This is a genomic window from Candidatus Mycoplasma haematobovis (assembly GCF_001645765.1).
GTDB classification, from domain to species: Bacteria; Bacillota_I; Bacilli_A; order Mycoplasmatales; family Mycoplasmoidaceae; genus Eperythrozoon_B; species Eperythrozoon_B haematobovis.
In genome coordinates this window covers 1-115,343 of the sequence record NZ_LWUJ01000012.1, presented here as the reverse complement: position 1 = coordinate 115,343, position 115,343 = coordinate 1, and the positions used below count along the sequence as shown (strand labels likewise).

The following is a 115,343-nucleotide window of genomic DNA, read 5'->3' as shown; positions in this document are numbered from 1 at the left end:
TAGAGTGTTTCTTAAAGTGTTGTAAAGATCAAACTCCTTGTAATGAAGAAACAATAAAGCAAGATCAAAAAACCTTTGCAGCTTACTTATCTAATCTTTACAGTGCTTGAAATAGTACATACTTCCAGCCTATTCAAGCGCACATATATCTAGGAGATAATGTTGATTTAAATAACAATGATGTTGAGCCCAAACCCACTAAATTAGTTGGAACAACAATATATAGCTTTACTGATTATCAATACAAGGAAAAGAAAAATCCAGATACTAGTCGTTACAAAGAATTAATAAAGAACGAAAATCAAATAAGTAGTAACAAATACTTTATTAATTACCCTCAAACATTTGATCTTCAAGAATCAGATAACAAATTAAAGAAAATATTTGAAGAATCAAAAAAGAATAGTGATTTAGTGAAAAAAACCGAAACACAAACAAGCCAAAGTAATTGTGATAATTTGCAATGTTTAATCTCTAAGAACTATGTAAAGTCTTTCAGTTCATTAGATCAATCATTTAAAGATATTGTAAACTGCAAAAATTTTAAATAATGTTAGGAATATATCCAATAATAAAGTTAGTTGCGCCTACTGGTATAGTTGCCGTTTTAAATTTATTTACTTATTTAAGCTTTCAAATAAATACAAAAATACAAACAAATAACCGAAACTGAAGAATACAGAAACATTTCAGAACAGTTAAGAAAGAAATCTTTGACAACATAATAGGAGAGCGTGATACATTAATTAATAGTCGTTACGGAACTATTGAAGCGTTCTTCAAAAACGAAAAGAATAAAGATTTTTTAAAACAGTATGGTGGAACAAGCTTAATAAATGCATGAGACAAAATAGCTCCCAAGAGTGGAGAGGCTATTCTGCAAGATCAAGAAAAGAAAAATGATTTCTTTCAAGAAGTTCGTGTATTCTGTATTAGTAAGAAAGACGCAGAAGATAAGAAATTATTAGTAGAGATATCAAAACTATGTTCCAAAAAAACAGTACAAGAAAAAGACTTTGATTTACCCGATTAATGAAACGTGTTCGATAAACATTTGAGGATTGGTTTAGGATTGGGGAGTGTATGTGCTGTTTCTTCTGTTGCTTATTGAAGTACTCAATACAACTCTCACCTACCACAATTTAACGTTAAACCTGCTTTAACTTCTGCCCAAAGAGAAAGAATAAATAGTCCAAGTTACAGAAAAATATTGAAAGCAGAGGGGGAAGTTGGTTGTAAATTTTATTTAATTCTTGATTTCAAAAATGCAAATAAAACAGCTTACAACCTATTAAGAGAGCAAGAAATTACAGATGACATGATTGAAAAACTAGCTACTAGTATAGATAATGACAAATCACAAAAAACAGATACAAATTTAAGTATCGAAAACATGAAAGCTAAATGCGCTTCAAGATATGACAAAAAACTTAGAATTGTTAGAGTAGAAATTCCTAGCAGTGGTTCATCGATTCTAAAACAATATCAATACCAAGTAAGAACTAATGAACAAGGTGGTTCTGGTTACAATTACAAAGAATAATTATTTTATTGAGTTCTCCTCTTTTTTATTTGGGTAAGCTATATCAAAAAGTTTCCAATAGTTTATTTATCCTTTAGTTAAAAGTCTTGGGTTAAAAAAGTGATATACACAAATTTATTAAACATTATTTATGAATTTAATTAATAAAATTTTTAGTATCGGTACAGCTACCTTAGCTACTTGTGTTTGTGGTACAGGGTTATTTATTAATGCAGGAAAATCAACAACTGCTAGTGTTGTAAGTACAGATAGAACAAAAGCTGATTTAAAGAAAAAATATACACAATGCATAAACAATGTGCATGCTCGTTACCGAAAAAATGAAAAATTAAGAAAAAAATTTTTAGACAAATGCGAAAAACGTTAAATTAAAAGTATTATCAAAATTACCTAATTATTTCTTAGTTTGTAATACTCATTAACTTCAAACATTCCTAAAATTTCAAAGAATTTAAGTTTAATACTATCTATTATTTATTAAGTTTTTGCTGCTTTTGGTGTACCACATCTATTTTTGAATTTAGGATAAATATCTTTGTAAAAATTTCTCTTAAATAACTTCTCTACTTTCTGCTCTTGGCATCAAGCTTTAAAACGAATACCAAATTCTTTCTTATTATCCTGTAATTTAATTCATGAATCATCCCCGCCGTTTCGATCTTTAATATCCTCTAATAAACTGTTACCTACTAAATAATTTTTAGATTTACTTCCCTTTCATGTATCTCATGAATCCTCTAATTCTTTATCAGTCTTTAATTCGTATCCATCATGCTTAAGCTTATCTTCAGCAGTTACATATTCATACTGCTTAGAGCAAATTTGTTTTGTAACATTAATCTTAGTGTCATTTGTATTTAGTGCTGTTTCACAATGATTCTTGTAAATTCTTAATAATTCACTATCTTGTTCATCAATTTCTGAATCTCTAGTTGCTTTATCACTGCCTAACAATGCTAAGAAAGAGTCGCTATACCTATTAAACGTATAGGCTAATTTGTAATCCTCATCAGTACTTAGAAATATAGCCTTATCAAATCCCTCTGCAATTATTCTTGCCTTACGACTTTTCAAAACATTAACACAGAACTTCTCAACATATTCAAGATTTTTATTTTCAATTGGTTTTTTTCAATATTCAACACAAGTTTTCTTTAATTCTTCAGCTGATTTAGTAGTTCCTTGTAATTCTGATTCGTTTTGAAAATACAGAGCCTTTCAAATATTCTCATCTGTTTCAGAAGCTAATTTCAACCCTTTTCATTCCACTCATCCTTTAACTGTTTTTGGTTTGTATAATTCATAACCTACTCATGCTCCACTCCCAGTTAATAATGAAGAAAGCAATAAAGCAATCGAATTAAATTTAAAGGACATAAATTAAATCCCTAATGCTGCTTGATTTACTAAGCAACTTTTTCAGTACATCTATAACTAACAATAGCATATGTATTAGGATATATTCCAGCATCGGTTAAATTCCTTTTCAACCTATCTTCGCATCATCATTTGTAGTGTCTCCAACCATTTTCCTTTAACTCTTTATCTTCGGGATTATCAGGTACTATTTTTGAAATACGTTCTAGTTCTTTTGCTTCTTCCTCATCTAATTCTTCTTTGCTTTTGTAAGCTTCTTTGGTTCTTCTGAGAAACTGTCACGCTTCCTTCAATTTAGCTCTTCTTATCTCTAAATTACTTCTTATTTCTTCAATTAATTTTGGGGCATCTTTTAACTCATCTTTAAATCTTTTTTTGTATGCTTCATCCCCTGTCATAGGCTTTAGTCCTTGTTTTTTCAAAAGATCAGAAATTGTCTTTACTCCTCTGTTGTAACAACGTTTTTTGAAGTTACTAAACTTATCTAAATCTTCTTGGTTAGTAATTTTTTCTATTTTTTTCTTTTCGCATCATTTTGATAGTTCTTGACTAACGTAAAAAGTGTTGGATTGTTGTTCTTCTGGTAAATTTACTAAATCAAGAACTTCCTTTGAATGTCCCGTTAGAACGTAATTAACTGCAAAAGCACCATAATCATCTTTACCAATAACCATATTTTCTTCACCTTCCCTAATAATCCTACCCATGATGGATTGGGCACTATCTGAACAATATTTCTTAGCCTCTGCTAATGTTTGGTCGTCATCTAGATTAGTTGACTTAAATCTCTCAGAACATCAAGATCATAGACTATCCTCATTTTCAATGCCTTTCAATTTCAACTCTTCTTGATGTTCAAAGAACATGCTTTTTCATGCTTTATTATCCGATGCCAATTTAATACCTTGTCATTTCAATAGATCCTTAATATTTCTGGGTTTGTAGTATCAATTAGCACCAAATATTCCTAAAGCTGAAAATAACAGAGTTGCAAAAAACTTAAGTTTGCTCATAATTGAAATATTTATATTTATTAACGTCCTAATTGTTAATGCATTTATTGACTAAATATAAGTAACAATCTTATGGCTTTACCAACTAAAGCATGTATATTAGGAGGGGTTGGCTGTATAGCTTCTGCCACCATTGGATTATCTCAAGCTAGATCAAGCTTATCTGTAAGAGAAAAATTAGGTATTGAAGGATACATACTTATTTCCTCAAAAGATAAAGTAGCAACAGAAGCTTGAAAAAATAGAGCTACTCTTTACAAAAGAGAACCACGTACTTTAATGCTTAGAGGTTTAAGAGATGAAGATGTATTATCTGATGGCAATAAATTAAAGGAAGAATGTTCAAAGTATACTGATAAAGATGTTCCAACAAATTTAATAGGAGAAGATGGTTACGAAAAAATTACTAAGTTATGTACTGTAAATATTAAAGAATACATTCAATCACATTTAAATGAAACAAATGGCGAAAAAATAATAGGCAAAGATGATCAACACGATTGAAAAGAAGTTTTTGATAAGCATAAAGAGGAAATAACAAAAGTTATTAAAGAAATTAAAGACGATAACTTTAAAGATAAACTATTTAAATTTTGTGAGGAAGTTTTTTCATTACAAAAATCAAATAGTAATAAAGACAAAGAATACCAAGCAAACCAGTGATGTGTAAAGAGAAAAGAAAAACCTAAACCCTCCGGAAAAAGGACAGATCAACAAGAAGAGAATTAAGATTCAGATAGTGACTAATAACTAATTTATTAGTTTGCTACCGTTTGATTAGTGCACCTATAGCTAACTACTTTGTAAGTTTTAGGATACATATTATTATCAAGCAAGAAACCTCTCAAATATTTTTCGCATCATCATTTGTAGTTTTCTCAATCTTTCTCCTTTAAAATACTTTCAATAAGTTTTTGTTCCCATTCGCCCTCTTCTTTAAGCTCGATATCAACAAGCGTTTTGTAGTTCTCTTTCACTTTCAGCCTTGGTTTTCTCTGTTGTTTAAATTAGTTTTGAGGCGTTTTTTAATTCTTTCTCAAATCTATCTTGAAATTCTTTGCTAGTAGTCATAGTTGTTTTTCTTTGCTTTGTAAGGAATTGAGAGAATGTACTTTCCCATTGTAACAACGTTTTTTGAAGTTACTAAACTGATCTAAATCATCCTTACTAGTAATCTTTGTTGTCTTTTGTTCTTCACATCACTCTAAAAGTTTGTCATTAACTTCCTTTAGAATTGTTTTTGTTCTTTTTTAAGGCCGATTAACTCAAGTACTTCTGGAGAACGTCCTCTGTCAAAACATAATTGATTGAAAATGCCTCACTATTTCCTTTTTTGATTACCTTAACACACTCATCATCTCTTATTATTCTTCCCATAATTGAAGTGTCAGTATCTTAGCAAAACTTACTAGCGTCATTTTATGTTTTTTCATCATCTAGATTAGTTGATTTAAATCTTTCAGAAAACCAAGATCATATTGAAATTTCATTGTCAATCCCTATCTTCTTTAGCTTTTTTTCGTTTTCAAAAAACATGCTCTATTATCAGAAGAAAGCTTTATTCTCTTTCACTAAAATAAATTCCTAATATTTCTGGGTTTGTAGTGCTAATTAGCTCTAAATATTCCTAAAGCTGAAAATAACAAAGTTACAAATATTTTCAGCTTGCCCATTATTTACAACTTTAATACTACTAATTATTTAGTTTCAGGAACTTACTAACTTAAATATAAAAATTAACAATTCAGAATACAAATAACCTACATGTCTTTTCCTATTAAGGCTTGTGTTGTTGGTGGCATTGGATGTGTAACTGCTGTCGCAGTTGGATTAGCACAACCAAAATATAGTCCAACTTTATTAGAGAAATGAGGAGAAGAGGGATATGAATTAATATCTTCTAAAGAAAAAGTAGCAGAAGAAGTTTGAAAAGCAAGGGCCACTATTTACAAAGGCACTGCAAATGAATGATTATTGAATGATTTATCTAAAGAATCGGTAGATGAAAAAGGAGACAAAATTAAAGAAAGATGTGAAGAATACAAAAATAAGAAAACAAGAGTTAAAGATATAGGAGAAGCAAACTATGAAAAAGTTACTGCATTATGCACTTTAAATATTGGTGAATATCTTAAATCTCATTTAAGTGGACAAGACAAAGTAATATCTGATATCAATAATAACGAAGATATTTGAAAAGCTAATTTCAAAAAATATGAAGACGAAATAAAGAAAAAATTCAAAAATACTACAGAAGATAAAGCGACAGAAGTGCTGTCTAAATTTTGTGCAGATACTTTTAAATTGCATCATTCCAATAAACATAAAGAAGACAGAATAAATGCTAGTTTATGGTGCATAAAAAGAGAAAAAGAGCCATCAAAATTGCCAGTAGCGGAAGCTCCACCTAAAGATCCTTAAAAATAAGTAATATGACTTTCCCAATGAAAACAGTTTCAATAGGAGTTGCAGGATGTGCTATTGCTGCTGGTATTGGACTTACGCAAGCTAAGTCAAGCTCAACAATAAGAGAACGGTTAGGGCTGGAGGGTTATGAATTGGTTTCCGATAAATCTAGTATAGAGGCTGAAGTTTGAAAAACCAGAGCTACTCTTTATAAAGATAACGCAAAAAATCAAGATTTGCTATTTGATGATCTATTACCTGCAAATGTCAAAACAGAAGGAACAGAAATTAAAGAAAAATGTAATTCATTTACTAGTGGGAAAATGACTGTTGATTCTGTAGGTACATCAATTTATGACAAAATTGTCAAGTTATGTACTTTAGATATAAAAGAGTACATCAAGTCCCACTTAAGCTCAGGAGACGCAATTATGGAATCAAATGGAGCAGAAGAAGATTGAAAAGAAATTTTCGGACAACACAAAGACCAAATAACTCAAAAATACTCTGATGCTTCAGAAACAAATGCTAGAGAGAAATTATCTAATTTTTGTAATGAAATTTATTTATTAAAGCATTCAAATAAGAATAGAGATGATAGTAGTAATGCTAAATCATGATGTGTTAAGAAAGCTAAACCAACAACTCAAAAACCGTCAGCTAGTACAGATGGGGACACTGCTTAAACTTTCAATTAACAAAATAATTTACTAACAGGTCTAATTAATTTTTCATTAATTTAAAGTCGTTTTTTCAGTACATCTATATCTGACTACAGCATAAACAGCAGGGGTACATATCTTTAACAAGTAGTGAACTATTTAATTTCTTTTCACATCATCAATTGAAAGGTGGGGAATTATTTTCTTAATTCTCTCCTTTTCTTTTTCATATTCCTCCATAATAATCCTACCCATGATGGATCTGTCACTATCTGAACAAAACTTGCTTGCATCCTTTAAAGTTGTTGCATCATCTAAATTAATTGATTTAATCTCTCAAAAAATCAAGATCATATTTAAGTTTCACTGTCAATCCCTATCTTCTTTAGCTTTTTTTCGTTTTCAAAAAACATGCTCTATTATCAGAAGAAAGCTTTATTCTCTTTCACTAAAATAAATTCCTAATATTTCTAGGTTTGTATTACTCATTAACTCCAAATATTCCTAAAGCTGAAAATAACAAAGTTACAAATATTTTCAGCTTACCCATTATCTATAACTTTAGTAATTATTAAGTCTTAGAACCTATAAACTAAATATAAAGCCTACAACACTGTATGTCGTTCCCTATTAAAGCGTGTGCGCTTGGCGCTGTTGGTTGTATTGCTTCTGCCGCTATTGGATTATCTCAAGCTAGATCAAGCTCATCTGTAAGTGAGAAATTAGCGCTTGAAGGTTATGTACTTATTTCTTCAAAAGAAAAAATAGCTACGGAAGTTTGAAAGAAAAGAGCTACTCTTTATAAAGACACAAAAAAGAATGGTGAATTGCTATTAAAGGATTTAGATTACACTAAAGTAAGTTCAGAAGGAAATGAAATAAAGCAAAAATGTGAATCATTTACTAATGGCAAAGTATTTTTCAATTCAGTTAAAGATATCTATGAAAAAATAATCAAACTGTGCACATTAAAGATTAATGAATATCATGAATCACATTTCTCTGATGGAGATAAATTCCTAACAACAGATCCACAAAATAGTAGTGATTGAACAGAAATTTTTGAAAAAAATCAAGAACAAATAAAAAAAGAAATAAAGGATGCTACAAAAGAAAATGCAAAAAACAAACTATCAGAATACTGTTCTCAAAAATATGAACTTTACCACTCTAATGAAAACAAAAATACAAGCTACAACGTTTTGGCTTGATGCATAAAGAAAAACAAACTGGCACCGGTATCAGGGCCAAAACAAGAAGGTAGTGAACAATCTCCTTCAAATTAATGATTTGATATAGTCCTAAACTACTGCTTGCTTTAATTCCTTTTGGAGGTAGTATTCCTTTCTTATTAAATTTAGAAACAAGAACTAATAAATTAAATGAAGTTGCACCAAATTGAAATAAACTAGTTGAAGTTTGATTCTATGGAAAAGACAGTCAAGACAGTAATGCTACAAGAATCAAAGTATGAATAGAAAACTTAAGTGATACTAGTAAAGTCCAATACTTTAATAGAAGTGAATGAAAACCTATTGGAAATAATAAAAAATACAAATACTTGTCTGAGTTAGCTAGATATTACTTATTAACCCAACACAAAATTAATGTCCTTTCAAGTATTAGGTGATTAAATAAAGAAAAGACAGATATTCCAGAGATTAAATGTACTCAATGCACTACAGATAAATGCCCATTAAAAACTGAATTAGGTTGCTTCTTAAAGTGTTGTCAAGAACAAATAGATTGCAATAATAAAGAAGAAATAATTAAAGATCAAAAATCTTTTGCTACTTATTTAACTAATCTCTATAGTGCTTGAAATTATGCATATTTACAACCGGTACAAGCTCACATATATTTAGGTAATGATGTTGATTTAAATAAAGATGAAAATTCGGAACCAACACCAACAAAATTAGTTGGAACTACTGTATATGGATTTACTGATTATTCATATAAAGAAAAGGTAGATCCTGATCTTAGTGCATACAAAGACTTAATTAAAGATAGTTCAATAAATTTAGGAAATAAGAAATACTTTGTTAATTATCCTGTATCCTTTAGCTTAGGAAAAGAGAATAATGAGAAGAATAATTTAAAGAAGATATTTAAAGAGGCAGAAAAAACTATATCTCTAAAAAAAGATGCTCATACTCATCAAACTGGAGAGTGTGATAGTTTGGAATGCTTAATATCCAAAAATTATGTTAAATCTTTAACTACTCTCGAACAACCCTTTAAAGATATAACCAATTGTAATAAACAAAACTAAATTACAATTCATTTATTCGAATAAAATTAACTTAAGCTTACTTTGTTTGCCCTTTATCCATTAATAAAGGTTGCGGGACCTTCGATTGCGGTTGGTACTTTAAATTTAGTCACTTATTTAAGTTTTTCAGCTTATTCACGTTCTCAACATAATAGTAGGAATTTAAGAATAAGAAATCAATTCGTAACGGTTAGAAAAAGTGTTTTTGATCAAATAATAGATGGCAAAGACGAATTGATGAACAAAAGACATGTAGAAATAGTTAATTATTTGCAAAATAAAAAAAATCAAGAAATTTTAAAGAAATTTGGTGGTCAAAAACTATTATCGGAATGAGAAAAAGTAGCTCCTAGAAATGGACAGGCAATTTTTCAAGACAACAATCAAAAAAGCAATTTTTTCCAAGAAGTTCGTATTTTTTGTGTAGATCAAAAAACTACTGAAAATAAAGAATTATTAATAGCTGTATCAAAACTATGCTCCAGAAAAGTAATTAGCGAAAAGGATTTTGAACTACCAAAAGAAGAGTAGCTAATTTATTTTTTGGATAAACATTTAAAGATAGGGTTGCTTTTAGGTGGTGCTTGTTCTGTAGCTTCTTTATCTTATTGGTGTTCTCAATATCAAACACACCTACCACAATTTAATAAATCTGTACCTACTTTAACAGTTGCTCAAAAAAGAAGAATGAATGATCCATATTACAAAAAAATAAGAGAGACTGAAGATAAAGTAGGTTGCAAATTCTATTTAATTTTAGATCCTACTAGCAAATCAACTTATAGTCTCTTAAAAGAAGAAACAGTTACAGATGATTTAATTAAGGATCTTGCTGATAGCATTGACAAAGACAAAGAGGCAATTAATTTAGATACTGGATTAAGTATTGAAAATATGCAGAAAAAATGTCAATTAAGAGCCTTAGATAAAAAACTTAGAATAACAATGTCAAAAGAAAGTGAAACAAATAGTAACAAATTCCAAGTTACTAGAACGGATCAAGGCCCAGGTTATTCTACAATAGAATAATTATTTGTTTTCTGGTAATTCAAAAGCTTTTTCATCAACTAATTCATTTGAACATAATTTAGATATTTCAACTAATAACTTAACATCATCAGATCCTTTATTTAAAGTACAATAATATCTAACTTCTTGAAAGAAATTGCTTTTCTTATCATCAGTTAAAGTTATTCTTGTTCCGTCTGGAGCAATCTCTTTTCATTTCTTAAATAACTCCTCAGACTTTTGACCCTGTAATTTATTAACGTTGCCCATACTTCTGAAATAACTTTCGATTTCACCATGTCTTTGTTTCATTAAATCTTCGTTACTATCTATCAAATTATCTATTACTTTGTCTTTAACTGTCTGAAAATGCTTTTGAATTTTGTATTTTCTGTAATTTATTTGTTTATTTGTATGAATCTTTAAGCTTAAATAAACGACTAAATTAACAACACCAACTGTAACCGAAGGAACAGCAACCTTTGCTAAAGAAAAAAGACTAATCATTATTCAAGAAACTTAAATTATTTATCTTGTAAGGACTTCTTTTGCACATCTTGATTTAAATACTGGATAAACTTCCAAATGATATTTATTTTCACTTAACTTTCCTTTTTTATTATTGTCACATCATTTATTAAATTGATGAGCAAATAGACTCTTATCTTGAATATCATTTAATAAAATACTCTCCTTGCAATTGAGACCAATCTTTTACTTCTTCTCATGCCTTTTCTAGTCCATCTACGCTTAATTCTTCATATACTTCACTCTCTAATAATTTTGCTCTTATCCTATATTTTGGTTTCCGACAAATTTGATAAGTTCTTTGAATATATTATGAAGAATCTTCACTTAATGCTTATTTGCAATAATTCTTGTAAATAGTTAACAACTCTTCAGCCTCAGTAGTCTTAATTAAAAAATTACCTAAAAGACTCAAAAATGTAGGACTACATCTATTGAAAATAAAAAAATTTTACTTTCTTGTCATAATATCTATTCTTAAAATTTGAAAATAAATCCCTTTCAAAAGATGAAATTTTAGTGTTCTTATTATTTTGCATCATTCTACAATTACTTCTCCGGCCTTATTTGGCCTATCTTTATCTCTCTCATTTAATTTTGAAGTTACCAATTTAAGAATCTCTTTTTTATTGAAAGACAATACATACCCAATACCAAGTGCTTCTTTATCATCTACTCCAATTAACAAACCTTTTTCCCCATCTCTTATTATTCTTCCCATAATTGAAGTAGCATTATCGGCGCAATAAACCCCTAGTCTCCTTTATTGCTACTTCGTCCTAAAAATCGCTTAATTTAAATTGATTTTCACACCAATTAATAAAGCCATACTTACTAGAAATATTTTTAGTTTTCAATTGCTCTTGATTTTCATATAGCGCGCTTTCTCTTCAGATGCCAATTTAATACCTTGTCATACCAATAGGTCTTTGATATTCTTTGGTTTGAAGTATTCTTTAGTCGCAAAAACGCCTGCGGCCTATAATAAAGTTTTTAAGAATATCTTTAACTTAGCTATTTTCTTTAATTAACAATATTTACTCCAGATTACTTGCTTGAGTCTAGCTAATTATTTTTTAGCAATAGTAGCAACACAAAAAATTGAAGACAATTACTAATAACGTGGGTTTTCTTAATTAAGAAACTGTTTTCTTTGCGGGATCTTCTTTAAGACATCTTTCTTTAAATTTAGGCCAATCTTCTTTATGAAATTTATTTTCAAAAAGCTTTCTGTCCTTTTGTTTCTGGCAATATATATTAAATCTCTCTTCAAATTTATCTTCCTCTTTAGTTAATACAATTCAACTATCTTCTTTGCCTTTTTCATTAGATTCTTTAATATCCTCTAACAATGAATTTCCTATTAAATATTTCTTTTTTTCCTGTCCATCTGGCTGTTTGTATTTCGGGAACTCTTTTCTTAGCTCTCCCTTATCTTTAACCAAATATCCCTTACTTTTGGCAAACTCTTCGGCATTTGTGTAATCATATTTTGAACATAATTGTTTTGCTACTTCAATCTTAGTGCCATCCTCCTCTAATACATTTTTGCAATATTTTTTGTAAGCGTCAAGAAGTTTTTTGTTCTTTTCATCTTCCGGTTTTTCATCAACAAATTCTGAATCTTTAGTTATCTCTGAATCATTTAAATAAGAGATGAAAGTAGAACTATATTTATTGAAAGTAAAGGCCACTTTGTAATCTTCATCTGTAGACAAAAATTTACTCTCATCAAATCCTTTAGCAATAATTCTTGCTTTTCGGCTTCTTAAAGTATTGACACAATATTTTTCAGCATATTCAACGTTCTTATCAACATAACTAATTGCCTCTTTAGCTAACTTAACACATTTCTTTTTAAGGGCATCGACACTGCCTACTTTACTATCTAATTCTGATTTATTCTGAAAATATAAAGCCTTTCAAAGATTCTCATCTGTTTCAGAAGCTAATTTCAAACCTTTTCATTCAATAAAACCTTCAACTGTTTTTGGTTTATTCAATTCATAACCTAATCATGCTCCACCGCCTGTTATTAGTGATGAAAGCAATAAAGCAATCGATCTAACCTTTACTGACACTTACTACTAAGCTTTACCAGTACAACGATATTTAATAATAGAGTAATTATATGGAAACATACCAGTATCTAACAAAGAAGCTTTAACCCTATCTTCGCATCATCATTTCAAATACTGACCACCATTTTTCCTTACTTGTTCATCTGATAAATTCTCAGGTATCTCATTATTAATTTTCTCTAATTCTCTTAAATCTCACTCCTTTATTTCTTCAGCATCCTTTACTGAAGCTTCTCTAATTCTTTTGTAAGCTTCATGTGCCTTGACTCTACTTTCCTTTCTCTTTTTCATATATTCCTTTAATTCTCCAATTAACTTAGTGGCCTTTGTTAATTCATCATCAAATCTTTTCTTAAAAGAATCTGTATCAAGCATCTTATCTGCTTTTTCTTTTGCTAATAACTCTGAAACTGTCTTTACTCCTTTCTGATAACAACGTTTCTTAAAGTTACTATACAACCCAATATTTGCTTGGCCAACAACTTTAGAGTTCTTATTCTTTTCACACCATTCAGAAATTTTCAAACCTACATAATCAAAATTTTGTTTTTGACTTTCATCCAATCCTACTAATTTCAATACATCTTCAGATAAACCAGTTAATACATATCCAATAGCAAAAGATTTGTGATCTTCAGGAGAAATTATTCTTCCCTCTTCCCCATCTCTTATTATTCTTCCCATAATTGAAGTAGCATTATCGGCGCAAAATTCTTTAACTTTATTTACGTCATCTTGGTCATCCAAATTAGTTTGTTTAAATTTCTCTGAACATCAAGTTCAGAGCTCTTCATGGCTCTTAATTCCCATCTCATTTAACTTATCTTTATGATCATAGAATGTACTTCTTCAAGCTCTATCATCAGAAGCTAATCTAATTCCTTGTCACTTTAATAAATCTTTAATACTCTTAGGACTATAGTATTTATTGGCTCCAAATACTCCTAGTGCTGATAATAAAATAGTTAAAGCTATCTTTAACTTAGCCATAAATAATCAAATTATTAACTATTTAAAGGAATTTAGATAATATTTAATAGATTTTTGATCTGGGATTCTTAATGAGTTCCGCACTCAGGACTTATGTAGTCCTCAGCACTGCAACCATACTATCTACTCTAATCTATAGAATTAGTCCATTCGTCATTCATAAAACTACTAATAAAGAACATTTAACTTCGCTAGGATATCAATATCTCGGAAATAAACACGGTTTTGATAGTTGAAAAGTCAACTATTCTTTATTCCAAAAAAGTCTTGCCAAATATATACCTGAATTTGAAAAAGTAACAGATAAGAAAGAAGGAGCTTATTTATTAAAGAAATGATGTGACAAAAATATTACTAATTCACTTAGCAATGCAGACTCTTTCAAATTAGTAAGAAAACATTGTGTAGTAAATCTAAAGAATGTAATTCTTGATTCACCTAATATAAGGACTATAGATGATGCTAGTCCAGAACAAAGAAAATGACTCCTTCAAAATAGCAACGGAATTTGCAAATCAGAAATAAGAGAATTAATGCAATGATGTGTCAATAACTTTAGATTAGCAAATATTCCTAAAAATTATGGATCAGTAACAAAAATTAAAGGTTGTTGTGCAATAGATACTTCTAGTTACAAGTAATTGTTGATGTTGAGCCCCCATTGGCATTTTCACAAGGCTTGCTTTCAATAAAGGCTTCATATCAATAACTTCCTCAATCCATAGCTTTTGCGTAGCATCCATTCTGGTTCTCTCCTTTACTCTTTACAAACTTAGGGTCGTATTGTCTTTGAAATATATTTACTAGGTTATCTAATAATAGATTTAAAGCAATGGGGGATCTGAGTCCTTCATTTCATAAGTGATATTTGTTGTAACTAACTTCATATCCCTCACTGCCTACTTTATTTGCATCAATATCTTTCTTTCCTTTAAGCAAAGTTCCTAAAGACTTTAAAGTTACTGCATTCTTATCATTGATAAGATTCCAGTCTTCTGGGTTTGCTAATACTAATAAACTATCTGCTTGATCTTCAAATTGAAATAAATTACTTGAATCTAAATTAACATTTCCAATCTTTCATCATCAACCATTATCATCAACAGAAAATATCTCTTTCTCTAAAGATAATTCTCCTTCGTGAGTATGAGTTAAATCTTCTTTTAGATTCTTAGGAAATACTTGTCTTAATCCTATATCTGTATAGAGAAAAGGAAATTTAGACATAGATTGAATAGTTGCTTCTCCTGCGCCGAATGAAGAGGGAGGATAAGTAACTATTGCAAAAGTTTTGCTATTGTTGCTAGTTTGTTGTGCTGATGGATCAAAGCTTGGATCAACTACGTTAATCTTTTTGAAATATTCTCTAATAGCTGTAATTCTGTCTTCCAAATTCTTTGCCATAGCTTGGGCATTTTTGAGTGCATTTTGCATAAATTCTTTTCTTGGATCATTAGCAAAATCAGTTTCAAAATTGTTTTTTCCTCCCCCATTTACATACTCATCAATAAGTGCTGCAAATTGAAATAAGAAGACTATTACTTCTTTTTGAGAACCTTCTGCTAATGGGGCAGATCCAGGTAAAGTTTGTTGTTCTAGAGCAGGATGGTGAATTAATTTAATTGAAGCTAAAGAAGGACGAGCTGATGCTGAAGTTTGTTGAATATAGGCCGCTTTTCATTCTTGTGTTGGTGGAGGTGGAGGTGGAGCATCTTTAACTCATCCATTTAAAGTATCTATTTCCCCTTTAGTAAATATTGTTCTTGCATATTTTTTGGCTAATTCTTGATCCTTAGAAGAATCTAAAGCAAATAATTTCTCGTTCTTAATTCACTTATCAATACCTAGCGTCTTTAATCTGTCCTTAGTTTTCTCAAACAAATTATTTCAAAAACTTATGTATTTTCCAAACCTGTAAAGAGAATTAATATTTTCTTGGCTGTATCCATCAACATATTTTTTGAATTCAGTAGCTAATTTTTTATCTGGTTGATTCTCTTGACATGTTTCGTCATCAATACTGCCACTAACTTTCTTGATATCTCCATCCCTAAAACAATTGAATACATTCTTTGAAAAGATAGTGTAAGGATCTCTTGCAGCTCTATAGTTAGTTACTATTAAATCTTTGTAGGTAGGTAATCCATTAGTAGATTCATCTATATTAGTAAAATCATCAGCAATAAATTGTTCTAAGAATAATATTGAAGTCTTCCTATTGCTTCACTGTTGTTCATTCTTAAATACTAAACCACTCTCATATAAATCTTCATTCCATAAACTGGGCCCAAACTCCTTTACTTGTTTCAATAATTCATTAAGTCTTTTTTGTAGCCTTTCCTTTAGTTTTTTCTTATTATTAGAGGTATTACTATTAACTACTAAATATTTATCTATATCTGTTAAATAATCATATAGTTCTGTTTTCTTAAATTGATAAGGATAGTAATCTGGAAATATTTGCAAACTTAACAATAGATCTGCTTGTCCATTGTAATTTACCATTATTCTATAATAGGTTTCGTTGGATGTAGACCCCATGAAACCTATCCCTCCTAAACATGGAAGTGCAGATGCTATTACTACTTTCTTATTTAAAAACACTTGCTTAAGAATCTATAATTTAAAAGCTACCTTTCAGTTAGTGTGTGAATACTTTCTATTTAGCCAAAAAAGGAGTTAAATACTCAGGTTATTTAGATTTAGTTAACATAACACTCTGGATACTACTTATATTTATAATAGGCACATACCACTATTCATATCTTCTTGCTGGTGATCAACATTATCAAAAGTTACATCCAGAATCATTAGACCACAATGCTGTATCTTCCTATATTTGAAATTTAATTAGTAAGGAAGGTTATTCTAAATTCTTTAAAGTTGAAATAATAGATTTCTACTTATTCAAAATAACATGATGGAGTGTTGTGTTGCCTTTATTTATTGCTGTACTACTAACATTCCTTGCTAAATTATTAATAGCAGGAGCTTCATTAGTGGTGCTAATTAAAGCAAAACACTTACATCTCGCTACTGCAGCTACTTCAGTATTCTTCTGTCCTTTATTAGGAGGGATGATAGCACTAAATACTTACAAAGCCTATACTGATCCTTTAGCTCCTAAATATATAGCTTCTTATGCTTTACTTAGACTTAAAGCTAAAAACTGATGAAATCAATTCGCTAATGGTACTTTAGAGAATCCTAAAGGAATAATTAAAGATGGAGAATAATTACGAATTAGAGCTTTATTTAAGAAAAATAAGAGCAGGTTTTGGAAAGAGATTAATTGTTACTATTTTTGACTTATTCTATCTATTATGTATGTTATTTCCTGTATTTATATGTGTAACACTTTGAGATAATGAGGGATGAATTTCTACTTTCCACAAAATTGTTGATCCAAAACAGGTCTTGCCTGCACAAAAATGTTTTCTTTTTTCCCTAATAGTAATAGTAGTTTTGTATATATACTTCGTCTATATCCCTGCCACTTCCGACTATCAGACTTTCTTTGCAAACTCATTTGCTATTAAAGCCGTAGACATTAGTAATGGATTTGATATTAATGCTAGACCTTCACAAATGCAACTGCTTAAATTAAATGCTATTCCTATATTTTTGCTTCCAATAATAAACTCTATTTTTTTTGGTGTAGCTTGAGCTTGAGGGAAGGATCAAAATTGAATAACAGAAATACTTAAGAAAGATAATGAAGCTACTTTATTAGATAAATGAATGAAATATGAATACAAATTTGACAGTGGAGTAAGAATACTCTTTGCTGGTATGTTCTTCCTGCAAATGTATTACTTATTCACTGCAGCTGCTACAAGTAAAGCTCTAAACTGATTCACAAAAAGCACAGGAATTATCTATATAGATTTAGATAAAGTAGCAGTATTAAAACAAAAAAGTAATACTTTTGAAAAACCTGTTTTTGAATTCCCTGGCGCAACTATTGAATATGAAAACTTAAATGAACCTAGTTTAGATTTACCAGAAGAAGAGCTAGAAGAAGTAATAAAGGAACAACCTCAAGAGGAAGAAATGCCTGCTGAAATAGCTATTAATGAATAAGAGTGGCTTTAAATCCAAAACAGACAGAAGCAGTAACTTCACCATTTTCTCCTACTTTAGTAATAGCTGGAGCAGGTACTGGTAAGACTACTGTCTTAATAGAACGCATAATACACTTAATTTCAAACGGAATTAAAGCAGAAGATATATTAGCTATTACTTTCACTAATAAAGCTAAAGAAGAAGTAAGCGAAAGAATAGCAAGAGCTTTACCTAATGATGTTCCTCAGAACATTTATACTTTTCATGCTTTCTTTCACTTAATGCTACGTAAAGATATATCTAAATTAGGAAGAAATAAAGATTTCAGAATAGTAGATGAAAATGACCAAAGATCTATTATTCGTAATATTCTTAAAGATTTAAGTATTGATACTAAAGCTACTCCTAGAAGTTGAATTAATATTATTGGAGAATTAAAGCATAGAACGCCATTTGAAAAACCTCTAGAAAAAAATGAATATGCCGAAAATATTTGCAACAAGCATGTAATAACTTTTGAAGAACTAAAGAATATATATGCTTCCTATACTGGTTATTTAAAAGAAATAAGAGCTTTAGACTTTAACGATCTTGAGATATTAGTTCAAGAGTTATTAAATATTGAAGAAGCCAGAACTTATTGAAGTAATTGCTTTAAAGCTATCTTAATTGATGAATTTCAAGACATTAATGATATTCAATTCAAAAATATAAAAAAACTACTTACTACACATGAAAATATATTCTGTGTAGGAGATCCAGACCAATCTATATATGGCTTTAGGGGAGCTAAACCAGATATATGTAAAGAATTCTTAAATACCTTTAAGAATTCCAATTTAATAAAGCTTGAAGAGAACTATAGATCTACTAAGAATATTCTTGCCGTAGCTAATCACTTAATAAATAAGAATTCAGATGAACTATCTAAAGTCTTATTTACTAATAATGAAGTAGGCTCCAAAATAATATACAAAGAATGTCATAGCGATAGAGAAGAAGCAGAATGAGTAATGAATGAAATAAGAAAATTAAGAATTAAAGAAGGAGCAAAACTTAGAGATATTGCAATACTATACAGAAGTAATAATTTAGCTATTCCTTTAGAGATGGCAGTTAAGAAATATAAATTCGACTACTCTATTACTAATTCAGTTGAATTCTATGCAAGAGAAGAAGTTAGATATATTACTGCTTATTTATCTCTAATATTTAATGACTATGCTTATGATACTCTAGAGAGAATAATAAGTAAACCAGTAAGAGGCATAGGCGAAAAAGCTTTAGCTACCTTTATTACTTTCATTAAAGAAAATAATTATTCCATAATGGAAGCTTTTGAAAATATATTTGAATGTAATAAATTAAGTACTAAAGCTACTAATGGTTTTAAAGAAATAGGAGCAATAATAAGTAATTTAAGAAAGTACAAAGAAATAAGTATTGATGATTTAATAATGAAAATATTAAATGAATCAGGCTATAGGAACTATGTACGTGAAAAGAAAGAAGATAAGAGAATAGCAAATATAATTCAATTTGCTTCCATACTTTCTTCTGAAAAAGGAGTTACTAATGAAGAAATAGTGCGAGATATAGCTCTTAGATCTAGGAACATAGAGCCTGACACTGATGACTATTTACTATTAAGTACTGTACATCAAGTTAAGGGTCTTGAATTTAAATATGTTTTTGTAATCAAAATGACTTCTGATGTTTTCCCTTCTAAATTATCAAAAACACCCGAAGAAAAAGAAGAAGAGAGAAGATTAGCTTATGTAGCTTTCACGAGAGCTAAAAAAAGACTATTTATTTCTAAATCTTCTCTATTTAGAGGTATGAAATTAATAAATGCTATGGAATCAGAATTTATTAGTGAAATAAAAAAATTAGATATGGTGGAAATACAAGAGACAAATTTAGATAGTTTATTTAATAATGATATTTAAAGTATTTTCGTGGAATTTAAGTGAAAAAATACATAATAGATACTTTGAAAAACTACTTAAAAGAAACAAAAAAGTAGTGCTACGATAATAAAATCAAAAGTCTTTTTAGAAACAATGTCCTTTATTCTATTTAAGATCAACAAATAAAAATTTAAATTAACAACTCTCGATTCAAAGTTTAAGACATTGGCGTTTTTACATACTTATCCCTTCTAAGTTGATTTAATGTATCATAACTTAACTGATACCTTTCTTTTGGATTTACAATAGTAAAGCCAGAAGCATCTTTGTGTTTTATGTGCGACAAAGTAATTACTTTCTTTTTTTTACACTCTTCTCTGTAGCCTTCTGCTACTTTAATTACCTTTTCTTTTCAAGAATCTTCCTTATGTATATTTAAAAATCCTCCAAAATTATATATTTGACCCTTATCAAAAGAATCTATGAAAACATATTTGCAACCATAGAATTTCTCATAAATTTCAATATCACCTAAGCTCCCTATACTACTTGGCAGGGCTTCAGGGCTTCAGGGCTTAAAAAAACTTTATTCTGAGGAATGCCAACAGGTACATCTAACATTGTTGAAGCGTACGCTAAACCTCCTGCCCCTCCTTTCAAAATGGTTCTCAAAAACAAATTAACAAAATAATTCACAAATCACAGTTCTCTCAAATATAGATTTATAAATACAAAATACAAATAATTTATTTCATAAAAACTAGTGTAGATTTGACTTTACAAATATTAAGCAAAATCTTAAAATTTCATATCTAACATTTTTAAAAATTAATCAGATTTCTCAATTAAAGACATCTTTGTAAGTGACATATAGGGGGTTAATTATACAAAAATACAAGTTGCTAAAATATCCAAAACAGGCGTTATTCAAAATTTATGAACAAATAATTTAATTCAAAATACTAAATCTACTCGTGATCCGTAATTTTTTCATAAACAAATTTATTTTTTTTTAGTTCTTCTAGCTTAGCATATGTAAAAGAATAACCTGATTTTGTAGGATCTTTAACAGTAAAGCCATTTCATCCTTGATATTTTACATTTGATAATGTAATTACTTTTCCTCTCTTACAATCTTCCTTATAACCGTTTGCCACGGCGATCATCTTCTCCTTTCAAGATTCTTCTTTATGTTTTTCTAAAAAACCGTTGGAGTTGTATATTTTTTTGTCTCCTCAAGAATCTATGAAAACATATTTGCAACCATAGAATTTCTCATAAATTTCAATATCACTTATATTGGCTATATTAACTGGTAGATTGGTAGATTTTAAAAAACGTTTATTTTGAGTGATATCACTAGACACTTCCAAGATAGTTGAAGCGTACGCCAAACCCCCAGCGCTTCCAGTTAACATTGTTCTGAAAAATAAATTAAGAACAGTGTGCATTTAAATATCTTCCTAAGAAATTAAACCAAATTCAAGGTTTTTTAAAGATAATTTCTAGTTGTAATAAAAAACCCTACTATTAAAGAGTTGATGAAGTACTAATTAATAAAAAAATAAATAATCATATTTTAATTTATGAGTTTTCTCCTCTTGTATCAGTCCTAGAAATGATTTTACTGTGATGAGCATCAAAACGAAGGCAAAAGCAAACGTTATTTTAGTAAGTTCATTAAGTGGCATAACATATGTTTAATAGTGTCTAATCTCTTCCAATAACTTAGGAAAGATTGAATTATGTGCTTTCCCCTATTTTAGGATCACGAATCAAATAAATTTAAAAGATAATTAAATCCTCAAATCAAGAAAAGCCTATTTTAAATAAAAATTGGTGACTTTTAGATAAGTTAAGAAAAAAGATTTGATTTATTAAAAAAATTTTAAATTTAACAGATATTTAGGCCAAAACCTCAGCAAGTTTATCCTCTATTAGAATTCTTGATGAAGCTATTTATGTATGCAACAAATAACTATTTAACCAAAAATGGATTGGAAATTAGAAAAGATGACTGAGAAACAATATTAGCTGACTTACAAATTAGAAAAAATTCCAGAATTATCAATTAGTGTCGAAAATAATGTGACAGCTGACAATATTAGAGATTGATGTGATACTAATCTAAAGACAAATATCGACTCTACTGATAATTCTTTATTCAAAAAGGCATCTAAATAATGTGTTAAGTTTGAGATAATTAGTAATAAATTTAGTACCAAAACTCTTGAACAGTATGAAGGAAAGTTAAAAAGCAAACTAATTCAAAAGATGTTATTTTGACAATAATGTTTCTTGCTTCAAAGACGTAATAAACAATTGTTTAACTACTCAATAGAGGCTCTTCTCTTTTTCAGTTAACTTCAAAAACAATTCCAAATATGTTGAGTGTTAAAGCCAAGGTTGGGATATGTATTGTTTCAGCTATATCTTTAGGGGGTTTAGGATACGGAATACATGCTTTAATTTTTACTGACAGCTTAGAAAACTATTTATCAAAGTATGAACTTTCACTTATTGAAGATAGTGCAATAGATGAATGAAAACAAATATTTGAATCCTACAAATTAGAGAAAGAAGGATATGAAATAGATAGAGGAGTAAAGGATGAAAATGCAATTAAAGGTTGATGTAAATCAAGCTTAAAGAAAAATATTAAATCTACTTATGATCCACTATTCCAAAAAGCCACTAGATGATGTATTGAAATAACAACTATTGAAGAGAAATTAAAGGATAGTGGTGAATTTGAAGAAGAAACTACAAAATTAACTGGCAAATACATCGGGCTTAATCCGAAAGTAAGACAACTAGTAGATAAAGAAGTTGTCACAGATACTAGCGAAAATGCAAATGGTTCAAAAATTAAACAATGATGTGATACTAATAAGAAAAGAAGGTTTGTGCCCGAGAACAAAAAAGACTTTTTCTTGGAAAATATAAAAAAAGTCTGTCTTAAGTCTGAATAATATTGTTTATTATGTCTAGTACTAAAGCCAAAGTAGGAGTTTTGGGTGGCATGGGATATGAGATATATGCATTAACAAATAATACAGATAGCGTAAAGAATTATTTAGAGAAAGCTGGTCTTGAAATAATTGAAGAAAGTAATGATTCTTTTTGAACCAAAGTATTAGAGACTTACAAATTAGAGAAAAAGGATTCGAAATTCAAGATGATGATATTACTGATCCTAGTGTAATTAGAGATTGATGTAGAGATAATTTAAAGGAAAAGATTAAATCTAATAAAGATCCACTATTGAAAAAGGCCTCAAAATGATGTGTTAATTATCAAACTATTGAAGAAATAATGGGGGACACTTTTGAAACAAATCCAACAAATTTAGCAAACAAATACGACGACTTAGACGATGATGTTAAAGAACTTATTGCTGAAATAGTAGTTACTAACGAACAAAAAGTAGATTGCGCAAAAATAAAAGAATGATGTGATACCAATAAAAAGAGAAGATCTTCAGAAGATGAAGAATTTTTTGAATCAAAATTAACAGAAATTTGTATGAAGGTTAATATTGGTAGTTAGTTATGGCTAGTAACATTGCAATTAAATTGGGTGTTGGTATAGCATCGGCAGGTGCTATTGGTGGGGCAGGTTATGGTATTTATTCATACAACAATACAACAGATACTGTTCAGAGTTATTTAGAAAAAAATAACTTTGTAGTTATTAAACAGTCTGAACAAGATTTATGAAATAAATCATATGAAGCTTACAAATTTGAAAAAACATCTGATTTAACTATTACACCGGATAATTCTGAAGGTATTAAAGCTTGGTGTAATACAGCTTTAAATAAAACAATTAAATCTAAAACAGAAATAGATTACACAGGGGCAACTAAGTTATGTGTTAGATTTGAAACAATTAAGGATAAGTTAAGTAAAGAACTTGAACAAACTGTAACAAAATTAAATGGAAAATTAGATTTATTTACCACTAGCATCCAAGAAGAAATAAAGAAAATAAACGCTGAAGAAGGGCAAAATAAGGTTGGAACACAAATTCAAAAGTGATGTGCAGAAAACTCAAAAAGACGTAACTCTACAGAAAATAAACCCTATCTTGACGATATAAGAAAGAATTGTTTGACTGCCTAATATAAGAAATAAATACTTTCTTAAATAACAAACCTAAATTATGGCTGGTATTGGGATTAAAGTTGCGACTAGTATGGCTTCTGCTGGAGCGTTGGGTGGGGGAGCGTATGGAATTTATACATACAACAATACAACAGATACAGTAAGGAATTACTTAAAGAAAAATAATCTTACTCCTAGAACAACAAACTGAGAAACAGTATTAGAGGCCTACAAATTAGAAAAAACATCACAAACAGAAATTCAAACTGGAGCAATTAATAATGCGGATGTAATTAAGACGTGATGTGAGAAAAACTTAAGTAGTTCCATTCAATCTGTCAAAGATAATTTATTCAAAAAAGCATCACAATGATGCGTTAATTTCCAATCTATTTCTGAAAAATTAGGAGAAGCGCAATTTGAAACAGTTGCCTCAAAATTAACTTCTAAGTACGCTTCCCTGCAAGGAAGAATCAAAGATCTTATTGATGGAGTAACTGGTGCAGGAAGCAGTAATGGAAATGGAGACAAAATTAAGAGCTGATGTGATAGCAACAAGAAGAGAAGATTTTCAAGTGATGGTGAATTTTATTCCTCAAGCATAAAGTCTCTTTGTCTGAAAGGGTAAGGATAACAATTAAACAAATATGACTGGTATTGCTAATAAATTAATTGTTGGTACTATAGCTACTGGCGCTTTAGGTGGTGGCGCATATGGTGTTTATGCCTTAACTGATACTACTGATAGCATTGAAAATTATTTAAAGAAAAATAATCTTGACATTGTTTCGCAAGATGCAACTTCAGAAACGGCATGAAATAAAGCATTTGGCACCTATGAAATTGAAAAAGAGGAAGATGATTTAAAGATCACTGATAAAGAAATAAAAAATAGAGATGATATTAAGAAATGATGTAACAATACTTTAAGAAAGAAAATCAAATCCACAGAAAATTCACTTTACAAAAAAGCCTCTTATTGATGTACTAAATATCAAACAATTAGTGAAAAATTGGGCAACGATAAACCTTTTGAAACTAATGTTGCCACACTAGAAGGCAAGCATGCACAATTAGGTGTGTTCAAAAACACAATTGAGAGTATAACACTTAGAAAAACAAAACAAGAAAATCAAAATGGTGAAAAAATGAAACAATGATGTGATGACAATAAGAAGAGAAAATTCAATAAAAGAAATAAATCTTTTATCGATAATATAACAAGTCACTGCTTAGTTAAAGCTACAACAATAAGTGTTTAATTCTGGTTTTGCAGTTAAATCTGCAATAGGTATTGTTACTGTTGGTACTCTTGGAGGGGCTGGTTATGGTGTTTATTCATACAACAATACAACAGATACAGTAAGGAATTACTTAAAGAAAAATAATCTTACAGTTATTGAAAAAACAAATAGCACTTTCTGAACTAAAGTATTAGAGACTTACAAATTAGAAAAAACACAAGAATTATCAATTAGTGTCGAAAATAATGTGACAGCTGAAAACATTAGAGATTGATGTGATACTAATCTAAAAACAAATATCGACTCTACTGATAATTCTTTATTCAAAAAGGCATCTAGATGGTGTGTTGATTATCAAACTATTGAGGAACAATTAACAAGTGCAAAATTTCAAACAGATACTAAAGAATTAGCAAAAAAATACTCAAGCATAACAGACACTACTATCAAAGGGCAAATTGATAAATCAGTTATTTCTGGAGGTAACAATAATAGTGAAGGAGACAAAATTAAGAGATGATGTGATAGCAACAAAAAGAGAAGATTTTCAAGTGACGACAAAGTTTACTCAAGCAACATAGAGACAATTTGTCTGAAAGCTTAATGGCAAGTATTGCAACTAAATTAGTTACTGCAATAGCCTCTGCAGGTGTTGTTGGAGGGGCTGGTTATGGTGTTTATGCCTTAACTGATACTACTGATAGCATTGAAAATTACTTAAAGAAAAGTAGTTTCACTATCACTTTACAAAACGATGAAGCTAGTTGAACTAAAGTATTAGAGACTTACAAACTTGAGGCCACAGATGACTTAAAGATTAAAGATGAAGATATTACTCAGAGTAAAGATATCAAAGATTGATGTAAAGAAATGCTAGCTAAGAAAATTAAATCCAAAGATGATGACTACAAGAAAGCATCTAAATGATGTGTCAAATATGACGTTATTAAAGATAAATTAGGAGAAGGTGCAAAACTTGAGACAAAAGCTGAAACACTAAATACCAATTACAACAACTTTCCAAAAGAAGTTAAAGATAGCATTTCAGAAATAAAACTTCAAGGAACGAAACAACATGAAAATGGTGAAAAAACTATTCAATGGTGTAAACAAAATCAAAATAGAACTTATTCAAATGATACTGAATTCTTCTTTGCAAATACCAAAAAATATTGTTTAGGTTCCTAATTAGATAAGTTTGTTTTCATATGATAACCCTAAAAAAAGAACAATCCTTTTTGCAATTCCAAATAGTTCGTGCTTTATCACCTAACTAAACGTCTTTTTTCAAGATTAGCCGGTGCTAATCTTGTAACTAAGTCGACAGTTGGGGTTGGAATAATAGGAATCTTAAGTGCTTTAAGTTACGGTATTTATGCCCTAACATCCTCTTCTGAAGCCATTATTAATAATATAGAGCGCTACTTAAAGGAAGAGAAGTTTACGCTCACAGGACAAAATGAAACAGCACAATGAAATAAAGCATTTAGTACTTATGAGTTGGAGAAGGATGGATTTGAAATAGGAGAAATAAGTAGTGGGGAAGATATTAAGAAATGATGTAACAATACTTTAAAGCAAGAAATCAAATCAAAAGATGATGAAAATTTCAAAAAAGCAAAAATGTGATGTGTGCACTACAAAACAATTAAAGAATATTCTGGAAAGAAAAAGGTATTTGTAAAGGTAGAAGAATTAAATGGCAAACTAGGAGAATTTCCATTAGAGATCCAAACAGAAATAAATAAATTTTCTGTTGAAGCTAAGAAAAATGCAGACGGCATAAAAATTAGAAAATGATGCCTAAAAAATGCAAAAAGAAGATTTACAAATAGAAGGAACAATTATTACAAGAGCATAGACACTTATTGTTTAAAAGCCTCTTCCACTATTAGTTAATGAATCCTCTAGGTACTAAGGTACTCATAAGTGTAGGTGTGACTGGGGCTTTAGGAGGTGCTGGTTATGGTATTCATGCTTTAACTAGTAGTCCTGATACTTCTGATACTTCTGATACTTTAAGTAATTTCTTTAAAAAAGATAGCACTATTAAGCTTGTTTCGCAAGATGATGGTTCAGAAGCAGCATGAACAAAAGCTCATGATGCATATTTACTTGAAAAAGATGAAGTGGGATTGAGTATTACAGACAAAACAATAAACAATGGTACCGATATTAAAGATTGATGTGCATCAGCATTAACAAAAACAATTAGATCAACATCAGATCTACTTTATCGACAAGCCAAAAAATGATGTACAGAATTTAAAACAATTTCAGAACAAATTGGCTCCACTAAAACAAGAGAAGAAGATCTTGCAACATTAGATGGAAAACATGGCGCTTTAGATGAAAAAATCAAACAAGCATTGAAACAAATAACAGATGTGAGCGGTAATAATCAAAATGGTGCAAAGCTTAAAAAATGATGTGATAATAATCTAAAAAGAAGTTACTCCGATGTTCAGGAATATTACTACAAACACATAGTAAGTAATTGTTACAAATAAGAATGGCTGGTCTTACAACAAAAATTATTTCAGGTGTTGTAACTACTGGAGCGTTGGGTGGAGGGGCATATGGAATTTATGTATACAACAATACAACAGATACTTTAGGAAATTATTTAACTAATAAAAAATTTACTCTTACAAAACGAGAAACCACAGGAGATTGAGATAAAGTTGCAAAAACTTACAAGCTTCAAGTTACTGAAGAATTAAAGATTAATTCAAAAACAGAAGCAACAGCGAATGATATCAAAGTTTGATGTAATGAAAATCTAACAAAAAATATTAATTCTATTGAAGATCCTTTATTCAAAAAAGCATCTAAGTGATGTGTCAAATATACGACTATTAGCGAAAAACTTGGCTCAAAAACAGTAAAGGAAGCAAATGCTTTAAACAGTGAACACAATAATTTTCCACAAGGTGTGAAAGATAGTATTGCAAAAATCAAATTACCAGGAGAAACTCAAACCCATACTAACGGTGCAAAAACAGTTGAATGATGTAACCAAAATTTAAATAGGTCTTACTCAGCAGATGATGAATTCTTCTTCAAAAACACAAAGCAATATTGCTTTACTACTTAATCAAATATGGCTGGAATTACAGTTAAGATTGTTGCTGGTACTTTAACTGCTGGAGCCATCGGAGGGGCCGGTTATGGCGTTCATGCTTTAACTGATACCACAGATACGGTAAAGAATTATCTAGAGAAAAGTAAATTTATTCTTACTAAAGAAAATGAAACAGATTTATGAACTAAAGCATTTGGCACTTATGGATTAGAGAAGGCTGGATTTAAAATACCAAAAACAATAAGTAACGGAAATGATATTAGAGATTGATGTAAAGAGACCTTAAATAAGAAAATTAAATCCGAAGAAGAAGCCAATTACAAAATAGCATCTAAATGGTGTGTACATTACACTACCATCAGTGACAAGTTAAAGGGTAAGAATTTAGTGGATGATGCATCAAAATTAAATGACAAGATAAGTAGTTTTTCTAAAGATATTCAAACTGAAATAAATAACACGCAGGTTGATGCAAGCACAAATCAGAATGGTGAAAAAGTTAAGAAATGATGTCAAGAAAATGTGAAGAGAACGTTTACTAAAGAAAGTGAAAACTACTTTTCAAACATAAATAGCCATTGTTTGGCAGGTCCTGCTTAATATGGCTTTTCCAGTAACTAAAGTATTAATAGGCGTGGGCACAGCAGGAGTGCTGGGTGGTTCTAGTTATGGAATTTATTCTTTAACTAAAGATAATGACAGTGTAGAAAATTACCTAAAAAAGCAAAGTCTTACAGTTGTTTCTTATGGAGCAAATGAAAAATGAGAGAAAGCATTCAAAACCTATTCACTTGAAAAAGCCGAAAAAGGGTCAGAAATTCTTGATAGAGCAATAACCAAAGGCAATGATATTAGAGATTGATGTAAAGATAAGTTAAAGGAAGTTATTAATTCAACAAGCTCTCCAATTTATCAGTTAGCATCCCAGTGATGCGTAGAATACACAACAATTAAAGAACAAATAAATAGCTCAAAGCAATTAGAGTCTAATTTAGCAACACTAAACAGCAAGCATAGTCAATTGCCAAAAGCAATCCAAAATGAATTAAAAAAAATAACAGATACAGATAGTGCTAATCCAAATGGAGCAAAAATAAAGAAGTGATGTGAAAATAACTTAAGCAGAAGGTATTCTGATGCACAAGAAATTCATTACACAAATGTAAAGCAACATTGCTTTACTGCTTAATTAAATATGACAGGAATTGGAACTAAAATTATTATTGGCACCTTGACTGCAGGTGCATTAGGTGGAGGGGCATATGGAATTTATGCATACAACAATACAACAGATACTGTTGAAAAATATTTATTAGATAGTAAACTAACTATCACCAAAGATAACGAAGATGTAGCATGAACTAAGGTATACGATACTTATTTATTAGAGAAAACATCATCTAAATTAGAGATTAAAGACGTAGCAATAAATAACAAAAACGATATCAAAAATTGATGCAAATCTAAACTAACCCAAACAATTAAATCAAAAGAAGAACATCTATACAAACAAGTATCAAAATGATGTGTACATTACACTACTATTACAGATAAAGTTGGAAAAGGTAAAAAACTAGTAAGTGATGTTAGTGCTTTAAATAGTAAGTTTGGCAGTCTTCCTGAATATTTAAGAAATGAAATAGGCAAAGTTGTATTAGGCAGTGGGGTAAGTGGAAACACTAACGGCGAAAAAATTAAAAAATGGTGTACTGATAATGCGAAACGTTCTTATGTTAATGATTCCGAATTTTATTCTAAGAATATTACTGCACACTGCTTTGTAGATAGTTCTGGTTAGTTAACTCAGCATGACTAACCTAGGAACAAAAATAACAATAGGTGTTCTGACTGCAGGAACTTTGAGTGGTGCAGGTTATGGCATTCATGCTTTAACTGATACCACAGACACTTTAAGAAATTATTTGTCTAATAGTGGATTAAATATTACAGGCGATGGAGAGGCTTCAGAATGAACTAAAGTATTAGCTACTTACAAACTTGAAGTTACTAAGGAATTAAAGATTCAAGAAAAAGTAACAACTAGTAATGATATTAAGAATTGATGTTCATCTAATTTAACAAAATTAATTAAATCAAAATCTGATGTTCTTTACAAAAGAGCATCAAAATGATGTATCAAATACAAGACCATTGAGGAAGAATTAACTATTGATAAATTTGAAAAAGAAGTATCAAAATTACAAACCAAACATGACAGTCTTTCTACAGAAATGAAAGAAATTATTAAAGGTGTAACATTGTCTCCTGCAAAAACACAAAATGAAAATGGCGAAAAAATCAAGCAATGGTGTACAGAAAATTCAAAACGTTCTTACAGCGACGAAAATAAATCCTACATTGATAACATAAAGAGCGCCTGCCTAACGGAAGGATAATTATAGCTAGCTTAGCTGTAAAGGGTTTATCTGGAACAGCATTAGTCGGAATTTTAGGTGGTTCTAGTTATGGAATTTATTCCTTGACTAACACTAATGACAAAATACAAAATCATTTAATAAAGAATGGATATAGTATTACTGACTTTAACAAACCAGAACTTTGAAAAAAGGTTTATGAAACATACAAACTAGAGAAAGATCAAGAAGGATTAGAGATACAAGGAATTTCAATAACATCTGGAGAAAACATTAAAGAGTGATGTACTTTAACTTTAAGTAAAGGTATTAATTCTAAAAATAATGCCCTTTACAAACAAGCATCCAAATGATGTACAGAATACAAAACCATTAAAGAAAGTTTTCAAGAAGGAAAAGAATTAATAACTAAAGCAAAGGATTTCAAAGGTAAATATGGAAAATTACCTAAAAGTGAATTGAAAAACACAATAAGTAAAGTGCAAGTATCAGTTACTACTTTAGCAAACGCGCATAAATTCAAAATATGATGTGAAGAAAATTCAAATCGTTCTTATTCTAATGATCAAGAATTCTTTGCAAAACACATAAAAGAGCATTGTTTAAAGGATAAAGAAAAAGTTTAGATGATTGGGGCAGGAAAGGCTGGATTGATTGGTGCTATTACTTTAGCATCTGCAGGAACTATTGCTGGAATTGGTTATTCAACTGGTTTATTTAACTCAAATACTCAAATAAATGAACTACTAAAGAAAGAGAATAAACATATATTACTTTCATCTAAATCTGGAGAAGATACTACTGGTTGAACAGAAGCTTGGAAAAAATATTGAAAAAATAAAGTATGAGGAGAAATAACTGGTAGTACTGAAGATCAAGTTCCAGAAAGATTCAAAACTCTATGTGGTGAAAAAGCCAAAGAATCTGTTTACGACACAAAAGATCCAAAATACATAAACATAACTAAGTTTTGCTCTAGAGACAAAACTATTAAGGATGTACTTAACGAAGAAGGATTTAAATTCTTAAGTGAAACCGGCAAAGACAAAGAATGACAAGATAAATTTGACAATTACAAATCAGATCAAAACACACTAAAGCTTCCGGGAGTAACTATTGACCAAGGAGATACGAAAGATAAACACCATAACAAAATAAGTAAAGGTTGTGTAGAGGCAGTTAAAGCAAAGACTACTGATAAAGGATACGAAGACAATTTAGCTGCAATTAGACATTGGTGTAAAGAATAATGTCTGTAGCTACAAAAATTGCCGCAGGTATTGCAACAACAGGTGCTGTAGGTGGAGCACTTGCATTAGGTAGTTATTCTTTAATCAATACTCAAAATATTCAAGGAAGACTAAAGGAAGAAGATTTTGAAATTCTTGATACAGAAAAAGATGAAGGGTGAGATACTATTCTTTCTGCTTACAAAAAAGCAAAATCTAATACTTTTCAAGAAGAAAGTAAATTATCTTCAGAAACTACAGAAGGGCTTAGAAAAAAATGTAAAGACACTTTAAACAAGAAGTCAAATGTTAGTGCAAGTTATTTATTAGCAAGACAATGGTGTGTTAAAGAGAGAACAGTTACTGATATTCTAGAAAAACAAAAATTTAAAGTTCTTAAAACAGAGGCAACAGTTGGTATTACAAAAACTAATAAAGATGATGATCATTGAACAACCAAGTCAAAAACATATTCAACAAGCAACTCAAAACACAAAATAAAGATAGATAATCAAAATCAAGGAACTATTGACAAAGAAAAAATAAAGGCGGCTTGCAAAGCTTTAAATACCGCAGAACTAAAAACAACTAGTGATGGATTTAATGAAAAATTAGAGCAAGTTAGAGAATGATGTACAATAAAGAAAACAGATAATAATTAAGGTACTATTTGAACTTAAGGTAGAACCACAAATTGTATTATTTGTTTTTTAGAAGAAGAATTATTTAGGTTTAGTTTTTAAGACCTTTAATTTATCATGGCTGGGTGGCTGGCATGAAATTTAAGAATAATAACTGGTATTGCTGTAGCATGTTGTGCATAGGTAGGAACTGATTATTGATCTAATCAAGATAAAGAAAGAAATATTGAAAGAATAAATTACCAAGAGGAACAAGTACAAGAAGAACCAGAAGAAATAAAGCCTCTAAGACTAGGGGCCAAGAATCCAAGTTTTGCAAAAAAGAGTTTTGAAAAGATGAGTAGTGGTAATGGAGGTACAGCTTTAGGTCTAAATAGATTAATTGCGGATATGGAAAGACGTTGTGAAGAAAATCCATATTCTGTTATGAATGATCCTAATTTAAGCATCAGAAGGCATTGTAGACTTTATTGAAATGTAGAGGAAAGCATAGACATATTAATAAAGACGGGAAATGAACGTGTATTGCTATCATCTACAAATAGTAGTGATGATGCAGGATGAAAGGCAACATGAGAAAAATACAAAACAACTAATCCTTGAAAAACAATTAATGAAACTGCCGCAGGGCAAGTTCCACAAGAATTCAAAAACCTTTGTGATCAAAAAACAAAGGGTAAGGTTTATGGAAAAGATGATCCACAATACACTCAAATAACAGAATATTGTGCTAGAGACAAAACAATTGAAGATGTAATTGGTGAAGAAGTAGGAAGTAAACTACTTGCTGTACAAGGACAAGAAGCAGAATGAAAAAATAGATTTGATAGTTACATCACAACCCAAAATACAATAAGGTTTAAAGGAGTGGTTATAGAAAGTGGTGCCACAAGAGACACCGCATATACAAAAATAAGCGGAGGTTGTACTGAGGCCATTAAAATTAAGACAACTGCAGACGAATATGCTAGTACTTTAGCGACAGTAAGAAAATGATGTTTAACTAGTTAATGTCTTTAGCTTCCAAAATAGTGGCAGGTATTGCAACAACAGGTGCTGTTGGAGGAGTACTTGCATTAGGTAGTTACTCTTTAATCAACACTCAAAATATTCAAGGAAGACTAAAGGAAGAAGGTTATGTTCCCCTAGATACTGAAAAAGATACAGGATGAAATACTATTCTTATTGCATACAAGGTTGCAAAGTCTAATACTTTTGTAACAGGCCCACAATTACAGCAACAAGAAATAAAGGACTTAAGAGATAAGTGTAGAGAGGCTTTAAGACAAAGCTCTAACAATAATGAAAACTATTTGAAAGCAAGACAATGATGTGTTGAAGAAAGGAATATTAGTAGTATCCTAGATAAACTTGGATTAAGAGCCCTACAAACAGAACCAAAAAGCGGTAGTAGTACTAATACAGATGACCAAAATTGAGAAACAAAAGCTACTGAATATAGAGATAGCACCTCCAAACACAAGATAACTATTACTCCCGTCAATCAAGAACCTGTTGATAAAGAAAAAATAAAAGCTGCTTGTAAAACTTTAAACACCACAGAACTAAAGACAACTAGCGATGGCTTTAATGACAAGCTTGAACAATTTAAAGAATGATGTGCAATAAAAAAAGACAGTAATGGTTAATAAAGCATTAATAATAAGTGGAACTACAGCCGCGTCTGTAGGCGTTGGGGTAGGAGGTTATTTTCTTTTTCATAATTCTTCTGAAAAAGAGCAAACTATTGAAAAACTATTGTCATTAGATGATGCAAATAAAGGTAAAGAACGTTTAACTATTTCAACAAAAGCTGAAAATGGATGACTTGAAAAATGAAAACAATACATAGCCGATAATACTACAGGTAGCACAGTAAATACTACTGACAAATTAGGTGTAAATAATTGAGCATCTATTAATAACAATAAGACTTCTGTGCCTGATGAATTTGCGAGAAAATGTGAAGAATTATTAGGTACCAAAATTAAAGACAAAACAAATGATAAATACAATAGTTACGTAACTTGATGTTTAAAATAAAGAATTACTAATTTTGATAGGAACTATTTAAATATTAATGACTCCAACAAGTTTATTGAGTGGAGTGAGTGCGGGTGCTATTTTACTTTCTTCAAACAGTCTCAGACAGTAACATTCAAGAAACGTTTAATAAATAAAGGTTTCAAACTTGTCAATAGTTTTTCCAATAAAGTTGACAGTATAGATCGAAGTATTTTAGAGCAATATGGTGTTTTCAAAGATGGCGTAGGAGATCTTCAGAAGTGATGTAAGAATAATCAAGAAAAAACAGAAGATAATAAAGAACTTGAAGAAAGAGTTAAAGAATTATATTTTGAAACAGTATCTTCAAAAATAAATAGTATTTCAGATTTAGCAATATTAAAGGAGGCTGATGACCTTGATAGAGATCAATGAAATACAAATTGAAAAACTTTCAAAAATGAATATGCAAAATCAAATAAAGATATTTCTGATAATTGAACTGAAGTGCAAGATCTAAATAACTTTAAGAAGCAATGCCGAGAAAATGGAAGAAAATCATTTACAGATGAAAATGATAAGGAATTTATTGAAGTAAAGAAATACTGTACACGTAAAATAATTCAACAAAATCATCTTTAATTTTTCAGAAATTAAATTTAAATAACAAATAAACATATACTTTAAGTATTAGTGTTTAAGAAGATCTTAGCAACAGGCGGGGGAATAATAACTTTTGCAAGCATTGGTGCAGGATTATTCTTGTATTCAAAAAACCAAAAATTGAAGAGCATGATATTGATAAATTATTCATCAAATTCGGAAATGGAAAAACAAAATTGACAGATGATATGGACGACTTTATTGGATGAACTTTAAAATGAAGACAATATATCAAAGATAATTCAGAAAATGGCAAGCCAAAAGAAAATGATGCATGAGGATTAGAGGATTGACAAACAGCTAGCAGAGATAATAATAGAGTACCTTCTAGTTTTGCAGACAAGTGTAATAGCTTTCAAAAACATAAAGTAAAAGGCGAACAAGATCCAACCTTTAAAAACTACATTAATTGGTGTACTAAATAAGATATGCCTAAGATAAAGAATATTGAAATGACATCTAGCTTGTTATTAAGTATCGGAATATTAGCAAGGTTTCTATATTTCAAATCAGCAAGATTTATTAATTCAAAATCCTACTAACGAAGAAACTAAACCATCAGTGATTGAGTTCCTGTTGTGGAAGCTTACAGATTAGCCACGAAAGATACTTTTGAGGACATTAAGCCTACGGAAATTAATGAAAAAATTTTGAAAGAAAGATGCAAAAAAGCTTTCAAAAAAGAAACAGTATTAGCCCTTAAATGGTGTGTAAAAAAACAAAATTTAAAAACAGTTCTTAAAAAAGTAGGTTTAAAGGTGCTAGATGAAAGTTCTAGCGAAGAAGATTGAAAAAAATTAATAAACGAAGTATACGATAACGATTCTTCAGTTACCATAGATGAGTTGAAAAGACATTGCAATGGATTTGGTGATGCTTTCACTGTTGCAGATGAATTTATTGATAAATATACAATAGCTGATTCCGAGTATTCAATAAAAGAATAATTTTTAAAGGTAAGAGGTTAAATATATTATGCCTACATCAAAAAGTGTTGGAATAGGAGTTGGATTAATTACAGGCGCTAGCGGAGTAGCTGGCAGTGTTGCTTATTCATTGGGAGCATTTCATCCAAGTATCCAAGTAAGTAAATTAATAAAGGAGGAAAATAAACACGTATTACTTACTTCAGAGGCTACAGAATGAAAAACAAAATGACAAGAATACACAAAAGGTAACAAACCTTGAGGTAATTTTGAAGCTACTGAAAATCAAATTCCAGCTGATTTCAAAACTAAATGTGACACAAAAATTAAAGGGACTGTTTATGGAGCTGATGATCCAAATTACATAAACATAACGAAATACTGTGCTAGAGACAAAACTATTTCTGATTTATTAGGCGAACAAGGAGTTAAATTCTTAGATACTAAACAAGAAGTAGATACTTGAAAAACAAGATTTGAAGAATACAAAAAGAAAACTAACACTTTAAAGCTTCCGAATGTAAATATAAGAGATAGCGATATTAAAGAAAGAGATTATGGAAAACTAAGTAAAGGGTGTGAAAATGCGCTTCAAATAAAGACAAACGTAAAGGGATATGATAGTAATATTGATGCCATTAAAGAATGGTGCAAAGCTAAATAATAATGACTTTAACAGGCAAAGCAGTTGCAGGAGTAGCTACAACTGGTTTATTAGGTGGTGCTGGTGTAGGAAGTTATTATGCTTTTGGTAATTTTGAAACTATCAGTGGAAGGCTTACTAAAGAAAAGTTTGAATTATTAGATACTTCCAAAACCAATAACGATTGAACAACAGTATTTACAGCTTATCAAAAAGCTACAAAAAATACCTTTACTGGAGCGAAAGATACTAGCTTAGATGAAGCAGGCCTAAGAAGAAAATGTGAAGGTATATTAAAGAAAACTCCTGATGACTCTAATTACAAACTGGCAAAACAATGATGTGTTAAAGAGAAGGCAGTATCAAAAATCCTTGACGATCTTAATTTAAGATTCCTTGATACAACAAGTGATAGTAGTAACACTATTAAAGATAAAGCGCATTGAAACTCAAAAGTAGCCCAATATGAAAGAAGTCAAGCAACCAACAAAATAACTGTTAATTTAACAGGTAATGATGATGCAAAAGCGACTGCTATGAGAGATGCTTGTAAAACACTAAATACTCCTGAATTGAAAACAACGACTGATGGATTTATTGAAAAACTAGAACAAATTCAAAAATGATGTGCAATAGGTAAAGATATTAAATAGATAAAGGATTTTCTTTAATTATTAAATAGACGAATTAATTAATGCACATACCTCACGCTAAATATTTAGGAATTGGTGCTAGTTTATTAGCAAGTGCAGGTATTGGAACAGGAACTTATTTTGCTATTGATAAATCTAATTTAATAAATGTACAATTAAAGTCAGAAGGATTCAATACAGCTGTTGAAGAAAGAGATTGAGCTACAATTTTAGATAAGTACAAATTAGCAACCAAAAATCATTTTGGAACTGTTGCAGAAGCGCAAAAAGAAACTCCTACAGGACTTAAAGAAAAATGCAAAAATGCTTTACAGAACAAATCTAGCAACAGAAAAGGTTATTTAGTGGCTAGACAGTGATGTGTTAAACCAGAAACAATAACTACTGTTTTAACTAGAGGAAAAAGAAAAGTATTAGAGGCAGATGCTGACAAAAATATTGATCATCCAGAGTGACAAGAAGTAATTAGGAAGTTAAACAAAAGTACTTTTGCTCCTCAAGAATTCAAAAATGCAATAAATAGCAAAACTGGAGAAGAAGCAATAACTGCTATTAAGGCAAAATGTCATGAATTAACAAATCAAAATAATGTAACTATTAATGAAGATTTTGGTGACAAATTTGAAAATACTAGAGAATGATGTTCAATAAAAAAACCAGATGATAAATAAGTTATGGTTGGTATTAGGAACAATGGTTGCTTCTGCATGAGCAGGCGTTGGGGGATATTATCTTTTTCATCAACCTTCATCAAAAGAGAAAACTATTGATCAATGATTAGATGTTGCTACTAGAGGAAAGAAAATCACAAAATCAAATAAAGGGGTTGCTGCCGCAGTGCAAAAATGAAAAAATTACATTGCTGAAAGTACAAATATATTTGGGGTAAGTGATTGATCTACTTCAAAAAATACACAAGAAACAGTTCCTAATACTTTTGTAGATGCTTGTGATACTCAATTAACAATTAAAGTTGAAAATAAATTAGATCAAAAATACAAAAACTACATTACTTATTGTACAACTGCTTAAACAATGAATCCTTTAAGGAGTCTAGGAATAATAACATTATTAATTGGAACTACTAGTGGCTTAACTACTGGAGTTAGTTATGCGACAGGTTCATTTAATCCAAGCATTTCAGCGCTTTTAGAAGAAGAAAACAAATTTATTTTATTATCCAATTCAGATACTGAAGCATGAAAAGAATCTTGAGAAGCATATAGACAAAATAACTTAGGTAAACAAAAAGATGAATGAAATATTAGGAATTGAAGCAGTAGTTCAGAAGTACCAGAAGAATTTAAGAATATCTGTAGACAAAAAGCAACTTCAAAAATAAGTAACACATCAGATCCTACATATACAGCTGTTACTAGCTACTGTACAAGACCAAAAACAATAAAGGAAATCTTTGAAAAAGAAGGAATGAAATTATTAGGTACAGATGGAAATGAAAAGATATGGATGGATAGATTTAGAGAGCATTTTGAATATGTAGATTATTTTCCAATAACAAATTGAGATACAAATGAAGATAATTTCTACAGATTAATAGAAGGATGTAAAGCCGTAGCAAATGTACAAACTACAAATATAAACTACGACTATTTAATTATCTTAACTGAATTCCTTTGTCTGGAAAAAAGAAAGCTTTAATAGCAACTTTATCAGCTGGAGCTTTAGGAGGCACTAGCACAGGAGTTTACTATTCTGTTGATAAATCTTCCTACATTGACAGAAAACTTAGATCAGAAGGTTTTCAAATTTTGACTGATTATGACAACAATGATAACGATTGAACACCTGTATTAAACAAATACAAAACAGCTAGAAAAAATGTTAGATCTAATTCCGCAAATGAAACGTTGCCAAAATTGAAAAAGAAATGCAATATTGCAATATCTAATAGATCCAGCAATAATGAAGATTATTTATTCGCAAGGCAATGATGTGTTAAAGAAGAAACAGTAACAACAATTCTAAGTAGAGGAAAATACAAAGTCCTAAACTCGAATGAATCTAAAAATTTAGATAATGATGATTGAAATAACAGAATCCAATTAGTACTTAACTCTAAAGATGAATACAAAGAACTAAAAACAAAACTACAAAATGAAGCAGATTCGAATAGAAAAATTGCAATAATAAGAAAGGAATGTGCAGATATGACAAATAGTCAAAAAACAACTACTACTGAAGACTTTGGAGAAAGATTTGAAAAATCTAGAATATTGTGTGCAATAAAGAAAAAAGATAATACTTAGTAAAATAAAGTTACTTAATTTAATATAGTTCTTACAAAAGTATCTACCAATTTTAGGCCTTAAATAACTTTATTTTTTCCTATTTGGATCTTTAATAATATTATCTAATTCTACTGCTTCACTTTGATCTCCTCCTTCTCCAATTTCAACTGTAAATCTGTCTTTCATAATTTTTTCAAAAGAGTTTTTCAAATTTTCAAAACTTCCTCGTTTCTTATCAAAAGCTTCTGTTGCTACTTTAACTAATTCATTTATTAATGTATTTTCCTTGTTCCCTAATGCATCTATAAAATCTTTGCTTGCTTTACCCTCTCTCGTTTTCTTATTAACTTTCTCTTTAACGAATTGAATATATTCTGTCATAGCTTTTCTTGTTTTGTCTTCAATTTCTTTCACCGGACTACCAAATGCAGATGATTTTACATCTACTAATGATTGCAATGCACTACCTACTAAATAACCAAATACTTCCTCTTTACTTTGTGGAGATCCTTTAGGATTTGCAAAAGATTCTTGAATTTGTTCTTTATCTAATTCTTCCTTTTGTTCCTCATCCTTTTTGTCTTTATTTTTCTCTTTTTGTTCTTGCAATAATTTCTCTGCTATTTCTTTTGCATCCTTAGGATCTTCCATAATCTTCTCTAATATTTCTTTCATTGCTTCTTCTCCCATATCTTTGAAAGCATCAGGATTTTGATCTACTAACTCTGCAAACTTCTCTACTGCCCCTGTAAAGTCTTCATTTCCCATTAATTCTGATAGTTTTCCTCAATTATCAAAACTACTAAACATACCTCACAATGCTCCTCCCCCGCCGCCTCCTATGAATGTGCCTCACTTAAATAAAGATAGTCTTATTTGTTTTCAATTTTGAACTATTCAAGGAATATTCTCAATAAATCTAAGAAACTTAGTAGCGAATCATTCGTAAACTATTAAAGCTCAATCATGTAACTTATTGTAAAGTTCTACAGTTCCTGCTTTAAGTCCATTTACATCAAAATAACGATTTAATCAATCGATAAATGCATCTTTTGAATTAACTATCGACTCACCTCAACTTTTGAGTGTATCACTTAAATTAAGAATGCCTCTTGAAAAGAAACTAACAATAAATGTATTTTTGAGTGGACTTAAAGCATTTCCAAATTGATTAGCTTTATCTAAATTAAATACAAAAGCTGAACATGTTCCTGCTGCAGTCATGCCGGATAAGACTGCAGATATGCTAGGCTTAAAAGTTGAGGAAGCTGTTTTGACAGCTAGGGGGGGGGTGAATCTTAATTGCATATCTTTATTTTTACGTAGCTAAAAGTACAGAACCTTAATGAGAATGGCTATAGGCACAACAAAGATAGTATCTGGTATTGCTATTACTGGACTTGTCGGTGGTGGTATTGGTGCAGGAGTTTCATTACTCAATAATTACTCAACAGTAAAATCTAGATTAACTCTAGAAGGATTTAATACTGTTGTTGCAGATAATGAATGAGATGTCATATTGGCATCCCATAATGAACAACAAAAAACCAACCTTTTTGCTTTAGCTTCGGGAGAAAAGAAAGATAAGGCTTGATTGCAAAAAAAATGTGAAGAAGCTTTAAATAAGAAAAGTAATGATGAAGCGATTTACAAATCAGCTAGACAATGATGCACCAAAACTGAAGTAATCGGTGTTATTTTAGAACGTGGAAAATATACAGTATTAAATACAGAAGCTAATCAACCTGATAAGAATAAAGAGGAATGAAACAAAAAACTAACTAAATTAAATAACAATAATGAAGCCAAAAAGAAAATAACCATTACTTGATCCAAAGAAGAAGCAGAAAAAATTAAAGAAATCAAAGCAAAATGTAGGGAAATCAATGCCGTAAAGAACGCTGCTCAGGACTTTGATGAAAAATTTGAATTGGCTAAAGAATGATGTTCAATTAAAGCCTAATGCCAATATCAAAAGTCGGAAAGATAGCTATTGCTACAGTATCTGCTGGAGGTGTTAGTGGTGGAGTTGCTTATGGATATCATGAATTTACAAAAGTAACATTTAAAGATAAATTAGGGAAGAATTTAATAAAGCAAGATGAAGCAGAAAAATGAAAAGCAAGAGTTGCTACTTTGAAAGCAGATACTTCCGCTTTGTCCAAAAGTCTTAAGCTTGTTAAGGATGCAGATGACAGTACTGGAGACAAAGTTAAAGAATGATGTGAAGATAGCCTAAAAAATAAATTTACTTCAGAAGATCAAGGCTTTAAAGAAGTGCAAAAATATTGCACTTACAACATCAAAGATAAAGTTTCTGGAGCGATCGAGATAAGTAGGTGAAGCAACACTACAAATAATTTAAAACTTAAGAGCCCTGCTCCAAATACAGTTCTGTCAAAAGAAATGACAAGAATAAAAAATGAATTAACGAAAAGTGTTTCTCCAAATGAAAATGCCCTTAGAGATTGATGTAAAGCTACTTATGAAAAACCATTTAAAGACGATAAAGATCCAGATTATTTAGATGCCAGTGTTTACTGCGTTGCTTAGTTAATAATGAATACTGCCTTAACTAAAACTGGAATGGGCATATTAAGTGCTGGAGCTATTGGGAGTGCAGGTTATGGAGGGTATGTTTACTTTTCTAAAGATAGCTTTGCAAGCAAACTTGGAGTTTCTGTACTTAACTTAACTAGTGCAGAAAACAAAAAAGAATGAGAAGAAAGGATAAAGGAATTAACTGCTTCACAAGATAAACTTGATTCTTCGTTAGACAAAACAAAAGTAAATACATGAGATAAGTTACGTGATTGATGTAATGCTAACAAGAGCTCCACATTTAATAAAGACGACATTAAATACAAAAATTTTTCAGCTTTTTGTACTTGAAAAATAGGTGACAAAACTTGAGATAAGAAGATCTTAGCTACTGTTAATAGTGACCATGCAAATTGAAAAACTGCCCATACAGCATTAAAGAGAAAAACAAAAACAGAATTAAGCAAAGGACTACAAAAAGTTTGAGAGGCTACAGATTCTCAAAATGCTAATAAAGTAGCAATGCATAAATGATGCACTGATGCCTACAAAAACACTTGAACAGGAGATAATGATGCAACTCTTAAAGAAGTCAAAGAATATTGCAAAATTTAATGTTGAAATCATTAGCTCCTAAATTAATTATTGGTTGCCTTGGCATAGGTTCTGTAACAGCAGGAACAGTTTATGCTTTTCTTCCTGAAAAATATAGTCACCAATTAAATAAACAAGGAAGAATATTGCTTACAAGCATTTCAGATAAATGAGACGAAATAAAAAAGAGATATGATGCTGAAGGGGATGATTTACCTATTCTTATTAATGGACAAAAGATAGCAAAAGATAATTCAACTCTTACAAAAATAAAGGATTGATGCTCTAAGAATTCCAATAATATTTTCACTAATACTAAGGACGAAAATTATCGAAGAGTATCTGCTTGATGTACTGAACCCAAAACCATTGAAGAGTGAATGGAAAACAACAAAAAAGTCTTAAAGGATGAAGAAGGCACTGCTGGGAAAGCAAATGAACATGAAACAGAATGAGAAAGTAAAAAAACTACTTACAATCAAGCTGGTAACAATCAATTAATAAAAGAAATAACTACAAGTAATACTACAGAAGGAGCAGAGATTGCTGTTAATTCTTTAAATGAAACAAGCAAATTAAGAGCTTGATGTAGATATTCTAAAAAGAAACATTTCAAACACGAAGAAGATCCAAGATTCTTAAAGTATTTGAAATGATGCGTTAAATAACAATGGCATTATCAAAAGTTAGCAAAATAGTTGTTGGCGCACTAACTACTGGTGGTGTAAGTGGGGCTGGAGCCTATACATACTATGAATTAACAAAAGAAACTATTAAAGACAAATTAGGAGACAAACTATTAGATTTTGGAACAACTGATAATACTAAATGAAAAGCAAGAGCAGATATCCTTGCAAAAGATCAATCAACAACTTTATCTGCGGGACTTGCAAAAATTAAACAAGAAAAAGATACTGATGGTTCAAAGGTCAAAGGATGATGTGAAAAAAATATCAAAAATAAATTTGTTTCTGAAGAAGATAGTTTGTTCCAAGAAATAAGAAAATATTGTACTTACCACATTAAAGACAAGGTAGGCGTAGTTGTTGAAGAAACTTGGAGTAGTAGTAACAGCAAGAACAATGACAAATTAAAAAAAGTTAATGGTGATGCGGAAACTAAATTATCTGCAACTATGAAAAACATTAAAGCAAAACTTTCTGCAAGCGATACAACCAAAGATGACAATGCACTTAAAACTTGATGTTTAGCCACTTATGAAAAACCTTTCGAAAAAGAAGATACTCAAGAAATTGAAGATGTTAAAGAATACTGTGCAGTTATTACTCAATAATCTATTTAATTAAATGAGCACCAAGATTGTTGCTGGAATTACAAGTACAGGAATTTAACTAGCGCTGGTCTTGGTAGTTATTACTATTTAACCAGCCAACATACTGTTCAATCATTATTAAGAAAAGAATATCCAAATAAGATTGCTTTAAATAAAGACTCTCAAAATAAAGAAAAATGATTGGAGGCATGAAAAAAATATGTTAGTACCCACTCTACATCAGATATGGCCAATACCGAGGATAGTTGAGGATTAAATGAATGAAGCAAGATAAGTGAAGATAAAATAAAAGTACCTGATGCCTTGGTTGAAGAGTGTGGAAAAAAAATAAATGAAAAAATAGATAATAAAGACAATCCTATATTTAAAAATTTTGTTAATTGATGTACTGTAGAGAAAACAACCTAGTATGATGTCTTTAAAGAGCGCTGGAATTGGTGCTGGTTTAATAACTGGAGCCGCCGGATTAACAGGTACAGTTGGTTATGCAACTGGTTTATTTAACTCAAATACTCAAATAACTGAATTATTAAAGAAACAAAATAAATACGCTTTATTATCCGCCGAGGCCAATAAAGACGCAGAGGGTTGGGATGAAGCATGAAAAAAATACAAAAAAGATAACGAAACTAATGAAAACGGAAAAGATAAATGAACAGTTAAAGGATGAACAAAACAAGATGTACCACAAGTTCCTGATGGATTCAAAAATGCATGTTCAAAAAGAAAGGACAATAAAGTATCAGGAATTGAAGATTCTGAATATACTGACTTTACTAAATACTGTGCAAGACCAAAAACAGTACAAGAGATTTTAGAGCAAGAAAACTTTAAGCCGCTTACAGGAGCAAATAAAGAAACTCAATGAAAAACAAAACTAACCACATACAAAGTTGCATCTAATCAATTACCTAATGCAAAAATAAATTCAGATGCAGGCCAAGAACGCTTTAATGAGTTAAAGTCAGGATGTGAAGCGGCACTTAAAATTAAAACTACTGATGACAAATATGATGAAATTCTTTCTGCTACTAGAGCTTGATGTGGTGAATAAATAATGACACCATTAAATAAAGGAATAATATTAGTATCAACATTGGGGGCTCTTGGTGGTGCAGGCGCTTATGCTGGAGGTTTATTTAACTCAAATACTCAAATAACTGATAATCCTAAAACAAATATAGATACAGGCTCAACAATAGTTCAAACTAATGTTAGCGACAAATTAAGAACAGAAGGATTTGATGTACTAGATACTAGTGCTACATCAACAGATTGAACTACTGTATTAGAGGATTACAAAAAAGCAACCACAAAAACTTTTGATGGGGTGGAAAAAAACAGTGTAGATGATAAAGCTTTAAGAGATAAATGTAAAGTAATTCTAGGCCTTAAAGATAGTGAAGATTATGCAAAAGCAAAAATGTGATGTGTCAAAAAACAAAAAATGAATGAGGTACTTAAAAAGGCAGGCTTTAAAGTGCTAGGGTCTGCGAATGAAGTGATACAAGAAGAAGTAGACATCTGGAAACAAAAAATTTCCACATGAAAAACAGCAACATCTAAACCATTTAATAGTGCACTTACAGGAAAAATAAAAGATACTTCGGCTGATGATAATGAAAATATTAGATTATTCCGTGCTGAGTGTGAAAAATTAAAGATAACAGCACTAGATACAACAAGTACAGAATTTGAAACTAATTTTGAATTAGCTAGAGAATGGTGTTCAGTTAAAGAAGGTTAATCCAAAATTTAAAATAACTCTTATTCAATAGGCATTCTTTAATTCTTGGGAGGAAATAATGAATTTAGACTTGAAAGCTACGCAATAGATGTATTAAAGCAAAAAGGCTATCAATATTCATTTGGTCAATTCTTACAAGGAAGAAGTTTCTCAGAAGTACTATTGCTAAAGGATCTAAAGAAATTCCTCTCTAATCCCTATATTGAACAAGAAGTAATATACAAATTAAAGAATCTTCCCTATGATGTAAGTAGTGCTAATGCTGTTGTATGAGAATACATACAACATGGTATTTGAATTGACTCTATTAAACAAAGAATACCCTTAATAGATTTCCATAACCCAGAAAATAACTGCTTTAAAGTAATAAATCAACTCAGTATTAATACAGGTAGTAATACAAGAAGACCGGATGTAATAATTTACATAAATGGTCTTCCTTTAATAATCTTTGAACTTAAGACTCCTAAAAAAAGAAGCTATATACTACATCAAGCTTATTCCCAACTAACCCACACTTACTTAAGAGATATACCTAATATCTTTAAATATGCTCTTTTTCTAGTAATAAGTAATGGTTACTCTCATAGATATGGTACTATTCATAATGAAATAAAGCATTGACATATTTGAAATAATAGATATTTAAATCACTTCTTATGAGAACTCTTTGATAAACAAATACTACTAGACTACATAAAGAACTTTATTTACATAACTAATCAAAACCATACTAATTTAATAAGTGGCAAAACTTATCAATCAATTAACTCAATAATAAATCAAATACTAAATAACTCTAATAAAGAAAAAATACCAATTAAGAAAGTTAATCCCAACTATGAATCAATAACATTACTTAAGAAATTAACAAATACTAAACAATTAAAGAACTATTCAATAATTTGATTTATTGACGAGAATGATAATTGATTAAATAACCTACTTTCTATATCTACTAAATACCTTAATACTTATCCAATAATAGCTAAAGAAGTCCTCAAAAACTTTAATACTAATCAAATCTATTTAACAAATATACAAGACTATTTTGTATCTCCTACTTTAATAACTAATTCCAATAACTTAATATGTATCTCTCATAAGAAATATCCCTCTATTAAACATAACAGCTGAATAATATGAAAAATTAAAGCTTTACTTAAATTCAAAAATACTAATAAAGTAACTTACTACAATCCACATTACAGAACTTTCTTAGATTACTTACACTACTCTTTTCCTAATGCTATTCATTTAGTAGAGCAATCACACAAGAATTATTCCAAAGTCTTAAAGATATTACTAACTATTCTTAAAGGCTTTGGATATTTACTATTATTCATACTTATTATGGCTGCGGCATCAGGTGCTAAAGGAAACTACAGAAGAAGATCTACTAGATATAGGAAAAGATGATAAGAGTATTAAATATGAATTTATTTACACCAACGAAATTAACAATAGTAACTGTTACAGGTGCAGGAATTATAGGTGGTAGTGTAGGTCTTGCTAAACACATGCAAACCACCTTACCACCTGCTATATCTATTAAAGCTCAAATAGAGGGGGAAAATAAGAAACTATTAACAGGCGATAGACCAGAACTTTGAGGAATTAAATTAAGTACTTATGAAAAAGAAATAAGAGCAAAACATCCAACAATAACTATAGCAAATGCAGGTGAATTAAAGATTTGATGCGAAACAAAAACAAGCATTGATTTTAAAGACTCAGATCAAGCAGAATACAAAGTAGCAAAAGAAATTTGTACAGTTCCTACAAATAGAGAAAAATTTCTTAGCATCCCAAAAACATTAACTAAGGGTGATGGATGAACACAAAAACTAACTTCTTACAAACAAGAAGGTACGGGAGTTAATGCTATTCCAAAAATTGACAAAAATACTGTTAATGATGCACAAGTAATAAAGCAATGATGTGAAAAGGAAATCGAAAAAGAATTTAAGACTGAAAACAACGACTACAACTTAGCACTTAAATGATGTACTGAAACAAAATAATAAATGGCAATTAAACCTTTAGCAGTTAAAGCAACTGTTGGGTTAATTGGCCTTGGGGGTATGGGGGCTCTTGCCCGTCAAGGTTATGTGGCATGAAAAAACACACCAAAAGAAATGTCTATTAGTGCAAAACTGGAAGAAGAAAAGTACACCTTACTTTCTAAAGGAGCGGGCGGTTGAGATGCAATATTAGCGGATTACAGAACAGTTGTTGCAAAAGATGCAAGTTTAAAGTTTGATAACTTTGATGGTAATGAGCCTGCTGGTGGCACACCTAAAGCCGTAGATAAACTAAAAGAAAAATGTGAAAATGCCAAGAAACAAATGACTAAAGGTAAAAGAAATGAACTATTAAAGAAGGCAAGAAAATGATGTGTAACTCCTGTAAAGGCTTCTGCTTTATTAACAAATAGAGGATTTACAGTCTTACCAACGAATGGTGATAACACAATTGCAAGCAACCCAAAATGAAAACAAAAAATAGATAATTACAAAGTTGCACGCAAAGGTACAACAAATATGGAAAAACTATTTGAAATTCAAGATAATGGAGCGGCGACTGATAATGATATTGCCCAAATCAAAACTAAATGTGCAACCTTTGGAGAAACATTAAATCACAAAGAAGAATTTGAAAAACATCTACAAAATGTTGAGCTATGATGTGCAGATAAATAATAATGACAACAGGTGTAAAGATAGGAATATTAGCTTCTCTTGGTGCTGGAACTTTAGGTGGTTTAGCTGGTCTTGGTTATGTACTTACTCGACCTAAAGACCTAAAAGAAGAACTCGAAAGAGAAAGATACACATTACTAGATACAGAAAAAAGTGATAATGATGAAACTACTTGAAAAAAATTAGCAATTAAGTATTCAACAACATCAGATAGTACACAAAGAATAAATGGTGTAAGTATTACAGCTCCTAATCCTCCAACTACAGAACCACACCCTGGAATTCAGAAATTAAAGGAAGAATGTAAGAAATTATTTAAGAAAACTAAAAAAGAAAGTGGTTATGGAATTGCAAAAACAAATGCTATTGATTGATGTACTACAAAACACATTACTAACGTTTAATTCTTAATATGGCCCCTACTAAGATAGCATCTATAGCAATAATAAGTACTGGAGTTGTTGGTGGAGGTATAGGAACTGTTTATGCTTTCTCTCCAAGCAAATCCAAACCTATTGCCACTACTACAATTGCACAAAAACTAGCTAATGAAGCATTAACTGTATTAAGCGATAGCGAAGAAGCTCGTTGAGCAATAAAGTTACATACCTACAATCATGAAGTGAAAAATTCAAATACAGAAATCAATTTAGGGGGAAAACTGTGAGGCGATTTGAAATCTTGATGTGAAAGAAAACTGAAGGACGTTTTCAAAACAACAAACAACAGAATTTACGAAGGCATAAAGAAAATATGCACCGCTCCTTCAAATAAAGAAAAATTAGCCAGCGCAAATAAAACTCTAGCAACTTCAGATGAAGATTGAGGCAAAAGAAAGACTGCTTATGACAAAGCCAATGATAACGAACTTATTACAGGAATCCAAAAAAATACAGAGAATAAAGAGGCAATAAAACAATGATGTGAGACAGCTTTAAAAGAAGAATATCAAGGAGATCAAAAAAATAAATATCCATTAGTAGCTAAGTGATGTGTTAATGATCCGGCTTAACTTATGAAAGCCATATTAATTAAAAGAACTTAATATAGTTGGTATAGCGGGTTTGGGGAGGGAACACAATATCAAAATATGACTACAGGATTAAAGATAGGAATAGGTGCTTTAACAAGTACAGGAGTAATAGGAGGTACTGCTGGAGTTAGTTATTTATTATCTCAACCTAAAAACCTAAAAGAAGATCTAGAAAAAGAAGGGGTTAAATTCCTAGATACAGAAAGCGACACAGACAAGACATCTTGAACTACACTTGCTAAAGAACACGCTAAATCACCAACAACAAATAACATAGCAAAAATAAGCACAATAACCATTAATGCCTCCGATACAGACCCGCATCCAGGGATTGCACAACTAAAGGCAGAATGTAAAAAATTTTTCAAAAAAACCAAAGAAGAAACAGATTACGAAGCGTCCAAAAAACATGCAAAAAATTGATGCAGTAAAGATTCTCCCTTATTAACTCCAACTAAACCAGGAACCTAATATGGCAATAAAACCTTTAGCAGTAAAGACATCTATAGGATTACTGAGTGCAGGAGGAATTAGTGCTGTTGTATACCAAGGATATCAAGCCTTTAATAAGGAGGATGTGGAGAAAAAGAAAGAAGTAGTTAAAGGGCTTTCTGTTGCCAAAAGGCTTGAGGCAGAAAAATATGTATTACTTACCAAAGAAACAAAGAATGATAATCACTGAGCAAAAATACTAGACAGTTACAAAAATATTTCACAAGATTTAAAGTTTGAAGGATTTGATGGAAACGATTCCAGCGATGGAACTATTAAAGGGGTAGATAAACTAAAGGATAAATGTGCAGAAACATTAATTTCAGAAGATGAAAACCTATTGAAAAAAGCCAAAAAATGATGTGTAACTCCAATAAGTGCATCAGAATTACTAAATAGTAAAGGATTTAAAATTCTCAAAACAAATAATAGTAATAAAGATGAAGAAAAATCAGATTGAGAACAAAGAATAAATGCTTTCAAAGAGGCAAAAACAGCAAATTCAGAACTAAGTAAGTTAATAACTATTGAAGAAGGAACTGATAAACTTGATAGTAATATTGTCGCCATCAAAACTAAATGTAAGGAATTTGGAGCAAAATTAAATTACGAAGATAAATTTGAAGAGAATTTAGAAAATGTTGAAAAATGATGTGCAATTAAAGCTCCTGGATAATATTCTTAAAAAGAAAGTTAATTTCAAACCACAATGACACTTAAAGTTATTCTTCTTAGTGCCTAAAGTGTTAGCGCGGTAGGTGGTGTTATAGGAGGTTATTTTTTTATGCCATTTTCAAATGAATCAAAGAGCACACAAGAGCAGAAAGATAATACTGTAGGAGAAACAGATTCACAAAAAGCAAGTCCTGAAGTGCCTCCATCAAAACCTCCTAGCTCAGAAAATACAGGTAGTGGGAGTTCTCCTGCCGCCGTTGTCCCTAATAGTGATCCAGTAGCAGGTGGAGCTAGACCTGCCTAACGAAAAACAATGATAAGTCCTAAACAAGCTTTATTAGGAGGGCTAGGTGTTGCTACTATTATTGGTGGAGGCTTTGGAACTAGTTATTTGTTACAAGACAAGACAATCAAAGATAAATTAATTAGAGGAGGAGCAACAATAATTGAATTAGATGATGATTACGAAATAGTCTTTAGAGAATTTAAAGGAACAGAATCTTTCATAAATTTAGTAAAGACAAAAGTAAGTACTATCACAAATAGTAGTCCAGATAATGTGGGTGGGCCAGCATTAAAGCAATGATGTGAAGAAAAATTACAGCTTGCTTTAACTAAAGAAAATATTGATAATAATTTTGCAAATACTAAACAATATTGTTCCAAAACTTTATTTACTATCGAAGACAAAATGAAGAAAGATAAGAAACAATTAGCAACCGATTGAGATGCACAATTTGCAAAACTTAAAACTCCCCCACAAAATACAGAACTACAAACTGATTTATCAGCACTTAATAACGCTATCAATGCCATTGATGATCAGCATAAAGAGGCTATAAAAACGGCTTTACAAACTTGATGTTCAAGTAAAATCAAAACACCTTTAACAAAAGATATTTCTCTTTGAACAAAAATAGATAATCGTTGTCTAATAGCAAAAGTAAATTAGTCAATGAATATTAAATTAGCTATTGCTTCAGCAGTTAGTTTAGGAACTATTGGAGGTGCCGTCGGTGTTGGTTACAATCTTTTTCAACCTAAGAACCTAAGACAATTACTAGAGAAAAAAGGAATTAAGTTACTAGATACTGAAAAAGATACCAACAATACACAATGAACAGAATTAGTAAATAAGCATAATGGTGACAAACAGGGAAGAACAAAAAATAATATTGAAATTGAAAAATTAGAGATTACAGAAACTAGTTCTATAATTGATTCTTCTGCGTTGAAGACTAAATGTAAAGAATTATTTGACACTCCAATAACAAATGATGAAGGATTCAAAAAATTAGAAAAAGATGCAATTAACTGATGTTCTGAAAAATCTCCATTACTTGAAGCAACAACATCTCCTAGTGTAGTTCAGCCACAAAATCCTAGAACATCTACAGGTGCTCCTGCAATAAGTAGTGGAGATGCAATTTCTTCGGATCCTGCAAGGAGAGATGGTAGTGCAAGTCTTGGAGGAGTGCCTGGTGCTTAATGGCTATTAAGACTTTAATATATTCAGCTTTAAGCTTAGGAATTGCAAGTGGAGCAACAGTTGGTGGTTATTTTATTTTCAAACCTGACACAACTAAACAAGAAAGTAATAAAAAATCTACAGAAGGAACTACTTTACAAGGGACTCCAACTGACAGTATAGCTCCTGCAAGAGGTGCAGATGGTAACCCGGATACAAGTAGAGAAGGAAATGGTCAACCCGCTGGACAAAGGCCTGAAGGCGTTCAAAATTCTTTAGATAGCGGCTCACGTAGTACAGAGCCCGATCTCGGCACACAAGTACCTAGCGTTCCTGGAGGAGTATAAGAACTTTAATGTCATCAATTAAATTAGCAGGACTGACCTTAGCTGGGGTTGGAGTTATTGGCGGAGGAGTAGGAACAGTTTATGCCTTAAATTCCAACACCCAGACACCCAAATCTAAAACCATAAATATAGTCACTACTAGTATTAGACAACAAATAACTAAGGAACAAAGAACAGTATTGGATCAAGGTGCAACAACTTGAGATATCAAATTACACGTGTACACTTCAGTAATTCAATCACAAAACAAGATTGTTATTGAAAATAATAATGAGGCTGGCTTAAAGGCGTGATGTAACAAAACATTAGGGGAGGATTTCAAAGACTCAAACAATGAAAACTATTTATTTGCTAAACAACTATGTACCAAACCAACAAATAAAGAAAAATTGCAAAAAAACAGTAAGACATTGATAGGCGAAAATGATAGTGAATGAACCAAAAAGGAAACGGCTTACAAAAGTGAAGGAAAAGATAGTTATGCAATACCAAATATAGGAAGTCAAGGAACAGTTACTAAAGCAGATATCAAAGGATGATGTGAAACTACATTGTCAAAAGAAATTGCAGATAGTGGAAGTGAATACTCTCTAGCAGAAAAATGATGTACTCAGTAATCATTTAATGATTATGAAAACCTTGATATTCAAATCATCTATTAGCTTATTAGGTGCTGGTGGTGTTGCAGGAGGCGGTTTATTAATAAGTAAATATTTAAATTGAAAGAATGTTGAAACCCGACTTAAGGAAGATAAATATGAATTACTTACTAATGATCAAACCAATGATGATAAGTGAGCAGAAATACTAAAGAATTACAAAACAGTTACTCAAAAACATAATAATTTAGCCTTTTCAGGCTTTATTGGCGATGAAGACGATGCTAAGTCAATGTTACAAAAACATTGTAAAGTTGCACTTATCTCTTATGATGAAAACGATTACAAAAAAGCTGCAAAATGATGTGTTGTTCCAGTTTCTGCGACAGATTTATTGGAGAAACGTGGATTTAAAGCCTTGAAAACAGGAAGTGATTCTAGTGCAGACAACGAAAGATGAACAGACAAAGTAAAGAAACATAAATCAGAAAGTAATGAAGCACTTAAATTTGATGGTATTACTCTAACATCAGGAAAAGACCAAGCTATTGAACAAGACTTACAAAATCTTAAAGCTAAATGTGATGGTATTAAAGATAAGAAAAGTCATGAAGAAGGTTTTGATGATTTCGTAAAACAATACGAAGCTTGATGCTCATATAAGTAGTCATGACTTCGACTGCCAAAATAGGAATAGCTTCTGCTACGGGAATTGGGGCTATTGGGGCTGGTTCCGCTTATGCTTTTTATCCTAGCTCCACAGCTCCAAAAGTAACCATAGAAAAACAATTAGAGAAGGACAATAAGAAACTACTTAAGAGTAGCGATAATGCACTTTGAGGAATAAAGCTAAATACTTACACCACAAAAATAAAGAAAACAGGAGCCAAAATAAATCTATCTACAGATAATGAAACACAGTTAAGAACATTTTGTACTAATCAAGCAATTAAAGAATTTAATAATCAAAACAAAGAACTTTACGATGAAATCAAAGTAGTATGTACAGTACCTACAAATAAAGAAAAATTTGAAAAAGCAAATAGAAAATTAGCTACTACTGGAGATTGAGCAACTAAATCAAAAGAATATCAAACACAAGGGATCAATAATGATGCTATTGCAGAAATATCAAAAGACTCTGTTACTGAAGATCAAATAAAAAATTGGTGTGAAAAAGCAATAAATCTAGAGTACGAAAACGATGATCACAAAAATTACAAATTAACCTACAAGTGATGTACTAAAGACTAATAATGGATGTTAAGCCTTTAGCAGTTAAAGCAATTGCAGGATTAATAGGAGTTGGAGGTGTTACTGGTTTAACCTATCATTTAACAAAAAGTACAAGCAAAACAGCAAAACCAGAAGCAGTAAAGAATGATATGGCAAGCAGATTAACAAGTGAAGGATACACACTACTTTCAGAAAGTAGCAATAACATAGATACTATATTAGGCAGTTACAAAAGCATCATAAGTAGCAAAAATAATTTAAAGTTTGGTGAATTTGGTGGTGTTGATGTGGATGGCAAAAAAGCAAAAGATGAATTGCTTAAACTTTGTAATTCTATTTTTGAAGAAACAAAAAATAGTAATTCTTATGACAAAGCTATTAAATGATGTATTGAACCAATAACTGCTTCTGAAATATTAAAAAAACAAAACATTACAGCATTAAAGACTGGTACTAATGCAGATGATGACAAAGCAAAATGAGAAGACAAAATAAAAAAACATATAGATAGTTCAAATAATCTTTCAAAAATTAGTCAATTAAATTTAACAAGTACTGCTAGCCAAATAGTAGAGGGTGACTACAAAATTATTCAAGACAAATGTGATGAAATAGGAAAAATAAATAATCACACAGCAACTTTTGAAGATTCTTTAAAATTCTTTAAACTTTGGTGTTCTGATAGTTAATAAGAATACCTTAAACTTAAATGGATATTAAATCTTTAGCAGCTAAATCTACTATAGGATTAGTTGGTCTTGGTGGTTTGGGGGCTGGTGGTTATTATGGGATTAGTGCCTTGAATGGCAGTACAGAAGTACAGAAAAAAGAATCTGAACCCAAGACTCCTTCAATTGAAGAAGCGCTTAGAAATGAAGGATACACACTACTTTCAGAGGATTCACAAAACAACGATAGTTGGAATACAATATTAAGCAGTTACAAGACAGTTATTAAACAACATACAAATCTGGCATTTGAGAACTTTACTGGAGAAGAGCCAGCTGGTGGTGCTACTCCTACAGCTGTAGCTACCTTAAAGCAAAAATGCAAGGACATTACAGTTAAAGATTCAAATAATAAAGAAATGTTAAAGAAAGCTAGGAAGTGATGTGTAACTCCAATAGATGTGGCTAAACTCCTAAAAGCTAAAGGATTTAATGCTCTTCAAACAAATATTGGAGAAGAAAATCAGGAGAAAAATGAATGAACAGAAAAAATAAAGGCTTATAGAACGGCTAAGAAAAACAACTCCAGTATTGGACAATTCGTAGAAATTGAAGATAATGCAGAGGTGACTCCTCAAAATATTGCTGCGGCAAAAACAAAATGTCAAGAATTTGCAAAAATATTAAGTCATGCAGATACATTTGAAACTTCTTTAAGTAGTTATGAAGCGTGATGTGGTAATAAGAAAGAATAGTTACTAAATACTTAAACAATAAGAAATACAAAAACTACTAATACTTCTATTTATTCTGTTTCTTCTTCAATATTGCAAACAATAAGCCACCTACTTTAAAGCTACAACTATAAAAAAACATTCATATTTTCATCAGTCTTTCTAAGAATCCTCTTATCCCATCAAAGCAACAGATTCAAAAGACAAACAAATTTAAATAACATACCTAATTTCAAAATATTTAAAATTTAGGTATTTTGTTTCATATATATTGATTTGTCCCTTGCTTTACTACCTATTCTAACTCTTAAATTTACATTATTCTTTTTGATTAATAAACAGTAGTAATCAAAAAACTAAACACTCCTGCATCAATAATGTATCTTAAAGTAATTGTTAATAGACCCTCATGTTCCTTAATGTTAGTCTATAAGGTAAAAGAATTAAATCTAGATTATGAAAGCAACAATAGCTAAAGGGGCTGTAGGTGTATTAGGAGCAAGCGGTTTAGGAGTTGGTGGTTATTATGGAATTAGCGCCTTAAATGGCAGTACAGAAGTACAGAAAACAATCAAGCCAACACCTCTATCTGTATCACAACAATTAAAGGCTAAAGGATACGTTCCCATTACAAGTAGTACTGATAATAGTATTTTTGAAGCTATATTAAGAAATTACAAAAGTGCTCCATCGACTCAACAAGAGTTAAAGTTTGCTGGCTTCGATGGCAATCAATCTGAAAATAAAGAAGCAAAAAACATTTTGTTAGAAAAATGTAATGGTATTTTTGACAACAAGAGTGCTAATGAACAAGATCAAAAAAGAGCTAAAAAATGATGTGTTGAACCAATAAATGCAGCTTCTTTTTTAAAATCAAAAGGCACTAATTCCCTAAATTTAGACGTAAATACTGAAACAGACAAAACCGCTTGAGGTAATAAAGTGAAAAAATACAGAAGCACTTCTGAAAACAGAATTGATGAATTAGAATTTACTAGCAAAACAGAAGAGCCTACCGACCAGGAAATAAGACAAATTAAAGAAAAATGTAAAAGTATTGGGGATATAGGGAACCATGATGACAAATTTGAAAAAACTTTAATTCTTTTTGAAGCTTGATGTTCAAATAAGTAATGACAACATTTGCTAAAGCATCATCTGCGATTTTAGTAGGATCTGGTATTGCTGGAGGTGGAACAATTTATTGACTAAATTCCAACTCCTCAACTCCTCAACTCCTAAGACCAGTAGTATTGTAGTTGCTACTATTAGATCAAAAATAACTGAAGAAACTGGAAAAAAGATATTAGCCATCACTGCAAAAGGTTGAGATATTAAATTTCATACATATACTTCATTAACAAACAAAGTTAAGGTAACTCCCAATACTGAAGAAGGGCTAAAGATATGATGTACTAACACTTTAGACTCTAACTTTAGCGAAGGGCAAAACGATATTTATTTGCAAGCAAAACAAATATGTACATTACCTACAAGTAGAGAAAAATTACTTAAAGATAAAAAAGTAATAGCTACTGGCGAAGATTGACAAGGTAGAGCTACTGCGTATACAACTGAAGGAATCAATGATTTAGTTATTCTTGAGCTTAAAGGCAACAAAAAACCTACAAAAAAAGAAATAGAAGATTGATGTAATAAAGCGCTTGAAAAAGAAATTGAAGAGGGACAAGATAATACCAATCTAACACTTAAGTGATGTACTAAGACAGGAGCATAATTATGAATCCAACAATAATTAAAGGCACTATTGGTGTATTAAGTGCTAGTGGATTAGGAGTAGGTGGTTATTATGGAATTAGCGCTTTAACTAAACAAAAAGAACCAAGAACCATAAGTGAACAATTAATAGCAGACAATTATCAACCATTTGACCTAAACAAAACTGATTGGCAAAATAAGTTTGATACATTTAGAGCTGGTAGCAGTACCACAAAATTGAAGGCAGCTTTACAAGAATTTGTATCTGGTTTTGAAGTAGAAAAAAATAAGGCAAACCTACAAGGAGGGACAAAATTAAAGGATTGATGTAAATTAGTACTAGAGCAAGAAAAAGATAAAGTAACTGGACATAAGACTTTAGATAATGCAAAGTTGTTCTGTGCAGAGAAAAAAGCTATAGATAGTTAATGAGTACAGCAATTAGAGCTTTGGTAGGTGTTGGTGCGTTGGGTGGAGTTGCAGGAGGCGGATTACTTCTAAACAATTTCTTGTCTACGGAGAATATTCAAAGCAAACTTGAAGCAAACGGATTTAAATTACTAACAGATAGTGCTGATAATAATGCAGTTTGACAAAGTATATTAACTAGTTATAGAGCGACAACAAATACATTAAAATTTGAAGGATTCAATGGGGGCACTACAGCTGTAAGTAGTGATACAGAATCTTTAAATACTTTAAAGCAAAAGTGTAAAGATCTTACAGGAAAGAAAGTATCAGAAGACAAAAAAAATAAACTTTACGATCAAGCTAAGAAATGGTGTATTGTTCCAGTATCTGTTTCAAAATTACTAGAAAAAGAATACACTCCTCTTAACACCAATAAAGACGATAAAGAGGCTGACAAAAGTATTTGAACTACAAAAATAAGCGAACATAAGAACACAGGAAATCAAAAGAAAAAAATTACTTCACTTAAATTAGCCGAGGGAGACAGGAAGGAAGATGAACACCTAACACAAATTAAAGAACAATGTAAGACCATCGGAGAAACCGAAAATCATTCAGATAAGTTTGAAGAATATCAAGAAAATTACAAAGATTGGTGTTCAAAATAGTCCTTTTCATTAACTTAATATAGTGTCTACAACTACAAAAGTAATAGCAACAGCATTAGTAGGTTCAGGTGCTGTTGGCGGGGGAATAACATATGCACTGATTAACAAAAAAGAATCTATATCTATTGAAAAACAATTACTTAATGACAAAAAAACACTATTAACTAAGAATGATCAAGTCCTTTGAACAATAAAGTTAAGTGTTTACAATACCTTAAAGTCCAAAAATACAAAAATCAAACTAACCAAAACAGAAAATTGAGGTAATTTAAAGTCTTGATGTGAAGAAAAAGTTAAAGAGGAATTTAATGATAACAATAAAGAACTTTACGAAGGAATAAGTTCAGTATGTACTGTTCCTACAAATAAAGAAAAGTTAAGTAGCCTTAATAAAGCATTAGCTTCAACACCAGAAGAATGAGAAAATAGAAAAGTTGCTTATCAATCACAAGGAGATATCACAGAAATCAAAAAAGAAAACTTAGAAATAGAAGTTCTAAAGAAGTGATGTGTTAAGAACTTGGAAGAAGAATTTACTGCCGAAAATGAAGGAACTTATAGTGCAACCCTTAAATGATGTGCAAAAAATGGGGGAGCATCTTAATTAAATCATGGGAATAAAACAAATTGCAATTATTGGTACAGGAGCAAGTGCTATTGCTGGAGGAGTTGGTGGTATTTATTATGTATCACAAGACAATAAAGGATAAATTAACTAGTAAAGGTATCAAATTAATAAATAAAGACGCTGACACTAAGATATGACAATTAGCCTGAGGGGAAATTAATGAGGATGACACTTTAAAGAATATTGAAGCTACTGTTAAAGGACATGATACTTTAAAAACATGATGTACAGGAGCTTATGATAAGTCTTTAAGCGACAAAGTTAATTTAGACAAAACTGAAAAAATTTGCTCTCAACCTGCGTTAACAATAAGTGAAAAATTAAATAAGAAGAAAAAAGAATTTACAAAAGATTGAGCAACAAAACTAACAGCAGTAAAGCAAGAAAATAATTTAATAGCCAAATTAAAGACCATAAACAATAAGCTATCCAAAGTGGAAGAAAATAAAGATAATCAAGATGCCCTTAAAGGTTGATGTGAGAAGCAATTAAATGTTGAGCTAACCGTTGAAGGTACAGAATACAAAGAAGTAGAAAAACTTTGCGTTTAATATGACTACATCCGCAAAGATAATTTCTGGAGTAGTAGCTAGTACAGGGGTTATTGGAGGAAGTATAGGAACTGCTTATGCTCTTAGATCTCCATCTAATATATCAATTTCAAAACAACTTGAAAACGAAGGTAAAAAAATATTAATAAGCAGTGCATCTTCAGATCTTTGAAATATTAAATTAAAGACTTATCAAAAGCAAAAAGCAACATTAACTATTATTGAGTTAGCAGAAGAAAATATTGGTACTTTAAAGTCTAAATGTAACAGCAATTTAACTTCTGAATTTAATGAAAAAAATAAACCTCTTTATGAAGCATTAAAGACAGTATGTACCTCTCCCACAAATAAAGAAAAACTATTTAGTTTAGATCACGAAATAGCAGAAGACTGATCTACAAAAGCAAGTACTTATAATTCTGTTGCTCAAACTGAACATGCAATTGAAGAATTCAAAAATACTCGTCCAACTGGCGATCAAATAAGAGAATGATGCGAAAAGATAATTAAGGAAGAATTTAAATCAGATACAGATAAGAATTACAAATTATCTATTAAATGATGTACTAAGAAAGGAGTTTAATAGATGCCAAAAAAATAACTACTAGTGTGGCTGGGTTGGCTGGTGCAGGAGTTATTGGTGGAGGTACTTTCTATTATTTTCAAACTAGAGATATATCCATTTCAAAACAAATAGCAAATGAGGGTAGAACAATACTAGATCAACATGATATTTTTGGAGGTTGAGAAGTTAAATTAAGTACTTATCAAAGAGAAAAAGAAAAATTAAGTATTAAATTAGATAAAGAAGATATTGCAACTTTAAAGTCTACTTACGAAACAAGATTGGCCGATAACTTTGATAAAGAAAACACCAAACTACGTGATGATTTAAGAAAAATATGTGCCAGACCTACAAATAAAGAAAGATTTCTTAAAGAAAACAAAAATTTAGCAGGTGAAGGGTATTGAGATCAAAAAGTTTCTAATTATGCAAGCGAAAATATACACACCATACCAGGAATTTCAAAAACAGAAGTAAATAAAGACAAAATCAAAAATTGGTGTGGACAAGAGGTTAACAAGGAATATCAAAATGAAGATGAATATGCTACTGCTTTAAAATGATGTGCCAAATAAATTTAGAAGAATAAATAAATGAGTGTTAAATCATTAGCAATAAAGGGTACTATTGGATTAATTAGTGTTGGTGGGGCTAGTGGTCTTGTTGCTCATCAATTATTATCAAAACAAGAAAACAAGCAGAAAAATTCTATAGGAGATAAACTTGAAAGAGAAAAATACATACTATTAAGTCAAGATAGTCAAACATGATCAACAATACTAGATAAGTACAAAGAAGTTACAGCAAGTAAGACAAATTTTAAATTTGATGATTTTGATGGAAATAAACCAAGCGGTAGTGACAAAGAAGCAGTAGACATATTAAAGGATCATTGCCAAAAAACCTTATCCAAAAAAGAAACGGATGCAGATAGCAATGCTGTTTTTGAAAAAGCCAGAAAGTGATGTGTTGTTCCTATATCTGTTACTGAAATATTAGATAAACAAGGCTTTAAAGCTTTAGATACAGGCGCAACAAAAACAGGTTGAGAAGCAAAAATCAAAGGATACAAAACAGCAGCTGCCGGAGTTCAAAAAATTGCAAATTTAACTTTAAGTACAGACGCTAATACAACAATAGAGAAAGATTACACAGATATTAAAGAAAAATGCAGAACGATTAGTACAGTCAAAAATCATGATGCTACATTTGAAGAAACTTTGAAGGGCTTTGAATTGTGATGCGCAAATAAAGAATAATGGCTACTGGTTTAAAGGTAGGCATAGTAGCTACTATTGGTGCTGGAACATTAGGAGGGGCTGGTGGAATATATTACTTAACACTTAACAAGAACATAAAGGATACATTAACTGATAAGGGCATAAAATTAATATCTGAAAGTGCAGAAGATGGAGTTTGAACTATTGCATTTAAAGAAAATAAGAATTCTTCTGAGTTAACAGGATTGAATCCTCAAATAACAAATTTCAGTACTTTGAAGACATGATGTACTACTAATTGCAAAGAATCATCCAGAAAAGAAACAGAATTAAAGAAAGTTGAAAAATTATGTTTAATTCCTCCATCAACAATATCAGAAAAACTAGAAAAAGATAAGAGAGTTTATGTTGAAAATTGAGAAACTAAATTAGATGCAATCAAAAAAGATCCACAAAAATTAGCAAAACTTAAAGCTGTTGATAATGATAAATTTTCAAATATTGAATCTGCTTCAAATGGAAAAGATGAATTGAAAAGTTGATGTGAAGTTCAAAAAGAAAATCAACTAAATCCTGCTAACTATGAAGAAACTTATCGAAAAATAGTTGACTTATGTGTTTAATGTGTCAAAGAACAAATATCTAATAGTTAATTAATCCCCAAATATCATAATTTAAATAATTAAAGATTAATTGCTGATTAAATAAAAATTTAAATTTAAAAGTAAACTGATATTATAATTTTAAAATATAGTATGCCTTTAGAGATACTTTTTCTATATTAGATTCAATCAACCTACTACGCAATAAATATTTAACAAACTAATGGCTAAATTTTTACCTTTTGGTGGATGTGCTTTTTTAACAGTTGCTGGGGGGTTAGGGGGTTGAATTATTAAACCCGATACTATGCCCACCGAAGAGTGGAGAAAGCTTAGCCAAGAAAAGAAAGATCTCGCAATGGAAAAGGCTGCGGTAGCAATGAAATAAGAAGAGTGAGATAAGCTTGTAGATAGTGTTCGTAAACCCACTACAGCTGACGAAAGAGAAAAGTTATGTAAGTTTGCTGAAATTGAACACGAAGAAATGGCAAAAGTCAAGATATATCAGGAAAGGGGATGATATCAAGAACCATTGGAAGCTTTTGAGGAATGTATTGCGCGTTACCAAAGAATTGATGATGATTACAAAAACAACAAAGATTTAAGAGAAGCCGAGTTAAGAATTGAATTTAGAAAGGGATACAGAGAAATTCCCAAAAGTTTTTCAGAGAGAGGATCGGCATCTGTAGAAAAAAGAATGGAAATCGAATTCAAAAAATAAAGCCCTTGATTTAGAATAATCAATACACCTTAACCAATTAATAGCATCAATAAAAACAGAAATTAATTCTTTAAGTTATGAAAACTCAACAGATGATGTTTTAAAAATTTAGAAACATATAACTTTAAAATGAAAGAGTGCCATTAGCAAATTGTAATTATTTTATTGGATTCTTTGTTTAGCACATCTGGTCTTGAATTTAGGGTACACATCTTTGTAGAAATCTTTCTCATCTAAGTCTTTGTCTTTTTGTTCATTACATCAAGCAAAAAATCTCTTTTCAAATTCATCTTGACTGTTTTGTAAATCAATTCAAGCATTTTCTCCCTTGTCTGATTCAATATCTTGAATATCTACTAACAAAGTATTTCCTTCCATATATTTGTCAGATTTTGCATTATTTTGATACTTACTTCAATCCTCTCTAAGTTCTTTACTATCTCTCAAAACATAACCATCTTTTTCAATCTTATCTTTTGCTTTTGTGTAGGGTTGCTTAGAGCATAATTGTTGTGTTGCCTTTATTTGAGAATCATCACTATCTAAAGCAGTATTGCAATAGTTCTTATATTTTTCAAGAATATTACTACTATTCTCAGTATCAAATTCAGTCTCTTTAGTAATTCCTCCTCCCAGAAGTTCCAAGAAAGTAGGACTATATCTATTAAAAATAAAGGCTATTTTGTAATCTTTATCTTCCTTTAAGAATTGATTCTCATCAAATCCTATTGCTATTATTCTTGCTCTCCTATTCTTTAAATTATTTAAACAAAACTTTTCGACAAACTCGGCATTCTTAGTTACATAATCAATTTTTTCTCTTGAAAGCTTTGCGCATTTCTGCTTAAGTGTTTCATGATCTGTAATATTCTTATCTAATTGTTCTTTATTTTGAAAATAAAGAGCTTTTCAAAAATTAGTATCCTCAGAAGTCGCTAATTTAAGTCCCTTTCAAGACATCAAATCTTCAACGATCTTTGGCTTACATAATTCATAACCCAACCAAGCCCCTCCACCAGTTATTAATGATGAAAGCAATAAAACAATCGAATTAAATTTAAATGCCATTAATTATGAAAAAACTTTTTTAAAACTATCGTTTCCTAACAGTTGTCAATTATTTTGAAACTATTGATGGCTATATTGTCGCTTTATCCGGAGTGATTTTTGCTAGTTGATACTTGACAAGACATGATGAAGAATTCATGAACTGAGTTATTAGCTCTAATCCTTTAGATTTTTAAAGTCCTACTCTTGATAAAGATGTAGCTGAAATAGTAACAGGGATATTGTAAAGAAGCACTTGATCTTCCATTATTTGAACTAACTGTAAAGGAAATACTTCCTAGAGCTCGTACTTATTGTACTGTATCTAAATATACTAAGAAAAAGGTTTCTATTAATAATAGTTCTACTTGAAGAGAAATAACTGAAGCAGTTAAATACAAAGGAACTAATCAAGATACTAAGATATTCTTAGTTGCTACAGACTATGCTCAACATGGTCACGGTCGCATGAGACCAATATTCTATTGTTGAGATAATGACAGAAAAGACTGAGATATCAAAAAAGAAGGAGAACTTTGTAGTTAAGTATGAGCGTTAAACAACTTCTTTACTTCAGTGGATTAGTACCCACTGTGTTAGGTGGTAATTATTTTGGCCAAGATAGAAAAATAGATGATACTCTAAGAAGGATAGGCAAGAAGGTTTTCAAAGTGTTTACAACAAATACAAAAATAATGAAGGCTTTAGAAAAGCTATACCTAATGCAACTTCTTGAGAATCAGTTATTAAATGATGTAATTGAGGCATAGGAGTAGAGTTAAATAAAAAGAGCATTAAAGAATTATTACCAAAAGTAGAGCAATACTGTACAGAATTTAAAGAAGTAGTAGTTAAACAGTCTTCCAAATTTTGGTGAATTAATGCAAATTATTAATGACAATGCTGTAACCACTAATGGTGTCAAAAGAGAAGGTGTATTAACTTTTGTTTATGACGGCTCTTGCTATTGTGCAAAAGAAGTTGCAGGAAATAATACTAAATTTGAAAAATATTCTAAACCTAGAAATTTCTGCTCCCTATACATGCCAGAGGAATATGGATTAATTAATAGATTTAACAATGACAGCAAATGAGATAGCTTAGTAGAAAAATACTTGAAATCAGAGAAGAAACTTGGTATTGATCTAAAGAAAACAATATCTGTAAGAAATAGTGAAGGTAAATTGATTCAACAAGAAAATGTTTGAAATAGTCACAAACGAAATTCAATGATGCAGTATTGTTACAATTGACTTGTTAAGAAGGCAAATAAGAGATCCAAAAGTTTACAAAGAAACACTTGAAACTTCAATTAGTTGATGTGCAGAGTATGATTTAAGCTTGGACGAAAAATTTAAGTTTCCTAAATAATTTTTCATTCATTACTAAAAGCAATAAATAAATTAACTTAATGAATTCTTTAGCACTTAAAGGTTCTGCTGTGTTGCTGGGAGGTAGTGGTTTAGTGGTTGGAGGATATTATGGCCTTAAAGCATTAGACTATCAAGGGCCAATAAGCAGAACTGTTGATAATATTCGGAAAATACTTGAGGATCAAAAATACACATTACTTACTAGCGGAAACAGAGAGATACAAACTATAATACAAAAATACCAAGAATCAATAAGGACAAATAATAATTTAAAGTTAGGAGATTTTACTGGCAACAAAGTTGGTGAAAAAACTTCTGAAAATATTTTGTTGGAACAATGTGGCTTAATTCTGAAAAATGACTATACCGATAGTAATAATCTAGAAAAAGCAAAAAGATGATGTGTAGTGCCAACAACTGCTTCTGCATTATTAACCGCAAGACAAATAACTGTTTTGAGTACCGATGATGGAGGTACAAACAAAAAAGAATGAACACAAAAAATATCAGAGTACAACAGAGATAAAGGAAAACCAAGAATAAGTGGATTAAATTTAGAAAATCCTTCTCCAAATACAGAAGATCAAAAAATAAAAGAAATTAAGACAAAATGCAAAGAAATTGGTGGTAAATACAATCACGAAGACAAATTTGAGGAAAATTTAAATCTTTTGAAATTATGGTGTACTAATAATTAATTAAACACAAAAAGTATTGTTCTGATGATCACTCCAACTAAATTAGTAGGAATATCTGTAGCAAGTGTTGGAATTGCTGGAGGTAGTGCAGGTGCTATGTATGCTTTTTGACCTGAAACTATTTCAATTGAAAAGAAATTAATTGAAGAAAATAAGAAAATATTAGGCGAAGGAAATGAAGCTCTTTGAGGAATAAAGTTAGCAACTTACAATCGAATAAAGAGTAAGCATGAGGAAATTAAATTAGGTGGTGATAAATGAAGTGATTTAAAGAAATGATGCTTACAACAAACAAAGTCTTCATTTGATGAAAAAAAACAAAAACTATATGAAGGAGTTAAAGAAGTATGTATTGTTCCTTCTCATAGAGAGAAATTCAAAAATGCTTCAAAGGATTTAGCTGGAAATGATGATTGAACATCTAAAGCTCAAGAATATACAGGTACAGGAGATAAAGTTATCGTTGGGATAAAAAAAGATAGCACAACTGCCAAACAATTGGAAACATGATGTGGTAAGGCACTTGAAAAAGAATATGAAGATGATCAAAAAAATGATTATCCATTAGTTCTTAAATGGTGTACTAAGGAAGGAAGTTAGGAATGAAAGCAGTAGCAACAAAAGGTACTTTGGGTTTATTAGGGATTAGTGGATTAGGAGTTGGTAGTTACTATACATATGATGCACTAACTTCTAAAGAAGAAATTACCAGCACTAAGGATACTAAAGGTGCTCTGGAATCTCCTGAAACTAAGCCAGCTACTCTTCAAGAAACAATAGCTAAGGAAGGTAGAACAATATTAAAGACAAATGAGGACGGTTGAGATATTAAACTTCATGCGTACAATACATCAGATAAGAAAATTAAATTAACTAAAGAAGATGTGCAGAGCCTAAAAGAATGATGTTTGAGTGTTCTAAGTAAACCACTAAATAGTAAAGACGATACCTATTCACAAGCTAAACAAGTATGTACCTTACCAACAAGTAAAGAGAAGCTACTTAAGGAACAAAAGGTATTGGCTACCGAAAATGATTGAGAAGGAAGGGCTACTGAATATGCAAAAACTGGAAAAGATAATTTAGCTATTCCAGAGTTTAAAGGCAAAACAGAAGCCATAAACAAAAAAGACATAGAAAATTGATGTACTAGCGCTTTAAATTCTGAAATCACCAAAGAGAAAAGTAACTACAACTTAACCCTTAAATGATGTACCAAAACGGGCGAATAACTAATTATGAATTTAACCATAATCAAAGGTGTAGCTGGTTTAGTAGGGGCTAGTGGATTAGGGGTAGGTAGTTATTACACTTGCCAAGCTTTAAAGACTAAAGAAACAAATCCAAAAACAGTGACAGTTGACAATATCAGAAGCGCTCTGCAAAAAGCAAGATATACTCCATTTCAGCTAGATTCTGAAGGATGAACAAACAAATTTAAAGAATTTAGAGATCATCAAACACATGGAACAAAATTTGCGGCAGTTTTTAAAGATAAATATCCAAACTTAACAATAACAAAAGGACAAGATCTAACTGATGGCGGAAATAAGTTTCAAGCATTATGTGAAGGATTATTTAATAAAGAAGAAAACACAACACATGAACATCAAAATCTAGCTAATGCCAAACTATTTTGTGCTACTGCTCCTGCAAGCTAACAAATAAATATGAATCCAGTAGCAAGAATATTAATAGGAGGTAGTGCAATAAGTGGTATTGTTGGTGGCTCAATGTTCTTAAATAAATATCTTTCAAATGAAGATATTGAAAGCAAACTTAAAGCAAACAAATACGAACTATTAGGACAAGAAGAAGCAAATAATAGCGTTTGAGAAGGAATACTTGCTAGTTACAAAATTGTTGCAACAAAAAATTCAAAATACAAATTTGATGATTTTTTAGGAACAGAAACAGATGCCTCAAATCCTCCAAAAGCATTAAGTACTTTAAAACAAAAGTGTAAAGAAGTTCTTAAGAAGAAACTATCAGAAGACGAAGATAGTGAAAGCTATGAAAAAGCCAAAAGATGGTGCACTACTCCAATATCTATTTCAAAGCTTTCAGAAAAAGAAGGATATGTAGCTCTCAAAGATGATGTTTTGGACACCAAAACTGACAAAGATGCTTGAATACAAAAGATAAAGGACCACAAAGACCCAAAAAATAAAGACACAATAATTAGCGATTTAGTTTTAAGCACAGAAAAGGATAGCTCAAAAATAGAGGAAAACATAAAGTTAATAAAGAATAAATGCAAAACAATAGGAGAAAGTAAGAATCATTCAGATGATTGAGAAGGATCTTTAAAGAAATTTAAAATTTGGTGTTCAAATAAAAAAGACAAAGAATAATGATCACTCCAACTAAATTAATAGGAATATCTGTAGCAAGTGTTGGAATTGCTGGAGGTAGTGCAGGTGCTATGTATGCTTTTTGACCTGAAACTATTTCAATTGAAAAGAAATTAATTGAAGAAAATAAGAAAATATTAGGCGAAGGAAATGAAGCTCTTTGAGGAATAAAGTTAGCAACTTACAATCGAATAAAGAGTAAGAATGAGAAAATTAAATTAGGTGGAGATAAATGAGAGGATTTAAAGAAATGGTGCTTGCAGCAAACAAAATCTGCATTTGATGAGAAAAAACAAAAAATATATGAAGGAGTTAAAGAAGTATGTATTGTTCCTACATATGAAGAGAAGTTATTAAAGGATGGAAAGACGTTGTCAGATAAAGAAGATTGAAAAACAAAAGCAAACACTTATCCAGACAGTAAACCTATTGTCGGCGTAACAAAGGGAAATGATACTGCTACACAATTGGAAGCATGATGTAAAGGTGAATTTAGTAAAGAATATGAAAACGAAAATAAGAATAATGATACTTTAATTATTGAATGATGTACTAAAGCTGCTGCTGCTGCTTAATTTTTTATTAATTAGTATCCAAGATGCAAAGCCTCTTATTAAGCTGAAATATATAAAATCTTTAAACTTCCATGGCCAATACATCATTACTTACAAAAGTAGTAGGTACAGTATTAGTTGGTGGAGGAATTGCGGGAGCTGGAACAGCTTATGCTCTAAGCTCTAATCAAAAAGCCAAAACTACTATTGAAAATAAACTAAACGAAGAACAAAAAGAGCTATTAGATGGAGAAGTTGAAGCGCTTTGAGAAATAAAATTAACCACTTACAAAAGAATTAAAGCAAAAGATAATACATTTGAACTAACTCCTTTAAGTTGGCAAGGCCTTAAGAATTGATGTTCAACAAATAAAGGTAAAGAAAATAATGAAACAAACCAAAAGATATATGAAAGAGTTAAAGAAGTATGTATTGTTCCTACATATAAAGAAAAATTACTAAAAGAAAATAAACAATTAGCAGAAGACACACAAGATTGAACGAATAGAACTAACGACTACAAACAAAGTGGCAACAATTTACTTATTGATGGAATAGATAGAGCAAATCCCGGCAATGATGCTCTCAAAAATTGATGTACTAACACTATCTTAAATAGTAAATTTACCACAGAAGATAAGAACTATAATTTGGCCGTTAAGTGATGTACAAAAACAGGAACTTAATCCTCCTCTATTCTTAATAAAGGAAAATAATTAGTTAGCTTTACTCCTTTTGGTGTTATCTTAAAGTTAGCTTGTCATTGCTCTAATCTAGATTTATCTATCATTCTCTTTATTGTTTTGTATCTATGTGTTTTCTTATTTACAACAAATCCAGGATTGTCATAAATAAAACAAACAAGTAAGATAGCTCTTTGATGTGGTAGTAATGCGCTACCAAACGAATTTAAATGCTTCATTAATCTCTCATGAGAAGTCAAAGGAGCATACTCTTTAATATCTATATATTCAGGCACCTCTATTTGCAATCTTCTTAAAGGCATCTTAACTTCCACATAAGTACTATCTCCTACTAAGAAATCTATTTTTGAATTACCTAATAATTGTTCTCTCAATATACTTTGTTCTTTTCCAACCATATTCTCAAATCCTCCATTTAATAAATAATGTTCCACATATCTATTAACAGCATTCTGATTAATACCTATTCAAGTTTTGTACTTATCCTCTACTTTATTTAAAGAGACTGCTTCAACTGTGTAAGCAGTCTTTCTCTTAGGATTATTACTCTTTGATAATAAACAAGGCCTATTCTTTAAATCAAAATTACCTATCTTTCCTGTACTAGGACAATGACATAAATGTACTTCATTATTAATAAATACATTTATTCTAAATCTATTAGTTCTTTCTGATATTACTCCCTCTATTAAAGGCTCTGCAAATATATAGTCCGAAGACATTAAACTAAGTGTGTTGTTATTAATAAAGTAGCTATTTTAAGAAGACTAGATAATTTTCAGACTTACTAAAATCTAATTTATCAATGGTAAGAGTAATGGAAAACAAATTATTTTAAAATCACAAATAATTAAATTAACTACTGGAACAGCTACTATTTGTGGATTAATTTTTGCAGAATAATACATAGTGCATTAACAACTAAAAAAGTCAAGAAGCAATAATAAATAAAAATAAAGCCAGAAAACAATGTAAAGCAGATAGTAACTATTTCAAGTAGGATTTGCAAAAAAGATTATGTTCCTCTTGATTCCAAAAGTACATACATAGATTAAGCTTTAGAGAATTACAGAAAAGTTGCCAAGAATAATAAACAATTAAAGTTTGGAGATTTTATGGTCGAGAACATGAATGGCAAATCGGCAAAAGACATCTTTCTTAAGCGTTGTAATAACGCTCTTAATTAAGATGATAGTGATGAATCTTTCAAGAAAGTGTCTAGGTGGTGTGTAGTTCCAATATCTTTAGCTGCAATACTTGATAAGCGTGGATCAGTTGCCCTTGTTCCAAGCAATAAGCCAAAATGAGATAAAAAAATAAAGAAATACAGAACAGAAAATAATAATCCTCTCAAATTTGATCAATTACAGTTGTCACAAGGGCCTGGTGTGACCGATGATGATTACAAGAACATCCAAAATAAATGTGATAGTCTAAAAAATATTTCCAGTTATGCAGAAAACTTCGAAACAGCTTTAAACCAATCTGAACTTTGATGCTCTGAAAAACTTAGCTTTGCAGGTTAAAAATAATTACTCTTCCCTTGTATAGACTATACTCTCTTTGACTTCTTCTGCCATTTTTGATAACTCTCTTTCATTATCTTTAATTTCATATAGATCTTGTGCTCATGCTTTATCTTTTTCACTAATATTCTCTTCCTCTTTAACTTCTTTATTTCTTATTTGATTTAATATTTCAAATTGTGCCTCTAAATCCTTATTCTTCTCTTGTCTTCTATTAAGAAAGTGAAAACGTATAAAGTAACCTGTTAATAAGAAAGAGAAAAAAAGTAAAACAGTAATAATTCATGTAGCTATTCTCATAATAACTAATACAACCAAATCATAATACTAGATTTGTAAATAAAGATGACCCTTAAAGCTATTAGACAGTTAACTAATATAGCTTGGATAATTGGAGGAGTATCTGCTGCAACTGCAGGATACTCCTATATTAATTCCAAAAAAGAACAGGTATTTGTAGAATACAACAGAAAACCACTTGGTACTATTAGTACTATAGATGATATTGAAGACTATGAAAAACAAAAAGGTTGTCAGTTCTTATTTTTTACTAAGCAAGAAAAAGCAACAACAATTAGACAAGCAGGAGATGATGAAAGAGTTAATAGATCTGCCGCACCAGTTCAAGCAAACGTTTCATCTTCCCCTAGTCCAGTAGTTAAAGCTTCATCCGCCTCTGTATCAGCTCCAGCTCCCTTGCCTGCGATCCAACCGGCAATAAATCCTAATTATCCAAACATTCCTAGATACAATGAATGAAATAATGGAGGTGTGTTATCTGCAAGAAATTATGTAAGTAAAAATGAAAAAAGAAGAGAGAAAGTAATAAAGAAAGCTGAAGAAATGAAAAGTCGATGCGAAAAAGGTCAAATAATATATGAAGAAATAGAAGATACAACAATAACTACATCAAATAGATTAAATGACGCTCAAAGCCGTCCGACAGCTAACTAATATTGCCTGAATAATAGGAGGTGTATCTGCTGCAACTGCAGGCTATTCTTATGTTAACTCCAGAAAAGAACAAGTATTCGTAGACTATACAAGAAAAGCATTAGGAACCATAAGCACAGTTGAGGATATTGAGGATTACGAAAAACAAAGAGGATGCTTATTTCTATTCTTTACTAAACAAGAAGCTGCGCCTAATAAACCATCAGATGTTCCCAGACAAGGCGAACTTGGAGTTATTAGACCTGCCCCAGCTAGAACAAGTGGTCCTACTTCTTCTGCTAAATTAACAAAAGCTTCTGCAGTTGCTTCACCTGCCGCAAGAGTTCTAAGTAATCCCAATATTCCTAAATACAACGAATGAAATAATGGTGGAGTACTTTCTGCAAGAAACTATATAGCTAAGAATGAACAAAGAAAAGAATCAGTAATAAAGAGAGCTGAAGCTATGAAAGAACAATGCCAAAGAGGAAAAATAATATATGAGGAGATTGATGATGAAAAAGCACCCAATACTAATGTTGTTCCTTCACTAGATGACACTAAAGGCAATTAGGCAATTAACTAATATTGCTTGGATAATCGGAGGAGTATCGGCAGCTACAGCAGGATACTCTTACATAAATTCAAAAAAAGATCAAGTATTATTGGAATACATTCCAAAGCCTTTAGGGACTATCAGCTCAATTGAAGATATTGAAGACTATGAAAAGCAGAGAGGTTGCCAATTTTTGTTCTTTACTAAAAAAGAAAAAGTAACGACTAATAAACTACCTGATGACTATGGATCTCAAGAAGGTTTTGTTAGACCTGCTGTGCCAGTTGCAACCAAAAGTCCTGCTACTGCCTCAATAGTAAGAACTTCTGCAGATGCAATATCCCCGAGATCTTCTCCTGTAGTCCCTCAAGCAAAAGCCTCTGATTCTTTAAATATTCCAAGATACAATGAGTGAAATGACGGTGGTGTATTATCTGCTAGGAGTTATGTAAGTAAGAATGACAAAAGAATGGATGAAGTTATTAAGAAAGCAGAAGCAATGAAAGGACAATGTGAAAGAGGAAAAATAATATATGAAGAAATAGAAGATACAACAGCTTTAATTAATCCAAGTCGTGACTCTCAAAGCGATTAGACAATTAACTAATATATCTTGAATAATAGGTGGTGTTTCGGCCGCAACAGCAGGTTATTCTTATATTAACTCCAGAAAAGAACAAGTATTCGTAGAATACAACAGAAAACCACTCGGAAAGATTAATTCTGTTGAAGATATTGAAGACTATGAAAAACAAAAAGGATGTAGATTCTTATTCTTTACTAAGCAGGAAGGAGAAACTACTGAAACAAGAAGAATTACTACCCCAAGATACAATGAATGGCATGATGGAGGAGTACTTGCTGCCAGATCCTATATAGACAAGAATAAAGAAAAGAAAGATAAAGTAATAGAGATATCTGATACTGCAAAAGAAGATTGTACTAGTGGCAAAATAATCTACAAAGAAGTAGATAATACACAACAACCAGTTCCGACTACAAGTCATACAATCGCTTCCGCAGCTAACTCCTCTCAAAAAAACTAACTTATTAAAATTAAAGATTCATACATTGAATTACTATTCCATATAAACAAGAATATGTTTACAACAAAAAGTATCGGAATAGGGACAGGGTTGATTACTGGAGTAGCAGGTTTAACAGTTGCTGTTGGTTATTCAACAGACTTATTTGACTCTAAAGAATTATCAAACCCAAATACCCAAATAAATGAATCATCAGATAGGAGTGTTCTCCATTCCATTAGTGGAAAACTTAAGGAAGAAGGATTTATTGTACTAAATACTACAAAAAACGAGAACAGCGATTGAACCACTATATTAACTGCATACAAACTAGAAAAAACAAATACCTTTACTGGACAAGAAGATAAAGGTAGCAATGTAAATGAAGCTTATTTACAATCAAAGTGTGCAGAAATTTTAAATAATAAAGCTGATGATATTAGTAACTACAAATTAGCAAAACGTTGATGTGTTAAAGAAGAAACAATAAATACTATTTTACAAAAAAGAGGATACACAGTATTAAGCGCTGGCGAAGACAAGTCTAATGAAACAAATGCTTGAAAAAAATTAGTACAAGAGCTACTTAAAGATAACAGTAAATTTGCGGTAGCCAAGTTAACGCAAGGACCGCAGAAAGAAGACATGAATATTAAAGCCCTTAAAGCAGGTTGTCAGACTTTGAAAACAGAAGAAACCAAGACAACCTCTAGTGATTTTGAAACAAATATTGAATTAACCCAATCTTGGTGTTCTGTTAAAGGTAATGTTAGCTAAAGTAATAGCAGGCATTGCTGGAACAAGTATAGCAACAACTGCAGGAATTGTCAGTTACTTTTACTTAACTAGTGGATATACAATTAAAGACTTATTAAGTAAAGAGAAAACCAAAAAAGAAGCTTTAAATAAAGATACTACGGACAAAACAGGCTGACTTCCTAAATGAAAAGAATATTCAAAGATACCATCTACTAATGCTTGGAATGTAAGCAATTGAGACAAAATTAAATCAGCACAAGATAAAGTTCCAGATGAATTTGCTGAGGAATGTGGAAAAAGAATTAACAATAAAGTAAAGAGTTCAGAAGATCAAGAATACAAAAACTTTATTAATTGATGTACTAAATAATCTTTTCTAATTTAAATACAACAACCAATATATTTAAGGCTTAGAGACAAAAATATAAGAAAATAAAGAAATTGACTAATGAATACTCTTAAAATTGGAAGTGGTATAGGTGCTATTGCATTAGCACTTCTTAAAACTTCAAACAACAATATTGCAGAGAGATAGAATGCTAATAAAAACAATGGCCAAAAAGAAATATTAAAGGAATACGAAAAAGCCCCAAATAACAAGATATTTGAAGGAAGTAAGAAAACTAAAGAAAGGCTAAGTGTAGAGAAACATTAGGAAAAAGAAATATTAATGATAAAGATTATTCTTTAACAAGAAGATGATGTACACGTCAAAAATCAGTTCAAACTATGCCAACAAGATCAAGAAGAAAGCCGTTATGGTACTAACTTAACAAATAATAATCAAATATAAAAAATAAAGTTACAGAACTAATAAATGCCAAAAACAACAAATAAAGAATACAAAGAAGAATTTATTAAAGCACAAGAATGATGTTCGACTGAATAAATTTAAATATCTATTTATCTACTAAAGTAACTAAAAGATCAGAGACAAGTTTTTGGGAAAGGGGGGTAAAATAATTACCAGCATGTTATTTGCTGGGATTACTAGTGGTGCAGGAATAAGCTATCATTACCTCTCTAATCAACCTCAACCAAAAAAAGAAAAAAAAGAACGAAAGAAAGCTATCGGAATATCAACAATAAAAGTTGTAAGCATAGCACAAAAATTAGAAGAAGTTGGATATTTAGTACTTAAAACAGAAGGAACAGAGGATGACGAACAGTGAGATATATTACTAAAGGCCTACAACAAAAATAAAGAACAAGACCAAAAATTCACAAACAGTACTTCAAAAAAAGAAACAAGAAACAGATTAAAGAATCATTGTAAGAAAGCTATTATCTCAAATTCTGAAAAAAATAATAATTATTCAATAGCTAAGAGATGATGCGTTAAACCAGAATCAATAAATGATATGTTAACAAGAAATAATTACACAAAATTAATTCCAAAAAATACAGAAAAATCTAAATGAAGAAAAAGGTTTGACTTAATTAAAGATAACGCTGAAGAAAAGAAAAAAATGGGTTTAGAGTTTAATGACAATAAGAATAATAATATAGCTCTTCTGCAAGAGGCATGCAAAAAATTAAAGATTTCCTTTTCCAAGACATATGCAAGTAAAGATTTTGAAGAACACTATACACAAGCTAAGAATTGATGTTCTGAATCAAACACTTAAATTAATTTATTAAAAGTTAAATGTTCATGAAATCACTGACTATTAAATTAATCAGTCTTCTTGTGGCTGGGAGTATAGGTGTTGGTGCTTTTGCTAGTAGTTACTTGCAGCGAACTCCAGCGAAGAAACAAATGGAATTTTTTTAAAAAAGATAGGCTTTAAATTAACAGATTGAAATGATCAAATTTGAGAAAAGGGTTTTTTAAAATATCAAAACGAAAATCAAAAATATATTGAACAAGCAAAAAAATTAGGGTTGGGTTCTCAAACTTTTAATCGATTTATCGCAGATTCACCGAAAGAATTGAAGAGTAAATGTAAAGAATTTCTTGATCTTACACTTGACAAAAATATTTCCTCAATGACAATGAGAGACCTCTGGATGTTATCAAAAAAAGAACAATCTAAAATAAATTTTTCACCCCTTATGTTTACAAGTAATTTTTGTGTTTGAAGAACAAGTTTATTTGATTACGCAAAGGGCATTTTTAAGGATAACAAAATTAGAAAATTAAACACAGACGGAGATGAAGATATTTGGAATCATTATTCACAAAGGGAAACGTGGTTTTTATCACTTATATTTCAAAAAGAAATAGATGTAAGTAATCAACATTACAGGGACCTTTTAAAACAAAAATTAAAGGAGAAGTGTAGTAAAGTTAATTGAAACCAAGAGCGACACGATTTTGATGGCTCTCAACCATACATACCTTTTTGTACAGATGGTCTGTGAAAATGAAAAACTAGATCCCTTATTATATAGATCGTTTAGCAAATAAATCAATAGGTTTTGTTGTAACTGAAACATATAGTAACAGGTATTATTGTTGGTAGTAGTTATTTTCAACGGAAAAGTAGGAAGATACTTCTTAGATCAAGGATTTCAGAGATACCAAAGAAATATTGTGCAAAATGGATTTAATCCAGTAACACTAACCTCAATAAAAGAATTAAGTGCAAAAAGCTACAGAACATAAATTTAATAATTTTTGTATTTGATTACTGTGTAAGAAGAGCATACATTAAGAAGGAAGGAAAATCATAGACACAAATAATTCAAACCATTGAAATACTGCCGTTAATAGATATGGTGCCAAAAATTTTGCAAGAGATATTGAAGAAAGCGAAGATTTAGAAGATAAAGTGCGAAAACAAAAAATAATAGATTACTGTAATAAATTAAAAGTAAATGATTAATGTACTGCAAAACTACTATTTAAAAAATAATTCTTTAATCTTTCTTCTCTGTGACACATCAAGAAGATAAATACTTAGCTATTTCGTAGTTTTCAGGAATATATGGTTCTCTACCATTCCTCTTACATCAACTACTAATCCTACCTATACTCTTATCTTGATCATCACCTATTAAATCTCCAAATAAACCTGAACTTATTATTGAATCCTTATTCTTAGTAAAGGTATCGAATCATACTTTCCTTTGTTTACCATTATTTTCCATATCTTCAATTAATTGAACTCCTTCTTTCTCTAAAGCATAAATACCTAAAGTCATAGTACAATATCTCTTAACCTTAAGAGATAAACTATTAGACTTAGACTTTAAAGAATTAGCACATCAATGTTTAAATACAAAAGCGCCTTCCTTATCATTAGTATGATTAGCAGAAACTATATTGTTATTAATTAACTCTTTCTTAAATAACAAATAAAGCTTTACTCATTTTTCAAATGTAGGTTTCTCAGAATCAAAAATAGTTCTATGACCGTCAATTCTCAAATCATCTCCTATTGTAGGTGCCATGAAATCTTTCATGTACACCACTACAACAGGAATTAATAATACAACCTCACAAAAAGCATAAAGAAGTAACTTCTTACTACGTAAATAACGTCTGAAAATCTCTAAATTTAATATATTCTTTCTTTTTCCTTAGTTTAAGAGAAGCTTAAAAGCTAATAAATTATGAATATACCGGCAAAAGTAGGTATATCTCTAGGTGCTCTAAGTGGTGTAGGTGGCCTAGGATATATTGTACAACAACAATTAACAACAAGTGATATTAGTAGTAAATTAATTAAAGAAGATTATGAACTATTAGAGGATAATGCTATTGAGTGGGCAGAAATATTAGTTTCTTACAAAGCAACAGTAGGCACCAATACAAAATTAAAGTTTGAAGGTTTTGAAAGTACGACTTCCACAAATGAATTACCAAGACTATGTAAAGAAGCTACAAAAGTAGATTTAGCTAAAGATACTGATGGAGCTATTTATGAAAGAGCAAAAAAATGATGTACTAAACCAAGAACATTAGAGAATTTATTAGATGCTCAAGGCAAAAGATTCTTAGATACCGATTCAAAAACTGACAATGAACAAGAAAAGTGGAATGAGAAGTTAGATGCTCATAATAGTGCAGGAACAAGCAATACTAATAAATTTAGCCAACTTGATTTATTAACCAGTGGTTCTTTACAAAAAAATCCTGAAACAAGAAATAAACTTAAAGAAAAATGTGCTTCCTTAAAGAATAAGAAACATCATGAGAAGGACTTTGAAAAAGAATTGAGACAAGCTGAACTTTGATGTTCAACTGATAAGTAATAATGAAAACAGGAACTACAATACTTTCAATTGGTGCTGGTTTAGGAACACTAGGCGGCGCGGGTGCTTTAACTAGTCATTTTTTATTAAGTTCAAGAGTAATTGATGTACTTAAACAAAAAGGGCATGATTTTCTTAATTTTGAAAATGATACTGATTTAACTACTTGAAAAACAATTGCTAAAGCTTATTCAGCGGGAAAAAATAAATTAGGAACATTAGTAATAAATGCTCCTGCTAGTAGTCAAGAAGTACCTGAAGCAGATGCAAGAAAACTTAGAAATGCTTGTAAAGACATTATTAATTCAAAAAACTATACAGATGACACTTTGAAAGCTACAGAACAATGGTGTGTTAAGCCAATTACTGTTCAAGCATTAGCAAATAAAAATAGAAAAGTTTTAGAGCTTGAAGAAAGTAAAGATAACGATACAGTTCAATGAGACGCAAAAACTATTGATTATGTTAAACCAAATGCAGAAAATAAGATACCTAATGCAACTTTAAAAGCTGTTACTATTGACAAAGTCGAAGACAGAAAAAAAATTAAAGCAGACTGCAGAACATTAAGGGATAAATATACACATGACAAAGATTTCCATGAAAACTACAAACAATTCGAAACATGATGTACAGTCAATAAATAATGGCTCTTTCTATTGCTAATAAAGCATTAGTTGGTGCAGTAAGTACAGTCGCTTTAAGTGGGGTAACATATGGTGTTTATTCACAATTTTCAACAACAAGCGATATTAGAGAGGCTTTAATTAAAGCATCCAAAACACCTTTAGATTTAGATGCAACTACCGGAGAAGATTTTGAACATTGACAAGAATTAGCAAAACAACATCATAGTAATAAACCCGCTGGAAAAACAAAAATAGTTGGTTTAAATCTGACATCTGACAATGATATTAATGGATTAAAGGAAAAATGCAAATTACTTTTGGAAACAAAAATTGGCCATGCTGATTATGAAAAGAATCTTTCTGTTGCAGAAAGCTGATGTACTAAAGAAAATGCACCCAGAAAAATAGCTACTCTTCTAGGCAATAAAGATAGGGTTTTATTGAAAAATGATAGTACTGATAATTGAGATACACAATGACAAGCATTTAAGAAAAAATATGAAACAGAGAACCCTTCAGGCAATTGAGAAATAGCTGGTTGAGACAGATTAAAGAGAGAACCTAGTGTTGCTACAGAATTTAAAACAAAATGTATTACTAACAGTGGAGGTTCACTAATGCCTAATACTGAAAATACTTTCTTAAAAGAAATAGAAGACTATTGTACTAAACCAAAAGGTTAAAAATAAGAATGCCTAGTACTTTCATAAAGATAAGTGCTGGAATATCAGGAGCAACAGCAGTAGGTGGTGGAGCTACTGCTATTTATTTAGTAAATAACAATACTAAAGCAGTAAAGCAAACAAATACTGATCTTCAAAATGCTTCCTTATCTACAGTTACGCCCGAAGAAAAGAAGCCAAAAAAAATAACTGAATTATTAAAGGAAAAAGGACTATCAATACTAGATACAGGAAACACTAGTGGGTGAAAAACAAATTGAGATAAATTTAAAGCAGAATATGAATCAACTGAACCTCAAGGGGAATGAGCATTTACAGATTGGACAACAGTTAAAGCAAAAACTGACGATACGTCGAATCTTAGAAGTAAATGCACTGAGAATAGTGGTAAAGATGCTCTAGATGAAAATAGTTCTCTTTTCCAAACAGTAAAAAAATACTGTACAAACTCACCAAATTAAATTTAGTTAAAGAATGGCTACGTTGTTAGTTAAATCACTAGGAGTTGCAGGAGGTTTGGCTGGAGTTACGGCTACAGGGGGAGGGATATATTATCTTACTTCCAGCAATCCAGCAACAAAAGAAGATACTTCAAATAAGAAACCCGAAAGTACTCAATTACCTCCTGTTACTAAGACAATAGAAAAAAATCAAATAATTAGTAGTTTATTAAAGGGAAAAAGATTACTAACAGAAAATAGCGAAGATAACGGAAAATGAGCTGCTCCGTGAGATTTATTTAAGAAAGCATATCCAGCTGAAACACCTAAAGCTCCTTGAAAATTTGAAAACTGAACACAGGATAAAGATAAATCAGATACTATTAATTCTTTCAAAACACAATGCTTAGCACTTGGAAAGCAGAAAGTATCTGGAGAGAGTGACGAAACTTATATAGCCGTGGAGGCATACTGTACTACTACAACAGGAGATGTTTAATTTGACTACTAATAAGATTGTTGGTATAGCTGGAGGTATTGTAGGAACATCAGCTATTGGCGGAAGTGCTATTTATTTTGCTAACAATAACAAAAAAGCGGAAAGCGAGACAGTTGTTCCTAGTAATAAAGTTGAAGCAAAGACAACAATAACTGAAGAAAAATCTATTAGTGACTGACTTAGAGATGATGGTAGTGCAATACTAGGAGATACAGATTCTGCATGAAGAACTAATTGAAAAACATTCAAAGATGCACATAATAATGGAAAAGTTCCTACTGATCCTTGAAAATTAGACGATTGAAGTGGTGTATCTACGCAAGAAGAAGCGCCAGAGTCATTCAAAAGTAAATGTAAATCTAATGCAAATACAAAAGTAAATAGTAAGAATGATGAACGTTACACAACGCTAAAGAAATATTGTACTAAACAAGGTGATTAATCCTACAGTAAAAATTGTTGGTGCCGGTATTGGCATAGGGGGAGTAGTATCTGGTTCTGCAGTTGGAATTTATCAATTAACTAAACAGCCATCAACAGACAAAAAGAAAACCCAAGTAGTATCAAAGAAAATATCAGAATGATTTGAAGGTACTACCATAACCTTACTTGGTTCAGATCCTACCCACGCAGATACATGAAATACAAAATGACAATCATTTCAAGCAGCAAATAAACCAACTGTTCTTGGTGGACATTGAACAATGAATAAATGAACAGAAAAACAGGGAGAATCTACTGCACCAGAAGAATTCAAAAGTCTATGTAGATCCAATAGTGAAAAACATGTTTCAAGTAAACTTGATACTCTTTACCTAAAAGTAGTTGAATACTGTGCTAAATAATGACTACACCAATTAAATTAGCTATTGCTGGAGTTAGTGTAAGCGGAGTTGCAGTTGGTGCAGGGGTAGGTATTCATCAACTAGTAAAACAACCAGCGAAAAAGAGCATTACTAAATTACTAAGTGAAAAAAATAAGGCAATAATAACAACAGGGGAAACAAGTAAGTGAGATCCAAAATGAACAGCATTCAAAAATGCCCATTCTCAAAATGCTCCTACTGGAGATTGAGCAATAGATCAATGAGAAACCAAAAAAGGGACTAATGATGGATTAAATGCTTTCAAACAATTATGTGTTGATAATGCAAAAAAAGAAGTGGAAAATGAAAATGCACAACTGTTTAAAGATGTCAAAACATACTGCGTAGAATAATAAATGACACCCTTATTAACAAAGATTACAGCAGTATCTGCCGGTGTTGTGGGGGTTACTGGGGGTGGTGTAGCTATCTACTTTACTACTGCCAGTGATCCAAAAGTACAAAAAGATGTTTCAAATGTAGAAACAGACAATACTAAATTATCTGTCCCTCCTAAAACAGACGCAAAAGACAAAACAATTATCAGCTTATTGAAGGGAAAAACATTACTTACAAAAAATAGTGGAGATGAATCAAAATGAACTGCACCATGACAATCGTTTAAAGAAGAATATTCATCTAAATCTCCTGAAGATCCATGGAAATTTGCTAATTGAACACAAAATAAAGAAAGACCTGAAACATTTACATCTTTTAAAGATCAATGTATCACATTAGGGGGGCAAAAAGTTTCAGGAACAGATGATTTAGTTTTTGTAGCTGTTGAAAAATATTGTACTGCAACAACCTAGCATGTTTAATCTTACTACTAACAAGATTATTGGTATAGCAGGGGGTATTGCTAGTCTTTCTGCGGGAGGAGTAGGAATTGCTTATTTAACTAATGGTAGTAAAGAAGTAAAGAACGAAAAAGATATTACTGATAATAATAAAGACACTAAACAACAAGACCAAATTGTCGAAGAGAAATCTATTAAAGATTGACTAAATACGGATAATGCTTCAATATTAGAGGATCAAGATGCTACATGGAATGATAATTGAAAAGCATTTAAGGCTGGTTACACAGAAAGTAAGCCTCCTGTAGCTCCTTGAAGTCTAGATGATTGAAATAGCGTATCCAGTCAAGATGCAGCACCAAAATCGTTTAAAGACAAATGCAAAACTAATGCAAGTACAAAAGTAAGTAGTAAGGACGACAAGCGTTACACAGATTTAAAGAAATACTGTACTAAACAAAAACCAAATGCCTAGTTATGCACTGAAAATTGCTTCAATAGGCATTGGAGTAAGTGGAGTTGTTGGGGGAGCGGGAACAAGTATCTATCTATTATCTAAAAAAGAAACTATTCCTGCCAAGACTCAACAAGACCAAGAACCACCAGTTATTACAACTACAAAACCAAAAATAACAGATTTATTAGCTAAGAATAAATTATCTCTAATTGAAGAAGATAAAGATTCTGGAGAATGAACAAGAGTGCTAGGAACTTTTAAACAAGATCATACAAGCAAAAATCCAGATGGTATATGAAAAGTAGATGGATGAGATAGTAAACAAGTCGAAGAAAAAGGCTTGCCAGATCTTAAACGTCTATGCAAACAAAATGCAACAGGAGAAGTTGATGATGAAAAATCGGATGTTTACAAAGAAGTAGTTAAATACTGTACCAAAGCTATTACTGAATCTCATAGTGATTAATTTATAGATATATACAAGTTACTATCAATGCTAAAAGTAATTTTCAATGGCTAGTACATTAGCAAAAGTAGCTATAGCTACTACAGGAATTGCAGGTGTTGGGGGCGGTGCTACTGTTGCTATTATTCAACTTTCAACTAAAGACGAAACTATAGTAAATCTACTTAAACAAGAACAAAAATCATTACTTACTAAGACAGAAAAAGATGAAGCGTGAAAAACTAATTGAAAAGCCTTCATTAATGCACATACAAATTCTGATCCAAATTTAAATTGAAGTATTGAAGGTTGAAGTGAAAAGAAAGCAGATCCTGAATCAGTTCCAGAAGAATTTAAGAATGTCTGTTATTTCAACGGAAATAAGAAAATCAAAGATAAAGCGGAAGAAATTTATGGAGAAGTAGTTAAATACTGTACAGAAAATACAATTACGCCCTCTACACAGACAGTAACGGAATTATTGAAAACTGATAGTAAAGTAATATTAGATAAAACTTCTGGATCTAAAACAAGCTGAGACAAGAATTGAGGAACATTCAAAACAGCCTATCAAACTTTAAAGATTAAAGAAGAATGAAAATTTCAAGAACTAGAAGAAACAATGAACTCCACTAACGAAGCTCCTTCAGCCTTTAAAGAAAGATGTGAAGCAAATGGAAAAAAACGAATAGCTAATAAACAAGTTCCACTATACATTGAAATTCTTAAATATTGCGTAGACAATCCTTAATTAAATAATTATTTCTTAAAACAATAATGGCTGGCTGGCTTTAAGTCTTAGAATATCGTCTATTATTGCAATTACATTTGCTATTGGAAGTGGGATTGGTTACTTAACTAATAAAAAAGAAAAAATAGAGACGACTGCTATTGAAAATAATATTGCTCCTGAAGAAACTAAACCAACACCTACAACAAGAGAGTGAAAATCTAGTGAGGTTTCTGCTAACTGCAGAAGACTTTACTATTCTGCAGGATTAAAATGATGAGATGACAAAAGATGTGAAAATAGGCTTAAAAGAGTAACTTCAAGGACTGGCGGAACAAGCAAACAATAATGACTACAGTAGGTAAAGTGATTGCGAGTGTCTTTACATTAGGTGCTTTAGGAGGTGGTGGAATTCTAGTTAATAAATTACTTGATGATACTGATACTATTGGTGCAAGATTAACATCAGAAGGATTTAGTATCAGTTTGAACAATAGCGAATGAGAAACAGTATTGGGTGCGCATAATGGAATTAACAATCTTGAAGGTACTTTCAAAAAAGATGCCAATACTGCCCTGAAATTAGATGAATTACAAGAAAAGTGCAAAAGTGCATTAAATAGTAAAAAAAATAACGATGTAAATTACAAAAAAGCAAGACAATGATGTGTTAAAGAGCAAAAGATAAGTGATAGCTTTGAGAAAATAAATTTAAGAGCTTTGGATGTTACTAAAAATACTGACGACACAAGTGGTTGACAAACTAACATAAATAAATTAAAAAACGATCTTAAAACTGCCCAAAAAATAAAGGCAGAAATGAATAGCACTCAAAATATTACCTTAGAAAATATTAAAGCAGGTTGCAAAGCAATTATTGAGATAAAGACTACCGCCTCAGACTTTAATGATAAATTTGAATTAGCAAAAGAATGATGTGCGGTTGTTATGCCTAGAGAAAAAGTAACTTAATTTTTTTAAATAAATTTTGCTCATGAACACGGCTATATTAATTGGAACAGCAACTACGCTGTTAACTGGTTTAGGAGTGGGTGGATATTTCATAAATGATTATTTGTCTGAAAGAATTGATGCAAGATTGCAAGGTACTAAAATTACAGGAGATGCAGACTGGGGTAAAAAAATAATTGCAATAAAGGCAAAAACTAAAGAATTAGTAGCAGATTTAGCTAGATTAACTGAAGCTAAAGAGCTAGAAAATTGATGTAATACTAACTACAATGCCAAATTTAAAGAATATGAGGATTTAAGGTTTAAAAATGTTCAAACTTATTGTATCTATAATAATAAAGATAAATTAAATAAACCAATCGAAGCTGGAGGGGATTGAAGCAAATCAAAACAAGCTCTAAAAGACAAAACACCTGTTAAGGATTTATCTTCTAATATGCAAAAAATAAAAGCTGAGCTAACAGCACAACCAACACCAAACGAAAATGCTTTAAAAAATTGATGTCTAAGTTATTACGATGAAGTATGAGAGAACAGCAGTTCAAAAAGCTTTACGGAAGCTAGCGAATATTGTGTAACAAAAGATTAAATTTACTCTTTTTGTATCTTAATCGCTTTTTTAATAACTTAAATTATTAATAGCTTATAAATATTTTTTGATAATAACAATAAGAATCAAACATTAAAGACATTGTCCTACTCATACACAAATTAGAAAATTTAATAAAAGATTCAACAATAAGTTGCTTTAGGAATAGTTAAATATACCTATGACTTCCATAAAGACTTTTAGTATAGGTATTAGCTTAATAACTGGAGTGGTAGGAATTGCTGGTGCAGTTGCCTACTCAAAAGATTTATTCAACTCAAATATTCAAATATCTGAATTGTTAAGAAAAAATAATAAGCATGATTTGCTAGATGTCTATGGAATGAATAATTCCAAAGATTGAGATGAAGTTTGAGAAAAATATATGGAAGAAACTGGAAATAAATGAAATATTCCTAGTGAAGAAGGAATGCTTGCAGTCAATGCTCCAACAGCCTTTAAAGAGATTTGTAGAAAAAAAGCACAAGAGAAAATAAAGAGCACCAGCGATCAAAAATATCAAGATGTCATTAAATATTGCTCTAAACCAAAACAACCAAAATAATGAGTAAAGGTGTTCTTGGTCCTACTATAGTCAGTTGTTGTTTAATTGGTACTGGTTGTTTTCATTATTACAGCACAATAGGAAGACAACAATATACAGACGCTAACAAAAGTGTAAGTGAATTATTAGGATTAAACCATTTCAAAACTGTATCTTTTGATAATAGCGAAAACAATACTTGAGATGAAATAGTAATTGCATATAAAGGCCCAGAAATCTCTCCCGCAGAAAAGTTTGAAACAGTAACGGCAACTACGAATGACGAAATTAGAGAACAACTAAAAAAAGCATGTCAAGAAATTATAGATAAACCAACTCAGTCTCTTTCAATTTACAATAAAGCAATAAGATGATGTGTAATTCCACAAACAGCTAGAATCAGACTACAATTAAAAGAAAAAATAGCACTAGACATTTCCAAAGACGAGAAAATTTGAGCAGGAATAGCAAAACAATACGTAGAAAAAAACATAACAATTGATGGATTTACTCTTGCTGGGAAAAATGGCGATAAAGAATTGGCACAAGAAATGAATAAGGGTTGTCAACCTCTATTAGATGTCAAAAACTGAGACAAGGACTTTGAAACAAAATCAGAAAGAGCAGAAAAACTTTGTGCTATTAAGAGAACAAATTAACTATCTATATACAAAATTCCTTAATATTTAAATACTTAACAGAAGTTATTGAATCAACCATTTGTTCTTTAAGATCATCACACCATTTCTTAATTTTTCTCTTCTTTTAACTATCTTTAATTGTTTAAAATTCTTGCACTAAGGCTTTTTCATAGGTCTTTAAACAGTTAATTTATTTCTGATTGCCTCTTCGCTAATAAATGTTCCAGCTTTATCCCCAAGTAAACAATATTATTTAAGATCATTGAAATACTTATCATTCTCATCGAGAAAAATAACATCATAAATCTCATTAAATCTTTATCTACTGCATCTAACTCTTTAGCTCCATAAACTATCATTCCCTTCTTCAAAATCTATTAAAGCAATCTAATTGTTTTTTCTGATGGGGCATACATGTAAGTGGAAACGCAAGCAGAACCAGTTGCTATTTTTGTAACTTCATTCACAAAAATATAATCTCTTTAATTCTTGTACAAATACTATATTTATTCTGCATTTAAAACTTGAATTATCTATTACATTATTAACTTGGAATAATCGTTGCTTGTTATCTTTTCAAAAAACCATTTATTTGAAAGAATTGAAACCAAATTTAAAAACGCTAAAGTTAATGGAACTAAATATTGAAAGAAAAAAACAAATAGCTATTAAGCTCGCTGCTAAGAGGAATAATGCTCTTGTTTACGATTTAGAGATATTCAAGGATAAATTAAAAAACATTGAAAAATGATGTCAAAATAACTACAGAACCCACTATGATGACGATAACGACTTAAGATTTAGAAATGTTCAAATCTACTGTATCTACAACAATAGAGATAAACTCCAAGAAGGACTATTGGCGAAAGTGATGAGAGTTGAAAAACAGCAAATACTACTTTAAATAGTAAAACACCAACATCTAAAGTTATGTAAAAAATCTAAATTAACCAATAATAAAGATGCTTTTAAAAATTGATGTCTGAGTTACTATGTTCAAATATGAAATGTAAACGATTCTGAAAACTTTGATGATACAAGTAATTATTACATTAAGAAAAAATTACAGAGTCTAACATCAAATTAAATTTATTAAAATAACGACTCTTTATTTTAAATTAAGTAATGGCTGGCTGGCTGGCAAAAATTACTAATATCTTTAACGTTTGTTACTATTTCAGGTGTTACTGGAGGAACTATTGGACATTTAACTAACAAATCACAACAAGAAATAGAAGAATCGACACTTTTGTCACAAGCTGAAGAACAAGCAACACAGCCTAAAATAGTTAAAATAAAAAAAGGATATGGTGTATGTAAATGACTAAATTTACAAATACGTAGGAGTACTTTAAAATGAAAAGAAGAAAACTGTAAAAAATTCGCAGAAAGACATTTGAATGTAAAATTTGAGGATTCTGCCCAAAGAAGTTAAAGATATGACTGATTGACTGATTAAAACTTTAAGAACCTCTGCAGTTATTACAGGATTTGGTGCTATTGGTGGAATTTTTTATTTAACAAACAACAATGAAAGACAAACAATAAGTACTCTTTCAACTAGAGAAAAAAATGATACTTTAATAGAAATTGAAGATCTTCAAGATACTTCAAAAAGTACTGTAAATAGAAAACCTATTCTTCAAGCTTGCAAAAAAAAATGAGAATCTACAGATTGAAAACCAGAAAACGATAAACTTTGTCGTGGTATATATATTGCAAAAGATGAAAGAGAACAATTTTATTTAACTCTTTAATTAAATTTTTTATTAAATAGAAAACGGGGGATATAGGAGGCAGAGTAATTGCAGGGGTTGTTACATTAGGAACTGCTGGTGCAAGATTAATGAAAGAGGGATTTGATTTAGATGTTGGAAATGAATGACAAACTTTATTAGATGCGCATAATTCTGTCAAAAATACTGAAAGTACTTTCAAAAACGAAGCAAATACTGACTTAGAATTAGCTAAATTACAAGCAGAGTGCAAGAGTGCATTAAATAAAAAAGATGATGCAAATTACAAGAAAGCAAGAAAATGGTGTGTAAAGATTGAAAAAATTAAAGACATACCAAATAACGGAAAATACGATTTATTAGATGCAACAGAAACTAATAGCACTGAAGATAAAGAATGAGAAACATTAGCTACAAGTCTTAAAGAAAATAAAACAGATTTTCAAAGTGTAGCTACTAATTTGAGCGACGATTTGGCTACTAATATTAAAGCTTTAAAAGCTGGTTGTAGAGGCTTGCAAGTAAATACTGTCACAACAATCACTATTGGATTTGACGAAAAATTTGATAACGCAAAAACATGATGTTCAGTGGCAAAAACACCTAACAAAAAATAAGAATGGCTGCATTAAGTGTAAGTAAAGTCGCTATATCTGTCGGTGTTGCAGGGAAGTACGGGGAATAGGAGGATATTTTTATTTAACAAGTGACAAGGTGGAGTTATTGAAGAATTACTTAAGTCTGAAAATCTAACTGAAAAATTTATAGTAGACAGTGATAAAGATAAGGCTTCTGTGCCTTGGAATAAATGCAAAAAAAATAACAAAGATATTAATCAAGGTAAGGATGAATGAAAATTGCCGGACTGAAATTCCAAACAATCTGGAGATACACTTCCCAAAAGCCTTGTAGATAAATGTAACGAAAAAAGAAGAGAATCAGTATCAATCCGTAAAGATGACAAATATGCAAAGTTCAAAAGATGGTGCCTTAAACAATAAATGCAATAACAAATAACGGTAAGAGCAAGATTAATAAATAAAGTTTTGAACTATTCCAATTAATAGAAATTGTTTATACAGTCGTCTATTTAAAATTTATTTAACTCAAATATTTAAATTATTAAAGGAAAAATTGATGTCTGAGTTACTATGATAAAATATGAAGTGTAAACGATTCTGAAAACTTTGATGATACAAGTAATTATTACATTAAGAAAAAATTACAGAGTCTAACATCAAATTAAATTTATTAAAATAACGACTCTTTATTTTAAATTAAGTAATGGCTGGCTGGCTGGCAAAATTACTAATATCTTTAACGTTTGTTACTATTTCAGGTGTTACTGGAGGAACTATTGGACATTTAACTAACAAATCACAACAAGAAATAGAGGCAGACAAAACTCAACTAACTGTTATTCAAGCGACAAAAACAACAACACCTATAACACAAGAAATTATTAAGGTACCAAAGAATGCAAAAATTTGTAAGTGGTTAGGGACAAAAGGCTATCCAAAAATGAGAGATAAAACAGAATCAGCCTGCAGAAAATTTGCTGAAAATCGGCTTAATATTAAATTTAAAGGTTAAATCTTTTTTTTGACAAAATAAATCGTCCATTCATTCAAATAGCAAATTACAAAAACAATAGCTAGTTGATTAATTTGAAATACAAGCAACTTAGCTGTCATTTCTAGTGTGGATGCTATAGGGGGGGATATTAATTATTTAAACAAGAAATTATTGATATTCAAGATTCCAAAATTGAACTTCAAGCAAAAAAAATAAATACTCTTATTGCTGGCAAAAAGGGGGGTTATCTCTAAACAATAGGCAACCTAATACTGTTCAATTATCCAGTAGAATAAAGAGTTATGCATGACTTTACTACAATGGTTACGAAAGAATGAGAATAAAAAAAGAAAAAGACTGTATAAAATTCACGAAAAAATACGGCAATAACAAAAACTTGTGGCTAATTGGCTAATTAAAGGCTTAAGAACTATATCTACTATTGTAGGACTTGGCGTTGTTAGTGGTATTATATTTCATTTAACAAGAGGTAATAGTATTGAAGAGCAAAAATCAGCTCCACTTCCAGAGAAGGATGATACTGCATTTGAATTAGAAGAACAAACTCCTAAAGAGACAAAAATTCCTGTTAGCAGACCAATTTTGGAAGAATGTAAGAAAAAATGAGAATCTTCAACTTGAAACAGAGATAGCGATAGGCGTTGTGGAAGAATATATATTAATAGGGAAGAGGAAGACGATTTTTGAATGACTCTTTAATTTTCTTATCTATTAAACATACATAAAATTAAAGTTTTTGTTACTGCCTTAAACATATCTTTAGTAATAACTCATTATTTAATTCTCACAATAAAATTATTTCATGAAAATGCATTTATTGAAATAAGAAATTAACATCCAATAGAAGTTAAACCATAGTGACTATAGGAGGCAAAGTAATTACAGGGGTTGCTACATTAGGAACTATTGGTGGGGGTGGTTTATTGGCAAGTAATTTGTTAAATAAACCTATTACTTATGCTGATGGAACTGCTGGTGCAAGATTAATGAAAGAGGGATTTGATTTAAATGTTGGAAATGAATGACAAACTTTATTAGATGCGCATAATTCTGTCAAAAATACTGAAAGTACTTTCAAAAACGAAGCAAATACTGACTTAGAATTAGCTAAATTACAAGCAGAGTGCAAGAGTGCATTAAATAAAAAAGATGATGCAAATTACAAAAAGGCAAGGGCAGTGGTGTGTTAAAGAAAAAGAAATCAAAGATATTTTTGAAAAAATAAATCTTAGAGGATTAAATGTTGTTGGGATAAGCGATGATGGAAATGCTTGAAAAACTAAAGAAACAACTTTAAAAAGTGATAATACCAATGCGCAAAAATTAAGTACAGAGATGAGAGATTCTGACACTACCACTGTAGCTAATATCAAAAAAGCTTGTGGAATTATTGTTAAATTAAAGACCAGTAGTCAAGACTTTAATGAAAAATTCGAATTAGCTAAGAAGTGATGTGTTGTTTAAAAAAATAATCAAGATTTTTTATGCATACATTTGTTAAGGTTGGTGCAGGAACTACGTTATTAACTGGAATGGGTGTTGGAGGTTATTTTGTTAATGATTACTTAGCGGTAAGAATTAGTGCAAGGTTGCAAGGTACTAAAGTAAATGGAGAGTCTGATTGAGCTAAGAAAGCAGAAGCACTAAAGTTAGCTACTTCCACAGAACTTGTAGATGATTTATCAAAATTAAGTAAAGTAGCTAAAGAAATAGAGAAATGATGCAAAACTAGCTATGATGCTAAATTTAAAGATAAAGATGATTTACGATTTAAGAATGTTCAAGCCTACTGTATCTATAACAATAAAGATAAGTTGCCAGATGGAACAATAAGTGAAAAGGAAGAATGAACAAAAGCAAATGAAGCTTTGAAAGGCAAACAACAAGATACAGAATTATCCCCAACTATGAAAGACATAAAAGCTAAATTATCAAAAAGTCCAACTACTGAGTTAGATGCCTTGAAAAAATGATGTGTTTCTTATTACGGTGAAATATGAACTGGTGATAATAATGAAAACTTTAAAGATGCAAAAACATATTGCGTTAAGACAGTTTAACTAGCTTAATTATTCCTCTTTCTTAATTTTTGGCTTATTACCAACTTTAAATTTTTGAGCTAAGTCGGTAGCATCGCAATTATTTTCATCTTCACAAGGTTGAGTAATTTTGCTTTCCAACTCTTTAGAAAATTGTTGTGCAAAAACTTCATATTTAACATTTGAAGATACTTTTCCATATGCACTAGTTGCCACTCCTGCTAAGAACTCTACTAATTCATTTTGGTTATTTCCTTCTACTAAATCTAAGAACTCTTTTTCTGGTCCTTTTTTCTTGGATCCTATATTTTTTCTAAGTTCTTCAATATATTTATTCATATGCTCCTTAGCCACTTTCTTAGCTTTTTCTGCCTCAAAACCAAAGAAAGAAGAATTTGGCAGTTCAAGAATGGGTACCAAGCCCTGCGCTACTACATTTCCTAAAACGCCAGTTACATCTTTAGGTTTTCCAGATTTAGAATTAAATTTCTCTTTAATTTCATCAGCTGTTAACTCTTCTGAATTTGGTTCTTTCTTTTCCTCTGGATCTTTTTCCTTATCTTTATTAGCTTCTTCCTTTTTCTCTTTCTGTTCTTCAATTAATTCCTTAGCAGCCTCTTTAGCTTTCTCAGGATCCTCTAAATATTGCTCAATAATCTCTTCAATACCTTCTGCGCCTAATTCTTCAAATGCTTCTGGATTATCTTGAACTAAAGTACTAAAGTCATTCATCATATCCATAAAATCAGGCCTTCCCATTAACTCTCCTAACTTACCTCAATTATCTCCACTTCCAAACATAGCTCAAAAAGCAGATCCTCCTCCCCCTCCTAAGAAAGTGCCTCACTTAAATAAAGATAACCTTAATTCCTTTCAATTCTTTACCATCTCAGGAATATTCTTTATGAACTTAATAAACTTAGTAGCAAATCATTCATAAACTATTCCTACTCATACACGTAACTTCTCATAAAGCGCTACAGTACCTGATTTAATTCCATTAATACCTAAATAACGCTCTAATCAATCGACAAAATCATCTTTTGAATTAATTATCGCACTACCTCAATTTTGAAATGTATTACCCACTTTATTGAATCCATCTAAGAAAACTTGCGTAACTGCTGTATTCTTTAAAGTGCTTAAAGAACTACTTATTGAACTTCTTGCAGACTCAGAATTAAATATTATTGAAGAACAAGTACCAACTGCAGTAAGGCCTGAAAGAATAGCAGTAACACTAGAATTAAATTTAAAGCCTACAGCTTTAGTTGCTAGAGGGAGTCTTAATTGCATCTATTGTTTTTGCTTAGCACAAGAAATAAAGCTAATTATTAAATTGATTAAATTCTTTCTCATCCATTACACACCAAATAGCTACATGTTCAGCTATTAAGTAATTCTTAGGTAAATACATTTTCTTAGAATTATCACTACATCAATCCCTTAATCTATTCTCACTATTTTCTTGTGAATCTCCCATAATTCCACTAAAGAATCCAGATCTTATTATCTCATCTTTGTATTTTCCAAAAGAATAGAATCAAGCTTTTCTTTGCTTTTTTTCACTAATATCTTGAATTAACTTAGCACCTTCTTTTTCCAAAGCATAAACTCCTAAATTCATACTACAATACTTCCTAGCTTTACCTAAAAAATTACTATCATTAGACTCTAATGATTTAGCACATCAATTCTTAAATACAAAAGCACCTTCACTATCAGACATAAGATTAGCTGAAACTATATTGTCATTAATTAAATCCTTTTTGAAAAATAAGAAAAGTTTCATTCACTTATCGAATGTAGGTCTTTCAGAATCAAAGATAGTTCTGTACCCTTCTTGCTTTAATAAAGTACCTAAAGTGGGTCTAGAAAGCTTTCAAATACGATATGCAGGAATTGCAGAAACTACTATTACTTTGGTAGCAACAAGAAGATATTTCTTGAACTTCAAATAATTTAATTATCTCTATTTATTAGTGATTGCTTAAAGCTAAAAAAATTAATAAATACAATTAAGAAAATAGAGTTAGTAAGTAATAAGAATTAATATATTTAATAGTCTCAGTTGTATTTGTTAGATAGTCACCAACATATTAAATCTTAACAATTAAGAGAGATTAATTAATAAAGTACTTTAGAAGAATAAATAATGCAAACAGGAACTAAGATACTTTCAATTGTGGCTGGAATGGGAGTTGTTGGAAGTGTTAGTGCTTTAGCTAGTCACTTACTAACAGCCACAAAAGTAAGTGATGTATTAAGAAAACAAGGCCATACTTTTCTTAATTTTGATAGTGACTTAGATACTTGAAAAACAATTGCTAAAGCTTATTCAAATAGTCAAAAGAATAGACTAACAGGCTTAACTATCACTATTGCAAGCGATGGACAAGCGACAGAAGATGATGCAAAAAAACTAAGAAAAGCTTGTAAAGATGTTATTTATTCTTCAAACCATAAAGATAAGTCTTTATTATTAGCAACAGAACAATGATGTGTTAAGCCAATAACTATTAGAGATTTGGCAAAAGCACAAGGAGAAGTTCTAGATACAAATATTGCTCAAGATAATCAACAAGATAGATGAAATGAAAAGGTGGCCGATTATATAAGAGAAGGAGCAACAGACAAAATATCAAGCGTTGATTTAACAGCACATACACCTCATCAACCCGCAGAAGATAGAAAGAAATTAAAACAAGGTTGCAATTCTTTAGAGGGCAAACATAATTATGATGTTGACTTTCATGATAATTTCACAAAATTTCAAAAATGATGTACACCAAATTAGATAATGTCTCTTTCTGTTACTAATAAAGCAATAATAGGAGCACTAAGTGCTACTGCTTTGGGTGGTCTTGCATATGGTGCTTATTCGCAGTTTTCCGCAGTTGAAAGCGTTAAAGACACATTAATTAAAAAACTCAAAAATCCTTTAAATTTAACTGAAACACAAGGAGAAGACGTTGAACATTTAAAAGAACTAGCTAAACAATACCATAGCGGAAAACCAACAGGCAAAGACAAAATAGATGGTTTAGTATTAAGATCTGAATCAGATACTGCAGCTTTAAAGGCAAAATGTGAAATACTACTAAATACCAACAAAAAAGATAGTAATTACGACAGAAGCCTTAAAGATGCTGAAAATTGATGTACTAGGGAAGGCGCTCCAAGAAAGATATCAGATCTATTAGCTAAGAATAATAAAGTACTGTTAACCGATAGGGATAATACAGAATGAAACAAGCCTTGAGAAACATTCAAGAGTAAATATCAAACAAAAGATCCAGTAGCTCCTTGAGACTTCAGTAATTGAAGCAGTTTAAAGAGTAATCCTACTGCTGAAAAGGCATTTAAAGACAAATGTACTGAAAATGGTACTGGTTCAATAATGCTTTCAGAAGAAAAATTATTATCAGAAATAGAAGAATACTGTACTAAACCAAAAAGTTAATGGCAAGTAATTTAGTAAAGGTTTTAAGTATAGGTGGTGGAGGTGCTACTGTGAGTGCTGGAGGAGCAACAACTTATTTTTTATTAAGCGAAAAAGAAAGACCTATATCCGATGTACTCATAGAAAATGGAAAAATATTACTATCGACAACTGGCACTCCTGAAGATACACAATGAGCAACAAATTGACAAGAATTTAAAAGAACTTATACAGAAACCAAACCTCCTTCAGATAATTGAGCAATAAGTGGAGAGTGGGCTAGTGTGTTCAAGGCATCAGGAGTTAATGCTGATTTCAAATCTAAATGCACTGAAAATGCCAAAACAAAAGTAAAAAATAAAGATAACAAACTATACAAAGAAGTGGAAAAATATTGTTCTAAAAATAAGGTAAATGCCTAGTTCATTAGTAAAGATTCTCGGAGTTAGTGGTGGATTAGCTACTGTAGGTGGAGGTGCTACTGCTATTTATTTAACTTCAAATTCAGCAGAAAAAGAGCAGAAACAAAATTCTCTTTTACAGTCTCCACAAATACCTGTAACTGAATCTACTCCCAAGAAGGTGGAGGCTAAACAAGAAATTAGCAGTTTACTAAAGGGTAAGAAATTATTAACAAAAACCGATGAAGATAATGAAAAGTGACAGGAACAATGAAAAGCATTTAAACAAGCGCATGAGCGAAATGCTCCTACTGCTCCATGAGAGTTTCCAACTTGAACAGATGTCAAAGAAATTGAAGGTACTATTAATACCTTTAAAGATCAATGTGAAAAACATAACAAAAAATTAGTAGTAGACGATAAAGATACTATTTTTGTAGCAGTAAATACATATTGCACAAAAGACGATGCTGGGACTGTCTAACAAAACTATTGCTATAGTTAGTGGCGTTGTAGGGACAACAGCTATTGGAGGAGGTGTAACTACTGTTTACTTAAATTCTGACAATAATAAAGGCATAAAGGCAGAACCCAATAAACAAACACAAATAGAAGCAAAATCAACTCCTGTTGTCACAACAGCAACTACTAAATCAGTTGTCGAATTCTTGAAGGCCAAAAATTTAGAGTTAATTGGTGATGAAGATACAGATAAATGAAATCAAAGTTGAACAAATTTTAAACAAGCTTACAATAACAAAACGCTGCCAGAAGGTTGAGATTTGAAAGATAAGAAAGAATCACAAAGTATACCGGATGAATTCAAAACATTATGCAAAGAAAAAAGTAATAAACAGATAAGAGGTGAAAGTGATAGTGATTTTGAACTAACAAAAACCTATTGTACAAAACAAATTCAACCTGCTACAGAAAAACAATAATCCATCTAAAAAAAGAAAATGACTACTTTTTCAACTAAAGCATTATTAATAGCTGGTGGGTTAACAAGTGTAGGTGTTGCAAGTGCAGGGGCTATTTATTTAACTACTAGCAATAAAGACAAATCTGATAAACAAGTTTCAGATTCAAGTGCTGGAAAAGCAGAAAAGCAAACTAGAGATACTGAAACACAAACAACTCCAAAAAAGATATCCGAACTATTAGGAACAAAACGATTGAAATTATTAACTAAAGACCTAGGAGATAATTCAAAATGAGAAGCACAATGAAATAAATTTAAAGAAGCATACAAAGATAATGATCCGGACACATTATGAGGATTTCAAGATTGAAAACAGATTAAAGATGAATCAAATACCATTAATACTTTCAAATCTCAATGTGAAAAACTTAGTCAATTAACAGCACCAAATACAGATAGTGATGCTACTTATTTAGAAGTCAGTAAATATTGCACTAAAGGAATTAATGAATAAAGTTTTAGGTATAGTTAGTGGTGTAGCAGGGTTGGGAAGTCTTGGGGGCGGTGTAACTTATCTTGTTCTTAACAATAATTCTCAAACACCTAAAACTACAATTGCAGAAACACAACTGCCAGAAGAATCTTCAGAAAGAAACTCCTTGCTTACGCCAGCGAATACTGGAAAAAAGATTAGTGAGTGGTTGAGTGGTAAAGGAAAATCTATATTAACAGATGAAGCTCCAGAATGAAGTAGTAGATGAGCTTCATTCAAAGAAAGTTACACCGTAGATAAAGAAAGAGAGGAGCCGTGAAAACTAAGTGATTGAAAAACTGTATTTGGACAAAGTGAAGTTCCACAATCCTTTAAAGAGAAATGTAAAGCGAATGCTAATACAAAAGTGGATAGTATTAATGATTCTCTCTACACAGAAATAGAAAAGTATTGCACAAAATAAAAAATTGATATTATCTCTTTAAATAAATTTGAATAATTTAACTACAAATTAGGAATTGGTGGTGCATATTTTTCACAAACAAACAAACAAAAACAGATAATACTTGAGTAAAAAATTAAAGGTACTGTTGCAAATCGATTAAACAAAAGAGATTATAGGATATTAAGAAAAGATGAAGATATTAATGACAAATGAAAAATAAAATGAGACGCATCTGTAAAAAGACACGATAGCTAAGAAAAATCCCATTGGAGTTTAACAAACTGAGATACTCTAAGAAATAATAAACAAGCTCCAGAAGCATTTAGCGAGGGATGTGTGTATTTAATTCCCAAGAAATGATTAATGAAATGAATGAAAAATTTTATAGACGAATTAAAGAATTTTTCGAAGTATTAAAATTAAAAACTCTAATTTAACAAGATGCATTATTTACAGCTTTAATTACAATTTAAAGAAATACATATACTAAAGATGGCTAATTTTACAACCAAAGCAATTGCTACTATTATTAGTGTTAGCGGTTTAGCGGTGGGTGCAGGTTTTGGTGTTAAACATTTAACAAAACAACCAACTATAGAAGCTCCATCTATTATTTCAAAATTATCAGAGAAAAAAGATCAATCATTAACACCTAATACTGAAAAAGGAACTGTTTATGCATGGTTTGCCGAAGATGGTGTTGAATTGCTTGGAGAAGCAGAAGGAGATGATATTTCATGGGAGCACAAATGAGAAAAATTTAAAAAAGAATATGAATCTTCAGGTCTTAAGACTAATTGGGCTTCATTAGATAACAAAAAGGAACAAGAAGAAGCTCCAGATGAATTTAAAGCGCTATGCAAAGAACAAACACAAAAAACAATCTCAAGTAAAATGGAAAAGATTTACAAAGAAATAAAGGATTACTGTACCAAACTTAAAATATCTCAGAGAATGCGCTAATGCTTCAAAGAGTTATTTTTCAAAACCTATTTTAGATTCCAATAATCAAAAGAAAGAGCATAAATTCCACAAAATTCTTTAAAATTTGGGCAAGGAACAATTAGATTTTTCAATATTGCTTTTGGTATCGCTGGCGTAACATTTGTTGAAGGGGGAGCGATTTATTTTACAAATAAGACGGGAAATACAATTGAAACATTATTAAACAAAAACGGTAAGAAGTTATTAAGCGAAAGCAATACTACAGAAATTATTAATAAATGAAATCAGAATTGAACTGCTTTCAAAAAACAATATACTACTCTAAAAAACAAAGAAGCTTGACAATTTAATCAATGAAACGAAAAATATGAAAAACAAACAAATACACCTTATGAATTTAAAGAAAGATGCAAAACAAATAGTAAAAAAAGCGTTGAAAATATTAAAGATTCACTTTACATTGAAGTATTAAAATACTGTACAAGTAATTAACTCTTAAGTAATATAATCACATCTTTAATAAATTTTGCACTCAAAAATAGCAGTGACTGGTTGACTGGTTCGAAATATAGGAGCGTTAGTTCTTTTTTCTAGTGTAGGGGCTGTTGGTGGAAGTATTAATTATTTAACCACAAAAGAGAAAAAAGAAGAAATAATTCAGACTATTGAAGAAGGTAAAGAAAATCTGCCTAATGAAAAACAAACTCAAGAAATTATAGAAAGAAATTCACAAGCAAGAAGAGCAAAAGGACCGTTTTGCCGAAGAGTTAGTTTAATTTATGGCAATAGTGGAGATGATGAAAGTAGATGCGAAAGAAGACTAAGAAACAATGGATACATAAGGTAACAAATAACTTTTTGATTCGATAAAGCCTGAAAAAAGAGACATTTGAAAGATAAGATGCAAATAAATTTTGCAAAAAAATAGATTAGTTAAAGTGCTTCCAAAAGTAGGGTTAGGTTTAGGAATTGCTACTGGTATTTTTGGAATAATTTATGGAACCTACTATAGCAACATAACAACTCAATACTATTCAGAAATATTTAAAGAAGCTTTATTAGATGCAGAGGGAACTGCAAATCAAAAGCAATGAGAAGCAAGAACAACTTCTTTAAAGAGTGCTCCAACTAATACTCTAGCTGAAAGTATTCTCTTAGATATTAATCCTGCTATTGCTGAATGAACAGAATTAAGAGATTGATGTAAATTAAATATCAAAAATACAAATACAGGAGAAGAATCTAAAGAATACAAAAACATAAGAGATTACTGTACTTTTTCAATTAAAGATAAATTAGAGAATGCTATTGATGAAAATAAATCAGATAATGATGTTGAATGGGCAAAAGTACATAATGCATTGAAAGCAATAAAAAATAATGATGAATTAGATGCAGAATTAATTAAAGCTAGAGAAAAAGATGTTAATAATGAGGGAGGAAAAACTATTAAAGAATGATGTACTAAAGCCTACAAAAAACCTTACACAAACAAAAAAGATAAAGTCTTTAATATTGCTCTAAGAATTTGCGTAACACAAAATTCTGCTTAACTTATTTTCTAGGTTTAGCTAAGCTTTTTTGTAACACCATTTTATTACTCTCTTAAAGTCAGGATCTGATTCGTACTTGTAATTCTCTGCTTTTTTCTTAGTACATCAACTAGTTAAATCTGCTGAAGTTAATGCTGTTTTAGGTTTTGATGGAGATCCAAGAAACTTATCAGTATTTGTTGCATCATTGTAAGTGTTAAATACTGTTTCTACTTCATTATCAACTAAAGCTATTAATCCCACCCTTTTACCTAAGATTGCATCAACTCTAATAGTAGATGTACATCAAAGTGAAAAACGTTTGTAATTAGCATCATCTATTCCCAAGAAATATTTTTCTTTGTATTTTTTGCATCACTTTTCTAGATTGCTTGCAAAATCAGGAATTTTATTTTGTACCTCGGTCTTAGAAATGGAAGGTATTAAATCTGGGGCCTCAGTTTTTTTGTATTCAGCTTCTTTTGCGTCTCACCCGCTACTTAATATTTCGATTCCTAGATTCCTAAGATGGTTATCTAATGAAGGTGGAGTTAATGCATTAAATGTAAAATAACCGCCTACTATCAAACCTCCTAATAAGAAAGTTGCAGCAATATGGTGAGGAAGTATATTCATATTAATCTGAAGAACCTGGAGGAGAAGGAGATGATTTAGGATCAGGTTCTGGTTTTTTAGCTTCTGCTAATTCTTCATCTGTTCAATAACAATAACCTCTCACTTGATATTCATTAGTATCTCCCTGGTACTTGTACCTTTCACCTTTATTTTTATTGCACCAATCTTCAATATGTTTTTCAGTTAAATCTTTTGCTGCTACAGCTTTACCTCCATCCTTAATAAATGATTGTGCTCCATCTGTATATTTCTTTAATTTCTTACCTCAATAACCTGTATCTCACCTAAATCCTTGTCTTGTTAATTCTGCATCTAAAGTAACTTCTTGTAAGCATCAAACAGCATATAAACGATAAGTGTTATCTGTCGAACCTAAATAATAAGTACTTCCTTTAGTTTCACATCACTGCTTAATATTCTCTTTAACTTTCTTTCCCTTCTTAGTTATTCCATCAATTGTTTCACTATTATCGTCTTTATTGTATTCGGCTTCAATACTATCTCAATCTGTAACTAATTGTCTTTTTTGTGCCAAATGCATTCCTTTCAAAGTTCCAGAACTACCACCTGTTAATGCAAAATATCCACCTCCCAGACTCCCAGCAATTAGTGTTACTGCAGCTACTTTTTGAACAACCTCAACTGACATATATTACTTATCTCCCCTCTTATCAGTACAATAAGTTGTTGCAACATCTAAAAATGATCCAAACTTACCTGATGTAGTAGGAGCTCCAGCTAAATCAGAACAAGAAGACTTAATAAGTTTTATTTTTGAATCTCTTGGAGTATCTGCAGTCATATTCTTTCCAGCTTTTCCTGAACTAATTAACAAATCTGCTTTTTGTGCTCAAATATCATCATGTGTATGTCCTTTCATATCTAAAAAACTAATTCCTCTTTTCTTTAATGTTTCAGAAATAGTGGTTGGTACTATACAGAAACGTCTTCCATTTTCTTTATTAACAGAAGTAGTTTTTCCAATAGATAATCTCCTACAACCTCCTTTAATTTGTTCGACTACTTCTTCATCTGTAGATTCATCAGTAATCTCTACACCTTCCATCTTTTGGAAGTCTTTACTTGCTAAAGCTAATTTGTAAGCTGCTACTATCTTCTTAAGATCTGCGGCAGAAGCCTTCTCTACACCGATAAATCCAGCTCTATCTAATACTTCTCCAACGCTTTGTGGTTCTCCTTTAGGAATTAAGAAATAAATATATGCTCCAGCAACTATTGAACCACAACAAGTGTAAATAGAGCTAATCTTTTTTCAAGGAAGATTAAGAGCCATTTAGACATCAAGCTAATATATTTTCTTCAGTTTTATTTGTAGAATCTACTTCGTATATTTTTTGATTTAATGCAGAAGTACATCACTCAGCTAATTTAGCGCCTCCATTTGGGGATGTTTGATTTAAGTTAGCCCCAGAAAAAGAAGCATTTAAAGTAGTCAAAAACTTATTATTAGATGTACCTGAAACGCTTGCCAAAGATTTAAAATGTTCTTGTCAATCTTTTCCCGTCTTTAATTTACTACTTAATTTATCTTTAAGAGTTTTTACCTTAGGAATTACACACCATTCTCTAGCATTCTTTAATAATGAATCTGTTGTTCATTTCTTTAGATTATTTTCACATCATTTCTTAACTTCTGCTTCTTGATTTAAATCTAAATTATCTTTAGATATTGCTGTCTTTAATTCTTGATTATTCTTATGTGTAAATAATATAAATTTGTAGTCATTTACATCTTTAATTAACTTAAGTCCTTCTCCTATTAATTGTTGTTCAATAGTGGACCTAGTAAGTAAATAAGTAGCAGAACCTAAACCTGATACAGTAGCAAATCCACCAGCCATCAAACTAACCTTTAAAGTTGTTGGTGACATCCTTATTTCTTTGATGGCTTCATTATTTGTTTCAATATATCACCTATCCCGCCACTAATAAATGCTCTTCCAGAAGATTTAGGTTTTTGTTCAGATTGATCCTTCTTTTGATCTTCTTGATTCTCTTCCTTTGAACTGTCTTCTGAATCGATTTTCTCTTCAGAATCTTCTTCTTCTTTAGATTTGGTTTGTTCTTCTGTTTTTGGATCCTTTTCTTCTTCTGCGGGTGGAGGGGGAGTTTCTTCTTGTGGAGGTTCTGGCTCAGGATCCGGTACAAGATCATCTTTGTACTCATCAACAGACTTTATGTCTTCTTCCGCTTTAACTTGAAGTATTTCGGAAGTTAATGGTGTTGATTCAGTTAATAACTTAATTGTTATTGCTACGGAAGCACCAACAACAAAGACTGGAAATAAAGATTTCAGCTTGCTTAAGCTTGCTGGAATAGGCATTAACTATTAAGCATATCTTCTAGACCTGACTTAACAAATGCTAACTCAGCTTCCAATCCTAATAATGTCTTTAATTCTTCTTCGGAAGGCATATGTGGAGAACCATTAACATCATCAGTTCCATGTCCGGAATCAATATTATTATGACCCTCTTTCCCTTCATCTAACTTAGGACCACTTGCGCTTAATCCTTCTTTTGATTCTGACTTCTCCCCATTCTTGCTTTTTTCTTCTGACCCTCCAACTTGTTGTGATTCATCTTCTCTCTGAGACTGTTGTAGATTTAAAGTACCTTCCGATTCTTGTTGTAAATTTGGTTCTTTAACCTCATCGCCTCCACTTTCTATTTTTGAATTTCCTAAATCTTCAGAGCTATCTGATGATTTATTTTCCGCTTTTTGGATGGGCACTGTTTGATCATCATTTTGAACATCATCTCCCTCTGCTCCAGCATCAGAATCACCTACATTATCTTCATTTGCAGATTGTTTGCTATCTAAATCATCGTTTTTCCCATCTTCTTTTGCGCCCAAAGCATCCATAGATTCATCTTTTTTTTCACTTGATTTACTTAATTCTGATTCTTGCGGTCTTGAATCATCATCGCTTGTAGATTTTCCAGTTAAATCTAATTCTTGTTTTTGGAGCAAATTATTTTTTGGAGTATCCATAGAGGGGTGTTTTGTAGCTTGTGATTCTCCTTCTGGAGCTTCTTCGGGAATAGCATCTAAGTCAATAGGTTCTGTTCCATCTCCTTTTTCTTCCAATTGTTGTGCAAGTTTTTCTGCTTGCTCATCATTAAGTTTGGTTAATCCTTCAGCTTTACCTTTAGTTGAATAGTACATTTTCTTGTCTTCAAAATTTTCAGAAGGTTTTTGAAAATCATCTAAACCTTTATCAATATTCTCTTCAATATGTTTGGGATCTTGTTTACCAAAAGATACTAAAAAAGTAGTTGCTATAGTCGCAGCTGTTGTTGTGGCAACGGGCAACGCAACTTTAAGTAATTTAACAAAAGACAACATAACCTATTTGTCCTTTTAAAGATATATGAAAATGTCTATGATTCTTAAAGAAACTATTTTCCTTAAGGCTTAAATATTCTTTTAAGAAAGCCACCCATAAAGTTATCGTCTTTAAACTTAAGTTTTGGAGCAGATTTTGGTGGATCTTCTTTCTTTTCTTCTTTGGGTGCAGAATCTTGTGGTTCTTGAGTAGAATTGTCCTGCTCAGTAGAACTATCCTGTAATTCTTCATCGCTACCTTCATCCTCTTTAGGTTCATTTGATTGTTCTGTGGTTGGCTCTTGTGGTTCTGGCTCAGGAGTAGGGGGTTCAGGTTCTTTAGGATCTTCAAGAATCTCTTGATATTCTGGACTAAAGATATCTTCCTCGGCTTTAACCTGCAATAAATTTGAAGTAAGTGGAGTAGACTCTGTCAAGAGCTTAATAGTTATTGCCACAGAAGCGCCAACAACTATTACTGGAAATAAAGATTTCAGCTTGCTTAAGCTTGCTGGAATAGGCATTTATTACTTATACCTAATAGATAATTTATGGTGTAAGTGCTTTACAGTACTCTTGACTATTAGTAAAGTCAGTTAAAGGTCCTAAGTAAATATTATTTCCAACTTTATTGCACCAATCACTAATTTCTTTTGCTAATTCAACATCCCTTATTTTTCCAACATATTTTTTCAAAATTCCATCTAACTCTGGTGAAATTGCTTTATCTCCTCTATTATTAATCTTTTGAGCTAACTTCTCTGCCCCTGTAGCTTCTTTAAAATCAGAAAACCATGTATCACCTATGACATCTTTATTAGTCTTTGCGCAATATTTCTTAAAGTCATCTATATCTTTACTATTCTTACTAAGAAATTCATGAGAATAGAATTCACCACAGGCTTCCTTTAATAATTGCAAATCATTTCTGCTCTTTGCATCTTTGAGTTTTTGACTACTTCCCAATACATCTCCCTGCTTTAGAGCTTCCAACTTATTAGGTCATAATTTCACATCTCCAGTAGTACTTAAGAATGCTGTTTCATAATCAAGAAAAGAACTACCTACTTTATTGATACCATTTGCATATTGATAACAACAATATGCTGTTCCACCTACTACAGAAGAAGATGCAATAATAGTAACTGGAACTTTACCTAATAAAGCCAAGATTTATTTCTTCTGACCTCCTCCACCCAAAATTTTCTTTAACAATTGTGCAGTAGAACTATTTCCAAACATCCTACCACCAGAAGGTTGCTTTTCATCCTTTTTCTCGTTTTTCTGGGCATCATCTTTTTCTTCTTTTTGATCAGACGATGAATCTTGTTGGTCACTTTCTTCTGGGGATTGTTCTTCTTGTTTATCTTTGTTGTCCTCTTCTTCCTGTTTAGGCTGAGCTTCTGGTTCTTGTTGTGGCTCCGGTTCAGGTTCAGGTTCTTTAGGCTCTACAAGCTCATCTTTATATTCTGGACTAAAAATATCTTCTTCTGCCTTAACCTGAAATATCTCAGAAGTTAATGGTGTTGATTCAGTTAATAACTTAATCGTGATTGCAACAGATGCTCCAACAACAAATACTGGAAATAAAGATTTCAGCTTGCTTAAGCTTGCTGGAATAGCCATTAATTAATCAATTAGTTGTTTCAATCTAAGTTCAAATTCAGATAATTCTCCTTGCATTTGTTCTAATCGTTTAATTGCTTCTTCAGAATATCTGTCGGAATTGCCGTCAGATATTTGATCATCATTTCCGCCATCTAAACCTTTAGAGTCTCCTGATTCTTTAGAAGTATCAAAGTTAGGCCCTTTACCTAAATCACCTTTTGCTTCCATAGACACATCTTGATGTGTCGCTTCTCCTACTTCATTTTTCATTTCTGGATTAGTTACTGGATCAACACTCGTATCATCATTAGTTTCGACACCATTTTCTTCTGTAGATGACTGTGGCTCTAAAGTTTTCTGTACTACTGAATTCACATCTCCTATCCCTTCATTTTGGGACTTATCATCTCTAATCTCTGGCCCTTCTTTCCCTTTATTCAAATCATTTTCCTCAGTATCTAAAGGAGGTGTTTCATTAACATCACTATCTTTTTTGTCATCATCTAAAGACGGTTGTTGAGGGTCATCACGGCCATTAGTAAAATCATCATCAGTAGACTCAGAAGTACTTATTAATGTATCTTTAGTCTCAGAAATTGTATCGCCCTCATCTTTATTATTTCCTTTAGGAACACTAGTCATATCTTTATCTTCTGCTTTAGAAGTAATTTCTGGAGAATCCGCTTTTCCTACGTTTTGTGGTTGATTTTCTGGGACATTTGGATTAATTTCAGGATTTGGAGCTTGAACAGTATCTCCCAATTGTTCTCCTTTTTCCAATTTGCCTCCGTTCTTTTGCATTAATTCTTCAATCTTCTTAGCAGTGTCTTTGTCTAGTGTTCTCAAATTATCTGAATCACCTTCTTTAGAATAAAAAATCTTCTCATCTTCAAAGTCTTCAGGAGGCTTTACAAAATCATTCAATTCTTGATCTTCGTTTTCTTTTTTCTTATCTAAATCAACTTTTCCAGAAGATATTAAAGAAGTTGTCAATATGGTTGCTGTTGTTACTGTGGCAACAGGCAACACAATCTTCAGTAACTTAATTAAAGGTATCATTATTGAAAAAACATCAAATTTAAATTAATTAACTAGAGATCTTCAGACATTAAATCGCCTATTATAGATGCAAAGGCAGGAGCAAAAGGTTGTGGTCCTCCAACAGAAGTTGTACCTTCTACTTCTGTTCTTTCCGCGCCATCACTACTTCCAGAAATAACATTACTATTTGATGAACTATCTTGAATACCAGCAGTTGAATCTCCAGCTTGTGATTGCCCTTCTCCCGAAGGATTTTGAGCTTGATCAGTTAGATTATCAGATCCTTGAGATTGTTGCCCTAATCCACTAGCAGGTAAAGAAATAGATGCACCATCTTGTGCTTCGGGACCCTGTCCAATTCCTCCTGCTACCCCACTATCTAAACCATTCTGAATTCCATTTGGACTGCCTCCTTGTGCACCAGCTTCGCCATCTTTTCCAGTATTACCTTCAGGTCCTTTAGCTCCAGCATCTCCTTTTCCTGAACCACCTTTTGCTTCTGCTCCATCGCCTTTTTCACCTAATCCTCCTTTATTCATCTCTTTAGTTTTTTCTCCATCTTTTCCCCCTGCTCCGCCATCTCCATCCTTACCTTTTTCGCCTTGATCTTTAGATGTTTTCTTTATGCTACTATCTTCTTCCTTTTTTTCTGCTTCAGATTTAGAAAGTAATGAAGTAATGGGATCAACCTTATCAGAAAAGATAAGCATTCCTGTAGTTACTGCAGGGACAACAATAGATAATTGAGGTAAGAAAGATTTAAAGCTCTTTGCCATATATGTTCCTATTTAATTCTTGGAACTTTAAAATCCCATTAATAAGATTTGTTCTTTTTGTATCACAGTTATCACAGAAATTTTTTGAAAGAACAAAACCTATACTTACTTCTAAATAATTAAGTATTCTATTAATTACAGTTAGTCATTCTTAGCTTAAAAATACTATTAATTATTTAAGTAGTTATTAAAAATATGTCCAAATTAGTACCTATTGTTGCGGGAGTAACTGGAACAACAATAATTGGTGTTGGAGGTGGTTATTTATTATCAACACAAAACACAAAAAGTTTTAAGATTGAATTTAAACATGCAATTTTAGATTTCACAAAAGACACTGCTTTAATAACTGAAAAATTAACAAAATTAAAATCAAGTAATTCTGTTCCTAAACACTCAAAATTAATATCAGCAAAAAATAAAGAAGTTAAGGGAACTAATCAAGGATTAAATGATTTTAAGGAGGGATGTAAGGAAATATACAATAGTGCTTTTGATAAGAAAGATTCAGATTTGTTTAGGGATTTTCAATCTTATTGCTCCAAGAATATCAAAGATGTAATAACTACTGAAAATTGATTTGCTAGCGGAGCTGATTGAAGTGCAAGATTTAACAAACTAAAGGTTGAAAATACTAAACCTTCTTCTGTTTCCTTAACAACTATTGCAAATGGAGCAGGTAATGATGGAAATAAATTGAAAGAATGATGCGAAAATATTGCTAATTCTATTTATGAAGGAGAAGATAATCTAGAATTTAAGGATGCTAAGGCTTCTTGTGGAAAAGACAACTAATGAATCCAATAGCTAAGATAGGAATAGGAGTTACAACCGTAGCAGGGGCCAGTGGCTTGAGTTATGGTGTTTATCACAACATAACAACATCAACCTACTCTAAATCCCTAGAAGGAACCCTATTAAATACCGAAGGTGAAACACACAAAACTAATTGAGAAGCAAGGCTTGTTTCTTTAAAGGTAGCAACAAAAGATACTTTAATTAATAGTCTACAATCTGTTAAAGAAAAACAAAATCCAGTAGTTGCTTGAACAGATTTAAGAGATTGATGTAAAGGTATTATTGATAATTCAAATAAAGGCGGAAAAGAACTTCAAAATATAGAGAATTACTGTACTTTCTCTATTAAAGAAAAATTAACTAATCCTATCTCTGAAATTCCTAGTGGTAATGGTGATAATCAGTGAGCTGTAGGACATACAAAATTACAAGGGATTGACGACAAAAAATTAGACAGTGTATTAAAGACTACTAAAGATAAAATAAAAGGGGCTGAGGCAAATGCCGCCGTTAAAGGTTGATGTACTTCTGTATTTTCAAAACCCTTTAAAGGAGAAAAAGATCAAACCTTCGAAAATGCCTCAAAAGTTTGTGTAACTGGTTAATTGTTTATTTTCCTTTAATAGAACAATAAGTTGTTGCAACAGTTAAGAAAGAATTAAATCCTCCTGAAGTAGTAGGAGCTGTTTTTAAATCTCTACAAGAAGCCTTGATCATATCTACTTTCTTACTAGAATCATTTTCCTTTTTCATAGATTCATTAGCTTTGCCCGATCCAAACAATAACTCTACTTTTTCCCCTCAATGAGTATCATCCCCGTTGCCATCAACGTCTAAAAATCTAATTCCTTGTTTCTTTAATGTTTCTTCTACGGTTACTGGAACAACACAAAATCTACGACCAGTATCTTTATTAACTGAAGAAACTCCACTTACAGCTATTCTTCTGCAACCACCTTTAATTTGTTCTCCTATTTCTTCATCTGTCTTACCATCAACTTCAACTTCCTCCATTTTTTCAAATTTCTTACCACTCTTTAAGGCTTCTTTGTAAGCCTTTACAATTTTCATTAAGTCTTCAGTAGAAGCTTTTTCTATACCTTCAAAACCAGCTCTATTCAATACCTCTCCAACATTTTGTGGTTCTGCAGAGGGTATTAATAGATAAATATATACCCCAGCTCCTAACGAAGCACAACTACCAAGAGTTGAACAAACCTTTTTTTCAAGGCAAACTACCTAGAAGCATCTAAACACCAAGTCTGAATATTTTCTTCTGATTTATGATCAGTAACTTCATAAATCCTTAATTCCAAAGTCCCCACACATCATTCCTTTAATTTTGCTCCACCTTCTGCTGTTGTTTTCTCGAGAGTAACTCTGGGAAAAGCATTCTTTAAAGCATCTAAAAATTTAGTGCCCTTTGAGGTATCACCTGCAAAGCCAGTATATTTCCCTTGTCATTCAGTATCTCTATGTAAAGCTCCTTTAAGTTTTTGTCTTAGAGTTCTTTTGGTTGGCTCAACACATCATGCTTTAACTTTCTCATAAATACTGTTATCCTTATCACTTGATGCTCAAGCTTTAAGCTTTTCTTTGCATCAATTATCTAAAGCATCTATATGTGTAGAGTCATTATGATCAACAGTCTTTTTTCCAATAGCATCTTTAAATTCTTGTTTAGCTTTATTATCAAAAAGAATAAATTTGTAGTCTTCTTTATTACTTATTAATTTAAGTGCTGTGCCTGCTAACTTATCAGCTATAGTAGTCCCAGTATTGAAATATATTGCAGTCCCTACTCCTGAAGCAGTAGCTAATGCACCAACTGCTACGGCCCCTTTAACTAAAGCTGTTGCCATCTTTAACTTTTACTAGTATTTAAATGAACCTATAGGCTCCATTACCTAGTCTGCCTCTATGTACTCAGTTCTACTACTTTCCACAGAACAATAATTCTTAACTTGTTCAAAGAGTGTATCCTCCACACTCCTAATGTTTGATTTTCTTTTATTCTTACAGTTGTCTCAAAACTTCTCTGGAATTGATTCTGGTGTTTTTTTCTTTAAATGTCATTGATCTACTTTTCACTCATCTTCTCCATTATCTTTATTTTCATTTTTCTTAATATATTTCTGTCATATTTCTCTAGCTAATGCATTTGCTGTTCCGTCACTGCTTGGAGTTAATTTACTTAAGTCAATCATTTTTCTTCCAGATTCTTTAACTAAATCTTCAGCATGAATATCATCAGAACAATAACTAACAGCATCTTGATAATTTGCATCACCTACATTCTCTACAGTTTTCTCAGATAACGCAGTACACTTACTAATAAAGTCTTCAAGAATTTGTGCATTATTCTCTAATTTATTTGCTGGATCTGGATTATTTACTCAACCAGAAACCTTCAAAACATCTTGCTCTCTATTTTTGTTAGATGTTAAATATCTCTTAAATAATGGTTTTCAACCAGAGTCTTCTTTTGTTTTTGAATCAAATTTATTAAGTATTCTCTTACCTGAATCTCTTATTAAATCCTTAATACTTACTTTGGAGTCACTAGTACATCAATCTAATACTTGTTTGTAAAGAGGATTTAAGTGACTAGATACAGATACTCGTGAATTTCTCTCACAAGCATCTACAAAAGAAGTAGGAGCAACAATATCGTCTTTTTTTACAAATGTCTTATCCCAATCTCCAATCTCTCATACATCTTTCTCTTTATTCTGGTTATCCTTCCTATAGTTAAACCAAGCCTTTTTTCACCTTTCACTATAGCTTGGTGAAGCTGAAGTTAATAATTGTTTTTCAGTATTATGAACCTTAAGAAGATCAGCAATCTTATCACCAAATATATATGGTCTTCCAATATATCCTGCTCCTAGTAATACTCCAGTACCTAATAAACCATAAGCAGTCTTAGCTAAATTAGTATTTGCCATATTCTTAGCTCTTAATACTAATATAAGAAGAAATAACTTTAAATGTCTAAATTAGTACCTGTTATTGCAGGAATAACTGGAACAACAATAATTGGTACTGGTGGTACCTATTTACTACTAACACAAAACACAACAACCATTAAAGGCAAATTTGAAAAAGCATTAATAGACTTCACTAAAGATACTACCTTAATAACTGCAAAATTAAACAAACTTAAAGACGGAACTGTAAATTCAGATATTCAAAAATTAAAGAATGCTCAAACTAAAGCAAAAACCGATGTTAATAGTGCAAAAGAAGATTTTCAAAAAGCGTGTGAAGAAATATACAAAAGTACTTTTGATAAGAAAGAATCTCCACTATTTAAGGACTTTAAAGAATACTGCTCTTGAAACGTTAAAGATAAAGTAGGTGATACGAGTTGAGCAGATGGATCAGCTACTTGAAATACTAGATTTAATAAATTAAACCAAAACGGAACTAAACCACTTTCTTCATCCTTGAAAAAAGTAGCCAAGGGTTCAAATACCAATGGCACTGAATTGCAAAAATGATGTAACGATATAGCTGTTGAAGTATTCGGTGGCGACGATGATTTGGAATTTAAAGATGCTAAAGAGCACTGCAAAAGAACAAACTAATGAATTTATTAACTAAAGTAGGTTTAGGTGTTGGATCTTTAGCCAGTGTTGGGGGGTTGGGTTACGGTATTTATCACAACATAACAACATCAACCTACTCTAAATTATTTAAAGATACTTTACTGACTACTACGAGTGAAACACACAAAACTAATTGAGAAGCGAGACTAGTTTCTTTAAAGGTTGCCGACAAAAACACTTTAGTAGATGAATTAGGTGCCTTGAAGGATAAGAATACTAACGCTACTTGAATAGAATTAAGAGATTGATGTAATAGCAATATTAATAATGTTGTTAATAAAGAAGATTCAAAAGAGTATCAAAATATACAAAATTACTGCACTTTCTCTATTAAAGAACAAATAACTAATGCTATTGATGAAGGTAAGGATGAAAAATGAGAAGTTGCTTTGCAAAACTTGAAGAAAATAAATGAAAACACGGAATTAGATCAAGAATTAATTACTGCTAAAGGAAAAGAGTTAAATAGCGGAGGTAAAGAAGCAGTTAAAGATTGATGTTCTAAAGCCTACAAAAAACCTTACAAAGGGCCAAAAGACCAAGATTTTAAAAACGCTTTAAGAATTTGCGTAGCACCAGCTTAATATCTTGTTTAAAGTTTCATCGCCTTCATAAGTGTAGTTAGTATTTGCTTGAGTATCTCTACATCAGTCCTTTAATTTTTCTTCAGTAACACCCTTATTTGGAGTAATAAATTTATCTGTATTTGTGTCAGCACTGTAAGCGGTAAATTTTTGTGTTCAGCCTTCTGGATCTAATTCCTTTAATCTTCTTCCGACCAACACATTTTTGATTGTCTTTGTAACAGTACATCAAACAGAAAAATTTCTGTAACTAATGTCAGTGTTGCCTAAAAAATATTTATCTTTCTTCTTTTTGCATCAACCCTCTAACAATGTTGCAATCTCTCTTTCTTGTTTGCTCTTATCAATTGAAGGTATTAAGTTATTGTTGCCATCTTTTTTGTATTCTTGTGCTTTTTCACCTCATTCCGTACTAACTAATTCTAAATTTAAATTCTTAAGCTTGCTTTCTAAAGAAGGAGGGGTTAATGCATTAACTGTGAAATAACTTCCCACAGTTAAACCACCTAACAAAAAGATACCAGCAATATGATGAGGTAATATTGTCATATTATCTAGAAGCTGAATCAGAAGAAAGAGCAGATGGTTCTATTGCGGAATCTGAAGGAGGAGTTTCTTGTTGTGGTTTATTTGCTAATTCTCATTCTTCTTTACTTCAATAGCAATAAGACCTTACCTTATGCTCTGCATCATCGCCTAGATATTTGTATCTTCCCTTCTTATTCTCTTCACATCAACTCCTTAATTTATTAGCATCTGCAGGTTCTTGTTTTGGATTAGTTCCTTTATTCAACAATGTTTGCAATGCAGTTTTATTCTTCTCAAATTTCTTATCTCATCCTTCATCTTTTCACTCAAGTCCCTGTCTAATTAATGCTGTATCTAAATCAATCTCCTTTAAACATCAAAGCATATAAGAACGATAAGTCTTATCTGTTGGCCCTAAATAATAAGTGTTACCTTTAGTTTCGCATCATTTCTTAATTTTGTCCTGAAGCTTTGAAGCTTCTTTTGGAATGCCCTCTATTAAATTTGTATTCTTTTCATTTTTGTAATTTGATTCAATAGTATCTCAATCTTTAATTAAATCTCTTCCAGACGCAAGACTCATTCCAGACAAAGTACCAGAACTACCACCTGTTAAAGCAAAATACCCACCACCTATACCTCCAGCAATTATTGTTACTGCTGCTACTTTTTGCACTACCTCTACAGACATATCCTTCTTAAGAATTAAAGAATATTAATTTTTAAGATTTATTTTTCAAAACACCAATCCTCTATATTCTTTTCTGTCTTATGTTTTGTATCTACTTCATATATTTTCTGTTCCAAAGCAGAATCACATCATTTACTTAATTCTGTACCTCCATCTTTTGATTCTTTAGCCAAGGGATTTTTTGATCTAGATTCATTTAAAGCTGCCAACAATTTATTGTCTTTATCTGGATTGCTAGCAAAAGTTGTAAATTTACTTTGTCAAGCGTTTTCTTTATGTAATTTTCCAGTTAATTTATCTTTAAGAGTCTTAATTTTTGGAACAATACATCATGCTTTAACTTGCTTTAATAATGTATCATTTGGCGCTCATTCTTTAAGACTTTTTTCACATCACTTCTTTACCTCAAATCCTTGTGCTTGAAAATCTAAAGAATCTTTATTTATTGCTACCTTTAATTCTGAACTATCTTTATGTATAAATAGAACAAATTTGTAATCCTCTTCATTACTTATTAATTTAAGTCCTTCTTTTGAAATTTGTTGTTCAATAGTAGTTCAAGTAGATAAATAAATAGCAGAACTTAAACCAGATACAGCAGCAACACCACCAATAACTATACTAGTCTTTTGTGCTACAGAAATCATTATCTAATAAGGCAATAATCTTTTACTTTTCTCCCAAGAAAGTAATAATTAATTAAATTGTTTATTGTTTCTTTGAATTAATTAACCTACCTATCAATTTCCCCATTGGTGTTTCGGCTAATCTTCTTTTTGTAGCAGATGGTTGTTTCTTTTGTTCAGACTTTTCCTCTTTTTTCTCATCACTATCTGATTTTTGTTGATTTTCAGAGTCTTTTTTATCCTGTTCTTCATTTTCTTTAGGTTCTTGAGCATCATCAGATTGAACTTGTGGTGGTTCTTCTTGAGGAGGATTTTCTTCTTTTGGCTGTGGCTCAGGTTCGGGCTCTGGAGGAATCTCTAACTTATCTTCGTAATTAGTCTCTAAGATGTCTTCTTCTGCAGAAACTTTAATTAACTCTGTCGCAGTTGGGGCACCCTCTGTCAATAACTTAATAGTTATTGCTACAGAGGCGCCAACAACTATTACTGGAAATAATGATTTCAGCTTGCTTAAGCTTGCTGGTAGTTTCATTAATTATTTAAATCAATTAATCCTTCAAGTTCTGATGAAAATTTGGATAATTCACTTTTCAAATCTTCCAATTTTCTTATTTCTTCGTCTGAATATTG

General features: G+C 31.0%; 175 protein-coding genes. 139 read left to right on the top strand and 36 right to left on the bottom strand.

Annotation, left to right across the window (positions count from 1 at the left end):
- Window positions 1-550: 550 nt before the first annotated feature.
- The 3 genes from A6V39_RS04375 (at window position 551) to A6V39_RS04365 (ending at window position 1,910) form a co-directional block, all read left to right on the top strand.
- Window positions 551-1,033 carry a hypothetical protein gene (locus tag A6V39_RS04375; protein WP_187150454.1) on the top strand — a complete coding sequence of 161 codons (483 nt, stop codon included), beginning with the start codon at window positions 551-553 and terminating at the stop codon, window positions 1,031-1,033.
- Window positions 1,034-1,054: 21 nt separating this feature from the next.
- The gene (locus A6V39_RS04370; protein WP_187150453.1) at window positions 1,055-1,543 is read left to right on the top strand and encodes a hypothetical protein; all 489 of its coding nucleotides are present in this window, start codon (window positions 1,055-1,057) and stop codon (window positions 1,541-1,543) included.
- Window positions 1,544-1,673: 130 nt separating this feature from the next.
- Window positions 1,674-1,910, top strand: a complete 237-nt coding sequence (locus A6V39_RS04365; protein WP_187150452.1) for a hypothetical protein — start codon at window positions 1,674-1,676, stop codon at window positions 1,908-1,910.
- Between the two features lie 110 nt (window positions 1,911-2,020).
- Here the strand turns inward: A6V39_RS04365 and A6V39_RS04360 are convergent, their stop codons facing one another.
- On the bottom strand, window positions 2,021-2,920 hold the full coding sequence (locus A6V39_RS04360) for a hypothetical protein (RefSeq protein ID WP_187150451.1): 900 nt from the start codon (window positions 2,918-2,920) through the stop codon (window positions 2,021-2,023).
- A gap of 29 nt (window positions 2,921-2,949) precedes the next feature.
- On the bottom strand, window positions 2,950-3,933 hold the full coding sequence (locus A6V39_RS04355) for a hypothetical protein (RefSeq protein WP_187150450.1): 984 nt from the start codon (window positions 3,931-3,933) through the stop codon (window positions 2,950-2,952).
- Between the two features lie 72 nt (window positions 3,934-4,005).
- On the opposite strand from A6V39_RS04355, the gene A6V39_RS04350 reads away from it, so the two are divergent.
- Window positions 4,006-4,662, top strand: coding sequence for a hypothetical protein (locus A6V39_RS04350; protein ID WP_187150449.1), 657 nt, complete (start codon window positions 4,006-4,008; stop codon window positions 4,660-4,662).
- Between the two features lie 29 nt (window positions 4,663-4,691).
- Here A6V39_RS04350 and A6V39_RS04345 read toward each other — a convergent pair whose 3' ends face one another.
- Complete coding sequence (locus A6V39_RS04345) at window positions 4,692-4,910, bottom strand: hypothetical protein (RefSeq protein ID WP_187150448.1); 219 nt, start codon at window positions 4,908-4,910, stop codon at window positions 4,692-4,694.
- Window positions 4,911-5,697: 787 nt separating this feature from the next.
- Between A6V39_RS04345 and A6V39_RS04340 the strand changes: the two genes are divergently transcribed.
- Entirely contained in the window at window positions 5,698-6,354 is a 657-nt protein-coding gene (locus A6V39_RS04340; RefSeq protein ID WP_187150447.1) for a PPC domain-containing DNA-binding protein, read from the top strand.
- Between the two features lie 11 nt (window positions 6,355-6,365).
- Window positions 6,366-7,025, top strand: coding sequence for a hypothetical protein (locus A6V39_RS04335; protein ID WP_187150446.1), 660 nt, complete (start codon window positions 6,366-6,368; stop codon window positions 7,023-7,025).
- A 135-nt stretch (window positions 7,026-7,160) separates the two neighbouring features.
- Here A6V39_RS04335 and A6V39_RS04330 read toward each other — a convergent pair whose 3' ends face one another.
- Window positions 7,161-7,355, bottom strand: coding sequence for a hypothetical protein (locus A6V39_RS04330; protein WP_187150445.1), 195 nt, complete (start codon window positions 7,353-7,355; stop codon window positions 7,161-7,163).
- A gap of 263 nt (window positions 7,356-7,618) precedes the next feature.
- Between A6V39_RS04330 and A6V39_RS04325 the strand changes: the two genes are divergently transcribed.
- From A6V39_RS04325 to A6V39_RS04310, 4 genes are read left to right on the top strand one after another with little or no spacing between them, the layout of a single operon-like run.
- Window positions 7,619-8,287, top strand: coding sequence for a hypothetical protein (locus tag A6V39_RS04325; protein WP_187150444.1), 669 nt, complete (start codon window positions 7,619-7,621; stop codon window positions 8,285-8,287).
- Entirely contained in the window at window positions 8,287-9,276 is a 990-nt protein-coding gene (locus tag A6V39_RS04320) for a hypothetical protein (protein WP_187150443.1), read from the top strand. The genes A6V39_RS04325 and A6V39_RS04320 overlap by 1 nt, the downstream gene beginning before the upstream one ends.
- A gap of 42 nt (window positions 9,277-9,318) precedes the next feature.
- Entirely contained in the window at window positions 9,319-9,807 is a 489-nt protein-coding gene (locus A6V39_RS04315; RefSeq protein WP_187150442.1) for a hypothetical protein, read from the top strand.
- A 12-nt stretch (window positions 9,808-9,819) separates the two neighbouring features.
- Complete coding sequence (locus A6V39_RS04310) at window positions 9,820-10,305, top strand: hypothetical protein (protein WP_187150441.1); 486 nt, start codon at window positions 9,820-9,822, stop codon at window positions 10,303-10,305.
- Here A6V39_RS04310 and A6V39_RS04305 read toward each other — a convergent pair whose 3' ends face one another.
- The 4 genes from A6V39_RS04305 to A6V39_RS04290 form a co-directional block, all read right to left on the bottom strand.
- A complete protein-coding gene (locus A6V39_RS04305; RefSeq protein ID WP_187150440.1) occupies window positions 10,306-10,791 on the bottom strand; it encodes a hypothetical protein in 486 nt (161 codons plus the stop codon).
- A 472-nt stretch (window positions 10,792-11,263) separates the two neighbouring features.
- Window positions 11,264-11,533 (bottom strand): hypothetical protein, encoded by a 270-nt coding sequence (locus A6V39_RS04300; RefSeq protein ID WP_187150439.1) that lies wholly within the window; start codon window positions 11,531-11,533, stop codon window positions 11,264-11,266.
- Between the two features lie 415 nt (window positions 11,534-11,948).
- A complete protein-coding gene (locus A6V39_RS04295; protein WP_187150438.1) occupies window positions 11,949-12,893 on the bottom strand; it encodes a hypothetical protein in 945 nt (314 codons plus the stop codon).
- Window positions 12,894-12,899: 6 nt separating this feature from the next.
- Window positions 12,900-13,883: a hypothetical protein gene (locus A6V39_RS04290; protein ID WP_187150437.1), complete on the bottom strand. Its 984-nt coding sequence runs from the start codon at window positions 13,881-13,883 to the stop codon at window positions 12,900-12,902.
- 71 nt (window positions 13,884-13,954) lie between these two features.
- Between A6V39_RS04290 and A6V39_RS04285 the strand changes: the two genes are divergently transcribed.
- Window positions 13,955-14,524 carry a hypothetical protein gene (locus A6V39_RS04285; protein WP_187150436.1) on the top strand — a complete coding sequence of 190 codons (570 nt, stop codon included), beginning with the start codon at window positions 13,955-13,957 and terminating at the stop codon, window positions 14,522-14,524.
- Here A6V39_RS04285 and A6V39_RS04280 read toward each other — a convergent pair.
- The gene (locus A6V39_RS04280) at window positions 14,511-16,487 is read right to left on the bottom strand and encodes an iron ABC transporter substrate-binding protein (RefSeq protein WP_187150435.1); all 1,977 of its coding nucleotides are present in this window, start codon (window positions 16,485-16,487) and stop codon (window positions 14,511-14,513) included. The genes A6V39_RS04285 and A6V39_RS04280 overlap by 14 nt on opposite strands.
- 44 nt (window positions 16,488-16,531) lie before the next feature.
- On the opposite strand from A6V39_RS04280, the gene A6V39_RS04275 reads away from it, so the two are divergent.
- From A6V39_RS04275 to A6V39_RS04265, 3 genes are read left to right on the top strand one after another with little or no spacing between them, the layout of a single operon-like run.
- Window positions 16,532-17,119, top strand: coding sequence for a hypothetical protein (locus A6V39_RS04275; protein ID WP_187150434.1), 588 nt, complete (start codon window positions 16,532-16,534; stop codon window positions 17,117-17,119).
- Window positions 17,109-17,966, top strand: a complete 858-nt coding sequence (locus tag A6V39_RS04270; RefSeq protein WP_187150433.1) for an RDD family protein — start codon at window positions 17,109-17,111, stop codon at window positions 17,964-17,966. The genes A6V39_RS04275 and A6V39_RS04270 overlap by 11 nt, the downstream gene beginning before the upstream one ends.
- Window positions 17,967-17,968: 2 nt before the next feature.
- Window positions 17,969-19,897, top strand: a complete 1,929-nt coding sequence (locus A6V39_RS04265; protein ID WP_187150432.1) for an ATP-dependent helicase — start codon at window positions 17,969-17,971, stop codon at window positions 19,895-19,897.
- Window positions 19,898-20,075: 178 nt separating this feature from the next.
- On the opposite strand, the gene A6V39_RS05945 is transcribed toward A6V39_RS04265, so the two are convergent.
- Window positions 20,076-20,204, bottom strand: a complete 129-nt coding sequence (locus A6V39_RS05945) for a hypothetical protein (RefSeq protein WP_281178733.1) — start codon at window positions 20,202-20,204, stop codon at window positions 20,076-20,078.
- 622 nt (window positions 20,205-20,826) lie between these two features.
- Window positions 20,827-21,309, bottom strand: a complete 483-nt coding sequence (locus tag A6V39_RS04260; RefSeq protein WP_187150431.1) for a hypothetical protein — start codon at window positions 21,307-21,309, stop codon at window positions 20,827-20,829.
- A gap of 933 nt (window positions 21,310-22,242) precedes the next feature.
- Here A6V39_RS04260 and A6V39_RS04255 point away from each other — a divergent pair.
- The 30 genes from A6V39_RS04255 to A6V39_RS04115 all read left to right on the top strand — a co-directional run bounded on the left by A6V39_RS04255 (window position 22,243) and on the right by A6V39_RS04115 (window position 39,694).
- Window positions 22,243-22,830, top strand: a complete 588-nt coding sequence (locus A6V39_RS04255; RefSeq protein WP_187150430.1) for a hypothetical protein — start codon at window positions 22,243-22,245, stop codon at window positions 22,828-22,830.
- Between the two features lie 11 nt (window positions 22,831-22,841).
- On the top strand, window positions 22,842-23,063 hold the full coding sequence (locus tag A6V39_RS04250; RefSeq protein ID WP_187150429.1) for a hypothetical protein: 222 nt from the start codon (window positions 22,842-22,844) through the stop codon (window positions 23,061-23,063).
- Complete coding sequence (locus A6V39_RS04245) at window positions 22,982-23,407, top strand: hypothetical protein (protein WP_187150428.1); 426 nt, start codon at window positions 22,982-22,984, stop codon at window positions 23,405-23,407. The genes A6V39_RS04250 and A6V39_RS04245 overlap by 82 nt, the downstream gene beginning before the upstream one ends.
- Window positions 23,408-23,409: 2 nt before the next feature.
- The gene (locus A6V39_RS04240; protein ID WP_187150427.1) at window positions 23,410-23,982 is read left to right on the top strand and encodes a hypothetical protein; all 573 of its coding nucleotides are present in this window, start codon (window positions 23,410-23,412) and stop codon (window positions 23,980-23,982) included.
- A gap of 40 nt (window positions 23,983-24,022) precedes the next feature.
- Window positions 24,023-24,592, top strand: coding sequence for a hypothetical protein (locus tag A6V39_RS04235; RefSeq protein ID WP_187150426.1), 570 nt, complete (start codon window positions 24,023-24,025; stop codon window positions 24,590-24,592).
- Between the two features lie 19 nt (window positions 24,593-24,611).
- A complete protein-coding gene (locus A6V39_RS04230) occupies window positions 24,612-25,226 on the top strand; it encodes a hypothetical protein (protein WP_187150425.1) in 615 nt (204 codons plus the stop codon).
- Window positions 25,219-25,812, top strand: coding sequence for a hypothetical protein (locus A6V39_RS04225; RefSeq protein ID WP_187150424.1), 594 nt, complete (start codon window positions 25,219-25,221; stop codon window positions 25,810-25,812). Before A6V39_RS04230 ends, A6V39_RS04225 begins: the two co-directional genes overlap by 8 nt.
- Window positions 25,812-26,396 carry a hypothetical protein gene (locus tag A6V39_RS04220; protein WP_187150423.1) on the top strand — a complete coding sequence of 195 codons (585 nt, stop codon included), beginning with the start codon at window positions 25,812-25,814 and terminating at the stop codon, window positions 26,394-26,396. The genes A6V39_RS04225 and A6V39_RS04220 overlap by 1 nt, the downstream gene beginning before the upstream one ends.
- A 69-nt stretch (window positions 26,397-26,465) precedes the next feature.
- Window positions 26,466-27,107: a hypothetical protein gene (locus A6V39_RS04215; RefSeq protein ID WP_187150422.1), complete on the top strand. Its 642-nt coding sequence runs from the start codon at window positions 26,466-26,468 to the stop codon at window positions 27,105-27,107.
- Complete coding sequence (locus A6V39_RS04210) at window positions 27,107-27,718, top strand: hypothetical protein (RefSeq protein WP_187150421.1); 612 nt, start codon at window positions 27,107-27,109, stop codon at window positions 27,716-27,718. Before A6V39_RS04215 ends, A6V39_RS04210 begins: the two co-directional genes overlap by 1 nt.
- Before the next feature lie 2 nt (window positions 27,719-27,720).
- Entirely contained in the window at window positions 27,721-28,305 is a 585-nt protein-coding gene (locus A6V39_RS04205) for a hypothetical protein (protein ID WP_187150420.1), read from the top strand.
- Window positions 28,306-28,311: 6 nt separating this feature from the next.
- A complete protein-coding gene (locus tag A6V39_RS04200; protein ID WP_187150419.1) occupies window positions 28,312-28,893 on the top strand; it encodes a hypothetical protein in 582 nt (193 codons plus the stop codon).
- 1 nt (window position 28,894) lies between these two features.
- Window positions 28,895-29,482 carry a hypothetical protein gene (locus tag A6V39_RS04195; RefSeq protein ID WP_187150418.1) on the top strand — a complete coding sequence of 196 codons (588 nt, stop codon included), beginning with the start codon at window positions 28,895-28,897 and terminating at the stop codon, window positions 29,480-29,482.
- A gap of 6 nt (window positions 29,483-29,488) precedes the next feature.
- Window positions 29,489-30,091 (top strand): hypothetical protein, encoded by a 603-nt coding sequence (locus A6V39_RS04190; protein WP_187150417.1) that lies wholly within the window; start codon window positions 29,489-29,491, stop codon window positions 30,089-30,091.
- 10 nt (window positions 30,092-30,101) lie between these two features.
- A complete protein-coding gene (locus tag A6V39_RS04185) occupies window positions 30,102-30,689 on the top strand; it encodes a hypothetical protein (protein WP_187150416.1) in 588 nt (195 codons plus the stop codon).
- 83 nt (window positions 30,690-30,772) lie between these two features.
- On the top strand, window positions 30,773-31,294 hold the full coding sequence (locus tag A6V39_RS04180) for a hypothetical protein (RefSeq protein ID WP_187150415.1): 522 nt from the start codon (window positions 30,773-30,775) through the stop codon (window positions 31,292-31,294).
- Window positions 31,295-31,918, top strand: coding sequence for a hypothetical protein (locus A6V39_RS04175; RefSeq protein WP_187150414.1), 624 nt, complete (start codon window positions 31,295-31,297; stop codon window positions 31,916-31,918). It abuts the gene before it with no gap.
- Window positions 31,918-32,559, top strand: a complete 642-nt coding sequence (locus tag A6V39_RS04170; protein WP_187150413.1) for a hypothetical protein — start codon at window positions 31,918-31,920, stop codon at window positions 32,557-32,559. Before A6V39_RS04175 ends, A6V39_RS04170 begins: the two co-directional genes overlap by 1 nt.
- Before the next feature lie 315 nt (window positions 32,560-32,874).
- Window positions 32,875-33,549: a hypothetical protein gene (locus tag A6V39_RS04165; RefSeq protein WP_187150412.1), complete on the top strand. Its 675-nt coding sequence runs from the start codon at window positions 32,875-32,877 to the stop codon at window positions 33,547-33,549.
- Complete coding sequence (locus tag A6V39_RS04160; RefSeq protein WP_187150411.1) at window positions 33,549-34,187, top strand: hypothetical protein; 639 nt, start codon at window positions 33,549-33,551, stop codon at window positions 34,185-34,187. Before A6V39_RS04165 ends, A6V39_RS04160 begins: the two co-directional genes overlap by 1 nt.
- Window positions 34,180-34,581, top strand: a complete 402-nt coding sequence (locus A6V39_RS04155) for a hypothetical protein (protein ID WP_187150410.1) — start codon at window positions 34,180-34,182, stop codon at window positions 34,579-34,581. Before A6V39_RS04160 ends, A6V39_RS04155 begins: the two co-directional genes overlap by 8 nt.
- A gap of 468 nt (window positions 34,582-35,049) precedes the next feature.
- Window positions 35,050-35,184 (top strand): hypothetical protein, encoded by a 135-nt coding sequence (locus tag A6V39_RS05940; protein WP_281178732.1) that lies wholly within the window; start codon window positions 35,050-35,052, stop codon window positions 35,182-35,184.
- A gap of 209 nt (window positions 35,185-35,393) precedes the next feature.
- Window positions 35,394-35,630, top strand: coding sequence for a hypothetical protein (locus tag A6V39_RS04150; RefSeq protein ID WP_187150409.1), 237 nt, complete (start codon window positions 35,394-35,396; stop codon window positions 35,628-35,630).
- 153 nt (window positions 35,631-35,783) lie between these two features.
- Window positions 35,784-36,152, top strand: a complete 369-nt coding sequence (locus tag A6V39_RS04145) for a hypothetical protein (RefSeq protein ID WP_187150408.1) — start codon at window positions 35,784-35,786, stop codon at window positions 36,150-36,152.
- A gap of 28 nt (window positions 36,153-36,180) precedes the next feature.
- Complete coding sequence (locus A6V39_RS04140) at window positions 36,181-36,795, top strand: hypothetical protein (RefSeq protein WP_187150407.1); 615 nt, start codon at window positions 36,181-36,183, stop codon at window positions 36,793-36,795.
- Between the two features lie 2 nt (window positions 36,796-36,797).
- Complete coding sequence (locus tag A6V39_RS04135) at window positions 36,798-37,427, top strand: hypothetical protein (protein WP_187150406.1); 630 nt, start codon at window positions 36,798-36,800, stop codon at window positions 37,425-37,427.
- Between the two features lie 41 nt (window positions 37,428-37,468).
- The gene (locus A6V39_RS04130) at window positions 37,469-38,098 is read left to right on the top strand and encodes a hypothetical protein (RefSeq protein WP_187150405.1); all 630 of its coding nucleotides are present in this window, start codon (window positions 37,469-37,471) and stop codon (window positions 38,096-38,098) included.
- Window positions 38,088-38,459, top strand: coding sequence for a hypothetical protein (locus A6V39_RS04125; RefSeq protein WP_187150404.1), 372 nt, complete (start codon window positions 38,088-38,090; stop codon window positions 38,457-38,459). Before A6V39_RS04130 ends, A6V39_RS04125 begins: the two co-directional genes overlap by 11 nt.
- A 3-nt stretch (window positions 38,460-38,462) precedes the next feature.
- A complete protein-coding gene (locus A6V39_RS04120; protein WP_187150403.1) occupies window positions 38,463-39,086 on the top strand; it encodes a hypothetical protein in 624 nt (207 codons plus the stop codon).
- Window positions 39,062-39,694, top strand: coding sequence for a hypothetical protein (locus tag A6V39_RS04115; RefSeq protein ID WP_187150402.1), 633 nt, complete (start codon window positions 39,062-39,064; stop codon window positions 39,692-39,694). The genes A6V39_RS04120 and A6V39_RS04115 overlap by 25 nt, the downstream gene beginning before the upstream one ends.
- A gap of 69 nt (window positions 39,695-39,763) precedes the next feature.
- On the opposite strand, the gene A6V39_RS04110 is transcribed toward A6V39_RS04115, so the two are convergent.
- Window positions 39,764-40,984, bottom strand: coding sequence for a hypothetical protein (locus A6V39_RS04110; protein WP_187150401.1), 1,221 nt, complete (start codon window positions 40,982-40,984; stop codon window positions 39,764-39,766).
- Window positions 40,985-41,021: 37 nt separating this feature from the next.
- On the opposite strand from A6V39_RS04110, the gene A6V39_RS04105 reads away from it, so the two are divergent.
- The 37 genes from A6V39_RS04105 to A6V39_RS03930 all read left to right on the top strand — a co-directional run bounded on the left by A6V39_RS04105 (window position 41,022) and on the right by A6V39_RS03930 (window position 62,891).
- A complete protein-coding gene (locus tag A6V39_RS04105; protein WP_187150400.1) occupies window positions 41,022-41,639 on the top strand; it encodes a hypothetical protein in 618 nt (205 codons plus the stop codon).
- Entirely contained in the window at window positions 41,639-42,229 is a 591-nt protein-coding gene (locus A6V39_RS04100) for a hypothetical protein (RefSeq protein WP_187150399.1), read from the top strand. The genes A6V39_RS04105 and A6V39_RS04100 overlap by 1 nt, the downstream gene beginning before the upstream one ends.
- Window positions 42,230-42,235: 6 nt before the next feature.
- On the top strand, window positions 42,236-42,832 hold the full coding sequence (locus A6V39_RS04095; protein WP_187150398.1) for a hypothetical protein: 597 nt from the start codon (window positions 42,236-42,238) through the stop codon (window positions 42,830-42,832).
- On the top strand, window positions 42,832-43,479 hold the full coding sequence (locus A6V39_RS04090; RefSeq protein ID WP_187150397.1) for a hypothetical protein: 648 nt from the start codon (window positions 42,832-42,834) through the stop codon (window positions 43,477-43,479). Before A6V39_RS04095 ends, A6V39_RS04090 begins: the two co-directional genes overlap by 1 nt.
- Window positions 43,480-43,481: 2 nt before the next feature.
- Window positions 43,482-44,105, top strand: a complete 624-nt coding sequence (locus tag A6V39_RS04085; protein ID WP_187150396.1) for a hypothetical protein — start codon at window positions 43,482-43,484, stop codon at window positions 44,103-44,105.
- A 180-nt stretch (window positions 44,106-44,285) separates the two neighbouring features.
- Window positions 44,286-44,513 carry a hypothetical protein gene (locus tag A6V39_RS04080; protein ID WP_187150395.1) on the top strand — a complete coding sequence of 76 codons (228 nt, stop codon included), beginning with the start codon at window positions 44,286-44,288 and terminating at the stop codon, window positions 44,511-44,513.
- Between the two features lie 4 nt (window positions 44,514-44,517).
- Window positions 44,518-45,159, top strand: coding sequence for a hypothetical protein (locus A6V39_RS04075; protein WP_187150394.1), 642 nt, complete (start codon window positions 44,518-44,520; stop codon window positions 45,157-45,159).
- A 3-nt stretch (window positions 45,160-45,162) separates the two neighbouring features.
- The gene (locus tag A6V39_RS04070) at window positions 45,163-45,852 is read left to right on the top strand and encodes a hypothetical protein (protein ID WP_187150393.1); all 690 of its coding nucleotides are present in this window, start codon (window positions 45,163-45,165) and stop codon (window positions 45,850-45,852) included.
- A gap of 45 nt (window positions 45,853-45,897) precedes the next feature.
- Window positions 45,898-47,274, top strand: coding sequence for a type I restriction endonuclease (locus A6V39_RS04065; RefSeq protein ID WP_187150392.1), 1,377 nt, complete (start codon window positions 45,898-45,900; stop codon window positions 47,272-47,274).
- 11 nt (window positions 47,275-47,285) lie between these two features.
- The gene (locus tag A6V39_RS04060; protein ID WP_187150391.1) at window positions 47,286-47,876 is read left to right on the top strand and encodes a hypothetical protein; all 591 of its coding nucleotides are present in this window, start codon (window positions 47,286-47,288) and stop codon (window positions 47,874-47,876) included.
- 3 nt (window positions 47,877-47,879) lie between these two features.
- Window positions 47,880-48,554 (top strand): hypothetical protein, encoded by a 675-nt coding sequence (locus A6V39_RS04055; RefSeq protein WP_187150390.1) that lies wholly within the window; start codon window positions 47,880-47,882, stop codon window positions 48,552-48,554.
- Window positions 48,555-48,556: 2 nt separating this feature from the next.
- Entirely contained in the window at window positions 48,557-48,958 is a 402-nt protein-coding gene (locus A6V39_RS04050; protein ID WP_187150389.1) for a hypothetical protein, read from the top strand.
- An 8-nt stretch (window positions 48,959-48,966) separates the two neighbouring features.
- Complete coding sequence (locus A6V39_RS04045; protein ID WP_187150388.1) at window positions 48,967-49,566, top strand: hypothetical protein; 600 nt, start codon at window positions 48,967-48,969, stop codon at window positions 49,564-49,566.
- A gap of 78 nt (window positions 49,567-49,644) precedes the next feature.
- Entirely contained in the window at window positions 49,645-50,058 is a 414-nt protein-coding gene (locus A6V39_RS04040) for a hypothetical protein (RefSeq protein ID WP_187150387.1), read from the top strand.
- Between the two features lies 1 nt (window position 50,059).
- A complete protein-coding gene (locus A6V39_RS04035; RefSeq protein WP_187150386.1) occupies window positions 50,060-50,755 on the top strand; it encodes a hypothetical protein in 696 nt (231 codons plus the stop codon).
- A gap of 108 nt (window positions 50,756-50,863) precedes the next feature.
- Window positions 50,864-51,058 carry a hypothetical protein gene (locus tag A6V39_RS04030; RefSeq protein ID WP_187150385.1) on the top strand — a complete coding sequence of 65 codons (195 nt, stop codon included), beginning with the start codon at window positions 50,864-50,866 and terminating at the stop codon, window positions 51,056-51,058.
- Window positions 51,059-51,067: 9 nt separating this feature from the next.
- Window positions 51,068-51,706 (top strand): hypothetical protein, encoded by a 639-nt coding sequence (locus A6V39_RS04025; protein WP_187150384.1) that lies wholly within the window; start codon window positions 51,068-51,070, stop codon window positions 51,704-51,706.
- Window positions 51,707-51,709: 3 nt separating this feature from the next.
- Complete coding sequence (locus A6V39_RS04020; protein WP_187150383.1) at window positions 51,710-52,243, top strand: hypothetical protein; 534 nt, start codon at window positions 51,710-51,712, stop codon at window positions 52,241-52,243.
- Window positions 52,243-52,569, top strand: a complete 327-nt coding sequence (locus A6V39_RS04015; RefSeq protein WP_187150382.1) for a hypothetical protein — start codon at window positions 52,243-52,245, stop codon at window positions 52,567-52,569. Before A6V39_RS04020 ends, A6V39_RS04015 begins: the two co-directional genes overlap by 1 nt.
- Window positions 52,570-52,577: 8 nt before the next feature.
- The gene (locus A6V39_RS04010) at window positions 52,578-53,186 is read left to right on the top strand and encodes a hypothetical protein (protein ID WP_187150381.1); all 609 of its coding nucleotides are present in this window, start codon (window positions 52,578-52,580) and stop codon (window positions 53,184-53,186) included.
- Window positions 53,187-53,199: 13 nt separating this feature from the next.
- A complete protein-coding gene (locus tag A6V39_RS04005; RefSeq protein WP_187150380.1) occupies window positions 53,200-53,835 on the top strand; it encodes a hypothetical protein in 636 nt (211 codons plus the stop codon).
- Window positions 53,836-53,837: 2 nt separating this feature from the next.
- Window positions 53,838-54,422 carry a hypothetical protein gene (locus tag A6V39_RS04000; RefSeq protein ID WP_187150379.1) on the top strand — a complete coding sequence of 195 codons (585 nt, stop codon included), beginning with the start codon at window positions 53,838-53,840 and terminating at the stop codon, window positions 54,420-54,422.
- A 2-nt stretch (window positions 54,423-54,424) separates the two neighbouring features.
- A complete protein-coding gene (locus tag A6V39_RS03995) occupies window positions 54,425-55,093 on the top strand; it encodes a hypothetical protein (protein WP_187150378.1) in 669 nt (222 codons plus the stop codon).
- Window positions 55,094-55,113: 20 nt separating this feature from the next.
- Complete coding sequence (locus A6V39_RS03990; protein ID WP_187150377.1) at window positions 55,114-55,827, top strand: hypothetical protein; 714 nt, start codon at window positions 55,114-55,116, stop codon at window positions 55,825-55,827.
- Window positions 55,828-56,262: 435 nt separating this feature from the next.
- Complete coding sequence (locus A6V39_RS03985) at window positions 56,263-56,940, top strand: hypothetical protein (RefSeq protein ID WP_187150376.1); 678 nt, start codon at window positions 56,263-56,265, stop codon at window positions 56,938-56,940.
- On the top strand, window positions 56,940-57,065 hold the full coding sequence (locus A6V39_RS05935; protein WP_281178731.1) for a hypothetical protein: 126 nt from the start codon (window positions 56,940-56,942) through the stop codon (window positions 57,063-57,065). Before A6V39_RS03985 ends, A6V39_RS05935 begins: the two co-directional genes overlap by 1 nt.
- Entirely contained in the window at window positions 57,011-57,544 is a 534-nt protein-coding gene (locus A6V39_RS03980) for a hypothetical protein (RefSeq protein WP_187150375.1), read from the top strand. The genes A6V39_RS05935 and A6V39_RS03980 overlap by 55 nt, the downstream gene beginning before the upstream one ends.
- A 2-nt stretch (window positions 57,545-57,546) precedes the next feature.
- A complete protein-coding gene (locus A6V39_RS03975) occupies window positions 57,547-57,954 on the top strand; it encodes a hypothetical protein (RefSeq protein WP_187150374.1) in 408 nt (135 codons plus the stop codon).
- Window positions 57,954-58,604 carry a hypothetical protein gene (locus tag A6V39_RS03970; RefSeq protein ID WP_187150373.1) on the top strand — a complete coding sequence of 217 codons (651 nt, stop codon included), beginning with the start codon at window positions 57,954-57,956 and terminating at the stop codon, window positions 58,602-58,604. Before A6V39_RS03975 ends, A6V39_RS03970 begins: the two co-directional genes overlap by 1 nt.
- 22 nt (window positions 58,605-58,626) lie before the next feature.
- Window positions 58,627-59,208 carry a hypothetical protein gene (locus tag A6V39_RS03965; RefSeq protein ID WP_187150372.1) on the top strand — a complete coding sequence of 194 codons (582 nt, stop codon included), beginning with the start codon at window positions 58,627-58,629 and terminating at the stop codon, window positions 59,206-59,208.
- Window positions 59,209-59,288: 80 nt separating this feature from the next.
- Entirely contained in the window at window positions 59,289-59,783 is a 495-nt protein-coding gene (locus A6V39_RS03960; protein ID WP_187150371.1) for a hypothetical protein, read from the top strand.
- 1 nt (window position 59,784) lies between these two features.
- Complete coding sequence (locus tag A6V39_RS03955) at window positions 59,785-60,366, top strand: hypothetical protein (RefSeq protein WP_187150370.1); 582 nt, start codon at window positions 59,785-59,787, stop codon at window positions 60,364-60,366.
- Between the two features lie 26 nt (window positions 60,367-60,392).
- Window positions 60,393-60,923, top strand: coding sequence for a hypothetical protein (locus A6V39_RS03950; protein WP_187150369.1), 531 nt, complete (start codon window positions 60,393-60,395; stop codon window positions 60,921-60,923).
- A gap of 18 nt (window positions 60,924-60,941) precedes the next feature.
- Window positions 60,942-61,607, top strand: coding sequence for a hypothetical protein (locus A6V39_RS03945; RefSeq protein WP_187150368.1), 666 nt, complete (start codon window positions 60,942-60,944; stop codon window positions 61,605-61,607).
- On the top strand, window positions 61,607-62,191 hold the full coding sequence (locus tag A6V39_RS03940; protein ID WP_187150367.1) for a hypothetical protein: 585 nt from the start codon (window positions 61,607-61,609) through the stop codon (window positions 62,189-62,191). The genes A6V39_RS03945 and A6V39_RS03940 overlap by 1 nt, the downstream gene beginning before the upstream one ends.
- A 202-nt stretch (window positions 62,192-62,393) precedes the next feature.
- Window positions 62,394-62,558 (top strand): hypothetical protein, encoded by a 165-nt coding sequence (locus A6V39_RS03935; RefSeq protein WP_187150366.1) that lies wholly within the window; start codon window positions 62,394-62,396, stop codon window positions 62,556-62,558.
- A 96-nt stretch (window positions 62,559-62,654) separates the two neighbouring features.
- Window positions 62,655-62,891: a hypothetical protein gene (locus A6V39_RS03930; protein ID WP_187150365.1), complete on the top strand. Its 237-nt coding sequence runs from the start codon at window positions 62,655-62,657 to the stop codon at window positions 62,889-62,891.
- Window positions 62,892-63,053: 162 nt separating this feature from the next.
- On the opposite strand, the gene A6V39_RS03925 is transcribed toward A6V39_RS03930, so the two are convergent.
- Window positions 63,054-63,959, bottom strand: a complete 906-nt coding sequence (locus A6V39_RS03925; protein ID WP_187150364.1) for a hypothetical protein — start codon at window positions 63,957-63,959, stop codon at window positions 63,054-63,056.
- Window positions 63,960-64,486: 527 nt separating this feature from the next.
- Between A6V39_RS03925 and A6V39_RS03920 the strand changes: the two genes are divergently transcribed.
- The 9 genes from A6V39_RS03920 (at window position 64,487) to A6V39_RS03880 (ending at window position 69,603) form a co-directional block, all read left to right on the top strand.
- Window positions 64,487-64,708 carry a hypothetical protein gene (locus tag A6V39_RS03920; RefSeq protein ID WP_187150363.1) on the top strand — a complete coding sequence of 74 codons (222 nt, stop codon included), beginning with the start codon at window positions 64,487-64,489 and terminating at the stop codon, window positions 64,706-64,708.
- A 111-nt stretch (window positions 64,709-64,819) separates the two neighbouring features.
- On the top strand, window positions 64,820-65,254 hold the full coding sequence (locus A6V39_RS03915; RefSeq protein ID WP_187150362.1) for a hypothetical protein: 435 nt from the start codon (window positions 64,820-64,822) through the stop codon (window positions 65,252-65,254).
- 95 nt (window positions 65,255-65,349) lie between these two features.
- Window positions 65,350-66,009, top strand: a complete 660-nt coding sequence (locus tag A6V39_RS03910; protein ID WP_187150361.1) for a hypothetical protein — start codon at window positions 65,350-65,352, stop codon at window positions 66,007-66,009.
- 24 nt (window positions 66,010-66,033) lie between these two features.
- Window positions 66,034-66,609, top strand: a complete 576-nt coding sequence (locus A6V39_RS03905) for a hypothetical protein (protein WP_187150360.1) — start codon at window positions 66,034-66,036, stop codon at window positions 66,607-66,609.
- Between the two features lie 2 nt (window positions 66,610-66,611).
- Window positions 66,612-67,241 carry a hypothetical protein gene (locus A6V39_RS03900; RefSeq protein ID WP_187150359.1) on the top strand — a complete coding sequence of 210 codons (630 nt, stop codon included), beginning with the start codon at window positions 66,612-66,614 and terminating at the stop codon, window positions 67,239-67,241.
- Between the two features lie 6 nt (window positions 67,242-67,247).
- Window positions 67,248-67,670, top strand: a complete 423-nt coding sequence (locus A6V39_RS03895) for a hypothetical protein (protein WP_187150358.1) — start codon at window positions 67,248-67,250, stop codon at window positions 67,668-67,670.
- Between the two features lie 9 nt (window positions 67,671-67,679).
- Window positions 67,680-68,363, top strand: coding sequence for a hypothetical protein (locus A6V39_RS03890; protein ID WP_187150357.1), 684 nt, complete (start codon window positions 67,680-67,682; stop codon window positions 68,361-68,363).
- On the top strand, window positions 68,363-68,938 hold the full coding sequence (locus A6V39_RS03885) for a hypothetical protein (protein ID WP_187150356.1): 576 nt from the start codon (window positions 68,363-68,365) through the stop codon (window positions 68,936-68,938). Before A6V39_RS03890 ends, A6V39_RS03885 begins: the two co-directional genes overlap by 1 nt.
- A 71-nt stretch (window positions 68,939-69,009) precedes the next feature.
- Window positions 69,010-69,603 carry a hypothetical protein gene (locus A6V39_RS03880; RefSeq protein ID WP_187150355.1) on the top strand — a complete coding sequence of 198 codons (594 nt, stop codon included), beginning with the start codon at window positions 69,010-69,012 and terminating at the stop codon, window positions 69,601-69,603.
- Here the strand turns inward: A6V39_RS03880 and A6V39_RS03875 are convergent.
- Window positions 69,600-70,343, bottom strand: a complete 744-nt coding sequence (locus A6V39_RS03875; RefSeq protein WP_245633513.1) for a DNA/RNA nuclease SfsA — start codon at window positions 70,341-70,343, stop codon at window positions 69,600-69,602. The two genes, A6V39_RS03880 and A6V39_RS03875, sit on opposite strands and share 4 nt — an antisense overlap.
- A 492-nt stretch (window positions 70,344-70,835) precedes the next feature.
- Here A6V39_RS03875 and A6V39_RS03870 point away from each other — a divergent pair, with 492 nt between their 5' ends.
- A complete protein-coding gene (locus A6V39_RS03870) occupies window positions 70,836-71,147 on the top strand; it encodes a hypothetical protein (RefSeq protein ID WP_187150354.1) in 312 nt (103 codons plus the stop codon).
- Window positions 71,148-71,153: 6 nt separating this feature from the next.
- Here the strand turns inward: A6V39_RS03870 and A6V39_RS03865 are convergent, their stop codons facing one another.
- Window positions 71,154-71,447 carry a hypothetical protein gene (locus A6V39_RS03865; RefSeq protein WP_187150353.1) on the bottom strand — a complete coding sequence of 98 codons (294 nt, stop codon included), beginning with the start codon at window positions 71,445-71,447 and terminating at the stop codon, window positions 71,154-71,156.
- Window positions 71,448-71,492: 45 nt separating this feature from the next.
- Between A6V39_RS03865 and A6V39_RS03860 the strand changes: the two genes are divergently transcribed.
- The 9 genes from A6V39_RS03860 to A6V39_RS03820 all read left to right on the top strand — a co-directional run bounded on the left by A6V39_RS03860 (window position 71,493) and on the right by A6V39_RS03820 (window position 77,028).
- Window positions 71,493-72,101 (top strand): hypothetical protein, encoded by a 609-nt coding sequence (locus tag A6V39_RS03860; protein WP_187150352.1) that lies wholly within the window; start codon window positions 71,493-71,495, stop codon window positions 72,099-72,101.
- Window positions 72,070-72,654 (top strand): hypothetical protein, encoded by a 585-nt coding sequence (locus A6V39_RS03855; RefSeq protein ID WP_187150351.1) that lies wholly within the window; start codon window positions 72,070-72,072, stop codon window positions 72,652-72,654. Before A6V39_RS03860 ends, A6V39_RS03855 begins: the two co-directional genes overlap by 32 nt.
- Complete coding sequence (locus A6V39_RS03850) at window positions 72,635-73,231, top strand: hypothetical protein (protein ID WP_187150350.1); 597 nt, start codon at window positions 72,635-72,637, stop codon at window positions 73,229-73,231. Before A6V39_RS03855 ends, A6V39_RS03850 begins: the two co-directional genes overlap by 20 nt.
- Window positions 73,212-73,682, top strand: coding sequence for a hypothetical protein (locus tag A6V39_RS03845; protein ID WP_187150349.1), 471 nt, complete (start codon window positions 73,212-73,214; stop codon window positions 73,680-73,682). Before A6V39_RS03850 ends, A6V39_RS03845 begins: the two co-directional genes overlap by 20 nt.
- Window positions 73,683-73,736: 54 nt before the next feature.
- On the top strand, window positions 73,737-74,438 hold the full coding sequence (locus A6V39_RS03840) for a hypothetical protein (RefSeq protein ID WP_187150348.1): 702 nt from the start codon (window positions 73,737-73,739) through the stop codon (window positions 74,436-74,438).
- Window positions 74,428-74,790 carry a hypothetical protein gene (locus A6V39_RS03835; RefSeq protein WP_187150347.1) on the top strand — a complete coding sequence of 121 codons (363 nt, stop codon included), beginning with the start codon at window positions 74,428-74,430 and terminating at the stop codon, window positions 74,788-74,790. The genes A6V39_RS03840 and A6V39_RS03835 overlap by 11 nt, the downstream gene beginning before the upstream one ends.
- A gap of 601 nt (window positions 74,791-75,391) precedes the next feature.
- On the top strand, window positions 75,392-76,048 hold the full coding sequence (locus A6V39_RS03830; RefSeq protein ID WP_187150346.1) for a hypothetical protein: 657 nt from the start codon (window positions 75,392-75,394) through the stop codon (window positions 76,046-76,048).
- Between the two features lie 427 nt (window positions 76,049-76,475).
- The gene (locus A6V39_RS03825; RefSeq protein WP_187150345.1) at window positions 76,476-76,814 is read left to right on the top strand and encodes a hypothetical protein; all 339 of its coding nucleotides are present in this window, start codon (window positions 76,476-76,478) and stop codon (window positions 76,812-76,814) included.
- 61 nt (window positions 76,815-76,875) lie between these two features.
- The gene (locus tag A6V39_RS03820; RefSeq protein ID WP_187150344.1) at window positions 76,876-77,028 is read left to right on the top strand and encodes a hypothetical protein; all 153 of its coding nucleotides are present in this window, start codon (window positions 76,876-76,878) and stop codon (window positions 77,026-77,028) included.
- Between the two features lie 254 nt (window positions 77,029-77,282).
- Here A6V39_RS03820 and A6V39_RS03815 read toward each other — a convergent pair whose 3' ends face one another.
- The gene (locus A6V39_RS03815) at window positions 77,283-77,816 is read right to left on the bottom strand and encodes a hypothetical protein (RefSeq protein WP_187150343.1); all 534 of its coding nucleotides are present in this window, start codon (window positions 77,814-77,816) and stop codon (window positions 77,283-77,285) included.
- A gap of 162 nt (window positions 77,817-77,978) precedes the next feature.
- On the opposite strand from A6V39_RS03815, the gene A6V39_RS03810 reads away from it, so the two are divergent.
- From A6V39_RS03810 to A6V39_RS03690, 25 genes are all read left to right on the top strand, one after another.
- Window positions 77,979-78,620 (top strand): hypothetical protein, encoded by a 642-nt coding sequence (locus A6V39_RS03810; RefSeq protein WP_187150342.1) that lies wholly within the window; start codon window positions 77,979-77,981, stop codon window positions 78,618-78,620.
- Window positions 78,621-78,622: 2 nt separating this feature from the next.
- A complete protein-coding gene (locus tag A6V39_RS03805; protein ID WP_187150341.1) occupies window positions 78,623-79,267 on the top strand; it encodes a hypothetical protein in 645 nt (214 codons plus the stop codon).
- Window positions 79,267-79,932, top strand: a complete 666-nt coding sequence (locus A6V39_RS03800) for a hypothetical protein (protein ID WP_187150340.1) — start codon at window positions 79,267-79,269, stop codon at window positions 79,930-79,932. The genes A6V39_RS03805 and A6V39_RS03800 overlap by 1 nt, the downstream gene beginning before the upstream one ends.
- Window positions 79,933-79,940: 8 nt before the next feature.
- Window positions 79,941-80,393 carry a hypothetical protein gene (locus A6V39_RS03795; RefSeq protein WP_187150339.1) on the top strand — a complete coding sequence of 151 codons (453 nt, stop codon included), beginning with the start codon at window positions 79,941-79,943 and terminating at the stop codon, window positions 80,391-80,393.
- Between the two features lie 13 nt (window positions 80,394-80,406).
- Complete coding sequence (locus A6V39_RS03790; RefSeq protein WP_187150338.1) at window positions 80,407-80,871, top strand: hypothetical protein; 465 nt, start codon at window positions 80,407-80,409, stop codon at window positions 80,869-80,871.
- The gene (locus A6V39_RS03785; protein WP_187150337.1) at window positions 80,864-81,313 is read left to right on the top strand and encodes a hypothetical protein; all 450 of its coding nucleotides are present in this window, start codon (window positions 80,864-80,866) and stop codon (window positions 81,311-81,313) included. Before A6V39_RS03790 ends, A6V39_RS03785 begins: the two co-directional genes overlap by 8 nt.
- A complete protein-coding gene (locus A6V39_RS03780; RefSeq protein ID WP_187150336.1) occupies window positions 81,306-81,716 on the top strand; it encodes a hypothetical protein in 411 nt (136 codons plus the stop codon). Before A6V39_RS03785 ends, A6V39_RS03780 begins: the two co-directional genes overlap by 8 nt.
- A complete protein-coding gene (locus A6V39_RS03775; protein ID WP_187150335.1) occupies window positions 81,716-82,090 on the top strand; it encodes a hypothetical protein in 375 nt (124 codons plus the stop codon). The genes A6V39_RS03780 and A6V39_RS03775 overlap by 1 nt, the downstream gene beginning before the upstream one ends.
- Before the next feature lie 3 nt (window positions 82,091-82,093).
- Window positions 82,094-82,549, top strand: a complete 456-nt coding sequence (locus A6V39_RS03770) for a hypothetical protein (protein ID WP_187150334.1) — start codon at window positions 82,094-82,096, stop codon at window positions 82,547-82,549.
- A gap of 1 nt (window position 82,550) precedes the next feature.
- The gene (locus tag A6V39_RS03765; protein WP_187150333.1) at window positions 82,551-83,012 is read left to right on the top strand and encodes a hypothetical protein; all 462 of its coding nucleotides are present in this window, start codon (window positions 82,551-82,553) and stop codon (window positions 83,010-83,012) included.
- Window positions 83,005-83,460 (top strand): hypothetical protein, encoded by a 456-nt coding sequence (locus A6V39_RS03760; protein WP_187150332.1) that lies wholly within the window; start codon window positions 83,005-83,007, stop codon window positions 83,458-83,460. The genes A6V39_RS03765 and A6V39_RS03760 overlap by 8 nt, the downstream gene beginning before the upstream one ends.
- Window positions 83,461-83,506: 46 nt before the next feature.
- A complete protein-coding gene (locus tag A6V39_RS03755) occupies window positions 83,507-84,190 on the top strand; it encodes a hypothetical protein (RefSeq protein ID WP_187150331.1) in 684 nt (227 codons plus the stop codon).
- Window positions 84,191-84,517: 327 nt separating this feature from the next.
- Complete coding sequence (locus tag A6V39_RS03750; protein WP_187150330.1) at window positions 84,518-85,141, top strand: hypothetical protein; 624 nt, start codon at window positions 84,518-84,520, stop codon at window positions 85,139-85,141.
- 22 nt (window positions 85,142-85,163) lie between these two features.
- Window positions 85,164-85,730, top strand: a complete 567-nt coding sequence (locus A6V39_RS03745) for a hypothetical protein (protein WP_187150329.1) — start codon at window positions 85,164-85,166, stop codon at window positions 85,728-85,730.
- A gap of 181 nt (window positions 85,731-85,911) precedes the next feature.
- Window positions 85,912-86,295: a hypothetical protein gene (locus A6V39_RS03740; RefSeq protein WP_187150328.1), complete on the top strand. Its 384-nt coding sequence runs from the start codon at window positions 85,912-85,914 to the stop codon at window positions 86,293-86,295.
- Window positions 86,295-86,933, top strand: a complete 639-nt coding sequence (locus A6V39_RS03735; protein ID WP_187150327.1) for a hypothetical protein — start codon at window positions 86,295-86,297, stop codon at window positions 86,931-86,933. The genes A6V39_RS03740 and A6V39_RS03735 overlap by 1 nt, the downstream gene beginning before the upstream one ends.
- 613 nt (window positions 86,934-87,546) lie before the next feature.
- Window positions 87,547-87,819, top strand: a complete 273-nt coding sequence (locus A6V39_RS03730; RefSeq protein WP_187150326.1) for a hypothetical protein — start codon at window positions 87,547-87,549, stop codon at window positions 87,817-87,819.
- 535 nt (window positions 87,820-88,354) lie between these two features.
- Window positions 88,355-88,672 carry a hypothetical protein gene (locus tag A6V39_RS03725; protein ID WP_187150325.1) on the top strand — a complete coding sequence of 106 codons (318 nt, stop codon included), beginning with the start codon at window positions 88,355-88,357 and terminating at the stop codon, window positions 88,670-88,672.
- 89 nt (window positions 88,673-88,761) lie between these two features.
- Window positions 88,762-89,268 (top strand): hypothetical protein, encoded by a 507-nt coding sequence (locus A6V39_RS03720; RefSeq protein WP_187150324.1) that lies wholly within the window; start codon window positions 88,762-88,764, stop codon window positions 89,266-89,268.
- A gap of 42 nt (window positions 89,269-89,310) precedes the next feature.
- Entirely contained in the window at window positions 89,311-89,652 is a 342-nt protein-coding gene (locus tag A6V39_RS03715) for a hypothetical protein (protein ID WP_187150323.1), read from the top strand.
- Between the two features lie 283 nt (window positions 89,653-89,935).
- The gene (locus A6V39_RS03710; protein ID WP_187150322.1) at window positions 89,936-90,244 is read left to right on the top strand and encodes a hypothetical protein; all 309 of its coding nucleotides are present in this window, start codon (window positions 89,936-89,938) and stop codon (window positions 90,242-90,244) included.
- 381 nt (window positions 90,245-90,625) lie between these two features.
- A complete protein-coding gene (locus A6V39_RS03705) occupies window positions 90,626-90,946 on the top strand; it encodes a hypothetical protein (protein WP_187150321.1) in 321 nt (106 codons plus the stop codon).
- A gap of 158 nt (window positions 90,947-91,104) precedes the next feature.
- Window positions 91,105-91,437 carry a hypothetical protein gene (locus A6V39_RS03700; protein ID WP_187150320.1) on the top strand — a complete coding sequence of 111 codons (333 nt, stop codon included), beginning with the start codon at window positions 91,105-91,107 and terminating at the stop codon, window positions 91,435-91,437.
- Window positions 91,400-91,711, top strand: a complete 312-nt coding sequence (locus A6V39_RS03695; RefSeq protein WP_187150319.1) for a hypothetical protein — start codon at window positions 91,400-91,402, stop codon at window positions 91,709-91,711. Before A6V39_RS03700 ends, A6V39_RS03695 begins: the two co-directional genes overlap by 38 nt.
- 20 nt (window positions 91,712-91,731) lie before the next feature.
- Entirely contained in the window at window positions 91,732-92,307 is a 576-nt protein-coding gene (locus A6V39_RS03690) for a hypothetical protein (RefSeq protein WP_187150318.1), read from the top strand.
- Between the two features lie 9 nt (window positions 92,308-92,316).
- Here the strand turns inward: A6V39_RS03690 and A6V39_RS03685 are convergent, their stop codons facing one another.
- Together A6V39_RS03685 and A6V39_RS03680 are read right to left on the bottom strand one after the other, a co-directional pair.
- Window positions 92,317-93,582: a hypothetical protein gene (locus A6V39_RS03685; RefSeq protein ID WP_187150317.1), complete on the bottom strand. Its 1,266-nt coding sequence runs from the start codon at window positions 93,580-93,582 to the stop codon at window positions 92,317-92,319.
- Window positions 93,583-93,613: 31 nt separating this feature from the next.
- Window positions 93,614-94,243, bottom strand: coding sequence for a hypothetical protein (locus tag A6V39_RS03680; protein ID WP_187150316.1), 630 nt, complete (start codon window positions 94,241-94,243; stop codon window positions 93,614-93,616).
- A gap of 198 nt (window positions 94,244-94,441) precedes the next feature.
- Between A6V39_RS03680 and A6V39_RS03675 the strand changes: the two genes are divergently transcribed.
- The 10 genes from A6V39_RS03675 to A6V39_RS03630 all read left to right on the top strand — a co-directional run bounded on the left by A6V39_RS03675 (window position 94,442) and on the right by A6V39_RS03630 (window position 100,487).
- Complete coding sequence (locus A6V39_RS03675) at window positions 94,442-95,083, top strand: hypothetical protein (protein ID WP_187150315.1); 642 nt, start codon at window positions 94,442-94,444, stop codon at window positions 95,081-95,083.
- 3 nt (window positions 95,084-95,086) lie between these two features.
- On the top strand, window positions 95,087-95,749 hold the full coding sequence (locus tag A6V39_RS03670; RefSeq protein WP_187150314.1) for a hypothetical protein: 663 nt from the start codon (window positions 95,087-95,089) through the stop codon (window positions 95,747-95,749).
- Complete coding sequence (locus A6V39_RS03665; RefSeq protein ID WP_187150313.1) at window positions 95,749-96,150, top strand: hypothetical protein; 402 nt, start codon at window positions 95,749-95,751, stop codon at window positions 96,148-96,150. The genes A6V39_RS03670 and A6V39_RS03665 overlap by 1 nt, the downstream gene beginning before the upstream one ends.
- Window positions 96,143-96,613 (top strand): hypothetical protein, encoded by a 471-nt coding sequence (locus A6V39_RS03660; protein WP_187150312.1) that lies wholly within the window; start codon window positions 96,143-96,145, stop codon window positions 96,611-96,613. Before A6V39_RS03665 ends, A6V39_RS03660 begins: the two co-directional genes overlap by 8 nt.
- Window positions 96,597-97,070 (top strand): hypothetical protein, encoded by a 474-nt coding sequence (locus tag A6V39_RS03655; protein ID WP_187150311.1) that lies wholly within the window; start codon window positions 96,597-96,599, stop codon window positions 97,068-97,070. The genes A6V39_RS03660 and A6V39_RS03655 overlap by 17 nt, the downstream gene beginning before the upstream one ends.
- A gap of 18 nt (window positions 97,071-97,088) precedes the next feature.
- Complete coding sequence (locus A6V39_RS03650; protein ID WP_187150310.1) at window positions 97,089-97,565, top strand: hypothetical protein; 477 nt, start codon at window positions 97,089-97,091, stop codon at window positions 97,563-97,565.
- Window positions 97,558-98,007 (top strand): hypothetical protein, encoded by a 450-nt coding sequence (locus tag A6V39_RS03645; RefSeq protein WP_187150309.1) that lies wholly within the window; start codon window positions 97,558-97,560, stop codon window positions 98,005-98,007. The genes A6V39_RS03650 and A6V39_RS03645 overlap by 8 nt, the downstream gene beginning before the upstream one ends.
- Window positions 98,008-98,481: 474 nt before the next feature.
- Window positions 98,482-98,952, top strand: coding sequence for a hypothetical protein (locus A6V39_RS03640; protein ID WP_187150308.1), 471 nt, complete (start codon window positions 98,482-98,484; stop codon window positions 98,950-98,952).
- A 526-nt stretch (window positions 98,953-99,478) separates the two neighbouring features.
- Window positions 99,479-99,781 (top strand): hypothetical protein, encoded by a 303-nt coding sequence (locus A6V39_RS03635; RefSeq protein ID WP_187150307.1) that lies wholly within the window; start codon window positions 99,479-99,481, stop codon window positions 99,779-99,781.
- Between the two features lie 91 nt (window positions 99,782-99,872).
- Window positions 99,873-100,487, top strand: coding sequence for a hypothetical protein (locus A6V39_RS03630; protein WP_187150306.1), 615 nt, complete (start codon window positions 99,873-99,875; stop codon window positions 100,485-100,487).
- Between the two features lie 18 nt (window positions 100,488-100,505).
- Here the strand turns inward: A6V39_RS03630 and A6V39_RS03625 are convergent, their stop codons facing one another.
- The 11 genes from A6V39_RS03625 to A6V39_RS03575 all read right to left on the bottom strand — a co-directional run bounded on the left by A6V39_RS03625 (window position 100,506) and on the right by A6V39_RS03575 (window position 107,875).
- Window positions 100,506-101,102, bottom strand: coding sequence for a hypothetical protein (locus A6V39_RS03625; protein WP_187150305.1), 597 nt, complete (start codon window positions 101,100-101,102; stop codon window positions 100,506-100,508).
- A 1-nt stretch (window position 101,103) separates the two neighbouring features.
- Window positions 101,104-101,751, bottom strand: a complete 648-nt coding sequence (locus tag A6V39_RS03620) for a hypothetical protein (RefSeq protein WP_187150304.1) — start codon at window positions 101,749-101,751, stop codon at window positions 101,104-101,106.
- A 3-nt stretch (window positions 101,752-101,754) separates the two neighbouring features.
- Window positions 101,755-102,396 carry a hypothetical protein gene (locus tag A6V39_RS03615; protein ID WP_187150303.1) on the bottom strand — a complete coding sequence of 214 codons (642 nt, stop codon included), beginning with the start codon at window positions 102,394-102,396 and terminating at the stop codon, window positions 101,755-101,757.
- Window positions 102,386-102,994 carry a hypothetical protein gene (locus tag A6V39_RS03610; protein ID WP_187150302.1) on the bottom strand — a complete coding sequence of 203 codons (609 nt, stop codon included), beginning with the start codon at window positions 102,992-102,994 and terminating at the stop codon, window positions 102,386-102,388. Before A6V39_RS03610 ends, A6V39_RS03615 begins: the two co-directional genes overlap by 11 nt.
- A gap of 2 nt (window positions 102,995-102,996) precedes the next feature.
- On the bottom strand, window positions 102,997-103,446 hold the full coding sequence (locus A6V39_RS03605) for a hypothetical protein (protein ID WP_187150301.1): 450 nt from the start codon (window positions 103,444-103,446) through the stop codon (window positions 102,997-102,999).
- Window positions 103,446-104,471: a hypothetical protein gene (locus A6V39_RS03600; protein WP_187150300.1), complete on the bottom strand. Its 1,026-nt coding sequence runs from the start codon at window positions 104,469-104,471 to the stop codon at window positions 103,446-103,448. The genes A6V39_RS03605 and A6V39_RS03600 overlap by 1 nt, the downstream gene beginning before the upstream one ends.
- A gap of 62 nt (window positions 104,472-104,533) precedes the next feature.
- Window positions 104,534-104,974 carry a hypothetical protein gene (locus A6V39_RS03595; protein WP_187150299.1) on the bottom strand — a complete coding sequence of 147 codons (441 nt, stop codon included), beginning with the start codon at window positions 104,972-104,974 and terminating at the stop codon, window positions 104,534-104,536.
- Between the two features lie 25 nt (window positions 104,975-104,999).
- Window positions 105,000-105,620, bottom strand: coding sequence for a hypothetical protein (locus A6V39_RS03590; RefSeq protein WP_187150298.1), 621 nt, complete (start codon window positions 105,618-105,620; stop codon window positions 105,000-105,002).
- Between the two features lie 3 nt (window positions 105,621-105,623).
- Window positions 105,624-106,076 (bottom strand): hypothetical protein, encoded by a 453-nt coding sequence (locus tag A6V39_RS03585; protein ID WP_187150297.1) that lies wholly within the window; start codon window positions 106,074-106,076, stop codon window positions 105,624-105,626.
- A 3-nt stretch (window positions 106,077-106,079) separates the two neighbouring features.
- On the bottom strand, window positions 106,080-107,117 hold the full coding sequence (locus A6V39_RS03580) for a putative sodium/potassium/calcium exchanger (protein ID WP_187150296.1): 1,038 nt from the start codon (window positions 107,115-107,117) through the stop codon (window positions 106,080-106,082).
- 32 nt (window positions 107,118-107,149) lie between these two features.
- Complete coding sequence (locus A6V39_RS03575) at window positions 107,150-107,875, bottom strand: hypothetical protein (protein WP_187150295.1); 726 nt, start codon at window positions 107,873-107,875, stop codon at window positions 107,150-107,152.
- A gap of 195 nt (window positions 107,876-108,070) precedes the next feature.
- Between A6V39_RS03575 and A6V39_RS03570 the strand changes: the two genes are divergently transcribed.
- Window positions 108,071-108,670, top strand: coding sequence for a hypothetical protein (locus A6V39_RS03570; protein ID WP_187150294.1), 600 nt, complete (start codon window positions 108,071-108,073; stop codon window positions 108,668-108,670).
- Complete coding sequence (locus A6V39_RS03565) at window positions 108,670-109,278, top strand: hypothetical protein (RefSeq protein WP_187150293.1); 609 nt, start codon at window positions 108,670-108,672, stop codon at window positions 109,276-109,278. Before A6V39_RS03570 ends, A6V39_RS03565 begins: the two co-directional genes overlap by 1 nt.
- Before the next feature lie 4 nt (window positions 109,279-109,282).
- On the opposite strand, the gene A6V39_RS03560 is transcribed toward A6V39_RS03565, so the two are convergent.
- The 3 genes from A6V39_RS03560 to A6V39_RS03550 all read right to left on the bottom strand — a co-directional run bounded on the left by A6V39_RS03560 (window position 109,283) and on the right by A6V39_RS03550 (window position 111,621).
- Window positions 109,283-109,795 (bottom strand): hypothetical protein, encoded by a 513-nt coding sequence (locus tag A6V39_RS03560; RefSeq protein WP_187150292.1) that lies wholly within the window; start codon window positions 109,793-109,795, stop codon window positions 109,283-109,285.
- A gap of 113 nt (window positions 109,796-109,908) precedes the next feature.
- Entirely contained in the window at window positions 109,909-110,535 is a 627-nt protein-coding gene (locus A6V39_RS03555; protein ID WP_187150291.1) for a hypothetical protein, read from the bottom strand.
- A gap of 45 nt (window positions 110,536-110,580) precedes the next feature.
- On the bottom strand, window positions 110,581-111,621 hold the full coding sequence (locus A6V39_RS03550; protein ID WP_187150290.1) for a hypothetical protein: 1,041 nt from the start codon (window positions 111,619-111,621) through the stop codon (window positions 110,581-110,583).
- 42 nt (window positions 111,622-111,663) lie between these two features.
- Between A6V39_RS03550 and A6V39_RS03545 the strand changes: the two genes are divergently transcribed.
- Both A6V39_RS03545 and A6V39_RS03540 read left to right on the top strand, forming a co-directional pair.
- Window positions 111,664-112,263 (top strand): hypothetical protein, encoded by a 600-nt coding sequence (locus A6V39_RS03545; RefSeq protein WP_187150289.1) that lies wholly within the window; start codon window positions 111,664-111,666, stop codon window positions 112,261-112,263.
- Complete coding sequence (locus tag A6V39_RS03540; protein WP_187150288.1) at window positions 112,263-112,868, top strand: hypothetical protein; 606 nt, start codon at window positions 112,263-112,265, stop codon at window positions 112,866-112,868. Before A6V39_RS03545 ends, A6V39_RS03540 begins: the two co-directional genes overlap by 1 nt.
- Here the strand turns inward: A6V39_RS03540 and A6V39_RS03535 are convergent.
- The 4 genes from A6V39_RS03535 to A6V39_RS03520 form a co-directional block, all read right to left on the bottom strand.
- Window positions 112,842-113,417 carry a hypothetical protein gene (locus A6V39_RS03535; protein WP_187150287.1) on the bottom strand — a complete coding sequence of 192 codons (576 nt, stop codon included), beginning with the start codon at window positions 113,415-113,417 and terminating at the stop codon, window positions 112,842-112,844. The two genes, A6V39_RS03540 and A6V39_RS03535, sit on opposite strands and share 27 nt — an antisense overlap.
- A 1-nt stretch (window position 113,418) precedes the next feature.
- Window positions 113,419-114,087, bottom strand: coding sequence for a hypothetical protein (locus A6V39_RS03530; protein ID WP_187150286.1), 669 nt, complete (start codon window positions 114,085-114,087; stop codon window positions 113,419-113,421).
- 38 nt (window positions 114,088-114,125) lie between these two features.
- Window positions 114,126-114,734, bottom strand: coding sequence for a hypothetical protein (locus A6V39_RS03525; RefSeq protein WP_187150285.1), 609 nt, complete (start codon window positions 114,732-114,734; stop codon window positions 114,126-114,128).
- Between the two features lie 61 nt (window positions 114,735-114,795).
- On the bottom strand, window positions 114,796-115,245 hold the full coding sequence (locus A6V39_RS03520; RefSeq protein ID WP_187150284.1) for a hypothetical protein: 450 nt from the start codon (window positions 115,243-115,245) through the stop codon (window positions 114,796-114,798).
- Between the last annotated feature and the right edge of the window lie 98 nt (window positions 115,246-115,343).